Origin of the sequence: Sphingopyxis sp. J-6 (assembly GCF_046603995.1) — a bacterium.
GTDB lineage: Bacteria > Pseudomonadota > Alphaproteobacteria > Sphingomonadales > Sphingomonadaceae > Sphingopyxis.
Window position 1 is genome coordinate 390,126 of record NZ_CP145810.1, and the last position, 111,582, is coordinate 501,707.

107 protein-coding genes and 1 tRNA gene (2 of these 108 running past the window's edge) are annotated in these 111,582 nt (G+C 66.3%); 61 read left to right on the top strand and 47 right to left on the bottom strand.

Annotation, left to right across the window (positions count from 1 at the left end; all coding sequences use genetic code 11):
- The 3 genes in view from V6U71_RS02080 to fghA are tightly spaced (at most 12 nt apart) and all read left to right on the top strand, a layout consistent with a single transcriptional unit that may run on beyond the window.
- On the top strand, nt 1-321 hold the 3' portion of the coding sequence (locus V6U71_RS02080) for a VOC family protein (RefSeq protein ID WP_054588964.1). 60 nt of this gene lie to the left of the window's left edge; only the last 321 of its 381 coding nucleotides appear in the window; its start codon lies off the left edge, out of view; its stop codon occupies nt 319-321.
- A 12-nt stretch (nt 322-333) separates the two neighbouring features.
- The gene (locus V6U71_RS02085; protein ID WP_411340772.1) at nt 334-837 is read left to right on the top strand and encodes a prolyl-tRNA synthetase associated domain-containing protein; all 504 of its coding nucleotides are present in this window, start codon (nt 334-336) and stop codon (nt 835-837) included.
- Nucleotides 834-1,682, top strand: coding sequence for an S-formylglutathione hydrolase (fghA, locus tag V6U71_RS02090; RefSeq protein ID WP_411340773.1), 849 nt, complete (start codon nt 834-836; stop codon nt 1,680-1,682). The genes V6U71_RS02085 and fghA overlap by 4 nt, the downstream gene beginning before the upstream one ends.
- A gap of 28 nt (nt 1,683-1,710) precedes the next feature.
- Here the strand turns inward: fghA and V6U71_RS02095 are convergent, their stop codons facing one another.
- The 5 genes from V6U71_RS02095 to V6U71_RS02115 form a co-directional block, all read right to left on the bottom strand.
- The gene (locus V6U71_RS02095) at nt 1,711-2,697 is read right to left on the bottom strand and encodes a quinone oxidoreductase family protein (protein ID WP_411340774.1); all 987 of its coding nucleotides are present in this window, start codon (nt 2,695-2,697) and stop codon (nt 1,711-1,713) included.
- A 101-nt stretch (nt 2,698-2,798) separates the two neighbouring features.
- Complete coding sequence (locus tag V6U71_RS02100; protein ID WP_411340775.1) at nt 2,799-4,631, bottom strand: DEAD/DEAH box helicase; 1,833 nt, start codon at nt 4,629-4,631, stop codon at nt 2,799-2,801.
- Between the two features lie 148 nt (nt 4,632-4,779).
- Nucleotides 4,780-5,952, bottom strand: a complete 1,173-nt coding sequence (locus V6U71_RS02105) for an NAD(P)/FAD-dependent oxidoreductase (protein ID WP_411340776.1) — start codon at nt 5,950-5,952, stop codon at nt 4,780-4,782.
- Between the two features lie 6 nt (nt 5,953-5,958).
- Entirely contained in the window at nt 5,959-6,138 is a 180-nt protein-coding gene (locus tag V6U71_RS02110) for a hypothetical protein (RefSeq protein WP_054724496.1), read from the bottom strand.
- Nucleotides 6,135-6,611, bottom strand: a complete 477-nt coding sequence (locus V6U71_RS02115) for a GreA/GreB family elongation factor (RefSeq protein ID WP_411340777.1) — start codon at nt 6,609-6,611, stop codon at nt 6,135-6,137. Before V6U71_RS02115 ends, V6U71_RS02110 begins: the two co-directional genes overlap by 4 nt.
- 163 nt (nt 6,612-6,774) lie before the next feature.
- Between V6U71_RS02115 and V6U71_RS02120 the strand changes: the two genes are divergently transcribed.
- The 3 genes from V6U71_RS02120 to V6U71_RS02130 all read left to right on the top strand — a co-directional run bounded on the left by V6U71_RS02120 (nt 6,775) and on the right by V6U71_RS02130 (nt 8,575).
- The gene (locus V6U71_RS02120; RefSeq protein WP_411340778.1) at nt 6,775-7,539 is read left to right on the top strand and encodes a head GIN domain-containing protein; all 765 of its coding nucleotides are present in this window, start codon (nt 6,775-6,777) and stop codon (nt 7,537-7,539) included.
- Nucleotides 7,540-7,582: 43 nt separating this feature from the next.
- Nucleotides 7,583-8,290 (top strand): head GIN domain-containing protein, encoded by a 708-nt coding sequence (locus V6U71_RS02125; RefSeq protein WP_411340779.1) that lies wholly within the window; start codon nt 7,583-7,585, stop codon nt 8,288-8,290.
- Nucleotides 8,291-8,353: 63 nt separating this feature from the next.
- Nucleotides 8,354-8,575 carry a hypothetical protein gene (locus tag V6U71_RS02130; RefSeq protein ID WP_411340780.1) on the top strand — a complete coding sequence of 74 codons (222 nt, stop codon included), beginning with the start codon at nt 8,354-8,356 and terminating at the stop codon, nt 8,573-8,575.
- Between the two features lie 179 nt (nt 8,576-8,754).
- Here the strand turns inward: V6U71_RS02130 and V6U71_RS02135 are convergent, their stop codons facing one another.
- The gene (locus tag V6U71_RS02135; protein ID WP_411340781.1) at nt 8,755-9,558 is read right to left on the bottom strand and encodes an SDR family oxidoreductase; all 804 of its coding nucleotides are present in this window, start codon (nt 9,556-9,558) and stop codon (nt 8,755-8,757) included.
- Between the two features lie 164 nt (nt 9,559-9,722).
- Between V6U71_RS02135 and V6U71_RS02140 the strand changes: the two genes are divergently transcribed.
- The 7 genes from V6U71_RS02140 to V6U71_RS02170 all read left to right on the top strand — a co-directional run bounded on the left by V6U71_RS02140 (nt 9,723) and on the right by V6U71_RS02170 (nt 17,776).
- Nucleotides 9,723-10,379, top strand: a complete 657-nt coding sequence (locus V6U71_RS02140; protein WP_411340782.1) for an energy transducer TonB — start codon at nt 9,723-9,725, stop codon at nt 10,377-10,379.
- Nucleotides 10,380-10,483: 104 nt separating this feature from the next.
- Entirely contained in the window at nt 10,484-10,744 is a 261-nt protein-coding gene (locus V6U71_RS02145; protein ID WP_234716060.1) for a hypothetical protein, read from the top strand.
- A 115-nt stretch (nt 10,745-10,859) separates the two neighbouring features.
- On the top strand, nt 10,860-13,595 hold the full coding sequence (gene secA / locus V6U71_RS02150; protein WP_411340783.1) for a preprotein translocase subunit SecA: 2,736 nt from the start codon (nt 10,860-10,862) through the stop codon (nt 13,593-13,595).
- A 205-nt stretch (nt 13,596-13,800) separates the two neighbouring features.
- Entirely contained in the window at nt 13,801-15,240 is a 1,440-nt protein-coding gene (locus tag V6U71_RS02155; RefSeq protein ID WP_411340784.1) for a circularly permuted type 2 ATP-grasp protein, read from the top strand.
- Entirely contained in the window at nt 15,240-16,181 is a 942-nt protein-coding gene (locus V6U71_RS02160) for an alpha-E domain-containing protein (RefSeq protein WP_411340785.1), read from the top strand. Before V6U71_RS02155 ends, V6U71_RS02160 begins: the two co-directional genes overlap by 1 nt.
- A gap of 14 nt (nt 16,182-16,195) precedes the next feature.
- Nucleotides 16,196-16,999 carry a transglutaminase family protein gene (locus V6U71_RS02165; RefSeq protein ID WP_411340786.1) on the top strand — a complete coding sequence of 268 codons (804 nt, stop codon included), beginning with the start codon at nt 16,196-16,198 and terminating at the stop codon, nt 16,997-16,999.
- Between the two features lie 45 nt (nt 17,000-17,044).
- Complete coding sequence (locus tag V6U71_RS02170) at nt 17,045-17,776, top strand: peptidase (protein WP_411340787.1); 732 nt, start codon at nt 17,045-17,047, stop codon at nt 17,774-17,776.
- Nucleotides 17,777-17,854: 78 nt separating this feature from the next.
- Here the strand turns inward: V6U71_RS02170 and acs are convergent, their stop codons facing one another.
- The 4 genes from acs to fsa form a co-directional block, all read right to left on the bottom strand.
- The gene (gene acs / locus V6U71_RS02175; protein ID WP_411340788.1) at nt 17,855-19,819 is read right to left on the bottom strand and encodes an acetate--CoA ligase; all 1,965 of its coding nucleotides are present in this window, start codon (nt 19,817-19,819) and stop codon (nt 17,855-17,857) included.
- A 155-nt stretch (nt 19,820-19,974) separates the two neighbouring features.
- On the bottom strand, nt 19,975-21,468 hold the full coding sequence (locus V6U71_RS02180) for an acetyl-CoA acetyltransferase (protein WP_411340789.1): 1,494 nt from the start codon (nt 21,466-21,468) through the stop codon (nt 19,975-19,977).
- Between the two features lie 120 nt (nt 21,469-21,588).
- Nucleotides 21,589-22,383 (bottom strand): enoyl-CoA hydratase-related protein, encoded by a 795-nt coding sequence (locus V6U71_RS02185; protein ID WP_411340790.1) that lies wholly within the window; start codon nt 22,381-22,383, stop codon nt 21,589-21,591.
- 175 nt (nt 22,384-22,558) lie between these two features.
- Nucleotides 22,559-23,209, bottom strand: a complete 651-nt coding sequence (gene fsa / locus V6U71_RS02190; protein ID WP_411340791.1) for a fructose-6-phosphate aldolase — start codon at nt 23,207-23,209, stop codon at nt 22,559-22,561.
- 209 nt (nt 23,210-23,418) lie between these two features.
- Here fsa and radA point away from each other — a divergent pair, with 209 nt between their 5' ends.
- Genes radA through V6U71_RS02210 form a run of 4 tightly spaced genes read left to right on the top strand, consistent with a single transcriptional unit; the run spans nt 23,419 to nt 27,650 of the window.
- On the top strand, nt 23,419-24,780 hold the full coding sequence (radA, locus tag V6U71_RS02195) for a DNA repair protein RadA (protein WP_411340792.1): 1,362 nt from the start codon (nt 23,419-23,421) through the stop codon (nt 24,778-24,780).
- 10 nt (nt 24,781-24,790) lie between these two features.
- Nucleotides 24,791-25,351 carry a CvpA family protein gene (locus tag V6U71_RS02200; RefSeq protein WP_411340793.1) on the top strand — a complete coding sequence of 187 codons (561 nt, stop codon included), beginning with the start codon at nt 24,791-24,793 and terminating at the stop codon, nt 25,349-25,351.
- Nucleotides 25,348-25,776 carry an iron-sulfur cluster assembly scaffold protein gene (locus V6U71_RS02205; protein ID WP_411340794.1) on the top strand — a complete coding sequence of 143 codons (429 nt, stop codon included), beginning with the start codon at nt 25,348-25,350 and terminating at the stop codon, nt 25,774-25,776. The genes V6U71_RS02200 and V6U71_RS02205 overlap by 4 nt, the downstream gene beginning before the upstream one ends.
- Before the next feature lie 2 nt (nt 25,777-25,778).
- On the top strand, nt 25,779-27,650 hold the full coding sequence (locus tag V6U71_RS02210) for a cation:proton antiporter (RefSeq protein ID WP_411342296.1): 1,872 nt from the start codon (nt 25,779-25,781) through the stop codon (nt 27,648-27,650).
- A gap of 189 nt (nt 27,651-27,839) precedes the next feature.
- Here the strand turns inward: V6U71_RS02210 and aroB are convergent, their stop codons facing one another.
- Both aroB and V6U71_RS02220 read right to left on the bottom strand, forming a co-directional pair.
- Nucleotides 27,840-28,943, bottom strand: coding sequence for a 3-dehydroquinate synthase (gene aroB, locus V6U71_RS02215; RefSeq protein ID WP_411340795.1), 1,104 nt, complete (start codon nt 28,941-28,943; stop codon nt 27,840-27,842).
- Entirely contained in the window at nt 28,931-29,506 is a 576-nt protein-coding gene (locus tag V6U71_RS02220) for a shikimate kinase (RefSeq protein ID WP_411340796.1), read from the bottom strand. Before V6U71_RS02220 ends, aroB begins: the two co-directional genes overlap by 13 nt.
- Between V6U71_RS02220 and V6U71_RS02225 the strand changes: the two genes are divergently transcribed.
- The 5 genes from V6U71_RS02225 (at nt 29,505) to V6U71_RS02245 (ending at nt 35,242) form a co-directional block, all read left to right on the top strand.
- Nucleotides 29,505-29,753, top strand: coding sequence for a hypothetical protein (locus V6U71_RS02225; protein ID WP_149037687.1), 249 nt, complete (start codon nt 29,505-29,507; stop codon nt 29,751-29,753). The genes V6U71_RS02220 and V6U71_RS02225 overlap by 2 nt on opposite strands.
- Nucleotides 29,750-31,567, top strand: coding sequence for a hypothetical protein (locus V6U71_RS02230; RefSeq protein ID WP_411340797.1), 1,818 nt, complete (start codon nt 29,750-29,752; stop codon nt 31,565-31,567). Before V6U71_RS02225 ends, V6U71_RS02230 begins: the two co-directional genes overlap by 4 nt.
- Nucleotides 31,568-31,698: 131 nt before the next feature.
- Entirely contained in the window at nt 31,699-32,622 is a 924-nt protein-coding gene (locus V6U71_RS02235) for a tyrosine recombinase (RefSeq protein WP_411340798.1), read from the top strand.
- Nucleotides 32,623-32,631: 9 nt separating this feature from the next.
- Nucleotides 32,632-33,579 carry an acetyl-CoA carboxylase carboxyltransferase subunit alpha gene (locus tag V6U71_RS02240; RefSeq protein WP_054724572.1) on the top strand — a complete coding sequence of 316 codons (948 nt, stop codon included), beginning with the start codon at nt 32,632-32,634 and terminating at the stop codon, nt 33,577-33,579.
- Between the two features lie 154 nt (nt 33,580-33,733).
- A complete protein-coding gene (locus tag V6U71_RS02245) occupies nt 33,734-35,242 on the top strand; it encodes a M48 family metalloprotease (RefSeq protein ID WP_411340799.1) in 1,509 nt (502 codons plus the stop codon).
- Between the two features lie 69 nt (nt 35,243-35,311).
- Here the strand turns inward: V6U71_RS02245 and V6U71_RS02250 are convergent, their stop codons facing one another.
- Together V6U71_RS02250 and V6U71_RS02255 are read right to left on the bottom strand one after the other, a co-directional pair.
- Nucleotides 35,312-35,503: a Flp family type IVb pilin gene (locus V6U71_RS02250; protein ID WP_054588934.1), complete on the bottom strand. Its 192-nt coding sequence runs from the start codon at nt 35,501-35,503 to the stop codon at nt 35,312-35,314.
- 137 nt (nt 35,504-35,640) lie between these two features.
- Nucleotides 35,641-35,820 carry a Flp family type IVb pilin gene (locus tag V6U71_RS02255; RefSeq protein ID WP_411340800.1) on the bottom strand — a complete coding sequence of 60 codons (180 nt, stop codon included), beginning with the start codon at nt 35,818-35,820 and terminating at the stop codon, nt 35,641-35,643.
- Nucleotides 35,821-35,886: 66 nt separating this feature from the next.
- On the opposite strand from V6U71_RS02255, the gene V6U71_RS02260 reads away from it, so the two are divergent.
- Nucleotides 35,887-36,315, top strand: coding sequence for a (deoxy)nucleoside triphosphate pyrophosphohydrolase (locus V6U71_RS02260; RefSeq protein ID WP_411340801.1), 429 nt, complete (start codon nt 35,887-35,889; stop codon nt 36,313-36,315).
- Here the strand turns inward: V6U71_RS02260 and V6U71_RS02265 are convergent.
- Nucleotides 36,312-37,157 carry a methyltransferase domain-containing protein gene (locus tag V6U71_RS02265; RefSeq protein WP_411340802.1) on the bottom strand — a complete coding sequence of 282 codons (846 nt, stop codon included), beginning with the start codon at nt 37,155-37,157 and terminating at the stop codon, nt 36,312-36,314. The genes V6U71_RS02260 and V6U71_RS02265 overlap by 4 nt on opposite strands.
- A gap of 42 nt (nt 37,158-37,199) precedes the next feature.
- Here V6U71_RS02265 and V6U71_RS02270 point away from each other — a divergent pair, with 42 nt between their 5' ends.
- The 6 genes from V6U71_RS02270 to V6U71_RS02295 all read left to right on the top strand — a co-directional run bounded on the left by V6U71_RS02270 (nt 37,200) and on the right by V6U71_RS02295 (nt 39,809).
- Nucleotides 37,200-38,048 (top strand): ComF family protein, encoded by an 849-nt coding sequence (locus V6U71_RS02270; RefSeq protein WP_411340803.1) that lies wholly within the window; start codon nt 37,200-37,202, stop codon nt 38,046-38,048.
- Nucleotides 38,049-38,052: 4 nt separating this feature from the next.
- Nucleotides 38,053-38,313, top strand: a complete 261-nt coding sequence (grxC, locus tag V6U71_RS02275) for a glutaredoxin 3 (protein WP_054724586.1) — start codon at nt 38,053-38,055, stop codon at nt 38,311-38,313.
- A gap of 4 nt (nt 38,314-38,317) precedes the next feature.
- Complete coding sequence (locus V6U71_RS02280; RefSeq protein ID WP_411340804.1) at nt 38,318-38,788, top strand: DUF1178 family protein; 471 nt, start codon at nt 38,318-38,320, stop codon at nt 38,786-38,788.
- Nucleotides 38,789-38,839: 51 nt separating this feature from the next.
- Nucleotides 38,840-38,916, top strand: a tRNA-Arg gene (locus V6U71_RS02285).
- Between the two features lie 52 nt (nt 38,917-38,968).
- Complete coding sequence (locus tag V6U71_RS02290) at nt 38,969-39,328, top strand: hypothetical protein (protein ID WP_411340805.1); 360 nt, start codon at nt 38,969-38,971, stop codon at nt 39,326-39,328.
- Between the two features lie 100 nt (nt 39,329-39,428).
- Nucleotides 39,429-39,809 carry a winged helix-turn-helix domain-containing protein gene (locus V6U71_RS02295; RefSeq protein ID WP_411342297.1) on the top strand — a complete coding sequence of 127 codons (381 nt, stop codon included), beginning with the start codon at nt 39,429-39,431 and terminating at the stop codon, nt 39,807-39,809.
- 10 nt (nt 39,810-39,819) lie between these two features.
- Here V6U71_RS02295 and V6U71_RS02300 read toward each other — a convergent pair whose 3' ends face one another.
- Nucleotides 39,820-40,338 carry a homogentisate 1,2-dioxygenase gene (locus tag V6U71_RS02300; protein WP_411340806.1) on the bottom strand — a complete coding sequence of 173 codons (519 nt, stop codon included), beginning with the start codon at nt 40,336-40,338 and terminating at the stop codon, nt 39,820-39,822.
- A gap of 88 nt (nt 40,339-40,426) precedes the next feature.
- Between V6U71_RS02300 and V6U71_RS02305 the strand changes: the two genes are divergently transcribed.
- Both V6U71_RS02305 and V6U71_RS02310 read left to right on the top strand, forming a co-directional pair.
- On the top strand, nt 40,427-42,559 hold the full coding sequence (locus V6U71_RS02305; RefSeq protein WP_411340807.1) for a TonB-dependent receptor plug domain-containing protein: 2,133 nt from the start codon (nt 40,427-40,429) through the stop codon (nt 42,557-42,559).
- 41 nt (nt 42,560-42,600) lie between these two features.
- The gene (locus V6U71_RS02310) at nt 42,601-43,086 is read left to right on the top strand and encodes an MgtC/SapB family protein (RefSeq protein ID WP_411340808.1); all 486 of its coding nucleotides are present in this window, start codon (nt 42,601-42,603) and stop codon (nt 43,084-43,086) included.
- On the opposite strand, the gene V6U71_RS02315 is transcribed toward V6U71_RS02310, so the two are convergent.
- Genes V6U71_RS02315 through V6U71_RS02335 form a run of 5 tightly spaced genes read right to left on the bottom strand, consistent with a single transcriptional unit; the run spans nt 43,083 to nt 49,123 of the window.
- Nucleotides 43,083-43,934 carry an FAS1-like dehydratase domain-containing protein gene (locus tag V6U71_RS02315; protein ID WP_411340809.1) on the bottom strand — a complete coding sequence of 284 codons (852 nt, stop codon included), beginning with the start codon at nt 43,932-43,934 and terminating at the stop codon, nt 43,083-43,085. The genes V6U71_RS02310 and V6U71_RS02315 overlap by 4 nt on opposite strands.
- Nucleotides 43,934-45,523: an acyl-CoA dehydrogenase family protein gene (locus V6U71_RS02320; protein WP_411340810.1), complete on the bottom strand. Its 1,590-nt coding sequence runs from the start codon at nt 45,521-45,523 to the stop codon at nt 43,934-43,936. The genes V6U71_RS02315 and V6U71_RS02320 overlap by 1 nt, the downstream gene beginning before the upstream one ends.
- Nucleotides 45,523-46,737, bottom strand: a complete 1,215-nt coding sequence (locus tag V6U71_RS02325) for an acetyl-CoA C-acetyltransferase (RefSeq protein WP_411340811.1) — start codon at nt 46,735-46,737, stop codon at nt 45,523-45,525. The genes V6U71_RS02320 and V6U71_RS02325 overlap by 1 nt, the downstream gene beginning before the upstream one ends.
- Nucleotides 46,734-47,948 carry a CoA transferase gene (locus tag V6U71_RS02330; RefSeq protein ID WP_411340812.1) on the bottom strand — a complete coding sequence of 405 codons (1,215 nt, stop codon included), beginning with the start codon at nt 47,946-47,948 and terminating at the stop codon, nt 46,734-46,736. The genes V6U71_RS02325 and V6U71_RS02330 overlap by 4 nt, the downstream gene beginning before the upstream one ends.
- Nucleotides 47,948-49,123, bottom strand: coding sequence for an acyl-CoA dehydrogenase family protein (locus V6U71_RS02335; protein WP_411340813.1), 1,176 nt, complete (start codon nt 49,121-49,123; stop codon nt 47,948-47,950). The genes V6U71_RS02330 and V6U71_RS02335 overlap by 1 nt, the downstream gene beginning before the upstream one ends.
- A 98-nt stretch (nt 49,124-49,221) precedes the next feature.
- Here V6U71_RS02335 and V6U71_RS02340 point away from each other — a divergent pair, with 98 nt between their 5' ends.
- Nucleotides 49,222-49,947: an IclR family transcriptional regulator gene (locus tag V6U71_RS02340; protein WP_411340814.1), complete on the top strand. Its 726-nt coding sequence runs from the start codon at nt 49,222-49,224 to the stop codon at nt 49,945-49,947.
- Here the strand turns inward: V6U71_RS02340 and V6U71_RS02345 are convergent.
- From V6U71_RS02345 to V6U71_RS02365, 5 genes are read right to left on the bottom strand one after another with little or no spacing between them, the layout of a single operon-like run.
- On the bottom strand, nt 49,944-50,804 hold the full coding sequence (locus V6U71_RS02345; RefSeq protein ID WP_411340815.1) for an ATP-grasp fold amidoligase family protein: 861 nt from the start codon (nt 50,802-50,804) through the stop codon (nt 49,944-49,946). The genes V6U71_RS02340 and V6U71_RS02345 overlap by 4 nt on opposite strands.
- A complete protein-coding gene (locus V6U71_RS02350) occupies nt 50,804-52,186 on the bottom strand; it encodes an efflux transporter outer membrane subunit (RefSeq protein ID WP_411340816.1) in 1,383 nt (460 codons plus the stop codon). The genes V6U71_RS02345 and V6U71_RS02350 overlap by 1 nt, the downstream gene beginning before the upstream one ends.
- Nucleotides 52,186-53,352, bottom strand: coding sequence for an HlyD family secretion protein (locus V6U71_RS02355; protein ID WP_411340817.1), 1,167 nt, complete (start codon nt 53,350-53,352; stop codon nt 52,186-52,188). The genes V6U71_RS02350 and V6U71_RS02355 overlap by 1 nt, the downstream gene beginning before the upstream one ends.
- Nucleotides 53,349-55,034 (bottom strand): MFS transporter, encoded by a 1,686-nt coding sequence (locus V6U71_RS02360; protein ID WP_411340818.1) that lies wholly within the window; start codon nt 55,032-55,034, stop codon nt 53,349-53,351. Before V6U71_RS02360 ends, V6U71_RS02355 begins: the two co-directional genes overlap by 4 nt.
- A 43-nt stretch (nt 55,035-55,077) precedes the next feature.
- A complete protein-coding gene (locus V6U71_RS02365; RefSeq protein ID WP_411342298.1) occupies nt 55,078-55,980 on the bottom strand; it encodes a LysR family transcriptional regulator in 903 nt (300 codons plus the stop codon).
- Between the two features lie 101 nt (nt 55,981-56,081).
- Between V6U71_RS02365 and V6U71_RS02370 the strand changes: the two genes are divergently transcribed.
- The 3 genes from V6U71_RS02370 to ahpF all read left to right on the top strand — a co-directional run bounded on the left by V6U71_RS02370 (nt 56,082) and on the right by ahpF (nt 59,593).
- Entirely contained in the window at nt 56,082-57,248 is a 1,167-nt protein-coding gene (locus V6U71_RS02370) for an MFS transporter (protein ID WP_411340819.1), read from the top strand.
- A gap of 113 nt (nt 57,249-57,361) precedes the next feature.
- Entirely contained in the window at nt 57,362-57,925 is a 564-nt protein-coding gene (gene ahpC / locus V6U71_RS02375; RefSeq protein ID WP_411340820.1) for an alkyl hydroperoxide reductase subunit C, read from the top strand.
- An 84-nt stretch (nt 57,926-58,009) separates the two neighbouring features.
- Nucleotides 58,010-59,593: an alkyl hydroperoxide reductase subunit F gene (gene ahpF / locus V6U71_RS02380; protein WP_411340821.1), complete on the top strand. Its 1,584-nt coding sequence runs from the start codon at nt 58,010-58,012 to the stop codon at nt 59,591-59,593.
- Between the two features lie 37 nt (nt 59,594-59,630).
- On the opposite strand, the gene V6U71_RS02385 is transcribed toward ahpF, so the two are convergent.
- Complete coding sequence (locus tag V6U71_RS02385; protein WP_411340822.1) at nt 59,631-60,527, bottom strand: AraC family transcriptional regulator; 897 nt, start codon at nt 60,525-60,527, stop codon at nt 59,631-59,633.
- Between the two features lie 99 nt (nt 60,528-60,626).
- Between V6U71_RS02385 and V6U71_RS02390 the strand changes: the two genes are divergently transcribed.
- The gene (locus tag V6U71_RS02390; protein WP_411340823.1) at nt 60,627-61,367 is read left to right on the top strand and encodes an SDR family oxidoreductase; all 741 of its coding nucleotides are present in this window, start codon (nt 60,627-60,629) and stop codon (nt 61,365-61,367) included.
- Here V6U71_RS02390 and glpD read toward each other — a convergent pair whose 3' ends face one another.
- Nucleotides 61,368-62,885 carry a glycerol-3-phosphate dehydrogenase gene (gene glpD / locus V6U71_RS02395; protein ID WP_411340824.1) on the bottom strand — a complete coding sequence of 506 codons (1,518 nt, stop codon included), beginning with the start codon at nt 62,883-62,885 and terminating at the stop codon, nt 61,368-61,370.
- Between the two features lie 118 nt (nt 62,886-63,003).
- On the opposite strand from glpD, the gene zwf reads away from it, so the two are divergent.
- The 11 genes from zwf to V6U71_RS02450 all read left to right on the top strand — a co-directional run bounded on the left by zwf (nt 63,004) and on the right by V6U71_RS02450 (nt 77,374).
- The gene (gene zwf, locus V6U71_RS02400) at nt 63,004-64,473 is read left to right on the top strand and encodes a glucose-6-phosphate dehydrogenase (RefSeq protein WP_411340825.1); all 1,470 of its coding nucleotides are present in this window, start codon (nt 63,004-63,006) and stop codon (nt 64,471-64,473) included.
- 99 nt (nt 64,474-64,572) lie between these two features.
- Complete coding sequence (gene edd / locus V6U71_RS02405) at nt 64,573-66,414, top strand: phosphogluconate dehydratase (RefSeq protein ID WP_411340826.1); 1,842 nt, start codon at nt 64,573-64,575, stop codon at nt 66,412-66,414.
- A 20-nt stretch (nt 66,415-66,434) separates the two neighbouring features.
- Nucleotides 66,435-67,031 carry a bifunctional 4-hydroxy-2-oxoglutarate aldolase/2-dehydro-3-deoxy-phosphogluconate aldolase gene (eda, locus tag V6U71_RS02410; RefSeq protein ID WP_411342299.1) on the top strand — a complete coding sequence of 199 codons (597 nt, stop codon included), beginning with the start codon at nt 66,435-66,437 and terminating at the stop codon, nt 67,029-67,031.
- Nucleotides 67,032-67,097: 66 nt separating this feature from the next.
- Nucleotides 67,098-68,678 carry an HAD-IB family hydrolase gene (locus tag V6U71_RS02415; protein WP_411340827.1) on the top strand — a complete coding sequence of 527 codons (1,581 nt, stop codon included), beginning with the start codon at nt 67,098-67,100 and terminating at the stop codon, nt 68,676-68,678.
- 3 nt (nt 68,679-68,681) lie between these two features.
- Entirely contained in the window at nt 68,682-71,033 is a 2,352-nt protein-coding gene (locus V6U71_RS02420; RefSeq protein WP_411340828.1) for a glycerol-3-phosphate 1-O-acyltransferase, read from the top strand.
- A gap of 1 nt (nt 71,034) precedes the next feature.
- The gene (locus V6U71_RS02425) at nt 71,035-72,606 is read left to right on the top strand and encodes a wax ester/triacylglycerol synthase family O-acyltransferase (protein ID WP_411340829.1); all 1,572 of its coding nucleotides are present in this window, start codon (nt 71,035-71,037) and stop codon (nt 72,604-72,606) included.
- Between the two features lie 23 nt (nt 72,607-72,629).
- On the top strand, nt 72,630-74,078 hold the full coding sequence (locus V6U71_RS02430; RefSeq protein WP_411340830.1) for a DUF3336 domain-containing protein: 1,449 nt from the start codon (nt 72,630-72,632) through the stop codon (nt 74,076-74,078).
- A gap of 2 nt (nt 74,079-74,080) precedes the next feature.
- Nucleotides 74,081-74,938 carry an alpha/beta hydrolase gene (locus V6U71_RS02435; RefSeq protein WP_411340831.1) on the top strand — a complete coding sequence of 286 codons (858 nt, stop codon included), beginning with the start codon at nt 74,081-74,083 and terminating at the stop codon, nt 74,936-74,938.
- Nucleotides 74,935-75,867, top strand: a complete 933-nt coding sequence (locus V6U71_RS02440) for an alpha/beta fold hydrolase (RefSeq protein ID WP_411340832.1) — start codon at nt 74,935-74,937, stop codon at nt 75,865-75,867. The genes V6U71_RS02435 and V6U71_RS02440 overlap by 4 nt, the downstream gene beginning before the upstream one ends.
- A gap of 40 nt (nt 75,868-75,907) precedes the next feature.
- Nucleotides 75,908-76,909 (top strand): NAD(P)H-dependent glycerol-3-phosphate dehydrogenase, encoded by a 1,002-nt coding sequence (locus tag V6U71_RS02445; protein ID WP_411340833.1) that lies wholly within the window; start codon nt 75,908-75,910, stop codon nt 76,907-76,909.
- Between the two features lie 126 nt (nt 76,910-77,035).
- On the top strand, nt 77,036-77,374 hold the full coding sequence (locus V6U71_RS02450; protein WP_054588899.1) for a hypothetical protein: 339 nt from the start codon (nt 77,036-77,038) through the stop codon (nt 77,372-77,374).
- Between the two features lie 77 nt (nt 77,375-77,451).
- Here V6U71_RS02450 and V6U71_RS02455 read toward each other — a convergent pair whose 3' ends face one another.
- From V6U71_RS02455 to V6U71_RS02475, 5 genes are all read right to left on the bottom strand, one after another.
- Nucleotides 77,452-78,606 carry an acyl-CoA dehydrogenase family protein gene (locus V6U71_RS02455; RefSeq protein WP_411340834.1) on the bottom strand — a complete coding sequence of 385 codons (1,155 nt, stop codon included), beginning with the start codon at nt 78,604-78,606 and terminating at the stop codon, nt 77,452-77,454.
- Nucleotides 78,603-79,808: an acetyl-CoA acetyltransferase gene (locus tag V6U71_RS02460; protein WP_411340835.1), complete on the bottom strand. Its 1,206-nt coding sequence runs from the start codon at nt 79,806-79,808 to the stop codon at nt 78,603-78,605. The genes V6U71_RS02455 and V6U71_RS02460 overlap by 4 nt, the downstream gene beginning before the upstream one ends.
- Before the next feature lie 122 nt (nt 79,809-79,930).
- Entirely contained in the window at nt 79,931-81,370 is a 1,440-nt protein-coding gene (locus tag V6U71_RS02465) for a 3-oxoacyl-[acyl-carrier-protein] synthase III C-terminal domain-containing protein (RefSeq protein WP_411340836.1), read from the bottom strand.
- Nucleotides 81,367-82,203, bottom strand: coding sequence for a MaoC family dehydratase (locus V6U71_RS02470; protein ID WP_411340837.1), 837 nt, complete (start codon nt 82,201-82,203; stop codon nt 81,367-81,369). Before V6U71_RS02470 ends, V6U71_RS02465 begins: the two co-directional genes overlap by 4 nt.
- Complete coding sequence (locus tag V6U71_RS02475; RefSeq protein WP_411340838.1) at nt 82,203-83,132, bottom strand: SDR family NAD(P)-dependent oxidoreductase; 930 nt, start codon at nt 83,130-83,132, stop codon at nt 82,203-82,205. Before V6U71_RS02475 ends, V6U71_RS02470 begins: the two co-directional genes overlap by 1 nt.
- A 101-nt stretch (nt 83,133-83,233) precedes the next feature.
- Here V6U71_RS02475 and V6U71_RS02480 point away from each other — a divergent pair, with 101 nt between their 5' ends.
- Nucleotides 83,234-83,953, top strand: coding sequence for an IclR family transcriptional regulator (locus V6U71_RS02480; RefSeq protein WP_411340839.1), 720 nt, complete (start codon nt 83,234-83,236; stop codon nt 83,951-83,953).
- A 5-nt stretch (nt 83,954-83,958) separates the two neighbouring features.
- Here V6U71_RS02480 and V6U71_RS02485 read toward each other — a convergent pair whose 3' ends face one another.
- Nucleotides 83,959-84,465, bottom strand: a complete 507-nt coding sequence (locus V6U71_RS02485) for a TlpA family protein disulfide reductase (protein ID WP_411340840.1) — start codon at nt 84,463-84,465, stop codon at nt 83,959-83,961.
- A gap of 124 nt (nt 84,466-84,589) precedes the next feature.
- On the opposite strand from V6U71_RS02485, the gene argH reads away from it, so the two are divergent.
- Genes argH through V6U71_RS02510 form a run of 5 tightly spaced genes read left to right on the top strand, consistent with a single transcriptional unit; the run spans nt 84,590 to nt 89,438 of the window.
- Nucleotides 84,590-85,960, top strand: a complete 1,371-nt coding sequence (argH, locus tag V6U71_RS02490; RefSeq protein WP_411342300.1) for an argininosuccinate lyase — start codon at nt 84,590-84,592, stop codon at nt 85,958-85,960.
- Between the two features lie 4 nt (nt 85,961-85,964).
- A complete protein-coding gene (locus tag V6U71_RS02495; protein ID WP_173585665.1) occupies nt 85,965-86,222 on the top strand; it encodes a hypothetical protein in 258 nt (85 codons plus the stop codon).
- A gap of 11 nt (nt 86,223-86,233) precedes the next feature.
- A complete protein-coding gene (gene lysA, locus V6U71_RS02500) occupies nt 86,234-87,493 on the top strand; it encodes a diaminopimelate decarboxylase (RefSeq protein WP_411340841.1) in 1,260 nt (419 codons plus the stop codon).
- A 2-nt stretch (nt 87,494-87,495) separates the two neighbouring features.
- A complete protein-coding gene (locus V6U71_RS02505) occupies nt 87,496-88,266 on the top strand; it encodes a precorrin-2 dehydrogenase/sirohydrochlorin ferrochelatase family protein (protein WP_411340842.1) in 771 nt (256 codons plus the stop codon).
- Nucleotides 88,263-89,438, top strand: a complete 1,176-nt coding sequence (locus V6U71_RS02510; protein ID WP_411340843.1) for an aminotransferase — start codon at nt 88,263-88,265, stop codon at nt 89,436-89,438. The genes V6U71_RS02505 and V6U71_RS02510 overlap by 4 nt, the downstream gene beginning before the upstream one ends.
- Here V6U71_RS02510 and V6U71_RS02515 read toward each other — a convergent pair.
- Entirely contained in the window at nt 89,435-90,079 is a 645-nt protein-coding gene (locus tag V6U71_RS02515) for a DUF4198 domain-containing protein (RefSeq protein WP_411340844.1), read from the bottom strand. The genes V6U71_RS02510 and V6U71_RS02515 overlap by 4 nt on opposite strands.
- Before the next feature lie 177 nt (nt 90,080-90,256).
- On the opposite strand from V6U71_RS02515, the gene V6U71_RS02520 reads away from it, so the two are divergent.
- The 3 genes from V6U71_RS02520 (at nt 90,257) to V6U71_RS02530 (ending at nt 94,808) form a co-directional block, all read left to right on the top strand.
- Nucleotides 90,257-92,359 (top strand): TonB-dependent siderophore receptor, encoded by a 2,103-nt coding sequence (locus V6U71_RS02520; protein ID WP_411340845.1) that lies wholly within the window; start codon nt 90,257-90,259, stop codon nt 92,357-92,359.
- A gap of 399 nt (nt 92,360-92,758) precedes the next feature.
- Nucleotides 92,759-93,766, top strand: a complete 1,008-nt coding sequence (locus V6U71_RS02525; protein WP_411340846.1) for a DUF3011 domain-containing protein — start codon at nt 92,759-92,761, stop codon at nt 93,764-93,766.
- Between the two features lie 118 nt (nt 93,767-93,884).
- A complete protein-coding gene (locus tag V6U71_RS02530; protein ID WP_411340847.1) occupies nt 93,885-94,808 on the top strand; it encodes a DMT family transporter in 924 nt (307 codons plus the stop codon).
- Here V6U71_RS02530 and V6U71_RS02535 read toward each other — a convergent pair.
- Together V6U71_RS02535 and V6U71_RS02540 are read right to left on the bottom strand one after the other, a co-directional pair.
- Entirely contained in the window at nt 94,805-95,416 is a 612-nt protein-coding gene (locus V6U71_RS02535; protein ID WP_411340848.1) for a 2-hydroxychromene-2-carboxylate isomerase, read from the bottom strand. The genes V6U71_RS02530 and V6U71_RS02535 overlap by 4 nt on opposite strands.
- Nucleotides 95,413-96,144, bottom strand: coding sequence for an SDR family oxidoreductase (locus V6U71_RS02540; protein WP_411340849.1), 732 nt, complete (start codon nt 96,142-96,144; stop codon nt 95,413-95,415). Before V6U71_RS02540 ends, V6U71_RS02535 begins: the two co-directional genes overlap by 4 nt.
- 79 nt (nt 96,145-96,223) lie before the next feature.
- Here V6U71_RS02540 and V6U71_RS02545 point away from each other — a divergent pair, with 79 nt between their 5' ends.
- Nucleotides 96,224-96,715: a winged helix-turn-helix transcriptional regulator gene (locus tag V6U71_RS02545; protein ID WP_411340850.1), complete on the top strand. Its 492-nt coding sequence runs from the start codon at nt 96,224-96,226 to the stop codon at nt 96,713-96,715.
- A 108-nt stretch (nt 96,716-96,823) separates the two neighbouring features.
- On the opposite strand, the gene clpS is transcribed toward V6U71_RS02545, so the two are convergent.
- The 3 genes from clpS to V6U71_RS02560 form a co-directional block, all read right to left on the bottom strand.
- A complete protein-coding gene (clpS, locus tag V6U71_RS02550; protein WP_411340851.1) occupies nt 96,824-97,189 on the bottom strand; it encodes an ATP-dependent Clp protease adapter ClpS in 366 nt (121 codons plus the stop codon).
- A gap of 270 nt (nt 97,190-97,459) precedes the next feature.
- On the bottom strand, nt 97,460-98,200 hold the full coding sequence (locus V6U71_RS02555) for a phasin family protein (protein WP_411340852.1): 741 nt from the start codon (nt 98,198-98,200) through the stop codon (nt 97,460-97,462).
- Nucleotides 98,201-98,322: 122 nt separating this feature from the next.
- A complete protein-coding gene (locus tag V6U71_RS02560; protein WP_411340853.1) occupies nt 98,323-100,092 on the bottom strand; it encodes a PHA/PHB synthase family protein in 1,770 nt (589 codons plus the stop codon).
- A 113-nt stretch (nt 100,093-100,205) separates the two neighbouring features.
- Here V6U71_RS02560 and V6U71_RS02565 point away from each other — a divergent pair, with 113 nt between their 5' ends.
- Nucleotides 100,206-101,426: an LL-diaminopimelate aminotransferase gene (locus tag V6U71_RS02565; RefSeq protein ID WP_411340854.1), complete on the top strand. Its 1,221-nt coding sequence runs from the start codon at nt 100,206-100,208 to the stop codon at nt 101,424-101,426.
- A complete protein-coding gene (locus V6U71_RS02570) occupies nt 101,426-101,905 on the top strand; it encodes a DUF2721 domain-containing protein (RefSeq protein WP_411340855.1) in 480 nt (159 codons plus the stop codon). Before V6U71_RS02565 ends, V6U71_RS02570 begins: the two co-directional genes overlap by 1 nt.
- Nucleotide 101,906: 1 nt before the next feature.
- Here V6U71_RS02570 and V6U71_RS02575 read toward each other — a convergent pair whose 3' ends face one another.
- On the bottom strand, nt 101,907-103,493 hold the full coding sequence (locus tag V6U71_RS02575; RefSeq protein WP_411340856.1) for an amidase: 1,587 nt from the start codon (nt 103,491-103,493) through the stop codon (nt 101,907-101,909).
- A gap of 111 nt (nt 103,494-103,604) precedes the next feature.
- Between V6U71_RS02575 and V6U71_RS02580 the strand changes: the two genes are divergently transcribed.
- Complete coding sequence (locus V6U71_RS02580; protein ID WP_411340857.1) at nt 103,605-104,921, top strand: spinster family MFS transporter; 1,317 nt, start codon at nt 103,605-103,607, stop codon at nt 104,919-104,921.
- 262 nt (nt 104,922-105,183) lie between these two features.
- On the opposite strand, the gene V6U71_RS02585 is transcribed toward V6U71_RS02580, so the two are convergent.
- The 4 genes from V6U71_RS02585 to V6U71_RS02600 are packed head-to-tail and all read right to left on the bottom strand — an operon-like array spanning nt 105,184 to nt 108,270.
- Nucleotides 105,184-105,774: an NADPH-dependent FMN reductase gene (locus V6U71_RS02585; protein WP_411340858.1), complete on the bottom strand. Its 591-nt coding sequence runs from the start codon at nt 105,772-105,774 to the stop codon at nt 105,184-105,186.
- Nucleotides 105,775-105,824: 50 nt separating this feature from the next.
- Entirely contained in the window at nt 105,825-106,337 is a 513-nt protein-coding gene (locus V6U71_RS02590; protein WP_411340859.1) for a L,D-transpeptidase family protein, read from the bottom strand.
- Nucleotides 106,334-106,933, bottom strand: coding sequence for a hypothetical protein (locus V6U71_RS02595; RefSeq protein ID WP_411340860.1), 600 nt, complete (start codon nt 106,931-106,933; stop codon nt 106,334-106,336). The genes V6U71_RS02590 and V6U71_RS02595 overlap by 4 nt, the downstream gene beginning before the upstream one ends.
- Before the next feature lie 47 nt (nt 106,934-106,980).
- Complete coding sequence (locus V6U71_RS02600) at nt 106,981-108,270, bottom strand: adenylosuccinate synthase (protein ID WP_411340861.1); 1,290 nt, start codon at nt 108,268-108,270, stop codon at nt 106,981-106,983.
- A 173-nt stretch (nt 108,271-108,443) separates the two neighbouring features.
- Here V6U71_RS02600 and V6U71_RS02605 point away from each other — a divergent pair, with 173 nt between their 5' ends.
- Complete coding sequence (locus V6U71_RS02605) at nt 108,444-108,821, top strand: DOPA 4,5-dioxygenase family protein (RefSeq protein WP_411340862.1); 378 nt, start codon at nt 108,444-108,446, stop codon at nt 108,819-108,821.
- Between the two features lie 34 nt (nt 108,822-108,855).
- Here V6U71_RS02605 and V6U71_RS02610 read toward each other — a convergent pair whose 3' ends face one another.
- Both V6U71_RS02610 and serA read right to left on the bottom strand, forming a co-directional pair.
- Nucleotides 108,856-109,971 (bottom strand): ATP phosphoribosyltransferase regulatory subunit, encoded by a 1,116-nt coding sequence (locus V6U71_RS02610; RefSeq protein ID WP_411340863.1) that lies wholly within the window; start codon nt 109,969-109,971, stop codon nt 108,856-108,858.
- A gap of 56 nt (nt 109,972-110,027) precedes the next feature.
- Nucleotides 110,028-111,582, bottom strand: partial view of a phosphoglycerate dehydrogenase gene (gene serA / locus V6U71_RS02615; protein WP_411340864.1) — the 3' portion only. 32 nt of this gene lie beyond the right edge of the window; 1,555 of the gene's 1,587 nt are visible here — the last part of the coding sequence; its start codon lies off the right edge, out of view; its stop codon occupies nt 110,028-110,030.

Consider the following 111,582-nt stretch of genomic DNA (forward strand, 5'->3'; position numbering starts at 1 on the left):
GCGACCTTCCAGGCGATCGGCGGCAAGCCGGCGATCCAGGACGACAAGGGGCGCCTGATCTATATGCACAATGGCGGGCTGTTCCTCGTCGGCACGCCGATCGACGGCGAACCGGCAACGGTCGGCAATGGCTGCACGATCGGCTTTGCGATGGAAGGGCCCGAGCAGGCGAAGGCCTGGCACGATGCGGGCGTCGCCAACGGCGGCACCTCGATCGAAGATCCGCCGGGCATCCGCGAAGGCGGGTTCGGCCAGCTCTATCTCGCCTATCTGCGCGATCCGTCGGGCAACAAGCTGTGCGCGCTGCACCGCGTCGTTTGAGGAAATGAATTAATGCGTGGCGAAGCGGGATTGCGATCCGACCTTCAATCGCTTGCGATCCCCTTCGTCGAGCATGAGCACAAGCCGCTGTTCACCGTGGCCGACAGCGAAGAACTTTATGGCGTCATGGCGGGCGCGCACACCAAGAACCTGTTCCTGAAGGATAATGGCGGGGCCTATTGGCTGGTCACCGTCGCGTCCGACGCGCGCGTCGATCTGAAGGCGCTGCCCGCGGCGATCGGCAGCAAGCGCGTCAGCTTCGGCAAGGCCGAGGATATGGAACGGCTGCTCGGCATCGCGCCCGGATCGGTGACCCCGATGGCCGCGATCAACGCGCCGCCGGGCAGCATCACCGTCGTGCTCGATGCGACGCTGGCGCCGGCCGGACAGGTCAACGTCCACCCGCTCCGCAACACCGCGACGCTCGGCCTTTCGGGCGCGGCGATCCTCGATCTGCTGCGTCACTGGGGCCATGACCCGCTCGTCGCATCCATCCCCATGCAGGAAGTCCCATGACCATCGAAACTCTCTCGACCAACCGCAGCCACGGCGGCACGCAGGGCGTCTATAAGCACAAGAGCACGACGACCGGCACCGACATGACCTTTGCGGTCTTTGTCCCCGACCACGAAGAGGGCGCGAAGCTGCCGGTGCTCTGGTATCTGTCGGGGCTGACCTGCACCCACGCCAATGTGATGGAAAAGGGCGAGTATCGCGCCGCCTGCGCCGAGCATGGCATCATCTTCGTCGCGCCCGATACCAGCCCGCGCGGCGAGGGGGTTCCCGACGATCCCGAAGCGGCGTGGGATTTCGGGCTGGGCGCCGGTTTCTACGTCGATGCGACCGAGGAACCCTGGGCCGCCAATTATCGCATGCGCTCTTACGTTGAGGACGAGCTGCCGTCGCTGGTGCTGCGCGAATTCGCCGCGGCCGACATGACGCGGCAGGGGATCACCGGACACTCGATGGGCGGGCATGGCGCGTTGACCGTCGCATTGCGCACTCCTGATCGTTTCAGGTCGGTGTCGGCCTTCTCGCCGATCGTCGCGCCGCTGCAATGCCCGTGGGGCGAAAAGGCGCTGGGCAACTATCTTGGCGATGACCGCGAAGCATGGCGCGTTTACGATGCCTGCGCGCTGATCGAGGGCGGGGCGCGGGTGCCCGACCTGCTCGTTGATCAGGGCGACGCCGACAATTTCCTCGCCGAGCAACTGAAGACCGAATTGCTGGTCGAAACATGCGAGCGCGCGGGGCAAAAGGCCGAAATCCGGATGCAGCCGGGGTACGACCACAGCTATTATTTCATCTCGACCTTCCTCGGCGAGCATGTCGCCTGGCATGCGGCGCGGTTGAAGGCGTGATTGCTCCCCTCCCGCAGGCGGGAGGGGCTTAATTGTGCTCGGGAATGAGCAGGCTGGACCCCGTCGTGCGTCCGGCCTGCAGATCGGCGTGCGCGCGCGCCGCATCTTCGAGCGAATAACGCTGGCCGACGGTGACCTTCACCGCGCCCGATGCGATCATTTCGAATACCCGGTCGGCGCCCGCGGCGCGTTCGCCGGGCAGGTGGTAATAGTCGAACAGCGTCGGACGGGTGACGAACTGCGAGCCATGCTGGGCGAGGATGCCGAGGTTGACGCCGGTCACCGGGCCGCCGGCATTGCCATAGCTGACGATCAGCCCGCGCCGCGCGGTGGCTTTCAGCGACACATCCCACGTCGCCATGCCGATGCCGTCGAAGGTCACGGGAACGCCCTGCCCATCGGTGATCTCGCGAACATGCGCCGCGACATCGTCGCTCTTGTACATCAGCACATGATCGGCGCCGGCTTCGCGCGCGGCGTGCGCCTTCGCTTCGGTGCTGACGGTGCCGATCACCGTGGCGCCGACCGCCTTCAACCATTGGACGAGGATCAGCCCGACGCCGCCGGCGGCGGCGTGGACGAGCACCGGCCAGCCGGCCTCGACCCTGGCGCAGCGTTCGACGAGCATCTCGACCGTGCACGCCTTGAGCAACGCTGCGGCCGCGGTTTCGTCATCGATGCCCGCGGGCAGTTTGAACAGCGAGGCCGCGCCGACGAGCCGCGCGCTGGCATAGGCGGAGCGTTCGGGACCGAAGGTCGCGGCGCGGTCGCCGGGCCGGAGGCCATGGACGCCTTCGCCGACCGCAACGATCTCGCCCGCCGATTCGACCCCGAGGCCGCTCGGCAGCGGCACCGGGTAAGTGCCGTCGCGGTGATAGGTATCGAGATAGTTGAGGCCGACGGCGGTCTGGCGGAGCAGCACCTGCCCGGGACCGGGTTCGCCGAGCGTCACCTCGCGCCAGTCAATGACCTCGGGTCCGCCCTGGCTTTCGATAAAGGCTTCGATCGCTTTCATGCGCGCGCTCCTGCTGTCCGATCCATCTGGTGGGCCGGGCAGGGGAGTGCAAGGGTTACGCGATGAAAGCCCCTCCCCGAAGGGAGGAGGCGATATCAGCCTTATTTCGGGCGGCGCGGGCTGCGCTGGCCGTAGGGCTTGGGCTTGTAGCGTTCGTTGCCGCCCGGGCCGCCGGGGCCACGCGGTCCGCGCGGGCCGGCACGGTCACCGCCCGGCGCCCGGCCCAGCGTGTTGCGCGGGGCGCCATCGCGTCCGCCCTTGTCGCGGCGCGGCGGATAGGTGGGGCCGTCGGGTGCGGGGGTGATCGCGACGCCGCTGTCGTCCTCGCCATCGGCATTGGCGCTGCGCTGCACGGCTTCGATGAACCGGTCGGCGATGCCGCGCGGGATGTTGAACATCGTTTCCTTGGGACCGATGCGGATCGCGCCGATCTCGTTCTTGCTCACATGGCCGCGGCGACACAGCAGCGGCAGGATCCAGCGCGGATCGGCATTCTGGTGGCGGCCGATATTGAGCCGGAACCAGACGCTGTCCTCGAAACCATCGCGGCGGTCGGCGCTGCCGCGTTCAGGGCGCTCGAACCGCTCACCGCGCTCGCCGCGTTCGGGCCGCTCGCGGCCGCGTGGGCTGTTGTCGAGCAGATCCTCGGGCGGCGGCATCAGTGCACGGTGCGCGCGGACGAGCGAGGCGGCGATATCTTCGGGGGTGCGCTCGGCCATCAGGCGCTCGGCGAGTTCAAGATCTTCGGGCTCATGCTCGACGGGCGCGAGCAGTTTCTCGATCAGCCGTTCCTGATCCTTCTGCCGGACGTCGGCGGCCGTCGGAGCCTCCATCCATTCGGCGTTGATGCGCGCGCCGCGCAGCATGCCGTCGACGCGGCGGCGGCGCGGATAGGGAACGATGAGTACCGCAGTGCCCTTTTTGCCGGCGCGGCCGGTGCGGCCCGACCGGTGCTGGAGCGCTTCGGCATCGCGCGGGATTTCGACATGAATGACGAGGCTGAGCGTCGGCAGGTCGATACCGCGCGCCGCGACGTCGGTCGCGACGCAGACGCGCGCACGGCGATCGCGCAGCGCCTGCAGCGCATGGTTGCGCTCGTTCTGGCTGTGCTCGCCCGACAGCGCGACGGCGGCGAAACCGCGCTCGACGAGGCTGGCGTGGAGGCGGCGGACATTGTCGCGCGTCGCGCAGAACAGCATCGCGGTTTCGGCTTCGTGGAGGCGGAGCAGATTGATGACGGCGCCTTCGATATCGGCGGGGGCGACGGTTACGACCTGATAGGTGATGTCGCCATGGCCGCGATCTTCGCCGACGGTGGAAATGCGCAGCGCATCGCGCTGGTAGCGTTTGGCGAGCTGGACAATCGGTTTCGGAAGCGTCGCCGAGAACAGGAGCGTGCGGCGCGTTTCCGGGGTGCCGTCGAGGATTTCCTCAAGGTCGTCGCGAAAGCCCATGTCGAGCATCTCGTCGGCCTCGTCGAGCACCGCGACGCGTAGCGCCGAGAGGTCGAGCGCGCCGCGTTCGAGATGGTCGCGCAGGCGTCCCGGCGTGCCGACGACGATCTGCACGCCCTGATTCAGCGCGCGGCGTTCCTTGCTGGCGTCCATGCCGCCGACGCAGGTCGCGATGCGCGCGCCGGCCTTGCCATAGAGCCAGCCGAGTTCGCGGCTGACCTGCAAGGCCAGCTCGCGCGTCGGTGCGACGATCAGCGCGAGCGGCGAGGTGGCGAAGGGCAGGCGGCCATCCTCGATGAGCTGATCGGCCATCGCGAGGCCGAAGGCGACGGTCTTGCCCGAGCCGGTCTGCGCGGAGACGAGCAGGTCGCGGTCCTTGGCCTCGGCTTCGGTGACATGCGTCTGGACGGGGGTGAGCGCTTCATAGCCGCGCGCGGTGAGGGCGTCCGCAAGGACGGGCGAGAGGTGTTCGAAAGGCATTTTGTTCTTCTTATCCTGTGCGGCAAAGTCGCCGTCGTCTGGTTCTTCGCCGCCCGGGATTCGATTCAGGTCTGATGCCCGAGTCCGAACAATTGGGTCGTGGATGCTGAAACCTGTCCAGCATGACGAGGAAATATGTGGGTTTTTCCTAAAGGGCCTGGCCCGCCGCGTGTCCGCTGGCCCAAGCCCATTGAAAATTATAGCCGCCCAGCCACCCGGTGACATCCACGGCTTCGCCGACCGCATAGAGCCCCGGAACGCTTTTGGCCATCATTGTTTGCGATGACAGGTTTGCGGTCGAAATTCCGCCGACGGTGACCTCGGCCTTGGCGAAGCCCTCGGTGCCGTTGGGGCGGAAGGGCCAGCGCGCCAGACGGGCCTCGGCCTCGGCGAGCTTGCGGTCGGTCAACGCGCCGAGTTCGCCGGGCAGCGCGAGGCGGTCGGCAAGGGTTTGCGCGAGGCGGTCGGGGAGAGCGAGCACCGAGGCGAGCGTCGCGCGCGGCCGTGCGCGTTTCGCTTCGGTCAGCCAGCCTTGCGGTGCGTCGGGCAGGAAGTCGATCGTCACGGGCTCGCCGTGGCGCCAATAGCTGCTGATCTGGAGAATGGCCGGGCCGGAGAGACCCTTGTGGGTGAAGAGCGCGGCTTCGCGAAAGGCCGCCTTGCCCGCGCGCGCCTCGACCGGCGTCGCGACGCCCGAGAGGTCGCGGAACAGCACATCGTCGCCGCCGAGCGTCAGCGGGACGAGGGCAGGGCGCGGTTCGACGACCTTGAGCCCGAACTGGCGGGCGAGATCATAGGCGAAGCCGGTCGCGCCCATCTTCGGGATCGACGGGCCGCCGGTCGCGATGACCAGCGCCGGAGCGGCGAAGCTCTGGTCGCCGAAGCGGACCGTGAACTTGCCGTCGGCATGCGTCACGTCGTTTACCGGCTGGCCGGTGCGGACATCGACCCCGGCTTTGTCGGCTTCGTCGAGCAGCATCGCGACAATCGCTTTTGCCGAGCCATCGCAGAAGAGCTGGCCGAGCGTCTTTTCGTGATAAGCGATGCCGTGGCGCTCGACGAGCGCAAGGAAATCGGCGGGCGTGTAGCGCGCGAGCGCCGATTTGGCGAAATGCGGGTTGGCCGAGAGGAAGCGGTCGGGGGCGGTGTGAATGTTGGTGAAGTTGCAGCGCCCGCCGCCCGAGATCAGGATCTTCTTGCCGACCTGTTCGGCATGGTCGAGCAGCAGGACACGCTTCCTCCTTTGCCCCGCGACCGCGGCGCACATCAGCCCCGCCGCGCCGGCGCCCAGCACGATGGCATCATAATCGGGGGCGGTCATGCGAGCCTAGTGCAGCTTCGCGATCGACAGGCCATCGGCCTTGGCGCGAACCTTCACCGATTCCTCGCTGCGCGTCAGCGCCTTGGCGATGGCTTTCAGCGCCATGCCCTTTTTGGCGAGCGTGTGCAGCTTGTCGATTTCGGCGGCGGTCCACGGCTGTTTGTGGCGTTCGAACTTGTCCTTCATGCCTGTACCTCCGGGTCGGCCCGCGTCGCGACGATCTCGATCGCATCCTCGCGGTCCTGATATTCGAGTGTCTCGCCGACTTCGGCGCCCATCAGCGCGCGGGCGAGCGGGGCGGAAAAGGCGATGTGGCTGCGCGCCGGATCGGCTTCGTCATGGCCGACGACGGTCAGGCTGCGTTCGCCGCCGTTCAGCGTAAAGGTCACGCGGCTGCCGATCGCCACCACCGCGTCGCCGGGCGCGGGCTGCACCTCCGCGGTCGCGTGGCGGGTGTGGAAATAGCGCAGGCGGCGCTGGAGCTTCTTGCGCTCCTCCTCGGCTTCGGTGGCGGCAATGGCGGCCTCGATGCGCGCGACTTCTTCGCCGAGCAGGCGCAGCCCGCGCGGGGTCACCAGATTGGGGCCGACCGGGATCGGCAGCTCATATTCGGGTTCCTTGTGCTCGTCGTCGCTCTCGCGGCGAAAGGCTACGCTCATGACCGGGCTTTCAGGCTGGAAAAGGGGAAAGATGCGCGCGACGGGCGGCGCTGTCCACCCCTCTGGCCCGCGAAGGTGGCGACAAGAAGGCAGCGCGGCTGGACAGCATTTCCCATGTGTGTTACATAGGCAATACACAAAGGAAATTTTGCGGAGATTTGCGATGCGTAACCGGACGATGGCGATTTTGCCGCTGGCCCTGACCTTAATCGTCACGGGCTGCAGCGGCGCCGGCAAGGAAGGCAAGCGGCAGGACGGTAGCCCGACGGCCGGGACAGCCGACGCCGGGCCGGTCACGACGCAAAACTATTCGCTGACCGGCTTTACCGGGGTCGAAGTCGCGGGCCCCGACGACGTCACCATTCGCCAGGGGGACGCCTTCTCGATCAGCGCGAAGGGGCCGAAGGCGATCCTCGACCGGCTCGAGATCAAGCTCGACGGCACGACGCTGGTGATCGGGCGCAAGCGCGAGGGCTTCAGCTTTTCGAGCCGCGACGACGACGATGTCGACATTACGATCACGATGCCGAAGCTGGACGGCGTCCGGCTGACCGGATCGGGATCGATCGACGCCGACACGATCGACGGCGATGCGGTGAAGGCGGTGCTTACCGGATCGGGCGATCTCAAGGTTGGGAAACTCACCGGCAAAAGCGCCAAGCTGACCCTGTCGGGTTCGGGCGATATCGAGGTCGGCGGCGGGACGATCGGGTCGGGTGACGTGAGCATTACCGGATCGGGCGATATCGATGCGGAGGGACTTGTCGCGGATACGCTCGATATCTCGATCGCGGGATCGGGCAGTGTCGACGCGCAGGCGACCGGCAGCGCCGATATCAGCATCCTCGGGTCGGGCGACGTCAAGCTGCGGGGCGGTGCGACCTGCAAGACAAGCCAGATCGGATCGGGCACCGCGACCTGCACCTGACGGAGCGCTGGTGCGGCCCGCGCGAACGGGCTAGGACGGCAGCATGACCCTGACGATGCGATGGGCCGCGCTGACGGCCGCCGTCCTCCTTGCTGTCCCCGCTTCGGCGGCGGAAAAGCGCTATGGCCTCACCAGCTTCGAGGCGATCGAGGTCAATGCCGACGTTGCGGTCGAGGTGACGACGCGCGCGCCGGTCAGCGCGGTGGCGAGCGGATCGCAGCAGGCGCTCGACCGCCTGACGCTCGAGACGCGCGACGGCAAGCTGGTCATCGGTCAAAAGCAGTTCGCCGGCGATGATAAGCGCCGCTCGCCCGAGGGCGCGGTGACGGTTCGCGTCAACGCAGCCAACCTGCGCACCGCGATGCTCGGCGGCGCGGGGTCGCTGCGGATCGACAAGCTGAAGGGGGCGCGCGTGATGATCGGGCTGCGCGGGCCGGGACAGGTCATGGTGGGCGAGGTCGACGCCGACCGGCTGTCGGTCGCGATGGTCGGCAACGGATCGATGACGCTCGGCGGCCGCGCCAAGCAGGCGCAGATGACGCTGTCGGGCGCCGGGGCGGTCGATGCCGGCAAGCTCGCGGTCGACGAACTGATCAGCGACAGCGAAGGCGCCGGCGATCACGTGCTGAACGCGGTCAAGACCGCGGCGGTCACGACGCGCGGCATCGGCAAGACAGTGGTGCTCGGCCGGCCCGCTTGTACGGTGCGCAACGTCGGCAGCGGGTCGGTGACCTGCGGACCGGGGAAATAGGTTCGGTCGAGGGGCCGGTGGCGACCGGTTGCGGACATCCTATTCAAATGCGAATAGGGTCATATGAACCTCGTTCGCCGAATAATCAGTCCAGACGGCAAGAGGGAAGTCTGCGTTTATAAACGCATCGACGGCTTCTTCGCGTATGAAGAGATTTTTGAAACGTTCGACGAGATCGCTGGGTCCTATTGGTCGAGTGGGTATCAATCTGGGGTGTTCGAAACGGAAGGCGCTGCGATGGCTGAGATCGCTGCCACGACGCCTTGGCTTCGAACTGGCAGCTAACGGTCGGAAGGCGACGCCGGCGTAAATTATATCCGTCACCCCGGGCTTGACCCGGGGCCTGCCTTTTTTTGATCCGGCGTTGGAAGAAGGAAGGCGGGTCCCGGGTCAAGCCCGGGATGACGACTTAACAAGCGACGGCTCTCCACCCCAAAGCCGACGTTTCGGCCCGGTTGGAACGCTCAATGCGCCGCTGTGCCCAGTCCGTCGATCTTCTTCGATTGCCGCACGATCAGGCCGGGGAACCAGCGTGCGATGCGCGCCAGCCGCTTTGCCATCTTGCCGACGGTGACGTGCACCCGGTCGCCATGCACCGCCGCCCACGCCGCCTCGGCGACGCGTTCGACCGGCACGATCTCGAAGCCGCTCGCCGACAGGCGGTTGCGGGCCGGTTCGTTGCTGTCGGCGCTGACCTGGTCGAGCAAGGGCGTGTCGATAAAGCCCGGCATCAGCGAGCGCACCTTGATGTCGTGCTTGGCGAATTCGATCTCGAGCGCTTCGGTGAGGCCGCGCACCGCGAACTTGGTTGCCGAATAGATCGCGAGTCCGGCGACGCCATAGAAACCCGACGCCGAGCCGGTGTTGAGGATCGTTGAGCCCGGCGTCGCGCGGAGCAGCGGCAGCGCCATGTAAATGCCGTTAACGACGCCGCCGAAGTTGATCGCGATCAGCCGGTCGGCTTCTTCCGGCGCCATGTCGATATACTGGCCGCCCGATCCGATGCCGGCGTTGTTGAACAGGACGTCGAGGCGGCCGCCGCTGGCGCCGGCAAAGGCATCGAGCGCCGCCCGCCACTGGTCGCGGTCGCGCACGTCCATGACGTGGCGCGACGATGCGCCTTCGGGCAGCAGCGCCGCGGTTTCGTCGATCCCTTGCGCATTGACATCGGCGATGCCGACGAACCAGCCTTTGGCAGCGAAGTGGCGCGCGGTCGCGCGGCCGATCCCCGACCCGCCGCCGGTGATGAAAATCGCCTTTCGTGCCATCCGCCCTCTCCTTACACCGTTGTCAGTTGCAAGAAGATGTGAAGGCCGCGCAAAGGTCAAGCGGCAATTCGCAAGTTGCGGCTTTGCAAGGTGAAATCGGGATGGCTAAGACGCCGGGATAGCGGACGAAACTTGCCGCTTGGGGGCGAAAAAGGGAGGCGGCAATGCTGCTCATGACGATGATGCTTGCGTTTGGTGCGCCCCAGGGCGGGGCAGCATCGCCACCGTCTGCCGATCTTTCCGAGCCGGGCGCGCCGGCCACCAACCCGGGGGGCTGGGTAACGAATGACGATTATCCGCCGCAAGCGATGCGCGAGGAACGCGAGGGTGTGACGGGCTTTCGCCTGACGTACGACAACAGCGGCCTGCCACGAAAATGCGAGATTGTTTCGAGCAGCGGGCACGCCGATCTTGACGCCGCGACATGCGATCTGGTGATGGAGCGCGCGCTCTTCGAACCGGGCAAGGACCGGACCGGCATGGCGGTCGGGGGTACATATACGAACCGCATACGCTGGAGCATTCCCGAGGGCGCGCCGGCGATGCCCGGCCCGCTGCCGTTTTCCGACCCGGGCCGTATGACGCTCCAATATGTCCTGGACGCTGAGGGAGGCGTTGCGAGCTGTGAGGGCCACGTCGAAGGCCTCGTCGCGCCCGCGGGCGATCAGAGCGCAGCCGTCGATCTGTGCCAGGGAGTCGAAGCTTCCGCTCCTTACCCGCCGCCGCTCGACAGCGAAGGCAAGCCGGTGTCGCGACGCTATCGCATGACGATCGAGGTCGTCACCGAGGACATCGGGCGGCGCGGAGACGTCCCGAAATAATATCCTGACCCTAGACGTCTCCCGGCTTTCACCCTATGTTCAGGGTCCTGTGCGCACTATGCGGCGCTTACGGAAACGAACTGGGGCGATTCTTGCGGTTATTGTTGACCCTATTGGCATTGCTGACCGGCCTGGCGACCGCCGACCGGGCCGCAGCCGCGCCTGCCGTTCCGGCGGCGATGGGGTCGCTCATCATGTTCGCCGAGACGGCCGGACAGGCCGAGACCAGCGACAATGAACGCCGCCCTGCGACAACCACCCCGACCCGCCGCACCAGCGGCGGTGGCGGCGGCCGCAAGGTTCGCAAGGCGGCGCCGCCGCACTTGCCGGGCCTGCTCACCGGTAGCGACCGCGCGCTCGAATAGCTGCGGATCATAGCGTTCGCGCGCGAACGCAGCGCCCCTTGGCGGCGCCATTTTGCCATAGCTCCAGCGGCCCCGAAGCTGCCCTCCATCTATCGATATTCCAAGGAAATCCGCCATGTTTGCTGGCCTCGCCAAAAGCCTGTTCGGCTCGTCGAACGACCGTTACGTCACTTCGATGCGCAAGATCGTCGACAAGATCAACGCGTTCGAACCCGAACTCGAAGCCCTCGACGATGCGGCCCTGCAGGCGCAGACGCAGAAATTTCGCGACCGGCTGGCGGCGGGCGAGACGCTCGACCAGATCCTTCCCGAAGCCTTTGCGACGGTGCGCGAGGCGTCGAAGCGCACGCTCGGCATGCGCCATTTCGACGTCCAGATGATCGGCGGCATCGTCCTTCATCGCGGCGAGATCGCCGAAATGGCGACGGGTGAGGGCAAGACGCTGATGGCGACGCTGCCCTGCTATCTCAATGCGCTCGAAGGCAAGGGCGTCCATGTCGTGACGGTCAACGACTATCTGGCCCGCCGCGACGCCGAGTGGATGAGTGCGGTTTACGGCTTCCTTGGCCTGACCACCGGGGTCATCGTCCCCAACCTCAACGAGATCCAGCGGCGCGAGGCGTATAACAGCGATATCACCTATGCGACGAACAACGAACTCGGCTTCGACTATCTTCGCGACAATATGAAGTTCGACCGGGTGCAGATGGTGCACCGCGAGTTCAATTTCGGCATCGTCGACGAGGTCGATTCGATCCTGATCGACGAGGCGCGCACGCCGCTGATCATCTCGGGTCCCACCGACGACAAGTCCGAACTCTATATCCGCGTCAACGAGGTGGTGCACCAGCTCGGCGAGGATGATTATGAGAAGGACGAGAAGACCAAGTCGATCAACCTGACCGAAGACGGCACCGAACATGTCGAACGGCTGCTCGAGACGGCGGGGCTGTTGCAGGGCAGCAACCTCTACGACATCGAGAACACCCAGATCGTCCATCACGTCAATCAGGCGCTGAAGGCGATCGTCATGTTCAAGCTCGACACCGACTATATCGTCAAGGACGACAAGGTCGTGATCATCGACGAATTCACCGGCCGCATGATGGACGGCCGCCGCTGGTCCGACGGCCTGCACCAGGCGGTCGAGGCGAAGGAAGGGGTGAAGATCGAGCCCGAGAACCAGACGCTCGCGTCGATCACCTTCCAGAATTATTTCCGCATGTACCCGAAGCTTTCCGGCATGACCGGCACCGCGGCGACCGAGGCGGCCGAATTCTTCGACATCTACAAGATGAACGTCGTCACCATCCCGACCAACCGCCCGATCGCGCGGCAGGACGAGGAGGACGAGTTCTACAAGAATATCACCGACAAGTTCGGGGCGATCGCCAAGACGATCCGCGAAGCGAACGAGCGCGGCCAGCCGGTGCTTGTCGGTACCGTGTCGATCGAAAAGTCCGAACTGCTGTCGTCCTATCTGGAAAAGGAAGGCGTCCCGCACAGCGTCCTCAACGCCCGCTTCCACGAAAGCGAAGCGCATATCGTCGCGCAGGCGGGCCGCACCGGCGCCGTCACCATCGCGACGAACATGGCGGGCCGCGGCACCGACATCAAACTGGGCGGTAACGAAGAGTTCCGCATCGACGACGAGCTCAAGGAGCTTGCCGAAGGTCCGGAACGCGATGCCGCAATCGCCCGTATCCAGGCCGAAGTCGCCGCCGAGCGCGAGGCGGTGAAGGCCGCCGGCGGGCTGTTCGTGCTGGCGACCGAACGCCACGAAAGCCGGCGTATCGACAACCAGCTCCGCGGCCGTTCGGGGCGTCAGGGTGACCCCGGCCTCAGCAAATTCTACCTCTGCCTCGACGACGATTTGCTGCGTATCTTCGGCCCCGACACGCTGTTTTCCAAGATGATGAACAAGAATCTGGAGGATGGCGAAGCGATCGGATCGAAGTGGCTGTCGAAGGCGATCGAGACCGCGCAGAAGAAGGTCGAAGCACGCAACTACGACATCCGCAAGCAGGTCGTCGAATATGATGACGTGATGAACGACCAGCGCAAGGTCATCTATGAACAGCGCGGCGATATCATCGACAGCGAGACCGTCGACGAGGTGATGGCCGCGATGCGCGCCGAGACGGTCAACGCGATCGTCGCCGACGCGTGTCCCCCGGGCAGCTATCCCGAGCAATGGGACGTCGAGGCGATGAAGGAGCGGACGCTCAACATCCTCGATCTCGCGCCGCCGATCGACGACTGGATGCAGGAAGACGCGGTCGACCCCGAAATGTTCGAGGAGCGTATCCAGGCGCAGGCCGACGCGGTGGCTGCGGAGAAAGCGGCGCAGGTCGACGTCGATACATGGAAGGGGATCGAGAAATCGGTGCTGCTCCAGACGCTCGACCATCACTGGAAAGAGCACCTCTCGACGCTCGACGCGCTGCGTCAGGTCGTGTTCCTCCGCGCCTATGCGCAGAAGCAGCCGATCAACGAATATAAGCAGGAGGCGTTCGCGCTGTTCGAGCGCATGCTGTCGAACATCCGCGAGGATGTGACGCGGACGATCGCGCGGCTGGACCTGCGTTACGAAGAGCCTGAGCCGATGGCGCTGCCCGAGCTTCCCGACTTCCTGACCACGCACATCGACCCGTTCACCGGCGAGGACAACAGCGCCGATATCGACGGCGGCGACCTGGGCGTCATTGCCAACACGCTGCCGCCGATGCAGATTCCGCGCCCCGACCTGCCCGAGGGGGAAAACCCCTATGCCGAGATGGAGATCAGCCGCAATGCGCCGTGTCCCTGCGGTTCGGGCCGCAAGTACAAGCATTGCCACGGGGTGATTTGAGGCAGTCTGCCGCGCGCCCCGGGGTGCGCGGCAACCCCTTGAAGTTACGGTAACACACCCTTGCACGAGCCCGCTTGCCAAGGCGCGCGGGCGCGATTAGCATCGCCTTCATAAGCTTGACGGCCGCGTAGCCAGACAAGCGACGCAGCAGGCAGGAACTATGGGCCGCGCCCGGCGGAAACGTCGCGCGCATCCGGTGGGTGGCATGTTGCGTGGAAAGGGCTGGCGCATTTCCTTTTTCGACGAGATGACGGGCCAGGAGGGCGGAACGCGGTCGCCCTATCGCGAATATTGCGAGTGGTTCGACGCCGAAGACAGCCAGCGCATCCAGCACAAGACGCAGCAGGCCGAGGCGCTGTTCCGCACCACCGGCATCACCTTCAACGTCTATGGCGACGCCGATGCCGACGAGCGGCTGATCCCCTTCGACGTCGTGCCGCGGATCATTTCGGCCAGCGAATGGCGGCGGCTGTCGCGCGGCATCGAGCAGCGGGTGCGGGCGCTCAACGCCTTTCTTCACGATATCTACCACCGGCAGGAAATATTGCGCGCCGGGCGGGTGCCGACCCAGCTTATCGCGCGCAACGACGCCTTTCTGCCGATGATGATGGGTATGGATCCGCCGGGCGGCATCTATACGCACATCAGCGGTACCGACATCGTGCGCACCGGCGCCAATGAATTTTACGTGCTGGAGGACAATGCCCGCACGCCGTCGGGCGTTTCCTACATGCTCGAAAATCGCGAGACGATGCTGCAGATGTTTCCCGAGCTGTTCGCGAAGGTCGCGGTGCGTGAGGTCGGCGACTATCCGATCAACCTGCTGAAATCGCTTTCCGCCTGCGCGCCGCCCAAATGCGGGGGCACCCCGACGGTCGCGGTGCTGACGCCGGGCATCCACAACAGCGCCTATTACGAGCATAGCTTCCTCGCCGACCATATGGGCGCCGAACTGGTCGAGGGGCACGACCTGCGCGTCATCGACGGGCGCGTCGCGATGCGTACGACGCAGGGCTATCGGGCGATCGACGTCGTCTATCGCCGGGTTGACGACGATTTCCTCGATCCGCTGAACTTCCGTCCCGACTCGATGCTCGGCGTGCCCGGCATCTGGGACGTCTATCGCGACGGCGGCATCACGATCGCCAATGCGCCGGGCACGGGGATCGCCGACGACAAGGCGCTCTACAGCTATATGCCCGACATCATCGAATTCTATACGGGCGAGAAGGCGCTGCTCCCCAATGTACCGACGTGGCGCTGCAGCGAGCCCGAGCATCTGCGCGAGGTGCTCGACCGGCTTCCCGAATTGGTGGTCAAGGAAGTCCATGGATCGGGCGGCTACGGGATGCTCGTCGGCCCGGCGGCGAGCAAGAAGGAACTCGCCGCCTTTCGCGCCAAGCTGGAAGCCAATCCGGGCAATTATATCGCGCAGCCGACCCTGTCGCTGTCGACGGTGCCGATTTTCACCAAAAAGGGCCTCGCGCCGCGGCACGTCGACCTGCGCCCCTTCGTGCTGATGTCGCCGCAGGGGATCACGATCACCCCCGGCGGGTTGACGCGCGTCGCGATGACGCGGGGATCGCTGGTGGTCAATTCGAGCCAGGGCGGCGGGACCAAGGATACGTGGGTGCTGGAAGACTGATGTTAGGCAAGACCGCAGCCTCGCTCTTCTGGATGGCGCGCTATCTCGAGCGGAGCGAGAATAATGCCCGGCTGATCGACGCGGGCTTCCGCATCGCGCTCACCCGGTCGCAGACCGCCGCCGCCGAGTGGAAGTCGGTGCTGGTCACCGCCGGGGTCGACCGCGCCTTTGTCGCGACGCACGGCGATTACAGTTCGGCGCGGGTCGTCGATTTCCTGCTCCGCGATCCCGCCAACCCGTCGAGCATCGCGTCGGTCATCAAGCAGGCACGCGACAATGCGCGCACCGCGCGCACCGCGCTGACGCGCGAGGTGTGGGAAGCGGTCAACACCAACTGGATGACGCTGACCGCGCTTTTGAAGCGCCCGGTGCGCGACGACGACCTGCCCGACGTGCTCACGGCGATCCGCCAGCAGAGCGCACAGGTGCGCGGGGCAATGAACGGCACGATGCTGCGCAACGACGGCTTCAATTTCTCGCTGCTCGGCACCTTCCTAGAACGCGCCGACAACACGGCGCGCATCCTCGACGTCAAATATTATCTCCTGCTGCCCTCGGTCGCGCATATCGGCAGTTCCATCGACAATGTGCAGTGGGAAACGATCCTGCGTTCGGTGTCGGCGCACCGCGCCTATCGCTGGCTGTACGGGGCCGAGATCAGCGCGCTGAAGATCGCCGAATTCCTCATCCTGTATCGGCAGTTGCCGCGCAGCCTCGCCTTCTGCTGCGAGCGGATGGAGGATAACCTCGCGCAGCTCGAACGCGGCTATGGCGCTGAGACCGAGGCCGGGCGCATGGCGCGCGCGCTGTGCAACGAGCGGCTGTCGAGCCCGATCCAGGCGATCTTCGACGGCGGGCTGCACGAATATGTCACGGCCTTCCTGCGCGCCAATGCCGCGCTCGCGCGGCAGATCGAACATGATTACCGGTTCGTGGAATAGGACGGAGACCGACCATGCGCCTCGCCGTCGAACATACCACCCATTATCAATATGACGCTCCGGTCCATTATGCGCTGCAGCAGGTCCGGCTGACGCCGAAGGAGCGGCCCGGCCAGCAACTGGTCGGGGACTGGACGGTCGAGATCGAGGGCGGCGAGCGCCAGCTTCATTACACCGACCATCATGGCAACGGCGTGGACCTGATCGCGGTCAATGGCGGTGCGCGCGAGCTGGTGATTCGGTGTCGCGGCGAGGTCGAACTGGTGACCTTCGACGGGGTGATCGGCGCGCATCGCGGCGCGATGCCGCTCTGGACCTTCCTGCGCCCGACGCCGCTGACCCGCGCGGGGCGCGGGGTGCGCGCGCTGACCGCGGCGATCGGGCGCGACTTTGCTTCGGACATCGAACGCGCGCACGCGCTGTCGGCGCTGATCCTCGGCCGGCTCGCCTATCGCACCGGGCTGACCGATGCCGATACGACGGCCGAGCAGGCGCTCGGCGGCGAGGGCGGCGTCTGCCAGGACCATACGCATATCTTCATCGCGGCGATGCGGCACCTCGGGCATCCGGCGCGTTACGTCTCGGGCTATCTGATGATGAACGACCGGACGCAGCAGGATGCGACGCATGCCTGGGCGGAGGCGCATTTCGACCATATCGGCTGGATCGGCTTCGACGTCAGCAACGGCCATTCGCCCGACCAGCGCTATATCCGCGTCGCGACCGGGCTCGATTATCGCGATGCCGCCCCGGTTCGCGGCATGCGCTATGGCGCCGCGCAGGAAAATCTGGTTGTCCAATTGCAGGTCCAGCAATAAGCGGGCCGGACGATACGGCTTTCCGGGCGGGGAAAACGGGACAAGATGACCTATTGCGTTGGCATGCGTTTGAACAAGGGACTGGTGTTCATGTCGGACACCCGCACCAACGCGGGCGTCGACGACATCTCGCAGGTTCGCAAGATGCGCAGCTGGCACGTCCCCGGCGAGCGCGTGATCACGTTGATGTCGGCGGGCAATCTCGCGACGACACAGGCGGTCGTCAGCCTGCTCGACGAGCGCACCAAGGCGCCGGCGGATCGGCATCCCTCGATCCTCGAAGCACCGTCGATGTTCCAGATTGCGACGATCATCGGCGAAACGCTGCGCGGCGTCGTCATGCGCCACAATGACGAGGGACCCGCCGCCGAATCGCTGTTCCGCGCCTCGCTGATTGTCGGCGGCCAGATCAAGGGCTCCGACCCGCGCCTGTTCCTGATCTATCCCGAGGGCAATTTCATCGAGGCGGGCGAGGATAATCCCTTCTTCCAGATCGGCGAGACGAAATATGGGCGGCCGATCATCGTGCGCTCCTACGATCCCGCCATGTCGTTCGAGGATGCGGTGAAGCTGCTCTGCGTCTCGTTCGATTCGACGATCCGGGCGAATGCCGGCGTCGACCTGCCGATCGACCTCAAGGTCCACGAACGCGACGATTTCACCACCGTGCGCGAGCGGCGGTTCGAGCGCAACGACCCCTATTTCGAAAGCGTCGCCGACGGCTGGGCCGAAGCGCTGGGGATCGCGCTGGCCGAACTACCGGACTTTCATTTTTAACGTCATCCCAGCGAAAGCTGGGATCGCTGGCGATCTGTCGCGACGATAGCGGCCCCAGCTTTCGCTGGGGCGACGGTCCTATCTGTTCTTCCGCCCTTCGATCAGCCCATCCACCAAACTCGGGTCGGCGAGGGTCGAGGTATCGCCGAGCGATCCGAAGTCATTCTCGGCGATCTTGCGCAGGATGCGGCGCATGATCTTGCCCGAGCGGGTCTTGGGCAGGCCGGGCGTCAGGTGGATATGGTCGGGCGTCGCGATCGGGCCGATTTCGGTGCGCACCTGCTGCTTCAGCGCCGCGGCGACCGCGTCTGTCGGCTCGACCCCGGCGTTGAGCGTCACATAGGCGTAAATGCCCTGGCCCTTGATGTCGTGCGGGAAGCCGACGACCGCCGCCTCGGCGACGAGGTCGTGAAGGACGAGCGCGCTTTCGACCTCGGCGGTGCCCATGCGGTGGCCCGACACGTTGATGACGTCATCGACGCGGCCGGTGATCCGCCAGTAACCGTCGGCATCGCGGCGGCAGCCGTCGCCGGTGAAATATTTGCCCTTGTAGGTCGAGAAATAGGTTTCGGCGAAGCGCTGATGGTCGCCGTAGATCGTCCGCGCCTGCCCCGGCCAGCTATGCGTGATGCAGAGATTGCCCTCGGCCGCGCCACCGGTTTGTTCGTCCACCAGCACGCCGCCCTCGGCGTCGACGAGCTGCGGACGGATGCCGAAGAACGGCTTGCCCGCGCTGCCCGGCTGCATCGGGTGCGCGCCGGGCAGGGTGGTGATCATGATGCCGCCGGTTTCGGTCTGCCACCAGGTGTCGATGACGGGGACGCGGTTCTTGCCGACCAGTTCGTGATACCAGCGCCATGCCTCGGGATTGATCGGCTCGCCGACGCTGCCGAGCAGGCGGATCGACGAGAGATCGTGGCGGGTGACATAATCGTCGCCCTCGCGCATCAGCGCGCGGATCGCGGTGGGCGCGGTATAGAGGATGTTCACCTTGTGCTTGTCGACGACGCGCCAGAAGCGGTCGTGGTCGGGATAGTTGGGAATCCCCTCGAACATCAGGGTCGTCGCGCCGTTCTGCAAGGGGCCGTAAACCACATAGCTGTGCCCGGTGACCCAGCCGATATCGGCGGTGCACCAGAAGATTTCGCCCGGGCGATAGTCGAAGCCGAAGAAAAAGGTCGACGCGGTCCACACCGAATAGCCGCCGACGGTGTGAAGCACGCCCTTCGGCTTGCCGGTCGAACCCGAGGTGTAGAGGATGAACAGCGGGTCCTCGGCGCCCATCGGCTCGCAGGGGCATTCGCTGCCGACATCGGCCGACAGCGCGTCGTACCAATGGTCGCGGCCTTCCTTCATCGCAACGTCGCCGCCGGTGTGGGCGATGACGAGCACCGCCTTCACGCCGACCTTGTCGAGCGCCTTGTCGACATTGGCTTTCAGCGGCACGATCTTGCCGCCGCGCAGCCCCTCGTCGGCGCAGATCACCCAGTCGCTGGCGCAATCCTCGATCCGTCCGGCGATCGCGTCGGGCGAGAAGCCGCCGAAGATCACGCTGTGCACCGCGCCGATGCGCGCGCAGGCGAGCATCGCGACCGCGCCCTCGGGGATCATCGGCATATAGATGGTGACGCGGTCGCCCTTTTGGACGCCCAGCTTCTTCAGCGTGTTCGCCATCCGGATGACGTCGGCGAGCAGCGCGGCATAGCTGATCGTCCGCGTCTCGCCGTCGGGGGCATCGGGTTCGAAGATGATCGCGGTGCGGTCACCATGACCCGCGGCGACATGACGGTCGAGCGCGTTGTGGCAGAGGTTGAGGACGCCATCCTCATACCATTTGATCGCGACCGGGTCGTACGACCAATTGGCGATTTTCGTCGGCGCGCGGGTCCAGTCGATCCGCTTCGCCTGTTCGGCCCAGAAGCTGTCGGGGTCTTCGATGCTCTGCGTATAGAGCCGCTCATAATCCGCTGCGCTGCAATGCGTATCGGCCGCGGCATCGGCCGGAACGGGAACAAAGGGTTCGGAAGGGGGCAATTCGGACACGGACGACTCTCCCAGTCGGTTCTCTGGTTCGCCCGCTGCGATAGCTCCGGCGCCGCAAACTGCAAGGCTACGCCAACGTCAACGCCGGCAGATCGAGCGAATGAACTGACCCAAAGATGAGACGCGGCGTGTTGGCGCCGTCCCGACCGGCGTCGTCAGGCCCGCCAGCCGAAGCCCTCGTCCAGCGCGACGATCCGCCCTTCGGTGCCGACCGGCTCGCTCTTGCCGTCGGTCAGGAAAGCGAGCATCGCGGCGTCGCTCACGTCGACATGCGCGAGGGTGCGTTTATCTTCGGGCGTGCGCGCGACGACGACGCCGGCTTTCGGATTGCCGTCGCGGCCGTAAAAGACGGTGTAGCTTTCGATCGTCGCGGCGCCGGCATAATCCTCGGTCAGTTCGGGCACCGGACCGCGCTTCGCTTCGGCTTCGTCCTGATAGTCGAAGTCCTGCGGAAAGCTTGCCTTCGCGATCGGCTGGTTCCCCAGCACGATGCAATGATTGTCGGTCGCGAAGCCGCCGTTGGCGAAGAGGAAGCCGTAGCGGCCTTCCTTCCGCAGCCTTTGGGTCATCGAGACGATCGCGTGGCTCATATAATTGGCGATCGGGCCGCCGCCGAAGGTCAGGCCGCCGAACACCGTCGCCGGGCGGTCCCACGGCCAGCCGAGGATGCGCCGCGCCATCTTCGGCACGCAGGGGAAGCAGCTATAGAGTTCGACGCAGTCGAAATCTTCGGCGGTCATGCCGTTGAGCGCGAGCGTCCGGCTGATCGAGGTTTCCATGCTGACGCTGCCGTCGTAGCGGTCGCGGCGAAGGATGCTGGCGGGCTCCTTCGCGGCGGCGCCCATGCCGACGTAGATCAGCCGCTCTTCGGCGATACCGCGGCGGCGTGCCTCGGCGAGGCTGGCGACGATGAAGCCCCCACCCTGATTGACCGACGAATTGGCGACCATCAGCTTCGAATAAGGGAAGGCGATCGGCCGGTTGCGTTCGTTTATGTCGAGGATATCGGCGGGGGTCGCGGGCTTGCGAATCCACGCGCCGTCGTTCGCGGCGGCGACTTCGGAGAAGCGCGACCAGATTTCGGCGCTTTCGAACTGCGCCTCCGCGAGACTTTCGCCCCATGCGGCGCGCGTTGCATTTTCGTAGAGCGGATAGACGTCGACCGGCGCCGACAGCCCGTGTTTCTGGGCATAATTGGGCTCGCGCCGCGTCGCGACCTGACGCACCGCATTATAGCTTTTGTCCTCGCCCTTTGCCGCTTTGGCGGCGCGGCCGGCGGCGGTGCGCAGCGCCTCGGCCCCGACGATCGCGGCGAGTTTCACTTCGCCGGCGCCGATCCGGTTCGCGGCCTCGTTGAGCAGCCGCACCGGCGTGTCGCCGTGCGGCGCGGCGGACTGGTAATTGATCGCGGGGTTGGAGCCGATCGCGGCGGCGAGCGGTTCGCAGAGCTTGCCGAGATGGTGGAAGCTGATCTGGTCGACGATCGCGAGGCTGTCGATTTCGGCAAGCGGCACGCCGGCATCGGCGGCGGCGACTTCGAGCGCCGCGACCATCAATCCGAGCGAATCGAGTCCCTGGTCGGGATCGTCGGGGCGGTCGTTGACCTGCCCGACGCCGATGATGACGGGAATGCGCTCGGGATCGGTCATTCAAAAATCTCCGTTCGTGTCGAGCGAAGTCGAGATACCCGGAAGGCAAGCGCCAAGCCGAGGGGCATCTCGACTTCGCTCGATGCGAACGGAAATTGGAGGGTGTCGGCGGTCATCATGTCAGCGCGCCTTCCACTCGGGCTTGCGCTTCTGGGCGAAGGCAAGCGGGCCTTCGCGGGCGTCCTCGCTGCGCATCAGGGCCGCGCGCTCGCGGGTGTTATGTTCCCAATAGGGTGCATCGGCAGCGATGCGGCCGTCCTGGATGCCGAGCGCGACGCGCTTCGATACCTGCACCGACAGCGGCGCATTGGCCGCAATCTTTTCCGCGAGCGCGATTGCGGTCGGCATGAGGTCGGCGAGCGGCACGACATGGTTGACCAGCCCGAACTCGGCGGCGCGCGCGGCAGGGATCGGGTCGCCGGTGAGCATATATTCCATCGCCAGCTTGCGCGGCAGTTGCTGCGCGAGGCGGAAGGCGCCGCCCGCGGCGGCGAACAGCCCGACCTTGACCTCGGGCAGGCCGAATTGCGCATGGTCGGCGGCGACGATGATGTCGCTCATCAGTGCGATCTCGCAGCCGCCGCCGAAGGCGAAGCCGTTGACCGCGGCGATGATCGGCTTCGAGATCGGGTGCGCGACCATGCCCGCGAACCCCCACTCCTGCTGCGCCTTGTCGGCGGGCTGGAGGCTCTCGCCGCGCGACAGCGCGACAAGGTCGGCACCCGCGCAGAAGCTTTTGTCGCCGGCGCCGGTGATCACGACGGCGCGAATTTCGGCGTCGTTTTCTGCCTCTTCGAGCGCGGTGCCGATGCCGACATGGACTGCGGCGTTGACCGCATTGCGCGCCTCGGGCCGGTTGATCGTCACGATCAGCACATGGCCGCGGCGTGTCGTGAGGATGGTGGTGTCGGTCATCGCGAATCTCTCCCATTCGGGCGAGTATCGCGGTTGGTTGACGTTTACGTCAACTGCTAACCACAGCTTTTCCAACCATCGTCATTCCGGCGAAGGCCGGAATCTCGCCGTCACAGTTTAACGCACCGGCGAGACCCCGGCCTTCGCCGGGGTGACGAAATGATGGTTGGGGCACTCAGATCGACTGGCCGGTCTTCGCCCAGTCGGCGAGGAAGCCCTCGATGCCCTTTTCGGTCAGGATATGCTTGAACAGCCCCTTGATCACCGACGGCGGCGCGGTCATCACGTCGGCGCCGATCTTGGCGGCTTCGAGCACATGGATGCCGTGGCGCACGCTCGCGACGAGGATTTCGGTGTCATAGGCATAATTGTCGTAGATCAGCCGGATATCGGCAATGAGCTGCATGCCGTCGAAGCCATTGTCGTCGTGGCGGCCCACAAAGGGCGAGACGAAGGTCGCGCCGGCCTTCGCCGCGAGAAGCGCCTGCGCCGCCGAGAAGCAGAGCGTCACATTGACCATCGTGCCGTCGCTGGTCAGCGCCTTGCAGGTCTTCAAACCGTCGATCGTCAGCGGCACCTTGATGCAGACATTTTCGGCGATCTTGCGGAGGATTTCGGCCTCCTTCATCATCGTTTCATGGTCGAGCGCGACGACTTCGGCCGACACCGGGCCAGTGGTCAGCGCGCAGATTTCCTTCGTCACTTCCTTGAAATCGCGGCCCGACTTGGCGATCAGCGACGGGTTGGTGGTCACCCCGTCGAGCAGGCCCGTCGCGGCGAGTTCCTTGATGTCGGCGATTTCGGCGGTGTCGGCGAAGAATTTCATGGCGCGGGCGATCCTTTTGGGAAGGTGATTCGGGTCTGGTGATCCCCTAAAGCCCTTTGTCCGTCATTGCGAGCGGAGCGAAGCAATCTCCAGCCATCGGTCTCGCATAAGGCCGATGGCTGGAGATTGCTTCGTCACCTGCGGCTCCTCGCAATGACGGGAACGGGAAATGGCTAGCGTTCCATTTTTGTTCCCGCTAAGCGATCGTCATGGCCAAAGCGAAGCGTCAATATGTCTGCCAGAATTGCGGATCGGTTTCCTACCGGTGGCAGGGGCAGTGCGCCGATTGCAACGAGTGGAACACGCTGGTCGAGGAGGCCGGCGAGACGGCCTTTTCGGCGAAGCATGACCTGAGCCGCGGCGGGCGGACGCTCGCGCTCGAAACGCTCGATGCCCAGAGTGTCATGCCCGAACGGATGCTGTGCGGGATCGCCGAGTTCGACCGGGCGCTGGGTGGCGGGTTCGTCGCGGGGTCGGCGACGCTGATCGGCGGCGACCCGGGTATCGGTAAGTCGACACTGCTCCTGCAGGCGGCGGGGCGGCTCGCGAAGGCGGGCAAGTCGGTGGTCTATATCAGCGGCGAGGAAGCGGCGGCACAGGTGCGGCTGCGCGCGCAGCGGCTGGGGCTCGGCGATGCGCCGGTCGCGCTGGCGAGCGCGACCTCGGTGCGCGACATCCTCGCGACGCTCGACAGCCGCACCGCCGATTTCGTCGTGATCGACTCGATCCAGACGATGCACAGCGACCTGATCGACAGCGCACCGGGGACGGTGAGTCAGGTCCGGGCGAGCGCGCAGGAACTGATCCGCTATGCCAAGGACGGCGGCGCGGCGATCGTGCTCGTCGGTCATGTTACCAAGGACGGGACGATTGCCGGCCCGCGCGTCCTCGAACATATGGTCGACACGGTGCTGGCGTTCGAGGGCGAGCGCAGCCACCAGTATCGCATTCTGCGCGCGATCAAGAACCGCTTCGGCGGTACCGACGAGATCGGGGTGTTCGCGATGGGCGAGGAGGGACTGGGCGAGGTCAGCAACCCGTCCAGCCTGTTCCTGACCGACCGCAGCCGCGACGTGCCGGGGTCGGTGGTCTTTCCGGCGCTCGAAGGGACGCGTCCGGTGCTCGTCGAGGTGCAGGCGCTGACGGTACGGCTGGCGAGCGGCGCGACGCCGCGGCGCGCCGTGGTGGGTTGGGACAGCGGGCGGCTGGCGATGGTGCTCGCGGTGCTGGAGGCGCGCTGCGGCCTGCAGATGGGCGCCGCCGAAGTCTATCTCAACATCGCGGGCGGTTACCGGTTGACCGATCCCGCTGCCGACCTTGCGGTTGCGGCCGCCCTCATTTCGGCGTTCAGCGAGCAGCCGGTGCCTGCCGATGCGATCGTGTTCGGCGAATTGTCGCTGTCGGGCGAGGTGCGGCAGGTCGCGCACGACGGGCTGCGGCTGCGCGAGGCCGCGAAGCTCGGCTTTTCGCGCGGCTGGGGGCCGAAAGGCATGAAAGGCGTGGGTGGAATCTCGGTCACCGGTTTCGGCCGCCTCGGCGAACTCGTTGACCTGATGCTCGGGCGCGACTAGCGACCGGCGCATGGGAAGTCTGACGGCTCTGGATATCCTCGTGCTGACGCTGGTCGGCGGCGGCGCGGTGCTCGGTTTCATGCGCGGGCTGGTACAGGAGGTGACGACGCTCCTGGCCTGGGTGCTGGCGATTCTGGCGGTGCGCTTCTTCCACCCGCTGGCCACCGATTTGCTGTCGGGCTGGATCGAGGCGCCCGGCGGCGCGGCGATGCTCGCTTTCGTGGTGCTGTTCGGCGGTGTCTTCGCACTCGCCAAATGGGGATCGCGCGCGATGGGGCAGCGCAGCCGCGCTTCGCTCGTCGGCGGCTTCGACCGCGGGCTTGGCGCGGGTTTCGGGGCGGTGAAGGGGCTGCTCGTTGCGACGCTGCTCTTCATGGTGGTGACCCTGCTTTACGACATCGGCTACGGCAATGCACAGCGGCCCGCGTGGATGGCCGAAAGCCGCACCTATCCGGCGCTCAACGCGACGAGCGCCGCGATGAGCAAGGTGATCGCCGAACGCCGCGCCGCGGCGCGCGAGGACAGCGCGGCGGCGGCAAAACAGGACGCGGCCGAAGCGGCAAAGCGATGAGCGCGCCGCTTTACAATCGCGACATATTGGCGCTGGCGGTCGCGACCGCCGAATATCTGCCCAATCCCGCGGCGCGCCACCATGCCAGCGCCCGCGCGCCGCTCTGCGGTAGCCGGATCCTCCTCGATCTCGACACCGGCGACGATGGACGCGTGACCGGGGTCGGCATGCATGTCGAGGCCTGCGCGCTGGGGCAGGCGTCGGCAACATTGCTCGCGCGGCATGCGCCGGGATGCGGCATCGCCGAGATTCGCGCCGCGCGCGACGCCATCGCGGGCTGGTTCGCCGGCACCGGCGCGTTGCCCGACTGGCCGGGCTTCGACCTGCTCGCCCCGGCGCGCGATTATCCGGCGCGCCACGGCGCGATCCTGTTGCCGTTCGACGCCGCGATTGCGGCGCTCGAGGAACAGGCGGCGCGGGCGTGACGATGCTGGCGCTCGCCGCGGCCGCGACCGAGGTTGCTGCGGAGAATGCAACCGACGCGGCGCTGGTCGAAGGCGCGATCCTGCTCGGCGTCGCGACGCTGTTCGTGCTGATCTTTCGCCGCCTCGGGCTCGGCGCGGTGCTCGGCTATCTGATCGCCGGCGCGCTTGTCGGGCCGCACGGGCTGGGCCTCGTCGGCGGGGGCGAATCGAAGCTCGCCTTCGCCGAACTCGGCATCGCCTTCCTGCTGTTCCTCGTCGGGCTGGAGCTGCATCCGCGGCGCCTGTGGGAGCTGCGGCGCGCGATTTTCGGGCTCGGGCTGGTGCAGGTCGTGGCGACCGGGCTGATTCTCACGGGGCTGATCTTCCTCACCCTCGGTTTCAGTTGGCAGGCGGCGCTGGCGCTCGGCCTGCCGCTGGCGCTGTCGTCGACCGCGCAGGTGCTCCCCAGCCTGAAAAGTTCGGGGCGGATCAATTCGCCCTTTGGCGAAAAGGCCTTCTCGATCCTGCTGTTCCAGGATCTGGCGATCGTGCCGATGATCACCATTGTCGCCGCGCTGTCGCGGGCGCCCGCCGATCCCTCGGCGCCGCCGGGCGGGATGATGGCGCTCTATACGGTGCTGGCGATTGCCGGGCTGGTGCTTGCGGGACGTTTCGTCCTCAATCCGCTGCTCCGCGTCGTCGGAAGGTACGGCGAGCGCGAACTGTTCGTCGTCGTCGGGCTGCTCGCGATCCTCGCCAGCGCGGCGCTGATGCACAGCCTCCACCTGTCGACCGCGCTCGGGGCGTTCGTCGCCGGGGTGATGCTCGCCGATTCGCCGTACCGGCACGAAATCGAATCGGACGTCGAGCCGTTCCGCCTGATCCTGCTCGGCCTGTTTTTCCTCGCGGTCGGCATGGTGCTCGATATCGACGCGGTGATGGCGCGGCCGTTGCTCGTCGTCGGGCTCGCGCTGGGCCTCGTGGCGGTCAAGGTCAGCGTGCTCACCGTCATCGTGCGGCTGTTCGGCAAGAGCTGGAAGACCGCGCTCGGGCTTGGCCTGTTGCTGAGCCAGGGCGGTGAATTTGGTTTCCTGCTGTTTACCCAGGCGGCCGACGCGTTGCTGATCGAACCGGCGGCGGCGAGCCTGTTCAGCGCGGTGGTAACGCTGTCGATGGTCACGACGCCTTTCCTGATGCTGTTTGCGCGCAACCTCGAATTCTCGCCCGACCGCGATGGGGAGATGCCCGAGGGACCCGACGAGGCGCCGCGCGGGTCGGCGATCGTCATCGGTTACGGGCGGTTCGGGCAGATCGTCGCGCAGATGCTCAATGGCGTCGCCTGCTCGGTGACGCTGATCGACAAGAAGCCGAGCCAGATCGAACTGTCGAGCCGCTTCGACACCAAGGTCTATTTCGGCGACGGGCTGCGCGTCGACCTGCTCCGCCGCGCGGGGGCGGACGAAGCCCGGCTGATCATCTTCTGCATCGACGATGCGTCGGTCGACGCGGCGGCGCTGAAACCCGTGGTCGACGCCTTTCCGCAGGCGAGAGTGCTGACGCGGGTGTTCGACCGCCGCCAATTGATGGCGATCGACGGCGCGGGCACGGCGGGCGCCGTGCGCGAGGTGTTTGAAAGCTCGATTGCACTGGGACTCCTCGCGCTCCGCGAACTCGACGTCGATCCGCGCGAGATGGAGGATGTCGAAACCGCGCTCCGCCATCTCGACCAGACGCGGTTCGACGCGCAGATGGTCGACGGCGACCTGTCGGCGGGCATGGATCACCGGTTCAAGCCGGGAGGCGGCCGCGAGGCGACGAGCGTCCTCGAAGCGCTGCGCCAGCGGCGGCAGGCGGCGAAAAAGGTGCGCGATGAAGGAGCGGGCGAGGCCGCTTGATCGGAATGCCCGGACGCGACCGATAGTCGCCGTTCCCGTTCATCGTCACCCCGGACTTGATCCGGGGTCCATGACTTCAACGCTGCAGTGGATCCCGGATCAAGTCCGGGATGACGAGAATGGATGAAGCAGCGTCCGCTCCCCGTACCCCAAAGCAGACACCCGCGCCAACAACGCGGCTCAGGCGGCTCAGGCGGCCTCGCCGTCAAGGAACGCTGCCACCGCGTCGAGCCCGTAGTCTTCGGTGACGAAACTCTGTCCGGTGCCGCGGGTCAGGATCAGCGGCAGTTTGCCGCCGCGAACCTTTTTGTCATGCGCCATATGGTCGGCGAGCGCACGGCCGCCGGTGTTGATTCCGGCGCTGGCGAGGCTGTGCGGCAGGTCGACGCTGGCCAGATGGTCGCGCACGCGCTCCGCATCTTCGGGCGGGCAAAGGCCGTTCGCGGCGGAGAATTGATGCGCGAGCACCATGCCCGCGGCGACCGCTTCGCCGTGGAGCAGGCGGTCGGAATAGCCGGTCTCGGCCTCGAGCGCGTGGCCGAAGCTGTGGCCGAGGTTGAGCAGCGCACGGATATCCTGCGTTTCGCGCTCGTCGGCCGCAACGATACGCGCCTTGGCCGCGACGCTGTGCGCGATCGCATGCGCGCGCGCGGCGCTGTCGCCGGCGAGCAGGGCGGCGCCATGTTCCTCGCACCAGCCGAAGAAGGCCGCGTCGTCGATCAGTCCATATTTGACGACCTCGGCATAGCCGGCGCCGAGTTCGCGGCGCGGCAAGGTTGCAAGCGTCGTCGGATCGATCACGACGAGCGCCGGCTGATGGAAGGCGCCGATCAGATTCTTGCCGGCGGGAACGTTGATCGCGGTCTTGCCGCCGACGCTGCTGTCGACCTGCGCCAACAAAGTGGTCGGGACCTGGATGAAGTTGCAGCCGCGCTTGACGATGCTGCACGCGAAGCCGACGAGATCGCCGATCACGCCGCCGCCCAGCGCGATGACATGATCGCTGCGCTCGACGCCTTCGCCGATCAGCCATTCGGTGAGGCGCGCGAGCCCCGCCCAGCTCTTGGTCGCTTCGCCCGGATCGAGCACGAAAGAGGAGAAGGAGATATTCTCCATCGCCAGCGACGTGCCGACCCTGGTCAGATAATGCTCCGCGACATGGCGGTCGGTGACGATCATCGTCCGCGGACGCTTGAGGAGCGGGGCGACATGGCGGCCGATGTCGGCGAGCAGCCCGTCGCCGATCAGGATTGGATAGCTGCGCTTGCCAAGCTCGACGGTCAACTCTTGCATTGGGCGATGGCCTCCATGATCGCTCGCACCGTATGTTCGTGCGGCGTGCTCGCCGAACTGACGCGCACATGCGCCTCGGCGTAGATAGGATTGCGGACCGCGGCGAGTTCGCGGAGCACCTCGCCCGGATCACGGTCCTTGAGCAGCGGGCGGTGGCTGCGCCGCGCGACGCGGTCGACGAGCGTCGGGATATCGGCGTCGAGCCAGATGCACAGGCTGCTTTCGAGGATCAGAGCGCGCGTGTCGTCGTTGATGAAGGCACCGCCGCCGGTCGCCAGCACCAGCGGCTTGCCGGTCAGCAGCCGCTGGATCACCCGCCGTTCGCCATCGCGAAAATGCGCTTCGCCGAAGCGCGCGAAAATATCCGAAATCGTCATGCCCGCCGCAAGCTCAATCTCGTCGTCCGCGTCGGCAAAGCGCATGCCGAGCTTTTGTGCGAGGCGGCGGCCGATCGTCGATTTCCCGGACCCCATCAACCCGACGAGCACGATCGAGCGCTCGCGGATCGACGCAGGGATGGCCTGCGAACGAGTGGCGGCCGGGCTTTTCGGGTTTCGCGACATGGTGCGCGCGGCTATACCGCCGAAGCCGCGCGGAACAATGGTTTTCGCCGGTACGACGAATGGTGGGCATTGGATATTGCGCGCGAAGGGCAGATCGGGAAAAGGCCGCTGGATTGCACGATCGATCGTGCTGGCCCTGCTGCTCGTCGCCTTCTGGCTGTTCCTGCTGTTTCTGGGCCGGCCGATCGAGCCAAGGACGATTGAGGTGGACGTGACCGACAAGATTGCCGAAAGCGGGACGCGATGAAGAAGTCGATCCTATCGCTGACGCTGGGCCTGTCGGGTGCCGCCATCGCTGCCGTGCTGGTCTTGCCCGCGCTCGCACAGGAATCGCTGTTGCCCGAAGGCTTCGGCAATCCTGCCGAGACCCCGGCGCCGCGCCCGTCGCCGACGCCGTCGCCCACCGCGACGCCCGCACCGACCGCGACTCCGAAGGCCGGGTCGCCGCCCCCGCCGCCGGTCACCGCGACGCTCGGGAGCAGCGCTGCGAGCGACACCGGCGATGCGGAAGAAGGCGAGGAGGGCGAGGAGGTCGCGCCCGGGACGCTGAAATACGACTTGCCGCCGGGCGCGCGCCGCCTGCTGACCCGCATCGGGCCGCTGACCCCCGAAACCGGCGGGCTCGGGCCCGATGCCTTCGGCGTTCGCGGCCAATATGCCGCCGCGATCATGCGGGGCACCCGCGGCGAGCTTGCGTCGCGCTGGGGACAGATATTGCTGCGGCGGTCGCTCGTGTCGGCGATCGACACGCCCGACACGATCAACGGCGCCGACCTTGCCGCCGAACGCGCGGCGCTGCTCTTGCGCATGGGCGAATCGATCGCCGCGCGCTGGATCGTGCAGTCGGTCGATTACGACCGCGCCAGCCCGCGCCTCGTTTCGGTCGCGCAGCAGACCTTCCTCGCCAACGCCGATCCGGCGGGCATGTGCGCCTATGTCCCCGCGGGACTGGCGCATGGCGACGAACAGGCGTGGCGCCTCGCCGCCGCGATCTGCGCCGGCCTGTCGGGCGAAGCGGGACCTGCCGGATGGGCGATCGGGCGCGTGCGGTCGAGCGGCAAGATTTCCAATTTCGACATCCTGCTCGCCGAACGCGTGCTCGGCGCGACCGGCGCGGGACGTCGCTCGACGACGATCGAATGGGACAAGGTCGACCGCCTGACGAGCTGGCGTTTCGGCATGGCGACCGCGACTGCGGTTCCGATTCCCGAGCCGCTGCGCGCCTCGGAACCATATTATATGCGTGGCTGGACGGTGCTGGCCCCGATGACCGACATGACGCAGCGCATCGCGGCGGCGCCCGATGCTGCGGCGCGCGGGGTGCTGTCGAGCGAGGCCTATGTCTCGCTGCTCAGCGCCGCGGCGGGTCAGGAAGAGCCCGCCGAAGCGCTCACGGCGCAAACCGACGCGCTGCGTAACGCCTTCGGCGCGGCGAGCGGCGTCGAACGTTATACCGCGATGCAGGGATTGTGGGGCGCCGATGCGAACACGCCCGGCCGCTACGCCGCGATGATCGCGACGGCGCGCGCCGCCGCGGCGCTGCCGGTGAGCACCGAGGTCGGCGATGATCCGTGGCAGCTCGTGGGGTCGATGTTCGCCGGCGGATATGATCGCAATGCGATCGACTGGGTGCCCTCCATATCGGTCGGCAGCCGGACGTGGGGCTTGCTCGCGGTGGGTTCACCGCGGCCGCTGAACGGCACCAACGCGAGCGCGATCGGCAATTTCGCCGGCGACGACGACAGTGCCGGATCGCTGCGTTCGAAATTCCTGCTCGCCGGTCTCGCGGGGCTCGGCCGTATCGACGCCAGCGCCGCCGCCTCGGCGGCAAGCGATCTCGACGTCGATCTCGGCAAGCAGACGCGCTGGTCGCGCGCGATCATGGCGGCGGCCGAACGGCGCGAACCCGGCATGGTCGCGCTGCTCGCCGCGGCGGGGATGCAGGGCGACTGGTCGAAGGTGCCGCCCTATCACCTCTATTATATCGTCCGGTCCTTGCGCGAAGTCGGGCTCGGCTCCGAAGCGCGGATGATCGCCGCCGAAGCGCTGGTGCGTGTCTGAGTCTATCAAAGTGCGGCAACGGCCCGCGCCCCCACCCGGCCTCCCAAACAGCGTAACATGTCGTTGGGAGGCCCTCGGCGCCACGCGTCGCCTCGGGCGGTGGGGGCGCGGGCCGGTGCCGGGCCTTTGCAATGTCTGACGGGGCTCTTATCGAGCGCTTTCTCGAGATGATGGCGGCTGAGCGCGGGGCGTCGCGCAACACGCTGGCTGCCTATCGCCGCGATCTGGAACAGGCTGCCCAGCTTGCCAAGGGCAGTCTTGCGGACGCCGATACGGCGGCGCTCAGAAAATTGATGGCGGATTATCAGTCGCTTGCCGCAAGCAGCGCGGCGCGCAAGCTGTCGGCGCTACGCCAGTTCTTCGCCTTTTTGCTCGACGAAGGCGAACGCGCCGACAATCCGGCGCTCGACATCGCGCGCCCGGCGACGCGGCGGCCGCTGCCGCGCATCGTGACGCACGACGACGTCGAACGGCTGTTCGCGCAGGCGGGCGAGGAGGCGGCGGGCGAAACGCCGCCTGCGGCCGCAGTACGCATGCTGCTGCTGATCGAGCTTCTTTATGGCTCGGGCCTGCGCGCGAGCGAACTCGTCACCCTGCCGCGCCGCGCGGTTGCGGGGACGCGCGAATATCTGATCGTCCGCGGCAAGGGCGACAAGGAGCGGTTGGTACCGCTGTCCGAACGCGCCCGCGACGCGCTGGGCCGCTGGCTGCCGCTGCTCGCCGACGGGTCGCCGTGGCTCTTCCCGTCGGGCAAGGCGCATCTGTCGCGCGTGCGGTTGTTCCAGATGCTGCGCGAACTCGCGGGCCGCGCCGGGATCGATCCGGCGGCGATCAGTCCGCATGTGCTGCGCCATGCCTTTGCCACCCACCTGCTGGAAGGCGGCGCCGATTTGCGCGCACTGCAATTGATGCTCGGCCACGCCGATATCGCGACGACCGAGATTTACACCCATGTCGACAGCCGCCGTCTCGTCGAACTGGTCAACCGGCGGCATCCCCTGGCGCGGATGGATGTCGCGGCGGCGGGCGTTGACGTTGCGGCGCCTTCGTCCTAGCGACGGCGCATGACAGCCTTTCTGGACTTCGAAAAACAGGTCGCGGCGCTCGATCGCCAGATTGCCGAACTGCGCGAGATGGGCGACGACCCGACGCTCGACATCGATGGTGACGTCGCGCGGCTGGAGGCCAAGTCCTCGAAATTGCTGCGCGAAATCTATGCGAAGCTGACCCCCTGGCAAAAGACGCAGGTGGCGCGTCATCCCGACCGGCCGCATTTCAAACATTATGTCGCGGGGCTGTTCGACGATTGGATGCCGCTCGCCGGCGACCGCAATTTCGGCGACGATCAGGCGATCCTCGGCGGGCTCGCGCGCTTTCGCGGCCGCCGCGTGATGGTGATCGGGCACGAAAAGGGCGACGATATCCCCTCGCGCATGAAGCATAATTTCGGGATGGCGAAGCCCGAAGGCTATCGCAAGGCGATCCGCCTGATGCAGCTCGCCGACCGCTTCGGGCTGCCGGTGGTGACGCTGGTCGATACGTCGGGTGCCTTTCCGGGCATCCAGGCCGAGGAGCGCGGTCAGGCCGAAGCGATCGCCCGTTCGACCGAACAATGCCTCGCGCTCGGCGTTCCGATGATCGCCGCAGTGGTCGGCGAGGGTGGCTCGGGCGGCGCGATTGCGCTTGCGGCGGCCAATCGCGTGCTGATGTTCGAACATGCTGTCTATTCGGTGATTTCGCCCGAAGGCTGCGCATCGATCCTGTGGCGGACGTCGGACAAGGCGGCCGATGCTGCGGCGGCGATGAAGATGTCGGCCGAGGATCTGCTGGCGCTCAGGGTCATCGACCGCATCGTTCCCGAACCGGTGGGCGGCGCACACCGCGCCCCCGAGGTCGCGATCGCGTCGCTGGGTGATGCCATCGCGCAGGAACTCGATGCGCTCGCCGGCCTGCCGCGCGACACATTGCTGGCCGCACGCGAGGAAAAATTCCTCGCGATGGGCCGCGCCTGACCGTTCCGGACCCGGAACCCGATCCGCGCCTCTCGCGTTATTTCCGCAACATAGGGGCAAGCTCCGGTTCCGCCGCGGCTTGCCTTGTCGCAATCAGCGGATATTCCTGCGCAAGGGATAGGCCCGGCAATAAGACCATAAGGGAGGCGCACCGATGACCCGGAAGACAATGACCGCTTTGGCAATCACGCTGGCCGCCGGCATGATAGCCGGCACCGGCGGAATCGGCGCGCCCGCCGACGCCAAGACCAAGACGATCAAGACTGCGACGAGCATTTCGGCCAGCGACCGCAAGCAGGGGCAGGACGCCCATCCGCAGTTGATGGAGGAATTCGGCGGCGCCTATGCCGGGCCGCAGGCGAGCTATGTCAATCGCATCGGGCAGAATATCGCGGTGCAGTCGGGCTTGTCGCGGAACCCCGGCGACTTCACCGTGACCCTGCTCAATTCGCCGGTGAACAACGCTTTTGCGATCCCCGGCGGCTATGTCTATGTCACCCGCCAGTTGATGGCGTTGATGAACGACGAGGCCGAACTGGCGGGCGTGCTGGGCCATGAGGTCGGGCATGTCGCGGCGCAGCACAGCAAGAAGCGCCAGTCGGCGGCGACGCGCAACGCGATCCTCGGCGTGCTGGCGCAGGTCGTGGGCGGCGCGATCGGCGACAATGGCGGGCTGCTCGGCGGCCTTGGCGGCCTGATCCAGAACAATGCGATGCAGGTCGCGCAATATGCGACCCTCGGCTTCTCGCGCAGCCAGGAATTGCAGGCCGACCAGCTCGGCGTCCAGTATCTGCGCAGCGCCGGCTATGACCCGCTGGCGCTGTCGACGATGCTGGCGAGCCTTGCCGCCCAAACCAATCTCGAAGCGCGCCTCGCGGGCGGCGATGCACGCGCTATTCCCGAATGGGCGAGCACGCACCCCGATCCGGCGTCGCGCGTGCGTAATGCCCAGACGCTGGCGAGCCGCGCGGGAACGGGCGGCGTCCGCAATGCCGACGCCTTCCTCGCCTCAGTCGACGGCGTCCTCTATGGCGACGATCCCAAGCAGGGCGTGGTCGAGGGCAATGAATTCCTTCACCCCGATCTCAAGCTGAAATTTGCGGTTCCGAACGGCTATGGCATGCAGAACGGCAACAGCGCCGTCACCGTCAGCGGCAATGGCGGGCAGGCGCAATTTTCGACCGGTGCCTATAACGGCGACATGAATGCCTATGTTTCGGCGGTGTTCAAATCGATCGCCGGCAATAGCTCGGTCAGCCCGAGCAGCCTCCAGCGGACGACGGTGAACGGGATTCCGGCTTATTATTCGGTCGCGCGCGCGAACACCCAGTCGGGACAGGTCGATGTGACCGTCTTCGCTTATGAGTTTTCGAAAAATCAGGCCTTTCACTTCGTCGCGCTGACCAAGGCGGGCGGGGCCGGGGTGTTCAACCCGATGTTCAACAGCGTGCGGCGGCTGAGCACCGCCGAGGCCGCGGCGATCCGGCCGCGCCGTGTCGATGTCGTGACGGTCGGGCGCGCCGACACGGTGGCCAGCCTCTCGAAACGCATGGCGTACAGCAATTACCAGTCGGAACGCTTCCAAGTGCTCAATCGCTTGACCGCGTCGAGCCGTTTGACGCCGGGGCAGAAGGTGAAGCTGGTCGTCTACGCGAGCCGGTAAGCAAAACACGAAAAAGGGCGGTGGATCGCTCCACCGCCCCTTCCTTGACCCGATGGGTCGTTTTTGGCCTTACGGAGTGGCCGGCGCGCCAGCCGAACGGGTCTTCAGCGCGGTGTCGACGTCCGTGAACGTGCCGCTGACGCTGGTGCCGACCGAACGGAAAGCAGCGATGCCGGCGACGGCGATGAGAGCTGCGATCAGGCCATATTCAATGGCGGTGGCAGCTTTTTCGTTGCGAATGAACTTCTTGAAAAACTTCATGTCTGGTCTCCTGACAATTCACTTACCCTGTTGACGGTCTGGTCGTGGTCAACATCAGCCGATTTACGGCGAATTGGTTTTGAAAAGCTTAATGTCGAAAATCCCTTTGTGCGGGCGCAAGTCCCGAAATCGGACAGTTACGGTTGATTCATTGCCTGTCCGGAGTTCGAGGAGATGTCGGTCCACATGTCGCCAGCCTGGGTTGCGACATTACCGACGGCGGCAATGAGGCCGATGAAGATCAGCGCGAGTATCAACCCGTACTCGACGGCTGTCGCGGCCCTGGTCGACCGCATCAGCCCGGAAATTTTGTTCATTGTCCCGCCCCTAACTGCAGTTATAGTTCCCGAGGCTGCCGAAGATCGCACAGGAGGGTTAATAATTTGGCTGTGGCGACACCCGGGAAATCCCCGGAAAACTGTCTCATTGTCGTCGCTGCTGCGCTCGTCGACCGCGACGGCCGCCTGCTTGTCCAGCAGCGGCCCGAAGGTTTGTCGATGGCGGGCCTGTGGGAGTTTCCGGGCGGCAAGATCGAGCCCGGCGAAACCCCCGAACAGGCGCTGATCCGCGAACTCGGCGAAGAATTGGCGATCGATGTCGATCACGCCTGTCTGGCGCCCGCCTGCTTCGCAAGCGACACGCTCGGCGACCGGCACTTGCTGTTGCTTCTTTATGTTTGCCGCAAGTGGCGGGGTACGCCGGTGGCGCAACACGCCAGCGCGCTGCGCTGGGTGCGGCCGGTCGAGTTGCACAGCCTCGCCATGCCGCCCGCCGACAAGCCGCTGATCGGACTGCTGGAAGCGCTCGTCTAGCTTTTCGGTTTCAGCGCATCAGCGAGCGATGCCGTGCCGCTGCCGCGCCGCGCCGGTTGCGGCTGGTCGGGGTGCGGCGCCCAGCCGCTGAAATGGATCACGCGGAAGGTTTCGGCAATGCGGCCATCGGGATCGGCTTCGGCGGCGAATGCTGCAGCGATGCGCGCCGCCTCGTCGCGGGTCAGCGGCGGCGGCGCGGGGGAAAGCCGGCTAGACAGGCCTGCGGCACGCAGATCGCGGACCAGCCCGAACCAGTCGCCATAGCGTACCGTCAGCGTATCGACGTCGACGACGGGGAGCGTGAAGCCGGTGCGCTGCAGCAAATTGCCCATCGCCGCTAGGTCGATCTGCGGGTGGAGGCGGCCGACCGGGCGCACGTCTTCGGTCATCGTCGCACGGCGCAGGCGCGGCAGGCTGCCGTCGCCGACAAAGGCGCCGAGGAGCAGGCCGTCGGGGGCGAGCAGCGCCCGCAGGCGGACGAGCGCGCCTGGAACATCGTTGATCGCATCGAGTCCGCCGGGCCAGACGATGAGGTCGAAACTGCCGAAGGGCAGGTCGATGCTATCGGCCTCGCCGACGATCGCGCCAGTGTTGGCGGCGAGGGCCGGCCCGGCCTCGAGGAGCGTCAGACTGGTGCCAAGGCCGCGCAGATGGGCGATCAGGGCCGCGTCATGGGCGCCGATCAGCAAGGTCCGGGAAAAATCGCGGGTGACCATGGCGAGGCGGTCGAGCAGGGTCTCGGCGATGATCGGCGCGAGGAAATCGGCGCCGGCGGGCTGGCGGGCGATGCGGTCGCGCTGGGCGCGCTGGCGGGCCGGGGAGAAGAGCGGGGGCTGCGACATGCGGCGCTTGTGCCGCCCCCGGCGATGCTTCACAAGTCCGCTATGGGGGAAGGCGGCGCGGATGATGCATCGGGGTGGCAAGCGGATCGCGCCTTGCGCCATATTGTCCGGACGATCGTCGACTATGCCCTGCCGCCGCGCTGCCCCGGATGCGGCCTCGTCGTCGATGACGACCGGCAGTTCTGCCTCTCCTGCTGGTCGTCGCTGACCTTTCTCGACGGACCGGCCTGTTCGCTCTGTTCGATCCCGCTGCCCGCCGCCTTGCCCGGCCCGGTGACTTGCGGCGCCTGCCTTGCCGCGCCGCCGCCGTTCGACGGCGCTCCGTCCGCGGTTGCTTACGGACCCGTGGCGCGCACCGTCGCGCTGCGGCTCAAATATGGGCGGCGCGTCGGGCATGCGCGGCTGATGGCACAGCTGATGGCACGCCCGCTCGGCAAGCTCGCGGATGCGGAGCCGGTGTTGCTTGTCCCGGTCCCGCTCCATCGCTGGCGCCTCTGGTCGCGCGGCTTCAATCAGGCGGCGCTTGTTGCCGACGAACTGACGCGGCTCACCGGTGTCCCGCACGACCATGATCTCCTGCTGCGGACCAAGGCAACGAAAGCGCTTCGCGGCCAGGGGCGGCGCGAACGCGAGCGGATCGTCGCAGGTGCCTTCGCGCTGGGGAATGACGCGAAAGAGAGGGCGGCGGGCCGGCATCTGGTGCTGATCGACGATGTCCATGCGAGCGGCGCGACGCTGCGCGCGGCGGCGCGGGCACTTCGTCGCAGCGGAGCGGTGCGCGTTTCGGCGCTTAGCTGGGCCCGGGTCGTTCCCGACGCGCTGATGACCAGCAACATATTTGACTTTGCGCGCGTTGATTCCGATATGATGGACGAAAGGATGACAGGATAGCCGCATGGCGAAGATCGAAATCTTTACCAAATTCTTCTGCCCCTATTGCTCGCGCGCGAAAGCGCTGTTCGACAAGAAGGGCGCCGCCTATCAGGAAATCGACGTGACGATGGATCGCGCCGGGTTCGACGCGATGGTCGATCGCGCCGGCGGCGCGCGCACCGTGCCGCAGATATTCATCGACGGAAAGCATGTCGGCGGCAGCGACGACCTTGCCGCGCTCGACGCGCGCGGCGGGCTCGATCCCCTGCTCGGCGCGGGATAATCCCGTGATCGTCTTCGACCTTTGCTGCGCGGCCGGCGATCACCGGTTCGAGGCATGGTTCGCGAGCAGCGACAGCTTCGCCGACCAGCAGGCGCGCGGACTGATCGCCTGCCCGGTCTGCGGCGACAGCGCGGTTGCGAAGGCGGTCATGGCGCCGCGGGTCGGGGCGAAATCGAACCAGCAATCGGGTGCAATTGCCAAACCTGCCGAGGTTTCGGCGACCGGTGAGCCTTCGCCCGAACTGGTGCGCAAGGTGATCGCGGAGATTGCGGCGAAGCAGGCCGAAATGCTGCCGCAGTCGCGCTGGGTCGGGCGCGATTTCGCCGACGCCGCCCGCGCGATGCACGAAGGACGGGCGAAGGAAGACCTGATCCACGGTCAGGCCTCGCCCGAACAGGCGGCGGAGCTCCGCGAGGATGGCATCGCCGCGATGCCGCTCCTCGTCCCTATCGCCCCGCCCGACGCGGTGAATTGATCGCCCGCCGATTGACGCTGGACGCCTCGCGCCGCTAAACGGACGCCGCGTGCACCCGTAGCTCAGCAGGATAGAGCATCAGATTCCTAATCTGGGGGCCACAGGTTCGAATCCTGTCGGGTGCACCACTTCCCGGTTGGGTGGCACAATAGATTTTGTCATCGAGGGCAGGGGGTGAATATGCTGAAACAACGTCTCGAGGCCGCCAACGATGTTGCGCGCAAGCTGGTCGAAGCGGAGCGTGCGATCGAAAACGCGATTGCCGCGACTGGCGTACTTGCCGGTGCGCTTGCGCAGGGGCAGGCGAGGGTGGGGTTATCCGCGGTTGCGGCCGATCCGGCTTATTCGCATTTGGCGGTCAGTTTCGCCGGGCTCTTCCAAGCGCATGCTAATATGGTGGCTCTCCATAAGGAACTCGAAATGATCAAGGACGCCATCGGACTTCGCAATTTCCGTATCGAAGGCACCGGCGATGCGACCAAGATCCTGCGACCGACGGGCGGAAATGATCGGGTAGCCCCTAAAGCACAGGTAGCGTGAAATCGATGCTCGTCACCTTCACTTGGCTCTGAGAGAGCGCCGCTTTGAATCGGCCGGGGGGTAGGATATCAGGGGCATTCACAGGCGAGGCGGGACGATGGTGAGAGAGGGCGCGCTCAAGCTGAAAGCGCAGCTATTCTGCGGCGACGAGCCCGCGATCGGCCCCGGCAAGGCGGACTTGCTCGAGGCGATCGATCGCGAAGGGTCGATCTCGGCGGCGGGGCGGTCGCTGGGGATGAGCTATCGCCGGTCGTGGTTGCTCGTCGACAGCATGAACCGCTGTTGGATCGAAAGACTCGTCGAAACGACGGCGGGCGGCGGAGCAGCGAAAGGCGCCCGGCTGACCGATTGCGGCCGGACGGTGCTGGCAAGCTATCGTGCGCTCGAACGCCGGCTGGCCGATGCCGCGCGGCGCGGGGGATTGGACGAGCTGACCGCGCTGATGCGCGCTGCGCCGCTGCCGCCGAGCGCGAAGCCCTGACGCGCCGGCGTCAGGGCAGCTTTGCGACCAGCGCTGCGATCGACGGCGTGGAGCTTGCGGCGATCTGCAGCAGATAATCCCCCGGGGTCAGCGAAAAATCGACCATCTTGCGGATGCCCGAGCATTGCGGACCATGGCCGTGCGCGGTCGACGCGAGTGCGCTGCCACCCTGAATCACGTCGACCCACGCGCCCGCGCCCAGCGCGACGCGGTAGCTGCCCGCCGTCTCGACGTGAAAAGCGAGGAGACCGGCGTGCGTTTCGCCTTCGCCGGGCTTGCCCGGCGGCGCAGCGAACCGGACCTTGCCGGCGGGTTGGAGCGCGACATCGGCGGCGCGGCCGATCGCGATGGGTGACGTTTCGGCCGCGGCGGCATCGGTCGCTGCCGTGAGCGTGCTGCGCGACGTCCACCCCGCCAGTTCGGCGGGGAGCGCCGTGCTGCCGGTCGTGCAGTCGGGCTCTTCCGCATAAGCGGCGCCGGGCGCGGCCAGCGCAAACGCCGTCATTGCGGCAAAAAAAGAGCGGCGCATGCTTTCCCTCCGAGGCAACCAATGTATATGGCCGTATATAGAGATTCGCCCAAAAGCAATGGCGATCTGCGACATAAGGGGAATTTCCATGCGACTGCTTCTTTTCGTAACGACGGCGCTCGCCGCCGCCGTCCCGGCCCATGCCCAAGCGTCCGACGAAGCAATTGCCGCGAAAGACAGCGCCTTCACGCTCGGCCAGATCGTCGTCACCGCGCCGCGTTCCGAGGATATCACGATCGGGACCGAAACGCTGTCGTCCGAAGCGATCTACACCTTCAACCGCAACACGCTCGACGAGGCGGTCAACCTGATGCCCGGCGTATCGTCGGCGAACAGCGGCGGCTCGCGCAACGAGCGGCTGATCTTCGTCCGCGGGTTCGACCGCTTTCAGGTGCCCGTGTCGCTCGACGGGATCCGCGTCTATCTGCCCGCCGACAACCGGCTCGACTATGGCCGCTTCCTGACCCCCGACATTGCCGAAATCCAGGTCGCCAAGGGCTATGCCTCGGTGCTCGACGGCCCCGGCGCGATGGGCGGGGCGATCAACCTCGTGACGCGCAAGCCGACCAAGGCGCTCGAAGCCGAGGCACGCGCGACGATCGATCTCGACCGCGACGTCGATTATGCCGGTTACAACGTCTTCGCGCTGCTCGGGACGCGGCAGGAAAAATTCTACGCGCAGGCGTCGTACACGCGCAACTTCCGGGACCATTGGGACCTTGCCGGCGGTTATGTCCCCGCGCCGGGTTCGGCCGAAGACGGCGGCGAGCGCGATTTCTCGCGGACGCGGGACTGGCGCGTGAACGCGAAATTCGGCTTCACGCCCAACGATACCGACGAATATTCGATCAGCTATACGCGGCAGGAAGGCGCCAAGAACGCGCCGCTGCACGTTACCGATCCCACTACCATGCCGTTGCCAGAGGGCGCGCCCAACCCGCGTTTCTGGACTTGGCCCTATTGGAATATCGAGAGCATATATTTCCTGTCAACGACCGCGCTCGGCGACCAGGCTACACTCAAGACCCGCGTCTATCGTAACACGTTCGACAATCTGCTGCGTTCGTTCAACGACGGAACCCAGACGACGCAATCGCTCGCGCGCGCGTTCGACAGCTACTACGCCGACGAGGCGTGGGGCGGATCGGCCGAACTGGCGGTTCAATTGACCGAAGCCAATCGCTTGACGCTGGCCGCGCATTACCGGCGCGACGAGCATCGCGAGCGGCAGGATGGCTTCTATAACAGGGTGCCGAGCAGCAGCGGTCCGCCGATCGCCTATAGCGAGCCCTGGCAGTCGACGGTCGAGGACACCTACAGCATTGCCGGCGAGAATGTGCTGGCGCTCAGCCCGACGCTGACCCTGACGCTGGGGGCGAGCTTCGACTGGCGCGACCTCAAGAAGGCCGAGGAATATACCATCTCCTTCACCTCGCCGGGGCGCCTGTTCGAATATCCGCTGGCCAACGCTTCGGCGTTCAACTGGCAGGGCCGGATCGAATATCGCCCCGACGATGCGACACGCCTGCATGCGAGCGTCTCGCGCCGTTCGCGTTTCCCGACGATCTTTGAACGATTCAGCACCCAGTTCGGCAATGCGGCGTCGAATCCGGGGCTCGAACCCGAACGGGCGACGAATTTCGAGATTGGCGGATCGCGCGATTTCGGCGGCGTCCATGTCGAGGGTACGGCCTTCTACAGCAACATCGACGACGCCATCGTGTCGGTGCGGCCGCTCGGATTCCCGGCCAATACCAGCCAGCGTCAGAATCTGGGCAGCGCCGAATATTATGGCGCCGAACTGGCGCTGACCGCGCACGTCGGACCCTCGCTCGAACTCGGCGCGAACTACACTTGGACGCATCGCTCGTTTGACATCGCAGCGGGGGCGGCGGGAACCGTAATCCCGGTATTCCGTCTGACCGACGTGCCGGCGCATAAGGGATTCGCCTATGTTGACTGGTCGCCGCTGGCCGGGCTGAGCATTGTGCCGAGCGTCGATATTGCCTCCAACCGGACGACGTTGGATACGTTTTCTCCGGTCTTCTATTACCGCACCGGCAGCTATATTCAGGCGAATCTGCGCATCGACTATGCGCTGCGCGACGGCATCGAGATCGGCGTCGGCGCGCGCAATCTGTTCGACGACAATTATGTCCTGACCGACGGCTTCCCCGAACCGGGACGCAGTTTCTTCGCGAGCATCCGGGCGCGTTACTGAGCGCCCGGAACCCTTTCGGCGCTGCCGCGCTATGAAGGGCGATGGAGCTCAACGCGCCGATACTCGTCCACTGGATCGACTTCGACCTGCTGTCGCGGCTGGGCGTTGCGGCGGTACTCGGATTGCTGCTCGGCCTCGACCGCGAGATTCGCGGGCATGAGGCGGGGTTCCGCACGCACGGGCTGATCTGCTTTTCGGCGGCGATGATGACGGTGTCGATCATCGCGCTTTACACCCAGATCGGCGGCGAACGCTCCGATCCGTTGCGCATCTATGAGGCGACGGGCGCTTTCATCGGTATCATCGGTGCCGGGCTCATCGTGTTCAGCAAGGGCGAGGTCAAGAATCTCACCACCGCAGCGCATCTGTGGCTGGCGGCGGTGATCGGCATCGCGTGCGGCGCAGCGCAATGGCCGCTGGTGCTGATCGGATCGGCGATCAGCGTGATCATGTTGACGCTGCTCGGCTTCGTCGAGGCACGATGGGAGCGCAAGCGTGCCGGCGAAGGGCAGGCCGGCGAGCGTTAGAGCGTCGCCGAAGCCTGCATGACCTGCCGCCCGTCTGCGGCGAATGCGCCTAGTTCGAGTTCGGCGTCTTGGCCGCGCAATGACAGATGAAGGGGCTCGCCGCAGATCGCCGGGGACACGCCGCGGAAAGCGAAGCTCTTCAGGCGATTGTCACCATACTCGCGCTGCGCGAGATCGAGCAGCAGCGTCGCGGTGAGCGGACCATGGACGACGAGGCCGCGATAGCCCTCTTCCTCGGTCGCATAGGGCAGGTCATAGTGGATGCGGTGGCTGTTGAAGGTCAGCGCCGAATAGCGGAACAGCAATGCTTCCGACGGGACGAGCATGCGGTGCGCGTCCCAGCCCGACGGGTCGAAACCATCATCGCCCGGCGGTGGCGGAGCAGGCGGGGCTCCGGCGGGGGCGGGTTCGCGGAAGACGATCGATTGGGTTTCGCGCACCGCGAGGGTGCCGTCGCCACGGGTTTCGTGTGCGACCTCGGCGAAGACGAGCTTGCCGGTGCCGCCCTGCTTTTCGGTGATCGCGGCGACGCGCGAGGTCCGGATCACCGACTGGCCGGGACGCAGCGGGGCGAGGAACTCGACCTTGCTCGCGGCCCACATGCGGCGGGGTAGGGGGATGGGTGGCAGGAAGCTGTCGTCGCTGTCCGCGCGCACCGGATGGCCGTCGGCGCCGAGGATCGCGCTCGGCGCGTCGGGCAGGCAGAGGCACCAGTGATAGGCCTGCGGGACGCTGTCGTCGGCAGGCGCGTTGCGGTCGAGCGTCGCCAGCCAGCGCGCGGCCGCGGCATCGTCGATGCGGTCGCTACGCGTTTCGATCCGGCCGATCCATGCGTCCCACTCGCTCATCAATTGCGTCCTCCGGTCAGCCCGCGCGCGATCACCTGTGCCTGAATTTCCGCCGCGCCCTCGAAGATGTTGAGGATGCGCGCGTCGCAGAGGATGCGGCTAATCTCATATTCTAGCGCATAGCCGTTGCCGCCGTGGATCTGCAGCGCGGCGTCGGCGTTCGACCATGCCGCGCGGGCGCCGAGCAGCTTTGCCATGCCCGCCTCGATATCGCAGCGCTTGCCCGAATCCTTGGCGCGCGCGGCGGCGTAGCTCAGTTCGCGTGCCATCACGAAATCGACGAGGCTCATCGCGAGCTTGTCCGACACGCGCGGGAAATGGACGATCGCCTTGCCGAACTGCTTGCGATTGATCGCATAATCGAGCCCGAGTTCGAGCGCGCGGCGCGCGACGCCGACCGCGCGCGCGGCGGTCTGGATGCGGGCGCCCTCGAAGGTGCGCATGAGCTGTTTGAAGCCCTGGCCTTCCTCGCCGCCAAGTAGGGCGTCGGCGGGTGCGGTCATGCCGTCGAACTGCAGCGCATATTCGCGCATGCCGCGATAGCCCAAGACCTCGATCTCGCTGCCGGTCATGCCGGCGGCGGGGAAGGGATCGGCCTCGGTGCCGCGCGGCTTGGGGACGAGCAGCATCGAGAGGCCGGCATAGCCTTTGGCATCGGGCACGGTGCGTGCGAGCAACGTCATCAGGTCCGAGCGCGCGGCGTGGGTGATCCAGTTCTTGGCGCCGTCGATGATCCAGCAGTCGCCGTCGCACCGCGCCTTGGTCTGGAGCGCGCCGAGGTCCGAGCCGACATCGGGTTCGGTGAACACCGCGGTGGGCAGGATTTCGCCGCTGGCGATCCGCGGCAGCCATGCGGCCTTTTGCGCGTCGGTGCCGCCGAGGACGATCAGCTCGCCCGCGATTTCCGAGCGCGTGCCGAGCGAGCCGGTGCCGATCCAGCCGCGTGACAATTCTTCGGTGACGATGCACATGACGAGCTTGCCGAGGCCGAGGCCGCCGAACTCTTCGGGAATGCAGACGCCGAAGGTGCCGAGATCGGCCATCGCCTGCACCGTCGTATCGGGGATCAGCGCGTTGGCGAGGTGCCAGCCGTGCGCGTGCGGGATGATCGCCGCGTCGGTGAAGCGGCGGTATTGCTCTCGGATCGCGTCGAGGTCGGCGTCGTGGAGCGTCTCGCTGGGCCAATCGCCCCCGGCCAGCGCGGCCGCGAGTTCGGCGCGGGTCGCGGCATGGTCGGCGTCGAGCAGGCCGGCGCAGGCTTCGGCGAGCGTGCGCGCGGCGCCGCCGAGGCCGAGGTCGGCGGGGCGGAAGATTTCGTTCTGGCCCATCGGCAGGCCGCCGGTAAGCTGGCCGATGCTTTCGGCGAAGGCGAGGGTGGCGATCTGGGCGTCCAGCGGGTTGAGGTCCGAGCCGGAATCGCACCAGTCGAGTGTTGCTTCCAGCGCCGCAGCCGTTGTCGCGACCCACGCAAAGCCGTGCGCCGCGCGCTGCTCGCTGTCGATCGGGTTGGCCGCCAGCCGGTCGGTGAGCGCGGCTTGCGCTGCACCGCGGTAGGCCTGTGCGGCTTGCAGGGCGAGCCGCAAATCCATCAGGCGGCGCGCTCGAAGATCGCGGCGATGCCTTGGCCGCCGCCGATGCACATCGTCTCGAGCCCGTAACGGCCGTCGCGGCGCACCAGTTCGCGGGTCAGATTGGCGAGGATGCGTCCGCCGGTCGCGCCGATCGGATGGCCGAGCGAAATGCCCGAGCCGTTGACGTTCAAAATCTCGTTGCGGCCGTCGTCGTCCGACCAGCCCCAACCCTTGAGCACCGCGAGCACCTGCGGCGCGAAGGCTTCGTTGAGTTCGACGAGGTCGATGTCGTCCCAGCCGAGGCCGCTCCGCGCAAAGAGCCGTTCGACCGCAGGGACGGGGCCGATGCCCATCCGGCTGGGGTCGCAGCCCGCAGCCGCCGAGCTGTGGTACCAGGCGATGGGCGTCAGCCCGAGTTCGTCGAGCTTGTCCTCGGCGACGACAAGACATGCGGCGGCAGCATCATTCTGCTGGCTGGCGTTGCCCGCGGTGACGACGCCGCCTTCGAGCGGGCGCAGCTTGCCGAGCGATTCCAACGTCGCGTCGGCGCGATAGCCCTCGTCGTGCGCGAAGACGACCGGATCGCCCTTTTTCTGCGGCACCGGCACGGGGACCAGTTCGTCGTCGAACAGCCCGTTTGCCCAGGCGGCGGCGGCGCGCTGGTGGCTGCGGACGGCATAGGCGTCGCACGCCTCGCGGCTGATATCATAGTCCCTGGCGAGATTTTCGGCGGTTTCGATCATCCCGCTGATCACCCCGAAACGCTCGACCGGCTGCGACATCACACGGCCGCGGGTCAGCCGGTCGTGGAGCGTCAAATTGCCCGCGCGCACGCCCTTCCTGATGTCGATGCTGTAATGTTCGACGTTCGACATCGATTCGACGCCGCCCGCGACGACGACGTCGGACATGCCGGTCTGGACCATCATCGCGGCGTTGACGATCGCCTGCAATCCCGAGCCGCAGCGCCGGTCGAGCTGGTAGCCGGGAACCTCGAGCGGCAGCCCCGCCGCGAGCCACGACCAGTGGCCGATGCACGGCGCTTCGCCATTGCCATAGCCCTGCGAAAAGACGACGTCGTCGACGCGCGCGGGATCAATCTTCGTGCGTTCGATCAGCGCCTTCAGGATGACGGCGCCGAGATCGCCGGCAGTCATTGACGACAGCGCGCCGCCGAACTTGCCGACGGGGGTGCGGATCGGGGCGACGATGGCGGCGCGGCGCAGGGTCATTTCGGGTCTCCGGTGTTGGCGGTACCGACGATGCCGGCGTCGATCAGGCGGGCAATCTCGCCCGAGGATAGCGAGAGGCAGGCGGCGAGTATTTCTTCGCTGTGCTGGCCGTTCAGCGGGGCGGGACGCGGTGGTTCGCGCTCCGCCTGCGGGATCGTCGAGAAGGCACCTGCGGCGGGGTAGGCGAAACCGCTGGGGTTGGCGGCGCTGCCGAAGATCGGGTTGTTCGCGACGAGCGCCGGGTCCTGCACGGCGTCGGCCATCGTGCGGTATGCCGAGTGGACGATTCCGCCGGCGTCGAAGGCGGCGGCGAGGTCGGCGTGGTTGCGCGCGGCGATGGCCTGCTCGAACAGCGGATAGAGCGCGTCGCGGTGGGCGAAGCGGAGGCCGTCGTCCTTGGCGAAGGATACGCTGCGTTCGCTCTCGATCGCGGCGATCGCATCGCCAAGATTCAGCGCGGCGATCAGGTTCGCCCATTGGCGCGGGGTGACGACGACGATCATCGTTCGCTCGCCATCGCGCGTCACGAAATCGCGGCCGAACAGGCCATAGACGGCGTTGCCGAGCCGCGGCCGGTTCTCGCCCGAATAGAGCACTTCGGCGATGCCGCCGAGGTTGGCGACGGTGCCGATCGCGACGTCGGAGAGCGGGATGCGAACCTCGCCGCCTTCGCCGCTGACGCCCCGCCGCTGGATTGCCGCGAGCAGCGCGAAGGCGGCGTAGGCGCCGGTGAGCAGGTCCCACGCGGGCAACACATGATTGACCGGCTCAGGTCCGGCGCCGGTGAGCATCGGATAGCCGACGCTGTTGTTCACGGTGTAGTCGAGCGCGGGCGAGCCGTCGGCCCAGCCCATCACGCGGACGGTGATGAGGTCGGGCCGGCCTTCCGCCAGCTTTTCGTGCGACAGGAATCCGTCGACCGGAAAGTTGGTAATGAACTGGCCCGTTGCGCGCACCAGCTCCTTGAGCAGCTCGCGCCCCTCGGGCCGGGAAAGATCCAGAGCGACCGACTTTTTCGCGCGGTTGAGATTTTCCCAATAGAGCGAGTTGTTTTCGGCCGTCACCGGCCAGCGGCGGAAATCGGGGCCGCCACCGATCTGGTCGACGCGGATCACTTCGGCGCCGAATTGCGCGCAATAAAGCCCGGCCGTGGGCGAGGCGACGAAGGACGACGCCTCGATCACCGACAGGCCGGACAGCAAGGAATACATCAGTTCGCCGCCGCAAATTCGCGCAACATATGCTTGGCGATCTGGAGCTGCAGGATCTGCGTCGTGCCTTCATAGATGCGATAGATGCGGGCATCGCGGAAGAAACGCTCGGCGTCATATTCGGCGAGATAGCCGGCGCCGCCATAGACCTGCACGCACGCATCGACGACGCGGCCGCACATTTCGGACGCGAAGACCTTGAACGCCGCGGCCTTGCGCAGGACATTCTCGCCCGCGTCGGCGCGGCGCGTAACGTCCTCCATCATGCATTCGGCGGCATAGATGTCGATCTCGCTCTGCGCGAGCATCTGCTGGATGAGCTGGAAATTGGCGATCGGTTCGCCGAACGCCTTGCGCTCGGTCGCGTAGCGCACCGCGCTGTCAAGCGCGCGGCGGGCATAGGCGGTCGCGGCGGCGCCGACCGACATGCGGCCGTTGTCGAGGCTCATCATCGCATAGGCAAAGCCCTTGCCCAGCTCGCCGCCGAGCAGCGCCTCGCCGCCGACGCGGACATCCTCCATGATGATGTCGGCGATATGGCTGCCCGACTGGCCCATCTTCTTGTCCGACTTGCCGACCGTCACCCCCGGCGTGTCCATCGGCACGATGAAGGCCGAGACATGGGCGTTCTTGGAAAGGTTCTCCTTGCTTGTGCGCGCCATGATCAGGGCGACCTTCGCAAAGGGCGAATTGGTGATGTAGCGCTTGGTGCCGTTGAGGACCCAGCCGTTGTCGGTCTGCACCGCGGTCGTCTGGAGCCCTGCCGAGTCCGATCCCGAGCCGGGCTCGGTCAGGCCGAAGGCGGCGATCTCGCCCGCCGCGACGCGCGGCAGCCATTCGGCTTTCTGCGCCTCGGTCCCGCCATTCTTCAGCGCCGAGGCGAACATGCCGAGGTTGATCGAGATGATCGAACGGAACGCCGGCATCGCATAGGAGAGCGTATGGATGGTGCGGACATATTGGCTGACGTTCATCCCCGAACCGCCATATTCCTCGGCCATCGTCAGCCCGAACAGGCCCATCTCGCGCATCTCGGACAGGATGTCGGCCGGGATCGCGTCGGTCTCGATGATCGTCTGTTCGGCGGGGAGCAGCCGCTCGCGGACATAACGCTGCAACTGTTCGATGAACTGCTCGAAGACATCGGCATCCATGCCGGGGTTGGGATTGCTCATATCGGCCTCCTGTTCAGCGTCATAGGCCGATAGGCGCATCGCCGCCAATATTCAATATTCAGAATTGCTTTTTATATGTATGAAAACTATCAGGCCGCATGACCGGTCCCGTCCGTTCCGTATCGCAGGCCATGGCGATCCTGCGCCTGCTCGCCGAAACGAGCCCGCTATCGCTGTCCGACATCGGCCGGATGGTGGGCGTCAGCCCGTCGAGCTGCCTCAACCTGCTCAAGACGCTGGCGGGCGAGGGCGCGGTGGAACGCGATGCGCGGACGAAAACCTATCGGCTCGCCCCGGCGTGGGCGATGCTCGGCGTGCTGCGCGATGGCGACGCGCAAAGGCTCGTCGAACGCGCCCGGCCGCTGATGGCGGAGCTCGCGCAATCCTTCGATGCCGCGGTCGGGCTGTGGAAAATGGTGTCGCGCGAGCGGACGCGGTTGATCGCGCGGGCGGAAAGCGATGCTGGGATGCGCCTCCACCTCGCCGACGATCAGCGCCAGCCGCTCGGCGGCGGTGCGGTGGGGAGGGCGCTCGCCGCGATGCAGGGCGTCGACGATATCGAACTCGCCCGCCGCTTTGCGCCGGTCCGCTGGCAGGCCGATCTGCCGCTCGAAACCTATATCGCACAGGTTCGCGAGGCGGCGCGCCGGGGCTTCGCGCTCGACGAGGGCTTTGCCCATCGCGGCGTGTGCACCGTCGCGGTCGGAATCACCGGTGCCGCGCCGGGCTTTTGCATTTCGGCCTCGATCTTGGTGGGGTCGCGAAGCGGCGAAGATATTGCGGCGCTGGGCGCCGGGCTCGGGGCGCTGGCCGCGGCGCTCTAGGTCGGCGGAGTCCTCGCGAGCGCGGACAGCCACAGAGAGCCCAGCTCGACATCGATCCAGTCGGCGGCAAAGGGGTCGAGCCCCGAACCGGGATAGAGGCAGAATTCGCCGAAATAGGGCCGCCCGCCGATGTCGTAGAAATCGACGCGCAGGAAGCTGGTGCCGCGCGCGAGCGTTTCGGCGGCAGCGAGCATGGCGGCGAGCGAAGGCGGCGGGGCAGGGCAGTCGCGCGCCGGGACGAGCTGGCGCCAGTCGCGGTCGTGCAAAATCCAGCGATGCTGCTCGCCGCGGCCGAGATGGACCTGGATATGTGTCGCGGTGCCGCCGAAGACGTAGATCTTGTAATCGATGGGCAAGGGCAGGCGGCCGCCGAGCAGCGGCTCGGCAAACAAGCCGCGGAGGACGTCGCGATAGGCCCATTCGTCGAGCCAGCCACCATAGGCCACGCGTTGCCAGCGGTCGGCGGTGCGCTGGATGCGGCGCCATTGGTGCGCGCCGGGGGCGCTGCACAGCACGGCATATTGATTGCAGCCGTGCCGCGCCTTGAGGATTGCGGGGAGCGCGAACGGTATGGTGGGCGGCAATTCGGTGCCGGTCCAGAGCGTCGGGACGATCCAGTCCTCGCCGAGCTGCGCGGTGGCGATCCGCTTGGCCGCGAGCTTATCCATCAACTCGGTCTGGGCCGGCGAACGGTCGTGGAGCTTGCGCCATTGGACCAGCTCGGTGAAGCGGCGCGGCGCCGCGAGGCGGAGGCGCCGGTGGTGGCGCACGGCGTAGAGCAATTCGACGCGCAGGCGTGCGAGCAGGGGGACGCTGCGGTTCGGCGCGACGGACGGGTCGAGCGCCAGGGCCGGCATCAGCGTGGCGGCGCGTTCGCGTCGGTGCCGCTGCCGCCGAGCGCCTGATAGAGCGCGACATAGGCGGTGAGGCGGTCGGTGCGGAGCTGGATCAGCGCGAGGTCGACCGCGAGCAGCGCGCGCTGCGCGTCGATCTGTTCGAGATAGGGCGAATAGCCGGCGCGGTAGCGGTTGGTCGCATGGCGCAGCGCGTCGGCGACCGCGGCGCGCTGGGCGAGAAGCGCCTGTTCTTGAATGCCCAAGCGGTCGATCACCGCGAGCTGGTCCTCGACCTCGCGAAACGCGGTGAGCACGGCGCGGCGATAGGCGAAGGCGGCCTGATCGCGCTGCGCGGTTGCGGCGTCATACTGGCCCTGCAGCCGCCCGCCCTGGAACAATGGCGCCAATATGCTGCCGCCGATCGACCAGATGCTCACCGGATCGGGCAGCGCCGACGAGATGACGGCGCCCGCCGACGCCGACAGACGGACTTGCGGCAGGAATTGCGCGCGGGCGACGCGGAGATTGGCGTCGGTCGCGGCGAGCGCATATTCGGCCTGCGCGATGTCGGGGCGGCGGCGGACGAGGTCGGACGGCAGTACCGCAGGCACCGCAGGCCGCGCCAGCGCGGCGAAATCCTGCCCGCGCCCGATGGCGTGCGGCGTATCGCCGACGAGCTGCGACAGGGCATTTTCCTGCCGTGCGATCGCAGCCTCGATTGCCGGAATCTGTTGCTCGGCGGCGCGATATTCGGCCTCGGCCTGCCGCAGTTCGAGCTGCGAGGTGTAACCCGCCTCGGCGCGGTCGCGCGCGATGCGCAGCGCTTCGCCGCGCGAGGCGAGCGTCTGTCGCAGGAGTTCGCGCCGCGCGTCGAGCGCGAGCAGGGTGATATAGCCGCTGGCGGTCGCAGCGCTCACCGACAGCGTCGCCGCCTCGCGCGCCGCCGCGACCGCCGCCGCATTGGCGCGCGCGGCCTCGACCTGCGCCGCATTGCGCCCGAACAGGTCGATTTCATAGGCTGCCTGAAAGGCGGGCTGCGCGGCGAAGCTTTCGGTGGCGACGCCGAAGGGATTGAGCGCGCGCTGCTCGGCGCCCGGCGCGTTCGCGCTCAACGTCGGCATCAACAGCGACCGCGCGACGCGTTCCTGCGCCCGCGCTTCGGCGACGCGCGCCGCGGCGATGGCAAGGTCGGCGTTGTTCGCGCGCGCCTGTTCGACCAGCGCCGTCAGTTGCGGGTCGCCGAAGCCGGCCCACCAGTCGCGCTCGCTTGCCGCCGTCGCCGGCATCGCGGTGCGCCAGTCGGCAGGCGGCGCGATATGGCTCGCCTCGGGGCGCGGGGTCAGCGCGGGCATGCAGCCCGCGAGTAGCAGCGGCAGAAGCAGGACCGGACGCGCGAAGCCCATCACTCGGCCCCGGTGTGCACGGTCGCGATCACCGACATGCCGGGGCCCAATCGCGCGGCGAGTTGCTGGTCCTTGTCGATGCGGATGCGGACCGCGATGCGTTGCGGCACCTTGACGAAATTGCCCGATCCGGTGTCGGGTTTGATCACGCTGAATTCGCTGCCGGCTGCCGGTGCGACGCTTTCGACATGGCCCGAAAGCTTGGCGCCGCCAAGCGCGTCGACGCGTAATGTTGCGCGCTGGCCGACGCGGATATTCGCGGTCTGCGCTTCCTTGAAATTGGCGACGACCCAGTGGCGTTCGGGGACGAGGTACATCATCTGCGTGCCCGGATTGACGAGCTGGCCGACGCGCACCGTCACTTCGCTGAGCTTGCCGTCGCGCGGCGCGCGAATGACGGTGTTTTCGAGGTCGATGTCGGCGAGGCCGCGCGCCGCCTTCGCATTTTCGACCCCTGCCTGCAGCCCGCCGCGCCCGACCCCGACCGAGCGCAATTGCTCGACCGCGATCTGGCGCTGCGCCTCGGCCTGACGCACCGCAGCTTCGGCCTGACGGAGCGCGGCGAGCGTCTGGTCGCGTTCGCGCAGCGACACCGACCCCGCATCGACCAGTTCGCCGACGCGGCGCATGTCGGCCTGCGCGCGGGCAAGCTGCGCGCGTGCGTTGGCGACCGACGCGTCCTGAAGCTGGATCTGCGCCTCGGCCGAGCGGCGGCTCTGCTCGCTGTTGTCGAGCGAGGCCGATTGCGCGGCGATGTTGGCGGTCCCCTGCGCGACGCGCTGGCGGTAGATGCGGTCGTCGATCCGCGCCAGCACCTCGCCCGCCTTGACGCGCTGGAAATCCTGCACCAGCACCGCGGTGACATAGCCGCCGACCTGCGGCGCGATGATCGTCGTCTGGCCGCGGACATAGGCGTTGTCGGTCGTCTGGCTCGACGGCTTGAACGGCGGCAACGCCCACGCATAGAGGATGGCGAGCGCGCCGATCAGGATCAGCGAACCGAACAGGACGATCCGCCCGCGCGAGCGCGGCGGTTGCCAGCCTTCGTCGCCTCCCTCGGCGGGCGCGGCGGCGGGTTCGGGCGGCGGCGCCGGTTTCGTTGGCGCCGGCGCAGGCTTCGCGGGCTTCGCCGCCGCTGCGTCGCTTTTGTCAGGCACGTCGTTCATTGATTTCCCGCCCTCATTTTCTGAAGCGCCTCGAGTTCGGCAGCGAGTGGATTGAAGCCGCGCCGGCGATCGTAGAGCCAGCGCACGAACATGACGACAAAGGCAAGCGCCGAAAGCGCGCCGATGACGAAGAAGGTGTCGTTGAAGGCGAGGATCGCCGCCTCGCGCGCGGCTTCGCGCACAACCTGCGCCCCCGCGCTCGCGCTGCGCAGTGCCGGATCGGTCATCGTCCCCGTCAGGCCGTTCGCAAGGGTCGCGATGCCCTGCGCGACGTCGGGGTTGCCCGGCGACAGGCTCTGGCCGAGCGTCATCAGGTGCGACTTGGTGCGCAGCGTGTGAAATGCCGACAGCGCGGCGACCCCGGCGAGGCCACCGAGCGTCTGCGACAGCCCGAACACCGCGACGAAGCTGACCAGATAGGACGGCCCCTTGGTCAGTGCGCGGAGCAGTCCTTCCATCAGCATCGGCCCCATGAAATAGACCGCGGCAAAGGCGATTGCGGCCTGCGAGAAATAGAGGTTCATCGGGCCCGTGCGCAGCCCCGAATGGGTATCGAGGAAGGCCCCGATCGCGATCACCGCGAGCGATATCAGTGTCTGGCGGCGGAGGTCCATCGGGTTGAGCGTGACGATCGACAGCAGCGCCCCGGCGAGCGTCGCGACCGCCAGCACGCTGTAATAGGAGACGAGCTGGTCGTTGACGAGGCCGATCGACGACAGGAGCCCCGTCGCGCCGAAATTCTGCTCCGACGTCAGCACGCGCACCAGCGCCCCGGTCAGGGCGAATTTGACGAGGTCGCGGCTGCCCATCCAGCGCGTCTGGAGCATCGGGTTCTTGCGGTTATGCTCGATCAGGAAAGCGGTGCCGATCAGCACCACCGACGCGGCGAGCGCGCCGCCGAGCCAGGGCGTCGACCACCACTGGATGCGCCCCTGCACCAGAAAGGCGCAGAACAGCCCGACCCCGGTGGCGAGCATCGGGAAGGTGAGGAGGTCGAGCTTTTCGAACGAGCGGATCGTCTCGCCCGGCGGCAGGTGGAGGATGTTGACGAGCCCGAAGGCGACGAGCGACATTGCGAATTGCAGCACGAACAGATTGGCGATGTCGCCGTCGGCGAGCAGCAGCGGCGAGATCGCGCGCGCCAGCGGCACCGCCACCTGCGTCAGTCCGATCGCGAGCAGAAAGCCCGCGATGCGCTTTTCCTGCGGCAGCCCCTGCATCAGGTAGAAGGCGGCAAGCGTGGTGAGGCCGCTCGCCGCGATCCCCGAAACGCCGCGCGCGATCAACTCCATCCGGTAGCCCGCGTCGAAAAGCTGCAGGAAATTGGCGAGCAACAGCGCGAGCATCATCGCGCGGACGAAGCGCTGGATGCCGAATTGCTGGCGCGACTTGTAGAGCAGGATGCTCATGCACGCGTTGGTCATATTATAGGCGACGGTGACCCAGCCGGCATCGACCGGGGTCAGGTCGAGATGCCCCTGCAACGCAGTGAGGTTGGCGATCAGCATCCCGTTCTGGAAACCGCCGACGATGGCGAGGAAGACGCCGATCAGGAAATAGGCGACCTTGCGGCGCACCGGATGGTCAGGCGACGCGGGCGAGCCCGGCATGAACGGGCGCTCGTGGGGTTTGAAGACATAATCGCTGCCGCCGGGGGCAGGGGACGAACGCGACTCAGCCATCGCGTATAGCGATAGACCTTCGCGGCGCCGGTTTCGACCTGTTTCAGTCGCGCCCGCCAAGCCGTTCGGCGAGGAAGTCGATGAAGACGCGAACGCGCGCGGGCAAGGTCGAGCCGCCGAGGAACAGGGCGTGAAAGGGCTCGATATCCCCGGGGTTATGATCGGCGAGCAGTTCGACGAGCCGCCCGTCGGCGAGCGCGTCGGCGACGTTGAAGCGACCGACGCGGGCGATGCCGACCCCGTCGATGGCGAGCTGGACGACGGTATCGCCGTTATTCGCTTCGACCGCGGGCGTGATCGGGAGCTCGAAGACTTGGCCCGCACGCGCGAACGGCCACCACGGCTGGCGGCGGCGGAAATTGAAGCCGAGGCAGCGGTGGGCGAGCAGTTCCTCGGGCTCGGCGGGGATGCCGTGGCGCGCCAGATAGGCGGGCGATGCGATCACGACGCGGTCGCTTTCGCCCAGCCGCCGCGCGATCAGCGGGCTGTCGGGGAGCGGTCCGATGCGGATCGCGACGTCGGCGCGTTCTTCGACGAGGTCGATCACCGTATCGGTCAGGCTGATATCGACGAGAATGCCCGGATAAAGATCGAGGAATTCGCCGAGCAGCGGCACGATCCGGGTGCGGCCATAGGACAGCGTGGTGCTGACGCGCAGCCGCCCGCGCGGTGCCGCTTGCTCGCCGATCGCCTGTTCGACCTCGGCAAGGTCGGCGAGGATGCGGCGCGCGGCGTGATAATAGGCCTCGCCGTCGGCGGTCATCGCCAGCGCGCGGGTCGAGCGAAGCAGCAGCCGGGCGCCGAGCCGCGCCTCGATCCGGTCGATCGTCCGGCTGACCGCCGACGGCGTCAGGCCGAGGAGGCGGCCGGCGGCCGAAAAGCTGCCCTTGTCGATCACCGCGACAAAGATTTCCATCGCCCGGGCGCGGTCGCCGCCTTCGTCCATCTTTGCGTTCAATTCAAAAATCCTTCGCGCAACATCCCTCTAATTCCGGCGATGGGTCCAATCCATTTATGCCTCCAATTCGTAACCGAAAGGGTGGACGCATGAAACTCAATTTCCCGCTGCTGGCGCTGGCGACCGGTGCCTTCGGCATCGGCATCACCGAATTCGCCCCGATGGGGCTGCTTCCCGACATGGCCGAGGGGCTGGGGGTTTCGATCCCCGCCGCGGGGCTGCTGGTATCGGCTTATGCGCTCGGCGTCATGCTCGGCGCGCCGCTGATGACGCTCACCACCGCGCGGATGAAGCGGCGTACCTTGCTCATCGCGCTGATGGGCATCTTCACCCTCGGCAACTTCCTGTCGGCGATCGCGAGCGACTATGCGATGCTGATGGTCGCGCGCGTCATCACCTCGCTCAACCATGGCGCTTTCTTCGGGGTCGGATCGGTCGTCGCGGCGAGCATCGTGGCGCCCGAAAAGCGCGCGAGTGCGGTCGCGGCGATGTTCATGGGGCTGACGCTCGCCAACGTCATCGGCGTCCCGCTCGCGCCATGGATCGGCGAAAGCTTCGGCTGGCGCACCGCATTCGGCGGCATCGCCGTCTGGGGGCTGGTCACCATGGCCGCGCTGTGGTTCGCGCTGCCCGATACGCCGCAACCGGCGGGCAGCGACATGCGCGCCGAACTCGGCGTATTCCGGCGCCGCGAGGTGCTCGTCGCGCTGGCGCTGACCGCCATCGGATCGGCGGCGATGTTCACCGTCTTCACCTATATCGCGCCGATCCTGAAGGAGGCGACCGGCATCGGCACGCTGCATGTCACCGCGATGCTGGTCATCTATGGCCTTGGCCTGACGTTCGGCAACTGGCTGGGCGGCGTGTTCGCCGACCGGTCGATCGACCGGACGCTGATCGTCTCGCTTGCCGGGCTTGCCGCGACGCTGCTGATCTTCGCCGCCGCGATGTTCCAGCCGCTTGCCGCCGCAGTCACCATCTTCGTCTGGGGCGTTGCGACCTTTGCCATCGTCCCGCCGCTCCAGATGCGCGTGATGGAGGCGGCGTCGGACGCGCCGAATCTGGCCTCGGCGGTCAATATCGGCGCCTTCAACCTCGGCAATGCCGTCGGCGCGGCGGTCGGCGGCGGTGTAATCGGCCTCGGCCTCGGTTTCCCGGTGGTGTCGATCGCGGGGGCGGCGATGGCGGTCGCGGGCCTCGTCATCGTGCTGGTCTCGCGAAAGAAAGTGGCGGGCGGCACGGCAATCGCGATCTGAGGAGCGAATTTCGCCATCAATCGAAAAATTCGATCACAGGCGTAGATATTTTCGCTTTTCGCGATGCAACATAAATGGCTAGGGGGAGCCTCCAACCACAAAGGAGGCTCTCCATGTCCGTTCTCAACACCACCCTCAAACCCTTCAAGGCGACCGCGTTCAAGGACGGCAAGTTCGTCGACATCACCGACGCCGACGTGAAGGGCAAGTGGGCGGTCTTCTTCTTCTACCCGGCCGACTTCACCTTCGTCTGCCCGACCGAGCTCGAAGATCTCGCCGACATCTATCCGACGCTGCAGAAGATGGGCGTCGAGGTCTATTCGGTGTCGACCGACACGCATTTCTGCCACAAGGCCTGGCACGACACGTCGCCGGCGATCGGCAAGATCAACTATTATATGGTCGGCGACCAGAACCACGTGCTGTCGAACAATTTCGAAGTGCTGCGTGAAGGCGTCGGCCTGGCCGACCGCGGCACCTTCGTGCTCGACCCGCAGGGTGAAATCCAGCTCCTCGAAATCACCCCCGAGGGTGTGGGCCGCAACGCCGCCGAACTGCTCCGCAAGATCAAGGCGCTGCAGTACTGGGTCAGCCACCCGGGCGAAGTCTGCCCCGCGAAGTGGGAAGAGGGCGCCGAAACGCTCGCTCCCTCGCTCGACCTCGTCGGCAAGATCTAAGCCTGTCTGACACTATGCCGGGAGGGGCGGCGGCTGGACTGCCGCCCCACGGTTTCTCTTCCCCTTCCCGCAGGAGCTCTCCCCATGCTCGACGCCAATCTGAAGCAGCAGCTTCAAGGCCTCCTCACGAACCTTCGTGAACCGATCGAACTGATTTCGTCGCTCGGCGACGATGCCAAGTCGGCCGAGCTGGCGGATCTTCTGGACGAAATCGCCGCACTATCGGACATGGTCAGCGTGACCCGCGCCGACGACGACGCGCGCCGCCCGAGCTTCCTGATCCGCCGTGCCAGCGACGGGCAGGTCGCCGTGCGCTTCGCGGGCATTCCGCTCGGCCATGAATTCACTTCGCTCGTCCTCGCGCTGCTGCAGGTCGGCGGCCATCCGCCGAAGGTCGCGCCCGAGGTGCTGGAGCAGGTCGCGGCACTCGACGGCGACTATCATTTCGAAACCTATTTCTCACTGTCGTGCCAGAACTGCCCCGACATCGTGCAGGCGCTCAACTTGATGAGCGTCGTCAACCCGCGCATCACCCATACCGCGATCGACGGCGGGCTGTTCCAGACCGAGGTCGAGGATCGCAAGATCATGGCGGTGCCGACGATCTTCCTCAACGGCGAGACTTTCGGTCAGGGCCGGATGGAGCTCGAACAGATCCTCGCGAAGCTCGACAGCGGCGCCGAGGCCAAGGCCGCAGAGAAGATCGCCGCCAAGGAGGCGTTCGACGTGCTCGTCGTCGGTGGCGGCCCCGCGGGTGCCGCGGCGGCGATCTATGCGGCGCGCAAGGGCATCCGCACCGGCATCGCCGCCGAGCGCTTCGGCGGGCAGGTGCTCGACACGATGGCGATCGAGAATTTCATCTCGGTCCAGCACACCGAAGGGCCGAAGCTGGTCGCGCAGCTAGAACAGCACGTCAAAGACTATGACGTCGACATCATGAACCTGCAACGCGCCGAGAAACTGATCCCCGCGAAGACCGAAGGCGGCCTGCACGAAGTGAAGCTCGCCAGCGGCGCATCGCTGAAGGCGCGCACCGTGATCCTCTCGACCGGCGCGCGCTGGCGCCAGCTCGGCGTGCCGGGCGAGGATGCCTATCGCAACAAGGGCGTCGCCTATTGCCCGCATTGCGACGGCCCGCTTTACAAGGGCAAGCGCGTCGCGGTGATCGGCGGCGGCAACAGCGGCGTCGAGGCGGCGATCGACCTTGCGGGGCTCGTCGCGCATGTCACGCTGATCGAGTATGACAGCGAACTGCGCGCCGACGCGGTGCTCCAGCGCAAACTCGCCAGCCTGCCCAACATCAAGATTATCACCTCGGCGCTGACCACCGAAGTGCTCGGCGACGGCGAGAAGGTGACGGGACTTTCGTATAAGGACAGAAACAAGGACGAGCTGCACCAGATCGAACTCGAAGGCATTTTCGTCCAGATCGGCCTCGTCCCGAACACCGAATGGCTGAAGGAAGCCATCGCCCTGTCGCGACACGGCGAGATTGAGGTCGATTATCGCGGCGAGACGAGCCAGAAGGGTATCTTCGCGGCGGGCGACTGCACGACGGTGCCGTACAAGCAGATCGTCATCGCGATGGGCGAAGGCTCGAAGGCGGCGCTGTCGGCGTTCGACTATATGATCCGCCTGCCGGCCGAGGTGGAGGCCGCGGCGGCGTAAGATCATCCTCCCTGTCGCAAGTCGATCGGGAGGACCGTCATGCCATCGCGGCAAATCGCTTGGGCGGCATCCCGACCTGCCGCGCGAACGCCGTGCTGAACGCGCTCGCCGACCCGTAACCGACGGTGAGCGCGATCTCTTCGATCCGCCCAGCGCCGCGGCGCAGCAGATCCTTCGCGAGGTTCATCCGCCAGCCCAGCAGATATTCCATCGGCGGCACGCCGACGGTGCGCGCGAAGCGCTCGAAAAAGGCCGAGCGCGACAGCGCCGCCGCCTTCGCGAGTTCCGCAGTGGTCCACGCCCGCGCGGGCTCGGCGTGCATCCGTCGGATCGCCGCCGCGAGCCGCGGGTCGGCAAGGCCGCGCAGCAACCCCGGCGGCGTCGCCTCGCCGCCGACCGCGCGCAATGCCTCGACCAGCAAGATCTCGACCAGCCGCGTGAGCAGCAGGTCGCGCCCGGGCCGCTCGGCGCCCGTTTCCTCGCGCAGCATCGCGACCAACGCCGTCAGCCGCTCGGCCCCGCGCAGGTGGATCATCGCGGGCAATTGCGACACGAGCAGCCCCGCCTCGGGCGAGGCGAAGGCGAAATAGCCGCCGATCATCCGCACCTCGGGCGGGCCTTCGGCGCGGCCGTGCCGCACCTCGCCGGCCATCCCGGCGGTCGCATGCGGGTCGAGCAGGGCCGGTTCGGCGGGGACAAAGCCCGACATGGTAAAGCCGGGCGTTGCGGGCAGCAGAATGAAATCGCCTGCCTCCAAGGTCACCGCCTCCTGCCCGTCGACCGCGAGCCGGCACGACCCTTCGAGCACCGTACAGAAGCTCGGGTGCCCGAAATCCGAATAGCGGACCGCCCATGCCCCCGCGCCGCTGATCCCCTTCGAGAAAATGGTGCTGGGGCGAAGCAGCGCGATGACGTCGGAGAGGGGGTCGAGCATATTGGGACGATCAATAAAGAAATATGGATTATAAATTATAGATCGTCCGAAACGGCCGGTCTAGAGGCTTTTCGTCCCCTTATGAAAGGAACCACGACGATGAAGACCATCCTGATCACCGGCTGTTCGTCGGGCTACGGCCTCGAGACGGCCCGCCATTTCCACGCCAACGGCTGGAACGTGGCCGCGACGATGCGCACGCCGCGTCCCGATCTCTTCGAAACCTCCGACCGGCTGCGCATCCTCGCGCTCGACGTCACCGACCCCGACAGCATCGCGCTGGCGCTCGAACGCGCGGGCCCGATTGACGTGCTCGTCAACAATGCCGGCATCGGCCTGTTCGGCGCGCTCGAACATTCGCCGATGCAAAAGATCCGCGACGTCTATGCGACCAACACGCTGGGCACGATCGCGATGACGCAGGCGGCGATTCCGCAGATGCGGACGCGCGGTTCGGGGACGATCGTCAACGTCACATCGTCGGCGACGCTGGCGCCGTTCCCGCTCGCTGCCGCCTATACGGGCAGCAAGAGCGCGATTCAGGGCTTCACCGGCAGCCTCGCGCACGAGCTGGCGCCGCTTGGCATATCGGTGAAGCTGGTCGAACCGGGCTACGGCCCGACGACCGCCTTTGCGCAGAACACCGACATCCGGCTCGAAGATGTGTTGCCCGAACCCTATGGCAACTATGCCGCGCCGATCCTCGCCGCGATGGCGGCGCCTGCGCCGTTCACGACCGAGGCCGACGTCGCCGAGGCGGTATGGGCGGCCGTGCACGACACGAGCGGCCGGTCGCATTTTCCGGCCGGCGCCGACGCGCTGGCACTGGCCGGCGGATGATCAGGCCGGCTGGCCGGCCGGCCGCCGCGTTTGCAGCCAGGCCGCCAGCTTCGCGACGTCATCCGCACCGAACAGCAGCCCCAGCTTGCTGCGGCGCCAAAGGATATCGTCGACGTCGCGCGCCCATTCGCGCTCGATCATCCACTGGGCTTCGGCCGCGCTGAGGCCGTGGGCAATCTCGCCGCCCAGTGCGTCCCAGTCTTCGGCCTTGCCGAGCCAGGCGCGGGCGTCGGTGCCATAGGCCTTGACCACCCGGTCGACCGTCGCGGCGGGCAGGAAGGGATGGGCGAGCTTGTATTCGGCCTTGAGCGCGGCGGCGCCGTCGATCCCGAAATCGCCGCCGGGCAGCGGCGTTTTCGCGGTCCAGTGTCTGGTCGACACCGCATCGAGATAGCCTGCCAGTTCGTCGACCGCATGTTCGGCAACATGGCGATAGCTGGTGATCTTGCCGCCATAGATGGTGAGCAGCGGCGCGCCTTCGTCGACGTCGATATCGATCCGGTAGCCGCGCGTTGCGGCTTCGGGGCGGCCCGATCCGTCCTCGATCAGCGGCCGCACCCCCGAATAGGTCCAGACGACATCGGCGGGGGTAACCGGTTCGCGGAAATATTCGCTGGCGCCTTCGCAAAGATAGGCGATTTCGTCGGCGCTCGCATGCACCTCGGCGAGCGGTCCGTCATGATCCTGATCGGTCGTCCCGATCAGCGTGAAGTCGCGTTCGTACGGAATGGCGAAGAAGATGCGCCCGTCGGGAAGCTGGAAGAAATAGGCATAGTCGTGCGCGAACTTCCGGCGCACGACGATGTGCGAGCCGCGCACCAGCCGCATCCGGTAATCGGGCGGCGCCGAGGCGCGCGCAAGCAGGTCGAGCACCGCCGGGCCCGCCGCGTTGACGAGGCTCCGCCCAGTGAAGCGATAGCGATGCCCGCGATCGTCGCTGCCCTCGACCACCCATAGCCCGTCCTCGACGCGCATGGTTTCGGCGCGGGTGCGCGTCCGGATTCGCGCACCGCGCTCGGCGGCATCGCGCGCGTTGAGCAGCACGAGCCGGGCGTCGTCGACCCAGCCGTCCGAATATTCGAACGCGTGGACATATTGCGATTGGAGCGGCGCGCCCGCTTCGTGCTGCGCCAGATCGATCGAGCGCGTCGCGGGCAGCTTTTTCCGCCCGCCGATATGGTCGTAGAGAAACAGACCGAGCCTGAGCAGCCAGCGCGGGCGAAGGCCGGTGCGATAGGGCAGGACGAAGCGCAGCGGCCAGATGATGTGCGGCGCGATGCTCCACAGGATTTCGCGCTCTTTCAGCGCCTCCCGGACGAGGCCAAATTCATAATGTTCGAGATAGCGCAGCCCGCCGTGGATCAGCTTGGTCGATTTCGACGAGGTGCCCTGCGCAAGGTCGCCGGCTTCGAGCAGCAGCACGCGCGCGCCGCGTCCGGCGGCATCGCGCGCGACGCCGGCGCCGTTGACACCGCCGCCGACGACGATGACATCATAAGGCTGCGCGCTGTCGGGCATGGCTTTCCCTATGGCAGCGTGATGTGATTTGCCAAGGGGCGAAGATCGTTCGTGGTTTACGTATGCTCGTTGCATTCGGGCCACGCATTCGCCACGTCTGAAACATCGATCCAAGGGGATGAGCGTGAGCGTGAAAGTCGAGACATTGCTGCTGTTCGGCGCGACGGGCGACCTTGCGCAGCGCATGCTGTTCCCCTCGCTCTATAATCTCCACGTCGACGGGCTGCTCGCCGACACGCTGACGATCATCGCATCGGGCCGGTCGAAGATGGATCGCGCCGGTTGCCACGCGCTCGTCCGCGAAGCGCTGACCGAGCATCTTGCCGCCGATCGGCTCGACGAGACGCAGATCGAGGGCTTCCTCGACCGCATTGACTATTGCCCGGTCGATGCCGGCGCGGGCACCGGCTATGACGATCTCGCAGCGCTGCTCGGCGACCGGCTCGGCCGCCCGATCGGCGCTTATCTCTCGACCCCGCCGTCGATGTTCGGTCCAATTGCGCAAGGGCTCGCCGCCGCAGGGATCGCCTGCGCCGAATGCCGCATCGCGATGGAAAAGCCGATCGGCCACGACCTCGCCTCGTCGCGCGAGGTCAACGAGCAGGTCGGCAGCGCCTTTGCCGAAGACCATATCTTCCGCATCGACCATTATCTCGGCAAGGAAACGGTCCAGAACCTCCTCGCGCTGCGCTTTGCGAACATGCTGTTCGAACCGCTGTGGAACGCGCAGGCGATCGACCATGTCCAGATCACCGTTGCCGAGACCGTGGGGCTCGAAGGCCGTGTCTCCTATTATGACGGGGTCGGGGCGCTGAAGGATATGGTCCAGAACCATATGCTGCAATTGCTCGCGATCATCGCGATGGAGCCGCCCGCCAGCGTCTCGGCAACCGCGGTGCGCGACGAAAAGGTCAAGCTTCTGCGGTCCTTGCGCAAGCTGAGCGCCGCGGACGTCAAGGCGCACAGCGTCAAGGGCCAGTATACGAGCGGTGCGGTGGGCGGCGTCGCGGTTGCGGGTTATGCCGACGAACTCGGCCGGCCGTCGAACACCGAAACCTTCGTGGCGATCAAGGCCTATATCGACAATTGGCGCTGGAAGGGCGTGCCCTTCTACCTGCGCACCGGCAAGCGGATGCCGCAGCGCAAGTCGGAAGTGCTGATCCAGTTCAAGCCGGTGCCGCACAATATCTTCGCGCGTGTCGGCGCGGGCAAGCTCGACGCGAACAGCATGATCATCAACCTGCAGCCCGAGGAGAATATCCGGGTCAAGGTGATGGCGAAGCAGCCGGGGCTCGACCGCGACGGTGTGAAGCTGAAGGAAGTGACGATGGACGTGTCGCTCTCGCACAGCTTCGAGGGCGAACGGCGCCGCATTGCCTATGAGCGACTGCTGCTCGACTTCATCGAGGGCGAGCAGACCTTGTTTGTGCGCCGCGACGAGGTCGAGGCGCAGTGGCAGTGGATCGATTCGATCCTCGGCGCCTGGGCCGAGGTCGACATGGCGCCGCAAAATTACACGGCCGGAAGCTGGGGGCCGTCGAGCGCCATCGCACTGATCGAGCGCGACGGAGCGAGCTGGCATGATTGAGGAAATTGCATGTCGCCCCCGCGCAGGCGGGGGCCGCTGGCAGTGTGGCGCGAAGGCGATAGCGGCCCTCGCCTTCGCGGGGGCGACGAGGAAATTTTCATGACCACGCTCCACCCCGCCATCGCCGCCGTCACCGACCGCATCATCGCCCGCAGCGCCGCGCGCCGCGCTGCCTATCTCGACCTGATGGAACGCCAGCGCGAGGCGGGGACCAACCGCGGCAATCTGTCGTGCGGCAACCTTGCGCACGGCTTTGCGGCGGCGGGCGACGACAAGGTAGCGATCCGGACCGGCGCGGCGATGAACATCGGCATCGTCACCGCGTATAACGACATGCTGTCGGCGCATCAGCCCTACGGCCGCTATCCCGAGCAGATCAAATTGTTCGCGCGCGAGGCCGGCGTCACCGCGCAGGTCGCGGGCGGGGTGCCGGCAATGTGCGACGGGGTGACGCAAGGGCAGGCGGGGATGGACCTGTCGCTGTTCAGTCGCGACAATATCGCGCAGGGCACCGCGATCGCGCTGAGCCATGCGATGTTCGAGGGCGCGCTGCTGCTCGGCATCTGCGACAAGATCGTTCCCGGGCTGCTGATCGGCGCGCTGCGCTTCGGTCACCTGCCGCAGATATTGATCCCGGCCGGGCCGATGCCGTCCGGGCTTGCGAACAAGGAAAAGCAGCGCGTCCGCCAGCTCTATGCCGAGGGCAAGGCGAGCCGCGACGAACTGCTCGAGGCCGAGGCGGCGTCTTATCACGGCGCGGGCACCTGCACCTTTTACGGCACCGCGAACTCGAACCAGATGATGATGGAGCTGATGGGGCTGCATATCCCCGGCAGCGCCTTCACCAACCCCGGCACCAAATTGCGGCAGGAACTGACGCGTGCCGCGACGCACCGCATCGCCGCGATCGGCTGGGACGGCGACGACTATCGTCCGCTGGCGCGCTGCATCGACGAAAAGGCGATCGTCAACGCCGCGATCGGCCTGCTCGCAACAGGTGGTTCGACAAATCATGCGATCCATCTGCCGGCCATCGCGCGCGCGGCGGGGATCGTCATCGACTGGCAGGATTTCGACGAGCTGAGCCATGCGGTGCCCCTGCTGGCGCGAGTCTATCCGAACGGTGCGGGCGATGTGAACCATTTCCATGCGGCCGGCGGTATCGGTTTCGTCGTGCGCGAACTGCTCGGGGCGGGGCTGCTCCACGGCGACGTGCTGACCGTCGGCGGGAGAATGGCCGACTATGCCGCCGAACCCGTGCTCGTGAACGACGCACTCCACTGGCAACCCGCACCCGCCGAGAGCCGCGACTATACGATGCTGCGCCCCGTCGCCGAACCCTTCTCGCCCGACGGCGGCATGCGGCTACTTGCGGGCAATCTCGGCCGCGCGATCATCAAGACGAGCGCGGTGGCCGAGGATCGCTGGACGATCGAGGCGCCGTGCCGGATCTTCGACGACCAGAATCAGGTGCTGACCGCGTTCAAGGCGGGCGAGCTCGACCGCGACATCGTCGTCGTCGTCCGCTTTCAGGGGCCGCGCGCCAACGGCATGCCCGAACTGCACAAGCTGACCCCGGCGCTCGGGGTGCTGCAGGACAAGGGCTATCGCGTCGCCTTGCTGACCGACGGCCGTATGTCGGGGGCGAGCGGCAAGGTGCCCGCGGTGATCCATCTGTCGCCCGAGGCGCTGCCCGGCCCCGACGGCGTGAGCGGCCCGCTCGCTTACCTCAAGGACGGCGATATCGTCCGCGTCTGCGCGGTGAAGGGCGAAGCGATCGCGCTGGTCGACGAAGCCGAGTGGGCGGCGCGCACCCCCGCCATTGCCCCGCCGCCTGCGCTCGGCGTCGGCCGCGAGCTTTTCGCGCTGTTCCGCCATCACGCCGACGCCGCCGAAAAGGGCGGCTCGGCGATGCTCGCCGCCATGGAGACCATAGTTTGACCCAATCCATCGACCAGATCATGCGCCTTGCGCCGGTGATCCCGGTGATCGTCATCGACCGCGTCGAGGATGCGGTGCCGATGGCCGAGGCGCTCGTCGCGGGCGGGCTCAGCGTGCTCGAGGTGACGCTGCGCACCCCCGCCGCGCTCGACGCGATCGCCGCGATGAAGACGGTGCGCGGTGCGGTCGTTGGCGCGGGGACGGTGCTCAACGCGCAGATGCTGAAGGCGGCGATCGATGCGGGATCCGAATTCATCGTCTCGCCCGGCCTCACCGCCAGCCTTGGCGAAGCAGCGGTTGCGAGCGGCATCCCTTTCCTGCCCGGCGTCGCCAATGCATCGGACATCATGGCGGGGCTCGACCTCGGCCTCTCGCGTTTCAAATTCTTTCCCGCGGCGACGAGCGGCGGGATTCCGGCGCTGAAGGCGCTCGCGGGTCCGTTCGGCGGTATCCGTTTCTGCCCCACCGGCGGCATCACCCCCGCGACCGCACCCGAATGGCTCGCGCTCGATCCGGTGCTGTGCGTCGGTGGCAGCTGGGTCGTTCCGCCGGGTCCGCTGGACCCGGTGCGGATCGAAGCGCTGGCCCGCGAGGCATCGGCGCTTTCGGGCCATTGATTAACCCCATTTTACCTGTCATCGTGCAGGGATAGACGGGATTTAGCCGTTGGTGGGGAGGGGCGCGTGCCGAGGCCGCAACCGCATTTGGACGAAGTGCTGGCGTCGGAGCCGGGATCGCATATCGCCGCGCTGTTCGATTTCGACGGCACGATCATCTCGGGCTATTCGGCGACTGCGATGCTGCGCGAGAAATTCCAGCGCCGCGAAATGTCGGTCGAGGAAATCGCCGAGACCGCACAGGTCGTTGCGCAGCACAGCCTTGGCCAGCTTGGCTTCTCGGGTCTCATGTCGGCCGCCGCGAAATTCATGAAGGGCGTCGAGGAAGAGAGCTTCGTCGAGTTCGGCGAGGAACTCTACAAGAAGCATATCGCCAGGAAAATCTATCCCGAAACGCGCGCGATCATCGAGGCGCATCAGGCAAAGGGGCACCGTGTCGCGATCATCTCGTCGGCGACGATCTACCAGATCGAACCGACCGCGCGCGACCTTGGCATCACCGACATCAAATGCTCGGCCTATGAAATCGAGGATGGTGTCTTCACCGGCGACATCATCCGCCCGCTGTGCTTCGGCGACGGCAAGGTGCTCGCGGCCGAGGAGCTCGCGGCCGAATATGGCCTCGATCTCGATCAGAGTTTTTTCTATTCGGACAGCGACGACGATATCGAGCTGCTCGAACGCGTCGGCAAGCCGCGCCCGCTCAACCCGAACATGAAATTGAAGGGCATCGCCGACGAACGCAACTGGCCGGTGCAGCGCTTTGCGAGCCGCGGGACGCCGTCGTGGATCGACTATACGCGCACCATCTATGCGACTGGCTCGCTCGTCGGCGCCTTTGCCGCGGGACTGCCGATCTGGGCGCTCACCCGCTCGCAGCGTGAGGCGGCGAATTTCTCGATCGGGCTGTTCGGCGATTTCGCGACCGCGATCACCGGCGTCGAGCTGGAGGTCGAGGACGAGCGCCATCTCTGGTCGTCGCGCCCGTGCGTCTTCATCTTCAATCACCAGAGCAAGGCGGATGTGATGATCCTCGCCAAGCTCATCCGCCGCGACATGGGCGGGGTGGGGAAGAAGGAGATCAAGGACATCCCCATCCTCGGCAAGCTGATGGAATGGGGTGGCACCGTCTTCGTCGACCGCGCCGACGGCAAGAGCGCGATCAAGGCGATGGAGCCGCTGGTCGATGCGATCCGCGAGGAAGGCAAGTCGATCTGCATCTCGCCCGAAGGGACGCGGACGCTGACCCCCAAGCTGGCGCCGTTCAAGAAGGGCGCCTTCCATCTGGCGATGCAGGCCGGGGTGCCGATCGTCCCGATCGTGATCCACAACGCGACCGACGTCGCGCCGAAGAACGAATTCGTGATGCGCCCGGCGACGGTGCGCGTCACCGTTTTGCCGCCGGTCGACACGTCGAAGTGGAGCGCGCGGACGATGAATGCGCATGTCCGCGACGTCCGCAACATGTTCCTGCGCACGCTGGGGCAGGCGGAGGAAAGCGCCGAGGAAGCGGTGGCCGCCGAAGCGCCGCCGCCCGCAGCCAAGGCTGCGAAGCCGGCGCCGAAGAAAGCGGCGACGAAAAAGCCACCGGCCAGGAAAAAGCCGCCCGCCAAAAAACCTGCGGCCGGCAAGGGACGGGCTGGCTAAGGCGTGGCGGACGGAACGCCCCGCACCGAAATCGTGGCGGAGGAGGCGGCCGACCGGCTCTATATCATCGACGCGCGCAACCGGGTCGAGCGACGCATATTGCTCGACTGGATCCACGCGACGGCGGGCGATCTGGGCGGCGACCGCGCCCCGCAATGGGCCAGCCTGTCGATAGCCGACGGCGACCATGCGCTCGACCTCGATCAATTGAAGGCGCGGCTCGCCGGGGCGCCCGGGCGGCAGGTCGTGCCGCTGCGCGTCGCCTGGCGCATTCCGGGGTTCGAGCGCGACCGGGCGCTGAAATTTCGCCACCTGATCTTCGGCGACCCGCGCCAGCCGGGACCGCTGCGCTCGCAGTTCATCCTGTGGCGCGACCGCCGCCGCGCGCAGATCCTTGTCGGCGAGGCGGCGACGCAGGCGGCGCTAAAGGACCGCTTTCTCGCGCAGACGGGCGGCGGCGACGGCGGCGAGGAAGGCGGCGCCGAATATGCGGGTTTCGTCGCGCGGCAGGCGGGGCTCGCGCTCGACGTCGCCGAACGCGGGATCCGCGGCAGCCGCTACAAGGTGCCGCGCTTCGTCGCCGACGGTCTGCGCACCAGCCCGAAATTCCGCGCCGCGCTCGCCGAATTGTCCGAAACGCTCGGCCGCCCGGTCGGCGACCTCTATCGCGAGGCGCGGCCGCTGATGAAGGAGGTCATCGCCCGGCCGAGCGCGCTGTTCCTCGACCTGCGCGCCAAGCTCGACCGCATGATGTTCGGCGGCTATGCGCCCGAGATGGAGGCCGACGCGGTCGAGCTCGCCCGGTTGCGGTCGATCCTGCGCGAGCATCCGACCTGCATCCTGTTCACGCACAAGACCTATATCGACGGCGCAACGCCCAGCCGGCTGCTGTACGAGAACGACATGCCGATGCTGCATAGTTTCGGCGGCGCCAATCTCGACATCGCGGTGATGGGCGAATTTTTCCGCCGCTCGGGAATGATCTTCATCCGCCGCAGCTTTCAGGGGCAGCCTGTCTACAAGGTCGTGCTGCGTCACTATATCGCCTGGCTGCTCGCCAAGCGCTTCCCGCTGTCCTGGGCGTTCGAGGGGACGCGCTCGCGGCTCGGCAAGCTGATGCCGCCCAAATATGGCCTGATGAAATATGTCCTTGACGCGGCGCATGCGACCGGCACGCGCGACGTCCATTTCGTGCCTTTCGTCACCAGCTTCGACCTGATCCGCGATGTCGAGGAATATGCCGCCGAACAGACGGGGCGGAACAAGAAGCCGGAGAGCCTGAGCTGGTTTCTCGGTTATATGCGCAGCCTGCGCGCGCCGTCGGGGCGCATCCGGCTCGACATCGGCAATCCGGTGGTGATCGATACGGCGCCGGGCCCCGACGACAAGCGCGCGCTCGAAAAAATCGCCTTCGCGGTCGCGGTCGAGGCGAACCGGGTGACGCCGCTGACGGTGACCTCGGTGATGTGCCTGATCCTCCTCGGCACCGCGCCGCGCGGGGTCACCGCGACCGAATTGCTCGCGACCATCGCGGCGGTCGCCGACTGGGCGCGCGCCCGCGGCATCCGGCTCAGCAAGGAACTCGAAAGCGGCGACGATGCCGCGCTGTCGGCGACGGTCGATACGCTCGTCGCGAGCGGGCTGCTGACGCGGTACGAAGCGGGCAGCGAAAATGTCTATTCGATCGACCCCGCCAAGCATCCGATGGCGAGTTATTACCGCAACATCATCGTCCATCATTTCCTCGATCGCGCGATGATCGAGATCGCGCTGTTCGAACTCCGCGATGGCGACAGCAAGGATGCCACCGCGGCCTTCTGGGCCAAGATCGACCGGCTGCGCGACCTGTTCAAATTCGAATTCTTCTATCCCCCGCGCGACGAGCATCGCGCTGCGCTGCAGGCCGAACTCGAACGCATCGACCCCGTCTGGGACCGCCGCCTTGCCAGCGGCGACCGCGGCGTCGCGCAGCTTATCCGCCGCTGCCAGCCGCTTGTCGGCCACGCGATATTGCTGCCGTTCGCCGAGGCCTATTCGGTCGTCGCCGACCTTGCGGCGCGCGCGCGGCCGGGCGACGAGATCGACGAAAAGACGCTGCTCGACGCGGCGCTCGTCGAAGGCAAGCAGGCGTATCTGCTGCGCCGGATCAGCAGCGAGGCGGCGATCGGCAAATTGCTGTTCGCCAACGGGCTGTCGCTGATGCGCCATATCGGGATGGCGGGGACGGCGACCCCCGACAGCCTGAACGCCCGCCGTGCGTTGCTGATGGAACTGCGCGGGCTTGCCAACGTCATGGAATCGATGCGCCTCGCGACGCTCGCGCTCGCGGACCGCTTGCCACCATCGGGAGGATAGGATGCTCAAACAGCTCAGCGCGCAGGACGCCCAGTTCCTCTACACCCAGACCGCGAACAATCTGACGCATATCATGGGGGTCTATATCTACGACCCGTCGACCGCGCCCGGCGGCTTCGTGCGCTTCAAGGACATCATCCGCCACGTCGAGAGCCGGGTCGATACCTCGCCTTTGTTCAAGCGCCGCCTGCATCGCCTGCCGTTCGACGTCGACCATCCCTATTGGGTCGAGGACGAGCATTTCGATATCGAGGCGCATATGAGCCACGCGCGACTGCCCGAGCCCGGTGACTGGCGGCAATTCACAATCGCGGTCGCGCGCTATTTCTCGAAGCCGATGGATATGAACCGGCCGCTCTGGGACATCTATATCATCGAAGGTCTCGACCGGATCGAGGGCATCCCGAAGGGCAGCTTCGCGATGCTCCACCGCGTCCATCATGCGGCGGTCGATGGCGCGTCGGGCGCGCACGCCTTCATCGCGATGAGCGATATCGACGCGAAGGGCACGCCCGCGATTCCCGAACCACCGCCGGCCGAAAATCTCGGCAAGACGCCGTCGAGCGCCGAGGTCGTCACCCGCGCCTGGTCGGCATCGATGCAGTCGCCGGTCAAGTTCATGAATGCGCTGCTCAAAATGTCGCCCGCGCTGGTGTCGGCGGCGCGCAAGACGATGATGACCGAAGGCGGAATGACCGCGGGTGTCCCTGAAACGCGCTTCAATGTGCCGGTGGGGCCGCACAAGATGTTCGACGCGACGACGGTTGCGCTCGCCGACGTCGCGGCAATCCGGGCGAAGGTGCCCGGCGCGACGGTCAACGATGTGGTGCTGACCACGGTCGGCGGGGCGCTGCGCAAATATCTCGCGAAGCACAAGGAACTGCCGAAGGAGAGTCTCGTCGCAGTCGCGCCGATCAACCTGCGCGGGAAGGGTGGCAAGGCGGCGACCCCCGGCAATCAGGTGTCGGCGATGAGCGTGCCGGTGCGCAGCGACATCGCCGATCCGCTCGTGCGGCTGGCGGCGATCCGCGATTACACGGTCGAGGCGAAGGAGGCGAAGGCGGGGGTCAGCGCGCGGATCATGACCGACCTGTCGCAGCATATCCCGGGCGCGACGATGGCGGCGGTGGCGCGGATCGTCACCAGCGAGCGCTTCGCGGTGCGCGGCACCAACCTGTTCATTTCGAACGTACCCGGGGCGCAGGTGCCGCTTTACCTGGCGGGCGCGCAGCTTGTGCAGCAGCACGGGATGGCGCCGCTCGCGAACAATATGGGGCTGTTCGTCGCGACGCCGAGCTATAATGGTCGCATCGCCTTTTCGATCATCTCCGAGCGGTCGGTGATGCCCGACATCGCCTTTTTCCGCGAATGCATCGACGAAAGTTTCGCCGACCTGATGGCCGCGGAGCCGAAACCCGAAAAAGCGAAAGCCGTTACGGAAAAGCCGAAGGTGGCGGCAAAGGTCGCGCCAAAACCGGCGGCGAAAGCGAAAACTGCGCCAAAACCGGCCAGCAAGCCGAAGGCGAAACCGGTTGCCAAAGGCAACGCAACCGGCAAGACTCGCAAAAAATAAACCATGTCTTGCAGGAAGACCGAATGCTTTTCACCCCGACGCTCAGCGCCGATCGCGATCTTGTGACCGCGCCCGATTATATCGCCTGGGCCAAGGCGGCGCGCGAGCATGACCGGAAATCGGGGGCGCAGGCGTGGCGCGACGCCGACGAAAGCAAGCATTTCGATTACAGGGCGATCCGCGGCCGCCTCGAAAAACTGCGCAAGCTGTCGGCGGCGGGTGACGTCAAGGGGCTGCTCTTCGTGCTCAACGAGGGCATCCACGGCAATATCGACGGCATGGGGCACGAGCGGCTGTACCAGAAGGCGCGCTTCGGCACGAAAAAGCTGATCGAGGATTATGTCGCCGAGGTGGTTTCGGCGCTCGACAAGATCGCCGCGTCGCGTGGCATCCCGCGCGAGGAAAAGCGCGATTTCTTCCGCCGCGCCCAGCATTGCTACGGCCGCTCGGCGCTGCTGCTGTCGGGCTCGGGCAGCTTCCTCTTCTTCCATATCGGCGTCGTCAAGGCGCTCTGGAGCGAAGGCGTGCTGCCGAACATCCTTGCCGGATCGAGCGGCGGGTCGATCGTCGCTGCCGTCGTCTGCACCCGAAAGGACAGCGACGTCGGCCCCTTCCTCGAAAGCGAGCGCCTCGCCAACCCGGCGCGCGATCCCGAGATGCGGCGGCTCGCGCCCGACGAGGTTGCGGCGCGGCTTGCCGAACTGATCCCCGACCTGACCTTTCAGGAGGCCTATGAGGTCAGCGGCCGCCACCTCAACGTGTCGGTCGCGCCCGCCGAAAAGCACCAGAACGGCCGCCTGCTCAACGCGATCACCGCGCCCAACGTGCTGATCCGCGAGGCGGTGCTCGCCTCGTGCGCGGTGCCCGGCGTCTTTCCGCCGGTGATGCTGATGGCGCGCGACGAAAGCGGCAAGCGCGTGCCGTACCAGCCCGACCGGCGCTGGGTCGACGGGTCGGTCACGCACGACATCCCGACCAAGCGGCTCGAGCGGCTCTATGGCGTCAACCACCATATCGTCAGCCAGGCGAACCCGCTCGCGCTGCCCTTCGCGACCGACACGCGCAAGCAGATGGCGCCGATCGAAGCGATCCAGCATGCGTCGATGGCGACCTTCAAGGCGTGGCTCAATGCCAATATGGTGATCTTCCAGAAGCCGCTCGAAATGGTGCCGCCGCTCAACAGCCTCGCCAATCTCGCGCGCTCGGTGATCAATCAGGAATATACCGGCGACATCAACATCATCCGTCCGCCCAAATTCTGGTCGCCGACGAAGATCCTCTCCGACCTGTCGCGCGAGGATATCGACGAGCTGATCGACAGCGGGATGCGCACGGCGTGGCCGAAGATCGAGATGGTGCGGACGCAGACCGCGATCAGCCGCGCGCTCGACGTCATTCTCGCCAGGATCGACAAGGCGGGCGATGACGGCCCCGGCCACCGCAGCGCGGCGCTGAAGAAGGCGGTGCGCTGACCGTGGCGACGGGCGCGATCGTCCTGTCCGCCGGATCGGCCGGTGCCGGTGCGGCGCTCCACGTCACCCACTGGCTGCCCGCAACCGCGCCGAAAGCAGTGGTGCTGCTCGCACATGGTTATGCCGAGCATGCAGGGCGCTACGCACATGTCGCAAAGCGGCTGACCGATGCGGGCTACGCCGTCTATGCGATCGACCATTGGGGGCACGGCCGGTCGGACGGGACGCCGGGTTTCGTGCCGCGCTTTTCGGCCTTCACCGACGGCATGGCCGAACTGCTGACATTGGTCGAGATCAATCACGGCGATACGCCGCGCCTGCTGCTCGGCCACAGCATGGGCGGGCTCATCGCAACCCTGTTCCTGATCGGGCATCAGCAGGCGTTCGTCGCGGCGGCGCTGTCGGGCCCGGCGATCGTTCCTGCCGCGCCGCCGTCGCGTTTCACTGTCTGGATCAGCCGTTTCCTGTCGCGCTTCTTTCCGCGCCTTGGCGTGCTGTCGCTCGATGCGAACGGCGTCAGCCGCGATCCCGCGGTGGTCGCCGCCTATCTGGCCGACCCGCTCGTCTACACCGGCAAGATAGGCGCGCGGCTCGGCAAGGAGTTCATGGACGCGATGGCAGCGGCGCAGGCCGGGGCGCCGAAGATCAGGCTGCCGATCCTGCTCCAGCACGGCGAAGCCGACAGCCTCGCCTCGGCCGAGGGGTCGCAATATCTGTTCGACCATGTGTCGTCGGCCGACAAGACACTCAAAATCTATCCCGGCCTGTTTCACGAAATCTATAATGAACCCGAACACGGCGCGGTCCTGGGCGATCTGGTCGGCTGGTTCGACGCGCATATAAACGCGGTGGCGGCATGAGAATTCTGCTCGTCCTCCTCTTTGCGCCGCTGATCGCGATCGCGCTGCTCTATTTCATCTTCCCCGGCCGCCTGCTCGCGCTCGGCCGCTGGTTGCTGCGCAAGCGCGGCGGCACGGTGCAGAAAAGTGTGGCCGTAAATGGCCGCGCCTGGCCCTATCTTGAGGGCGGCGATCCGGCGAAGCCGTTGCTCCTGCTTGTCCATGGTTTTTCGGGCGACAAGGATAATTGGTCGATGATCGCGCCGTACCTGACGCGCGATTATCATGTCATCGCTCCCGACCTTCCCGGTTTCGGCGAGAATGAACGCAATCCGGAACTCGCCTATGACATCGAAGCGCAGACGCGGCGGCTCAAGGAGTTTTCCGACGCGCTCGGTCTCGTGCGGCCGCATATTGCGGGCAACAGCATGGGCGGGTGGATCGCACTACGCTATGCGCTCGATTATCCGGATGCGCTGGCCAGCCTGATCCTGATCGACAATGCCGGGGTGCTCGGCACGGATGAGAGCGACCTCCAGAAACAGGCGGTCGAAGGGGAGGGTAGCCCGCTCGTCCTTGCCAGCCTTGAGGACGCCGATCGGCTGGTGGCGATGGTCGTCCACAAACCGCCGTTTATCCCGCAGCGGCTCAAACCCGCGCTCTACGCCGACGGGCTGCGCTATCGCGACCAGCTCGACACGATCTTCTGGATCATCGCCAACGAAGCGCGCGACCATCCGCTCAACGACCGGCTCGGCGAGGTCAAGGTGCCGACATTGATCCTGTGGGGCCGCCATGACCGTGTGATCGATGTGAGCTGCGTCCCGGTGCTCGAAGCCGGAATCGCGGGCAGCACGTCGCACATCATGGAGCATGTCGGCCATGTCCCGATGGTCGAAGACCCGAAGGGGACGGCCGAGGTGATGAAGGGCTTCCTTGCCAAGCTGTGAGAAGCGCGCCACTCTCCCCCGAAAATAGCGGGAGAGGTTCATGCGGTTGAAGGTCGGGCTGCTCGGTGGGGGCAGTTGGGGAACGACGGTCGCGTCGGTCGTATCGCGCAACGCGCCGATCACGCTGTGGGCGCGCGATGCGGAAACCGTCGACGGCATCAACCGCGATAACGAGAACCGCAAATATCTGCCCGGCATCAAGCTGCCGCTGGCGCTGCGCGCGACAGCCGACATGGGCGAGGTGGTCGCGGGCGCCGACGTGCTCGTCATGGGCGTGCCCTCGCACAGCTTTCGCAGCGTATTGGAGGAGGCGAAGCTGCACCTCCGCCCATGGGTGCCGGTGATCAGCCTGACCAAGGGGCTGGAACTGGCATCGGGCAAGCGGATGACCGAGTTGATCGAGGAAGTACTCCCCGGCCATCCCGTCGGCGTCCTCACCGGGCCCAATCTGGCGCGCGAGATCATGGCCGGGCAGGCGGCGGCGAGCGTGTTGTCGATGGAGGACGAGATCGTCGTCCGCGCGCTGCAGCCGGTGTTCCATTCGGGGCTGTTCCGCGTTTACACCAACACCGACCTGCTCGGCTGCGAGCTGGGCGGGGTACTCAAGAATATCATCGCGATCGCGGTCGGCATGGGCGACGGGCTGGGTGCGGGCGACAATACGCGCTCGGCGCTGATGACGCGCGGGCTGGCCGAGATCACCCGGCTCGGCGTCGCGATGGGTGGGCGGCCCGAGACTTTTGCCGGGCTCACCGGCATGGGCGACCTTATCGCCACCTGCACCAGCACGCTGTCGCGCAACCGCCATGTCGGGGTCGAACTCGGCAAGGGGCGGCATATCGACGAGATCATCGCGGGCATGAACATGGTTGCCGAGGGGGTGAAAAGCGCCCCGACGGTGATCGCGCTCGCCGAAAAGCACGCTATTGCGATGCCGATCGCGCAGGATGTGTTCGATGTGACGCAGGGAAAACGGAGCGCGCAGGACGTGTTTCGCGGCCTGCTCCGCTCGGCGGTCGGGGACGAAGCGCACCCCGGTTGAGGCTATTTCGGACGATTCCGCCACCAGCCGTGCCGATTCATCGGCCAGCCGGGAAGAAAATCGCCCGCTGCTTCGTTTCCTCCTGTGACGCTCCGCTGCGGTGGAGCGCAAATCAGGAGTTGGACAATGAAAAAGTGGACCACCCTCGCCGTTCTGATGGCTCTCCCCGCCAGCGTCGCCGTTGCTGCCGTGCCCTATGGCTCGATGCCGCCGGGATTCGAGGCGCCGCATATCCGCACCGCGCCGATTGCGGGCGTCGTCAACCAGTATTGGTATAATTACAAGGCCGACATTCTGGAGGCAGAGAAGGAGCTGACCAGCGACCTTCGCCACGCCACCGACCGCGAGGACCGCTGGGACGCGTGGGACGAATGGGAGACCGAGGTGGTCGACGCCGACAAGGATTATGTGAAGGAAATGCGCAAGAAGGGCTATCGCAGCGGCCGCGTGACGGTCGGCGGCTAAGCCTTCGACGCTTACCCGGACCTTGCTCCGGGTCGCAGGGAAGGGCGGGCGTGATCGGGCGTCCGCCCTTCTTTGCTTCAATAGCTCCGCGGCATCCCCAGCACATGCTCGGCGACATAGGACAGGATCATGTTCGTGCTGATCGGCGCGACCTGATAGAGGCGCGTTTCGCGGAATTTTCTCTCGATGTCATATTCGGCGGCGAAGCCGAAGCCGCCATGAGTCTGGATGCACGCCTCGCCGGCCGCCCAGCTTGCTTCCGCCGCCAGCATCTTTGCCATATTCGCCTCGGCCCCCGCATTTTCGCCCGCTTCATATTTGGCGATGCCGTCGTGGACGAGCATCTCCGCGGCGCGCATCTGGGCATAGGCGCGGGCGATCGGGAATTGCACGCCCTGGTTCTGGCCGATCGGGCGGCCGAACAGCACGCGTTCCTTGGCGTAGCTGGAGGCCTTCTCGATGAACCACTTCGCATCGCCGATGCATTCGGCGGCGATCAGCAGCCGTTCGGCGTTCATGCCCGAGAGGATGTAGCGGAAACCCTTGCCCTCTTCGCCGATCAGGTTGGCGGCGGGGATGCGCATATTGTCGAAGAAGATTTCGGTCGTCGCATGGTTCATCATCGTGTCGATCGGGCGGATCGACAATGTGCCCGCGGCAAGCGCTTCCTTCATGTCGACAAGGAAGACCGAGAGACCTTCGGTGCGGCTCGCCGCCTGATCGCGCGGCGTCGTGCGCGCGAGCAGGATCATCAGGTCGCTATGCTCGGCGCGGCTGGTCCACAGTTTCTGGCCGTTGACGACATATTCGTCGCCATCCTTCTTCGCGACGGTCTTCAGGCTGAGCGTGTCGGTGCCGCTCGTCGGTTCGGTGACGCCGAACGCCTGCAGGCGGAGTTCGCCGGTCGCGACCTTGGGCAGATAGCGCGCCTTCTGCTCCTCCGACCCGTGGCGCAGCACCGTGCCCATCACATACATTTGCGCGTGCACCGCGCCGCCATTGCAGCCCTGCCGCTGGATTTCCTCGAGGATCGCCGCGGCCGCCGACAAGGGCAGGCCGGCGCCGCCATATTCCTCGGGGATCAGCGCGGCGAGATAGCCCGCCTCGCCTAGTGCGGCGACGAACTCGCTCGGATATTCGCGGACCTTGTCCTTCGCCTGCCAATAGGGGCCGGGGAAGGCGGCGCAGAGCTTCGCGACCTCTTCGCGGATAGCGGTGTAATCGTGGGTCATGCGTCGGCGCGCCCGATGATCGCGATCGACGAGACATTCTGGTTCGGCATGCCGCCGAGGTTATGGCTGAGCGCAAACACCGGATTGTCCTGCCGCTGCCGTTCGCCGGCACGGCCGAGAAGCTGGAGGTAATTTTCGTAGATCATCCTGAGGCCCGATGCGCCGATCGGGTGGCCGAAGCATTTGAGCCCGCCGTCGATCTGGCACGGCACCTGCCCGTCGGCGTCGAAGAAGCCGTCGAGCACGTCGCGCCAGCCCTGACCTTCCTTCGAGATATGAAGATCCTCCATGGTCACCAGTTCGGTGACCGAGAAACAGTCGTGAACCTCGATCAGGCTCAGTTGCGATCGCGGATCGGTGATCCCCGCCTCGTCATAGGCCTTGGTCGCGGCGACGCGCGTGGTGTGGAAATAGCTGCCGTTCCAGCCCGATGCCTGCATCTCCCAGCCGTTCGAGGTCGCGAGCTGGAGCGCTTTCACCGTTACGATATCGGTCTTGCCGAGCGCGCGGGCGATCTCCGGCGTCGTCACGATCGCGCAGGCGGCGCCGTCGCTGACCCCGCAGCAGTCGAACAGGCCGAGCGGCTCGGCGATCATCGGCGCGTTCAGCACCTGATCCATCGTCACCGCCTTTTGCAGATGCGCTTTCGGATTCTTCGCACCGTTCGCGTGGCTTTTGACCGAGACATGCGCCATCGCGCGTTTGAGGTCGTCGGCGCCGACGCCGTGGACGCCGCGATACGCGCTTGCAAGCTGGGCGAAATTGCCCGGCGCCGATCCGGTGATGCCGATCATGTCGTGCGTCGTGCCGCGGGTGCGGACGGGCAGGCCGCCATAGCCGGTATCCTTGAGCTTCTCAGCGCCCATCGCCAGCGCGATGTCGGCGGCGCCCGAGGCAACCGCATAGACCGCGCCGCGAAAGCTTTCGGTGCCGCTGGCGCAGTAATTTTCGACCTTGGTGACGCCGATGTCGGGCAGTCGCAGCGCGACCGCGAGCGGGATGCCGCTCGGCCCGATATTCTGCGCGTCGAAGGCGGCGCCGAGCCACGCGGCGTCGATCTGGCTCGCCTCGATCCCGGCGTCGGCCATTGCCTCCTCATAGGCTTCGAGCATGAGCTGGTCTTCGTCCTTGTCCCAGCGTTCGCCGAACTTCGCGCAGCCCATGCCCAATATGGCGACCTTGTCGCGGATACCCTTGGCCATCATTGTCTCCCGTCAGAGTCTCTATCTGTGGCCCGGCACCGGCCCGCTCCCCCACCCGGCCTCCCCGACGATAGTAGCCTATGGGAGGCCGGGTGGGGGAGCGGGCCGGTGCCGGATCAATCTCAGAACGCCGGCGCGGCTTTCCAGAAATAGCGGCGGAAACCGCGGTTCTCGTCATACGCCTTGATGCGGAACATCATGCGTAGATCGGCGCCGACGTCCAGCGACCCTTGCGGAAAATCGGTGAATTCGGTCATCATCCGCCCGCCGCCGACGAAATCGATATTGCCGTAATAGCTTGGCGGATCGGGCGAGTAAGTGAGCGCGTCGGCGGTCCAGGTCATCACCTTGGCGGGGACTTCGGCGAGCGGATAATCCTCCTGCGTCCCGACCGCATGGTCGTTGGCATTGACGCTGACCTCGCTCTTCGGGAACTGCACCGTCCCCGTCTTGGTGCAGCGACCGCCGACGAGGCCGAGCACTGCCTTGCGGTTGCGCCACAGCGCGGTGAGCGCGGTCTTGCTGTCGTGCTCGGCGCGCGCGCCGCGATCGAGCTGGAGCAGGCCGCGATGGAAGAGATATTTGGCGTAATTGCTCGATTCGATCCGCCGCGCGAGCCAGCCCGAGACGCCGAGGCGCGGTTTGACCGAACCGATGGCATCACTGACTTCGAGCAATAGCAGGTCGCAGCCCTGCCCGAAGCTGGCGAGCAGGATGCGTTCGCCTGCTTTCGCGGTTTCCAGTACGGCGCTCAGCATCACCAGCGCATGGGCTGCCCCGGCGTGGCCGAGCGTCGCGCCGAGCGTGTCGGCGACCGCGCCTTCGCCGATGCCCGCCTTCTTCGCGAGCATTTCGGGCACGCCCTTGATCGCGACGGGGACGAGGAAATGATCGATCGCCGCGCCCTCGACACCGGCCTTTTTCAGCAGCGCCGCGATGGCGGGATTCATGATCCGGGCAAAGCCCTCGTCGCGGACCCAGCGCGCTTCCCAGTCATAGTCGTGCGCTTCGCCCGCCTCGCGAAAATGGTCGACGAAATCCATCGTGACGCCGTGGCTCGCGACGAGCGTCGCGACCGGCGTGCCGGTGCCGACCAGCACCGCTGCCGCCGCGTCGCCGCTGGTCATCTCGCGTTCGGATGCGGGCTTGGGCGTCGTGAGTTCGGCCGCCGTGACCAGCGTCGTTTCATGTCCGCCGAGCGCGGCGAGCAGCGCCGAGGTCGCGGCGCGCTGCGATCCCGCGACGTCGAGCGCGCCGACCGCGTCGGGCAGGTTGAGCGCTTCCTTGACGATGCCGGCATTCTGGCGGTCGGCGAACGGGAGCGTGGTCGAGGCGATGCTGACGCGGTGCACGCTCGCACGGTCCAAGCCTTCGAGCGCATCGCGCGCGGCTTCGAGCGCCATGGTGACGCTGTCCTCGTCCCAGTTGGCGACTGCCTTCTCGCCCTTGGCGAGGCTGCGCAAACCGCTTGCGAACCAGCCGTTGGTCGCATGGATCGCGCTGCGCTGCAGCCGCGTGACCGGCACATAGGCGCCGAAGGCCAATATTCCGAAATCGCTCATGCCGTCTCCGCATAGCCGTTGGTGAAGACAATCCGGTCGCGCTCGACGACGCGGGCGCGGAAGGCAAGTTTACCGTCCGCTTGGTCCCAGATCGAGGTCTCGATCGTCTCGCCGGGATAGACCGGCGCCGAAAAGCGCCCGTCGATGCGTTTGAGGCGCGCGGGGGCATTGTCGCAGCGCGCCGCGAGCAGGGCGCGGCCGATGAGACCATAGGTCGCCAGCCCGTGCAGGATCGGCGCTTCGAACCCGCCCGCTTTCGCGACGTCGGGATCGATGTGCAGCGGATTGAGGTCGCCCGACAGGCGATAGATTTGCGCCTGGTTCGCGGCGCTCGGCAAGGTGACGATGTCGTCGGGCGCGCGGTCGGGGACCGGGTGCGGCACCGGGGCACCCTCGCTCGATCCGCCGAAGCCGCCGTCGCCGCGCAGGAAGGTCATCGAGCGCGAGGTGGCGAGATGCGTGCCGACGCCATCGTGGATCTCGCGCGTCACCATCGCGAGCGCGCCCTTGTCGGGCCCCTTGTCATAGAGCGCCTCGATCCGGGTCGATCCGACAATCTCGCCCTCGACCGGCAGCGGCGCGTGAAGGACCGTCGATTGTTCGCCGTGCAGGATTTTCTGCCAGTTCGCGCCATAGGCGGAGTCGCGCCAGAAGAAGCCGGGATAGCCGAGCGTGACGGCCATCGTCGGCAGCGCTTGCAGCCGTTCCTCGAACAGAAAGCCGAGTTCGGTCGCGCCGATGCCGAGCGCGTAGAGGATCGTGTCGCGCCGCTCCAGCGTCTGCCGCGTGACGATCGGCGGCATCGACAGCAGCGTGTCGGGATCGATCGCCATCAGATCGGATCGTAGCCGAACACGTCGCCCGAGCGCTCGGCCGGATCGGCGAAGCTGCCGCGGAAGGCCGGGAGCATCTCGTCGGCGATCGCCTGCGGGGTCCAGCCCTCGTTCTTCTGCATCGAACGGATCGGGCGCGGTTTCGAGAAGAGGAAAATCTCGTTCTTGCGGACGCCGAAGATCTGGTTCGACACCTCCTGCGACGCGTCGCTGGCGAGGAAGGCGACGAGCGGGGCGATCTTGTCGGCGGTCATCGTCTTCATCCGTTCGATGCGTAGCGCCTCGGCCTCGTTGGTCGCGGGGATCGTCGCGATCAGCCGGCTCCATGCGAAGGGCGCGATGCAGTTCGAACGGACCCCGGCGCGCGCCATGTCGAGCGCGATCGACTGCGACAGGCCGACGATGCCGAGCTTCGCCGCCGAATAATTGGCCTGACCGAAATTGCCGATGAGGCCGCTGGTCGAGGTAAAGTGAATGAAGCTGCCCGATTGCTGGTCACGAAAATAGGGCGTCGCCGCCTTCGAGACGTTGAAGCAGCCGTTGAGGTGGACGTCGATCACGGCGTTCCAGTCCTCATGGCTCATCTTGTGCCAGATGCGGTCGCGCAGGATGCCGGCGTTGTTCACCACCGCGTCGATGCGCCCGAACGCCTGCACCGCATCCTCGACGATGCTCGCTGCGCCCTTGGGATCGGCGACGCTGGCACCATTGGCGAGCGCCTTACCGCCCGCGGCCTTGATGTCGTTCACCGTTTCCTGTGCCGGGCTGAGGTCGGCGCCTTCGCCTTCGGCACTGCCGCCGAGGTCGTTGACGACGACCGCCGCGCCTTCCTTTGCGCAGAGCAGGGCGATCTCGCGTCCGACCCCGCGCCCCGCGCCGGTCACCGCCACCACCTTGCCGTCCAGCATCCCGCCCATCGCATCCTCCATTTCATCGGTTCGAAATCGGCTAGTTGAGTCGGTCGATATATTCAATATAAAGAATTATGTTTTCACAATGAAGAAAAATGGCGGTGCACGTGGCGGATGGGGTGAGATCGGTTTCGCAGGCCTTTGCGATCATGCGGCTGTTCGCCGATTCGGAGACACTGACTTTGTCCGACGTCAGCCGCGCGCTCGGCCTCAGTCCCTCGAGCGTTTTCAACCTGCTCGGTACCTTGCTGGGTGAAGGGGTGATCGTCCGCGAACAGCCGGGGAAACGCTATCGGCTTGCCGACGCGTGGCGGCGGTCGGGGCTGCTGCGCGACGGCGATGCGCGGCGGCTGATCGATCGCATGGTACCGCTGCTGGTGGAATTCGCGCAGGCGTACGAAGTCACCGTCGGACTGTGGCAGACCGCGTCGCGCGATCGTATGCAACTTGTCGCGCACGCCGAAAGCAACGCGGTGCTCCGCATCCACCTCGCGCGCGGGCAGCGCCAGCCGCTCGGCGGCGGTGCGGTCGGGCGCGCGATCGCCGCGGCGCAGGCCCCCGGACCGGACGAAATCGCGCGCCGTTTCGCTGCGGTGCGCTGGCAAAAGCCCGTGTCGGTTAGCGCTTATGCCGAACAGATCGAGACGGCGGCGCAGGCGGGCTATGCGCTCGACGACGGCTATACCCACATCGGCATCTGCACTCTTGCGGCGGTGATTCCGCAGGCGAAGCCCGAGTTTTGCGTTTCGGCCAGCTTTTTCGCAGGGGCGCGGACGGCGTCCGAGGTGGAGAAGCTGGGCAGGGCGCTGATCGCGCTTGCGCAGGCCGGGCTCGACTGATCCGATCAGGCGTCCGCTTCGGCGAGCAAGGTCTTCGCTTCCTCGCCCTGCCAGTCGATCGCGCCAACGACCCGCCAGACCTCGCGGCCCTCGGCATCATAGAGGATGCTCGTCGGCAGCGCGCTGTTCGCGGCGTCGAGCAGGCCGTTCTGCGGATCGATATAGGGCTGCAGCGTCGTCAGCTTCGCCTGCTGGAACCACGGGTCGACCACCTCGGCGCCCTGCAGGTCCTGCGCCACCGCGATCACCGTCATCGTGTCGTGGCGCGCGGCGGCAAGTTTGTCGAGGGTCGGCATTTCGGCGACGCACGGCGCGCACCATGTCGCCCACAGATTGACGAGCAGCGGCTTGCCCTTGAACGCGGCAAGCGTCACCGGCGCATCGTCGGGGCCGCGGAACGCTGCCGCCGGCACCGGTTTTCCGGCGTTACTGCGTTCGACGACATGTTCGAATTGCCCTACGGCAGGGGCACCTTTCGCTTCACCGCGCGAAATATTTCCTTCGCCCGGCACCGCTTGCTCCGCCGTCTGCTTTTCCCTATCGCAGCCCGCGATCGATCCGGCGAGGCAGAGCGCGAGGATCAGGGCGATTTTTCTCGGGACGCGTTGAATGGCGGAATCTCCGGACAGCAACAGCATGTGGGGCGGCCGCTTCGGTGGCGGACCCGCGGCGATCATGCAAGAGATAAACGCGTCGATCCCCGTCGATAAGCGCTTGTGGGAAGAGGATATAGCCGCCAGTCGCGCGCACGCCGCGATGCTGGGCGCGACGGGCATCATCGCGGCCGAGGATGCCGTGGTCATCGACCGCGGCCTCGCCGAGATCGCCGAAGAATTCGCGCGCGACGGCGTGCCGGTCGACCTCGCGCTCGAAGACATCCACATGACCGTCGAATCGCGGCTCAAGGAACTGGTCGGCGAGGCCGCCGGGCGGCTGCATACCGCGCGGTCGCGCAACGATCAGGTCGCGACCGACTTCCGTCTGTGGACGCGCACCGCCTGCGAGCGGATCGACGCCGGGCTGGCGGCGCTGCAGATGGCGCTGCTGACGCGGGCCGAGGAGCATGCCGACAGCATCATGCCCGGCTTCACGCATCTGCAGGTCGCGCAGCCGGTGACGCTCGGCCACCATCTGCTCGCCTATGTCGAGATGTTCGGCCGCGACCGCGGTCGTTTCGCCGACGGGCGGGCGCGGCTCAACGAGTCGCCGCTCGGCGCCGCGGCGCTCGCAGGCACCGGATTTCCGGTCGACCGCCACGCGACCGCGACGGCGCTCGGCTTTGCCCGGCCGATGGCGAACAGCATCGATGCCGTTTCGGACCGCGACTTCGCGCTCGAATTCTGCGCCTCGGCGTCGATCGCCGCGCTACACCTCTCGCGCCTCGCCGAGGAAGTGGTGATCTGGGCGAGCCAGCCCTTTGGTTTCGTCAGCCTGCCCGATGCCTGGTCGACGGGCAGCTCGATCATGCCGCAAAAGCGCAACCCCGACGCCGCCGAGCTGGTGCGCGGGCGCGCGGGGCTGCTGCTCGGCGCGTTCCAGAGGCTCAGCGTCATCGTCAAGGGTCTGCCGCTGACCTATTCGAAGGATCTGCAGGACGACAAGGAAACGCTGTTCGGCGCCTTCGACGCGCTGGCGCTGTCGCTCGCCGCGATGACCGGGATGGTCGAGACGCTGACCTTCCGCACCGACCGCATGCGTGCGCTCGCCGCGTCGGGCTATTCGACCGCGACCGACCTTGCCGACTGGCTGGTGCGCGAGGCGGGCCTGCCGTTCCGCGAGGCGCATCATGTCGTCGGCGCCTGCGTCAAGCGCGCCGAGGGACTTGGCGTCGAACTGTCGGCGCTGCCTGCTGCCGACGCGGCCGCGATCCACGCCGCGGTCACGCCCGAGGTGCTCGCGGCGCTGACCGTCGAAGCGTCGGTCGCCAGCCGCACCAGCTATGGCGGTACCGCGCCCGAACGGGTAAGGCAGGCCATTGCCGCGGCGCGTGCCGCCACGAAGGAATAGGATGATGGCCCAGCGTTCCCTTGCCGCCGCCCTGACCGGCGCCGCCCTTTTGGCCACGCTTGCCGCGTGCGGCAGCAAGGAAGACCTGAAGCCCGTCGCCGGCCAGCCGGCACCGGAGATCCCGCTCGGCGCGACGCGCGCCCCGACCACAGAGGAGCTCACGACGCCTGACGCGCAGGCCCGGCCAGCGCGCAGCGACGAACTTCTCAAACGCTCGGAACGCCGCGAACCCGACGATTTCGATTTACCGCCTCCGGGCTGAGGACTTTTCCAATGGATCATTTTGACTATCGTGACGGCGTCCTCCACGCCGAAAACATTCCCTTGCCGCGCATCGCCGAGGAAATCGGCACCCCCGTTTACGTCTATTCGCGCGCGACGCTCGAACGTCACGCGCAGGTGTTTCGCGATGCGCTGAGCGATATTCCCAGGAAACACATCGCCTTCGCGATCAAGTGCAACCCCAACCTCGGCGTGCTGCGCGTCCTCGCGCGGCAGGGCTATGGCGCCGACGTCGTATCGGGCGGCGAGCTCGAACGCGCGCTCGCGGCGGGCATGGCGCCCGAGGACATCGTCTTTTCGGGCGTCGGCAAGACGCGCGCCGAACTGGCGCTCGGGCTCGATCGCGGTATCGGCCAGTTCAACATCGAACATGAACCCGAAGGCGTTGCACTCGCCGAGATTGCGCTCGGCAAGGAAATGACTGCGCGCGCCGTGCTGCGCGTCAATCCCGACGTCGATGCGGGCACGCATGCGAAGATTTCGACCGGCAAGGCCGAGAACAAGTTCGGCGTCGGGATCGACGTCGCGCCCGAAATATTCGGGCGGCTTGCGGGACTGCCGGGGCTGCAAATGCGCGGTATCGCACTGCATATCGGGAGCCAGCTTACCAGCCTCGCCCCGCTCGAGGCGGCGTTCGAGCGCGTCGGCCGCCTTGTCGCCGACCTCCGCGCCGCGGGGCACAGCATCACCCATGTCGATCTTGGCGGCGGGCTCGGCGTGCCGTACCGGCCCGAGGACAATCCGCCATCGCCCGCCGAATATGGCGCGATGGTCGCGCGGGTGACGAAGGACTGGGACGTCACGCTGATGTTCGAGCCCGGCCGGGTGATCGCGGGCAACACCGGCGTGCTGCTCACCGAAGTGCTGTGGGTCAAGCCGGGCGCGACCAACCCTTTCGTGATCGTCGACGCGGCGATGAACGACCTTGCGCGTCCGGCGCTTTACGACGCCTACCATGATTTCGTCGCGGTGCAGCCGGACGGCGAGAAGATGACCGCGTCGATCGTCGGCCCGGTGTGCGAGACGGGCGACACCTTCGCGCGCGACCGGGTGACCGACAAGGTCGAGGCGGGCGACCTTGCCGTCTTCCGCACCGCAGGCGCCTATGGCGCGACGATGGCGTCGACCTATAACAGCCGCAGCCTCGTTCCCGAGGTGCTCGTCGATGGCGACCGTTATGTTGTCGTCGCCGATCGCATCGCCGCGGGCACGATCATGGCGGCCGAGCGCGTGCCCGACTGGATCGACTGACGATGGAGCAATTCCCCCTCTTCCTCAATCTGCGCGGCCGTCCGGTCGTGCTGGTCGGGGAAGGGGAGGCGGCCGACGCCAAGGCACGGCTGATCGTCCGCGCTGGCGGGCGGATCGTCTCCGATTGGGAGGAGGGCGCAGCCGTTGCGTTCGTCGCCCTTGCCGACGAGGGCGAGGCGCGCGCGGCCGCGCAGGCGCTGCGCGCGCGCGGGTTGCTCGTCAACGTCGTCGACCGGCCCGACCTTTGCGATTTCACCACGCCGGCGATCGTCGACCGCGCGCCGGTCACCGTCGCGATCGGCACCGGCGGGGCGTCGGCGGGGCTGGCCAAGGCGGTGCGGCAACGGATCGAGGCGCTGCTTCCCGCGCGGCTCGGGGCGCTCGCCCCTGCGCTGCATTTGGCGCGGGATGCGATGAAAAGCCGCTGGCCCGCCGCCGCCGACCGGCGCCGCGCCATCGATGCGGCGCTGGCGAGCGGCGGCGCGCTCGATCCGCTCGACGGCGATGCGGCGGACAAGGTCGATGCCTGGCTGGCGGGTGCGGTAGCAGCGCAGCCGTCGCGGCTCGAAACCATCGCACTCGCCAGCGCCGACCCCGACGATCTGACGCTCCGCGCCGCACGGCTGCTCGGCGAGGCCGATCATATCTTCCACGGCGCGGATGTTCCCGCGGCAATCCTCGACCGCGCCCGCGCCGATGCCGTGCGCCATATCGCCGATGCGCCGCCCGCCGATCCGCCGCCCGGCCTGTCGCTCTGGATTGCGCAGCCATGACCGCCGTCCATCCGCTCTACGCCGCGATGGCGCCGACGATCTTCGAGCATATGTCGGCGCTCGCCCGCGAACATGGCGCGATCAATCTGGGGCAGGGTTTTCCCGACGAACCGCCGCATCCCGATATGGTCGCCGCCGCGGCGCGCGCACTCACCGAAAAATCGAACCAGTATCCGCCGGCCTTCGGCCTGCCCGAGCTACGTAACGCAATCTGCGGTTTCTATGCGCGGCGGCAGGGTCTCGCGCTCGCGCCCGAACAGGTGATCGTCACGTCGGGCGCGACCGAGGCGCTGGCCGCCGCGTTGCTCGCGCTGGTCGCGCCGGGCGACGAGGTGATTCTGTTCCAGCCGGCCTATGACAGCTATGCGCCGGTGATCCGCCGCGTCGGCGGTGTTCCGGTTTCGGTGGCGCTTCGCCCGCCCCATTGGCGCTACGATGCCGCCGACCTTGCCGCCGCGATCACGCCGCGTACGCGCGTGCTGATGCTCAACGATCCGCACAACCCCGCGGGTACGGTGGCGAGCGAGGCCGAGCTCGCGATGATCGCCGATATCTGCGTGCGCCACGATCTCACCGCGATCTGCGACGAGGTGTGGGAGGATGTGCGTTTCGAGGGCATCCCGCATCGCTCATTGCTGTCCTTTCCGGGCATGGCGGAGCGCGCGGTGAAGGTCGGGTCGGCGGGCAAGATCTTCGGCCTCACCGGCTGGAAAACCGGCTGGATGTGCGCCGCACCGGCGCTGGCGACCGCGCTCGGGCGCGCGCACCAGTTCCTGACCTTCACCACGCCGCCCGCGCTGCAATGGGCGGTCGCCGAGGGGCTGGAGCGGCCCGACGACTGGTTTGCGGCGCAGCGCGATGGCTGGGCGGCATCGCGCCGGCGGCTGGGCGACGCGCTGGACCGTGCGGGTTTTGCGGTGCTGCCGAACGCCGCGACCTGGTTCCTGTGTATCGACCTCGCTGCGTCGGGCGTTGCGCTTTCCGACCGCGAATTCAGCGAACGCGCGGTGCGCGAGGCGGGGGTTGCGTCGATCCCGGTGTCGGCGCTGTTCGAAGGCGATGGCCCGCGCCACATCGTCCGCCTCTGCTTCGCCAAGGACGGCGCGGTCCTCGACGAAGCGGTGGCGCGGCTCGCGCGGTTTCGCGACGGGCTGGCGGGCGAACGACCTTAGGGCTGGACGAAGGTCAGCGTCGAAACGTGGATCGTCTTGGCGAGCGTCTTGCCGCCGAGCGTGCGTTCGCCCTCGACCTCGTGTGAAACCGCGAGCAAATAGCGGCCGGCGCCGGACACGGGCACATCGACGCGGCCCGCGCCGTCCGCGGTGAAGCTTTTCTGCCAGCGATCGGCGTTGATCACATTGACCTTCGCGGCGGGCAGAGGTTTGCCCTGCCAGTGGACGATAAAGCTGTCCGATCCGGCCGCGACGGGCACGATCTCGAGGTCGAGCGCATGGCTCGGATCGCTGCGGCCGGCGCGCGCATAATAGATGACGCCTTCCCATTTGCCGTCATTTTCCCAAGGCGCGAAGACATTGTCGTCGGTCAGGCGGACGTCACCTTCGCCGGCGATCGCGGCTTCGATATGGTTGGCGCGGCGCACGAGTGCGGCCGGCGTCTTGCTGCCGGCGAGGAAGACGCCCGGCGTCTTGAGGTTCGAAAATTCGGGGTCGCCGGCCTCGGGAACCGGATCGGCGGGCTCGCCGAGATAGACGCGCGCGGGGCCGGTGCTGTCGCGTTCGATCCACACTTCATGCGCGGCGGCGGGCGACGCGAGCAGGCTTAAGGCGATCAGCGCGGCGAAGTTTTTTTTCATCGGGAGTTCCTCTTTTTGAATGGCCTGAACGGCGTTCTGGGTGCGGGGAGCGCCCGCCGGTCCACATCTGTGAGGCGATGAAGCGCTTATTGCAAATGCTAATTACTAGCTTGCTATTGCGAATGAGTCGCTATAGGCGCCAAGCCAAATCAAGATCGGGTCTCAAAAAGGGTGAATATGATGACTGTCCGAATGATCATGCTTTGCGGGGCGTCCATGCTTGCTTGTTCGGTCAATCCGGCATGGGCAGGCGAGGGCGCGGACAATGCCGCGTCGGCGGCTGCCGACACCGCCGCTGAAGCCGATGCTTATGCCGGCGGCGAGGAGACGATCGTCGTCACGGGCTATACCGGCACCAAGACCGAAACCGCGCTGACCGAATTGCCGCAGCCGATCAAGATCGTCACCGCCGAGCAATATCAGGCGCAGGGCGCGATCAGCATCAGCGATACGGTGAAATATGCCGCCGGCGTTCTTGCCAATCCCTATGGCCGCGATACCCGCGTCGACGGCTTCAACGTCCGCGGCCTCGATGCGCTGCAGTTCCGCGACGGCATGCGCGACATCTTCTCCTATTATGCCTCGATCACCTCGGACCCCTATAATTTCTCGCGCGTCGAAATCGTGCGCGGCCCGGCCTCGGTGCTGTTCGGGCAGGGGTCGATCGGCGGGCTCGTCAATCTCGTCAGCAAGACGCCGGATTTCACCACGCGCGGCGAAATCAGCCTCGTCTATGGCAGCGATGATCGCAAGGAAGTGCTCGCCGACGTCAATCTCGCCGCGTCCGACACGCTCGCCGTCCGCCTCGTCGGCCGTGTGCGCGACGCCGACACCTATGTCGATCATGTCCCCGACGACCGGGTGATGTTCGCGCCCTCGATCCGCTGGCAGCCGACGCCCGACACCGACGTCGTGCTGACCGGTCTCTATCAGGAGGACGATACCGGTTCGACATCGCAGTTCCTGCCGATCGTCGGGACCTTCCGCCCGAACACCGCCTATCCCGAAGGCAGGCTCGGCATGTATACCTTCGTCGGCAAGCCGGGCTGGGACCGCTATAACGGCCGCTCGATCCAGGGCGGCGGGTCGATCACCCACAGCTTCTCGGACTCGATCAAGCTCAGCCTCAAGGCGCGCTATATCGACAGCGACCTCGAATATTTCACCCACTATACCGACAGCTACAGCAACCCCGAAAACCCCTTCGCCGCGGACGGCCGCACGATCGGTCTCTATGCCGACGCCAGCGACGCGCGGATGAACGTCTTCTCGACCGACAACAACTTCCAGTTCAACTTCAATACCGGCGCAAACATCGAACATAAGCTGCTCGTCGGCCTCGACTATAGCTGGAACAAAGTGCGCAAACGCTATGCCGGCGGTTACGAGATCACCGACCTCTACGACATCGATACCGACGCGCTGCTGACATACGATCCCAGCGGCCCCTTCTCCAACGAATCGCAGAAGCAACTCGGAATCTACGTCCAGGATCAGATCCGATTCTACGACCGCGTCTCGGTCGTCCTGGGCGCCCGCCGCGACCGCGTCACCGGCTCCTCGGGCCAGACCGACAATGCGACGACCTTCCGCGCCGGCATTATCGGCGAGATCGGGGCGGGCTTCTCGCCCTTCTTCAGCTATACCGAAAGCTTCCTGCCGGTCGCCGGCCGCATCGAGAATGTCGACGGCACCTTCGGCGACCCCTACCGCCCGCAGACCGGCACCCAATATGAAGCCGGCGTGAAGTGGCAGCCGACGCCGAACACGCTCGTCACCGCGACCGCCTTCAAGATCAAGGAACGCAACCGCGTCCTCTATCTCGCCGCCGGCGGCACCACCCAGTCGGGCGTGCTCGATACCAAGGGCTTCGAGATCGAGGCCAGCCACACGCTGCCCGGCAATTTCGAACTGCTGGCGAATTACGGCTATGCGAAGCTCAAGTCCGAAACGAATACCAGCCTGGACTATATGCCGCGGCACACGGCGTCGCTCTGGTCGACCAAGACCTTCGGGCTCGTTGACGAAGCGCAGCTACGGCTGGGCGCCGGTGTCGTCTATAGCGGCAAGAGCGTCTCGACGAGCCCCGTCTGGTCGATCGTCACGCCGTCGCGCACGACGGTCGACGTGCTGGCCGAGATCAATTGGAACAACTGGCGCTTTGCGGTCAACGCCACGAACCTGCTCAACAACAAATATTTCGCGTCCTGCCTTGCGCGCGGCGATTGTTTCATGGGCGCGCCGCGCAACGTGATGGGCACTGTCGGCTATCGTTTCTGATGGTGGCCGGCGGCGGGACCTGTCTGGCGCCGGCGTTCGCCGCGTCGGGCTCGGCCCCGGCTATGGCGCTGTTCGACGCCGGCCTTTCCTAAGGCTATCGCGACTGGACGATCCGCCTCAACGTCAACAACCTGTTCGACAAGCGCTACTTCCCCGACAGTTGCTGCGTCGACCGCGTCACCCCCGGCGAACCGCGGAGTTGGCGCCTCAGCCTGTCGAGGCGCTTCTAAGGTGCCGCGCACCCTCTGATCTTGGCGATCTCACGCTATCCGGCGGCATTTTTGCGATGGCTTTGCCCCGCGAAACGTGGAAACATCGGTGTCAATATTCGGGAGCAAGACGACAGTACGGAAAAGACAGGGCAAAACGGATCGATCTTTCAACAGCAGGGGCAAAGACATGCGGAATCCGGTTCTCACGGTCGTCACGACCGCTTCGCTGATTGCTACACAGCTCGCTACGCCGGCGTTGGCCCAAGTCACTACCCTTCCTTATCCGCCCCCGGGCGGCCCGCAGATCCAGCCGCCGCGGCCCGGCGACAATTATGCCGGGACGCTCCGCTGCGAATCGCGGAACAACAAGATCCAGCGCTGCAACGTGCGCACCGGCAACCGCGTCGACCTGATCCGTGTGATCGGGGGCCGTTGCTCGAAGGGGCGCGACTGGGGTTTCACTGCGTCGCAAATTTGGGTGTCGGGCGGCTGCCGCGCCGAATTCGGCTATGGCTATAATTATGGCGGCGGTGGCGGCTATCCGGTGCCGTTGCCGCAACCGGTCGGCGACTATGCCGGCACGATCCGCTGCGAATCGCGCAGCAACCGCTACGAGCAATGCAATGTCGCGACGAACGACCGCGTCGAATTGACGCGGCGGCTTGGCGGGCGTTGCAATGCGGGCCGGCAATGGGGCTATACCGCCTCCTACGTCTGGGTGAACAACGGCTGCCGCGCTGAATTCGGCTATGGCTATCGCAATGTGCGGCCGCCCGAGAAGGACAAGGACAAGGGGCCGAGCACCGGGCTGATCATCGGTGGCGCCGTGGTCGCGGGCGGCTTGCTTGCGCTGTTGCTCAGCAAGAAAAAGAAGACGCCGACGGGCGAGGAGACCACGGCAACCGAGCCCGTGACCTATCCTGCGGGTCCGCCGGCGACGTTGAGCGCCAACCTCGATAGCCTGCCGAGCGCGGCGCGCCCGTCGGTTCGAAATTGCATGAACGACGCGGCGCGGCAGATCGGGGCGACGGGCGGGTCGCGGCTGACGTACGACCGGCTCGTCAACCTCGAGCAAGGCAATGGCGGCTGGCGCATTCGTGCGGCGATGACCGCCACCTATCCCGACGGCGCGCGCTCGATCGAAATGTATTGCCGCGCGACGCCGAGCCAGATCATCCAGCTCGATTTCAGCTAGGCGACGTGGCGGAAGGGGCCGGCGTCTGTGCCGGTCCCTTCCCACGCCGGTTGCATATTTCCGCCGGGCCGTGAAAGAGCGGGCTGACGCCCTGCGGCGCGAACGGGAAACGATGCGAATGACGAACGATGGCGGGCCGCTGACGGCGCTCTGGTCGCGGGCCTATGCGCTGCTGACCTTCACCGCGCTGTTCTGGGCAGGCAATTCGATCGTCGGGCGCGCGGCGCGCGAACTCGTCCCGCCTGCGGCGCTGTCCTTCTGGCGCTGGACCTTCGCGCTGTTGCTGTTGCTGCCGCTGGCGTGGCCGCATCTGAAGCGCGACTGGCCGGTGCTGCGGGCAAACTGGCCGATCGTCGCGATCCTCGGGGCGCTGGCGATCGGGTCGTTCAATATCCTGCTCTACACCGGTTTGCAGAGCACGACCGCGCTCAATTCGATGCTGATCCAGTCGGCGCAGCCGGCGCTGATCCTGATCGTCGGAGCGCTGGTGATGCGTGACCGGACGAGTCCGCGTCAGGTCGCCGGCGTGCTGGTGTCGCTGGCCGGGGTGCTGGCGATCGTCGGGCGCGGCGACCCGGCGTTGCTGATCGCGCTGCAACTCAATATCGGCGATGCGATCATCGGCGGCGCGGTGCTGCTCTGGGCGCTCTATTCGGTGCTGCTCCGGCGGCGCCCGGCCGTGCATCCGCTGAGCTTTCTCGCCGCCTCGATCATCGTCGGGATCGTCGTGATCGCGCCCGTTTATGCGATCGAGCTGTGGTCGGGGAAGCGGATCGTCGCGGTACCCGAGAGCACGCTTGCGATCGCCTATGTTTCTGTTTTTCCGTCGTTCCTCGCCTATCTCTTCTTCAACCGCGGGATCGAGTTGATCGGGTCGGCGGCGACCGGCCAGTATATGAACGTCATGCCGCTGATGGGCGCGGGGCTGGCGATGCTTTTCCTCGGCGAGACGCTGCACCTGTTCCATGTCGCCGGGCTGGCGCTGATCGTCGCGGGCATCTGGGTCGCGGGTCGGGCGACGCAGCCAGCCGAGCAGGGCTAGCCGAGCGCCGCTTCGACCTGTGCCAGCCGGTCTTTGCCGAAGAACATCTCGTCGCCGACGAAGAAAGTCGGGATGCCGAACACGCCGCGTGCGACCGCAGCTTCGGTGTTGGCGACGAGCTTCGCCTTGATCTCCGGTTCCTGCGTCCGCGTCAGCAGCGCCGGGCTGTCGAAGCCGTTTTCCGAGAGGAAGGTTGCGACGACTTGCGGGTCGTCCATCTTGAGCCCCTCTTCCCACATCGCGCGGTTCACCGCGTCGACATAATCGTCGAGCACGCCTTCGTCCGCCGCGACGATCGCGCCGCGCATGATCAGCAGCGTATTCACCGGAAAATGCGGGTTGAGGCGGAATTTCGTCAGGCCGTGTTTTTCGATGAAGCGCCGCATTTCGAGATGCTCATAGGCGAGCTTCGCCGGCGCTTCGGCATATTGGATCATCGGCGCCTTGTTGCCCGTCGCCTTGAAGATCCCGCCGAGCAGGCACGGGGTTATCATGAGGTCAGCGCCGGTGCGGTCGAGCAGTTCGGGCAGTACCCGCAGCGTCAGATAGGCGTTCGGGCTGCCGAAATCGAAGATGAGTTCGAGTGTCTTTTTCGGGCTTTCGGTCACCATTTTTCTCCCCAGGGGCGGAGGTCGAGTTCGTGCGTCCAAGCGCTTTTCGGCTGCTTGTGGAGCATCACATAATTGGCGGCGATGGCGTCGGGATTGAGGATCAGGTCCTGCGCCTTGGCCTTGTCGAAGTCGGGATGGCGGCCCTTGATGAATTCGGTGTCGATCGCGCCGTCGATGATCGTGTGCGCCACATGGATGCCCTGCGGGCCCAATTCGCGCGCCATCGACTGGGCGAGCATGCGCAAGGCGCCCTTGGCGCCCGAGAAGGCGGAAAAGCCGGCGCCGCCGCGCAAGGACGCTGTCGCGCCGGTGAAAAGGATCGTGCCGCGGCCGCGCGGCGCCATGCGCTTCGCGGCTTCGCGGCCCATCAGGAAACCGCCGAGGCACGCCATTTCCCAGACCTTGGTGTAGACGCGGACGGTGGTATCGCCGATCGGGAAGTTCACATTGGCGCCGATGTTGAACACCGCGACCTCGACCGGGCCGACCTCGGCCTCGACCCGATCGAACAGCGCGATCATCGCCTCTTCGTCGCGGGCATCGGCGGGGAAGGCGCGTGCCTTGTGCCCCTCGTCGCGGATCGACTGCGCCAGCGTTTCGAGCGCGTCGGCGTTCCGTTCGCGCCGGTTGACGCACGCGGTGAGGCCTTCGGCGGCGAAGGCGCGCGCGATGGCGCCGCCGGTTGCGTCGCCGGCTCCGATGATCACGGCTGCGGGGGTGGGCATAAGCGACTCTCCTCTTGCCGCCGATAGTAACTATGATAAACATAGTGACAAGAGTAAATTTGCATCGTTGAGTGAACCCATGCCCAAACGCGCCGATCTGTCGGATACATTCTGCCCTGTCGGGCGGTCTGCCGAACTGCTCGGCGACCGCGCGGTGTTGCTGATCCTGCGCGATCTGTTTTTCGGCAAGCGGCGGTTCGAGGCGATCGCGGCGAACACCGGTCTCGGCCCGCAACTCGTCTCGGCGCGGCTCAAGCTGTTGGTGGCGGAAGGGGTGGCCGAACGCCATGCCTATCAGGATCGCCCGCCGCGTTACGAATATCGGCTGACCGCCAAGGGCAAGGACCTGTTCGATGTCCTCTATGCGATGCGCAATTGGGCCGAACGCTGGGCCTATGAGGAGGGAGAGACCGGATCGGGGCCGGCCGTGCGCTATTTTCATCGCGCCTGCGGCGCCGATGTCGGCACGTCGACCGTCTGCCCCGGCTGCGGCGAACCTCTGCGTTACGGCGATCTGAAAGGCGAGCCGTCGGCGGCGCTCAGGGCCGAACAGGCGGCGCGGGGAGGGTGACGATCTATGATATCGGTCGTCATCCCGGCGAAGGCCGGGATCTCGCGCCCACATCAACACGCAGCGGCGTGATCCCGGCCTTCGCCGGGATGACGGAATGAGATTGGATTACGCCTTTTCGAGCGTGCACTGGAGCGGGTGCTGGTTCTGCCGTGCGGCGTCCATCACCTGATTGACCTTGGTCTCCGCAACTTCATAGCTGAACACGCCGCACACGCCGACGCCCTGCTGGTGGACGTGGAGCATCACCTGCGTTGCCTGTTCGATGTCCATGTTGAAAAAGCGCTGCAGCACCATCACGACGAATTCCATCGGCGTATAGTCGTCGTTGAGCAGCAGCACCTTGTACATCGAAGGCTTTTTCGCCTTTGCGCGGGTACGCGTCGCGATGCCGACACCCGGGGTGCCGGGCGAGCCATCGTCCTTGTCGGCCATGGCACGGGCCGGATGGGAGATCGAAGCGGGAAACATCATGAACCAGAATATCGCACGCCGAAGCGGATTCGCAAGAGGGCGGGGCATCATTAACCCCCTTTTCGTCGCCCCCGCGAAGGCGGGGGCCGCTGGCAGCCTTAAACTGCAAGGCCGTGACAGGCCGACAACGGCCCCCGCCTTCGCGGGGGCGACGATACTCCAAAAAACAGGAACCGCCCGCATCCGTAAAGGCTGCGAGCGGTCCTGGTTTGCCTGCGCGGGCGGGGAGGAGGGGAGAGTGCCCGCGCCGGCGGTGGAAAATGAAGGCCCTTAGGCTGCCTTCATCTTCGAGCTGATGACCGAAACGCGGTTCGAGATCGGCGCGAAGCTGTCGTTCGTCAGCTTGACGACGAGTTCGCTGGTCTTCGAGGTCTGCGCAACGGCGGCGTCGAACGCCTTCTTGCTGTTTTCGGCATAGAGCTTGAAGAATTCGGCCGGCGACTTGACGGCGGTGTAGCCCTTCAGCGCGGCGGTCGTGTCTTCGAAGCTCTTGCGGGCGAAGGTCACGCCTTCCTGGCCGAGCGTTTCGATGCCCTTGGCAGCGATCTTGCCCGATTCAACCAGCGCTTCGATGTTCGCCTTGTTGAATTCGACGGCTTCTTCGGCGAGCTTGCTCGACTTGGCGAAAGCTTCCTTCGCCTTTTCGTTGAAGTCGGCGGTTAGCGCTTCGGCGCGGGTCTTCGCATCTTCGGCGAACTTCTTGACGGTGTCGTTCATGGTCTTCAGTCCTTTGGTGGCGGCGGCGACCGGCTTCGGCGCGGCCTTTGTCTTGGGGGCGATGGTCTTTGCGGCCGCCTTCTTGGGAGCGGCCTTCTTTGCTGCCGGCTTTGCGGCTTTCTTTTGGACCGGCTTGGCCTTCGCCACGACGGTCTTGGTCTTTGCGGGCGCTTCGATCTTTTCGGCTGCCGGGGCAGCAACGACCGGAGCGGCAGGAGCAGCCACGGGAGCGGCAGCGGTATCCAGCGTCGCGGCTTCGAAAGCCTTTTCGGCACTATCCAACTTGGTAGCCATCGGGACAACTCCTTTATGTTGCAGTGCACAATATAGGAGTGGATCGGGAATTTCAAGAGTTTTTGTGCAGTGCACAAAAATGGCTGTGGCCCCGATCGCCCGAACCTTATATTTCGCCGATATTACCGCTGTTTGACATAGCGGCCGGGGGCATCCTCGATCGCCTTTTTGGTGCCCTTTCCGGGAATGCGGGCACCCTTTGCGGCGATTTTTTTGCCGTCTTGCCCGGCGATCCAGCCGATCCAGTGCGGCCACCAACTGCCTTTGGTCTCGACCGCGCCGGCCTCGAACGCTTCGAGCGACGATGCAGCATTGTCGCCGGTCCAATATTGATATTTGCCGGCAGCGGGCGGGTTGACGACACCTGCGATGTGCCCCGATCCGGCGAGCAGGAAGGTTTTCGGACCCGACAGATTGTCCATCAGCCGCCACACGCTCGCCAGCGGTGCGATATGATCGTCGCGTCCGGCCTGGATATAGGCGGGAACCTCGATCTTGCGGAGGTCGATCGGCGTGCCGCACACCGACAGGCTGTTCGGGACGACCAGCCGGTTGTCGCGGTACAGATCTACCAGATACTGGCGGTGCCAAGTCGCGGGCAGGTTGGTCGTGTCGCCGTTCCAATAGAGCAGGTCGAAGGGCGGATAGTCGTTGCCGAGCAGATAATTGCTGACGACATAATTCCAGATGAGGTCGCGGCCGCGTAAGGAGTTGAAGGTCGCGGCCATGTAACGCCCGTCGAGATAGCCCGGCGCCGAGAGCTGTTGCAGCAACGATAGATAGCTGTCGTCGACGAACATCTTGAGCTCGCCGGCGCGCTCGAAATCGACCTGTGCGGTAAAGAAGGTCACCGACTTGACCTTGTCCGCCTCGCCCTTCGCGGAGAGCATCGCGAGCGTCGCGGCGAGCGTCGTGCCGGCGACGCAATAGCCGATCGTGTGGACCGCGGGGACGTCGAGCAGCGCGCGGACGGTGTCGATCGCATCGACCTGCGCCGCGACATAATCGTCCCAGGTGACGTCCTTCATCGACGCGTCGGCCGATTTCCACGACACCATGAACACCGAAAGCCCCTGTTCGACCGCCCACGCGACGAAGCTTTTCGCGGGGTTGAGGTCGAGGATATAGAAGCGGTTGATCCACGGCGGGAAGATGACGAGCGGGACGTCGAAGACCTCCTTTGTCGTCGGGGCGTAGTGGATGAGCTGGTAGAGCGGGGTTTCGTGGATCACCTTGCCCGGGGTCGTCGCGATATTGACCCCGACCTCGAACGCATCGGGGTCGACATGGCTGAGCTGCCCGCGCGACAGGTCGCTCAGCATATGTTTGAGCCCCTTGAGCAGGCTCTCGCCGCGCGTTTCGACCGCGCGCCGGATCACTTCGGGATTGGTGAGAGCAAGGTTGGTCGGCGACAGCGCCTCGGCCATATTCTTCGCCGCGAACTCCAGCTTCGCGCGGGCCGCCTCGTCGAGGCCCTGCATCTGGCGCGTCGTCGTGAGCAATTGCTCGGACAGCATGCCATAGGTCTGGCGGATCATCGCGAAGACCGGATTGCCGGTCCAGTCGGGGTCGGCGAACCTTTTGTCCTTCGACGCTTCGGCGGCGGGGGTGAAGGGCTGCAAGGTGGCGAGCGAGGTCCAGAAGCGTGCGCCCTGTTCCCACATCTGCGCCGATTGTTCGGCCCACGCCTGCGTCGTCGGGTTCTGCAGCCAGCTCGCCGGGTCGAACAGGCTGGCGGCGGCGCTGTTGCCCTGGTTCGCCTGACCCAGCGCATATTCGAGCATCATCTGCTGCGCGCGGCCCATCACGCTGGCCCAATGCTGTATGTCTTCGGGCGAGGGCAGGAAGGGATTGGAAGCTTCGGTCGTATCACCCTTGTCTGCTTCGTTCATGCTCGTTCCCGCTGGCCAGTACCGATAGAATCTCTATAACAAGGCTTGGCGCGACTGGCGAGAAGCCGTTCGCGCTTCTGTTCATAAACGCAAAGGAGTTGTTCTAGTTTCCCATGTCCGAAGATGAATTCTATCGCATCAAGCGCCTGCCGCCCTATGTCATCGCCGAAGTCAATGCGATGCGTGCGGCCGCCCGCGCCGCGGGAGAGGACATCATCGACCTGGGGATGGGCAACCCCGACCTGCCGCCGCCCGCGCATGTGATCGAGAAGCTCTGCGAAGTCGCGATGAAGCCCGACGCGCACGGCTATTCGCAGTCGAAGGGCATTCCGGGCCTTCGCAAGGCGCAGGCGAACTATTATGCGCGCCGCTTCAACGTCGAGCTCGATCCCGAGAGCGAGGTCGTGGTGACGATGGGGTCGAAGGAAGGGCTCGCCAGCCTCGCGACCGCGATTACCGGTCCCGGCGACGTCGTGCTCGCGCCGAACCCCAGCTATCCCATTCACACCTTCGGCTTCATCATCGCCGGGGCGACGATCCGCAGCGTTCCGACGACGCCCGACGAAAATTACTGGCGCGCGCTCGACCGCGCGATGGCGTTCACCGTGCCGCGGCCGTCGATCCTCGTCGTCAACTATCCGTCGAACCCAACGGCGGAATCGGTCGATCTCGCCTTTTACGAACGGCTTGTCGCCTGGGCGAAAGAGAACAAGGTCTGGGTGCTGTCGGACCTGGCTTATTCGGAGCTTTATTACGACGGCAACCCGACCCCTTCGATCCTGCAGGTGCCGGGCGCGAAGGATGTCGCGGTCGAGTTCACCTCGATGTCGAAAACCTATTCGATGGCGGGCTGGCGCATGGGCTTTGCGGTCGGCAACAAGCGGCTGATCGCGGCGATGACGCGCGTCAAATCCTACCTCGATTATGGCGCCTTCACCCCGATTCAGGCGGCGGCGTGCGCGGCGCTCAACGGGCCGCAGGACATTGTCGCGAAGAACCGCGAGCTTTACCAGAAGCGCCGCGACGTGATGGTCGAAAGCTTCGGTCGCGCCGGCTGGGACATCCCGAGCCCCAAGGCGTCGATGTTCGCCTGGGCCCCGCTGCCCCCCGCGCTCAAGGAAATGGGCAGCCTCGAATTCTCGAAGCAGCTCCTGACCCATGCCAAGGTCGCGGTCGCCCCTGGCGTCGGTTATGGCGAGGACGGCGAAGGCTATGTCCGCATCGCGATGGTCGAGAACGAGCAGCGCATTCGTCAGGCGGCGCGCAACGTGCGCAAGTTCCTCGCGATGCACGGCGTCAACACGCCATCGGTCGCGGCCGGCGGCGGGGGGTAATGTCCTCGGCAAGCGCGATCGCGCAGACGATCCAGTTGTCGGTCACGCCAGTGTTCCTGCTGGTGGCGACCGGCAGCCTGCTCAACGTCATCGCCGGACGGCTGGCGCGCGTCGTCGACCGTTCGCGGACGTTGATCGAGCGCTGGTCCGAGACCGAAGGCGCCGAGCATGAGCGCATCGTGGCGGAACTACGCACCGCCGACCGGCGCATGGCGATCATCAACAATTCGATCCTCGCGGCGGTCGCGTGCGGGATCGTCGTCTGCCTGCTCGTCGCGCTGCTTTTCGCGCAGGAGGTCGCCGGCTTCAATCTCGGCCGTGCCTCCGCCTGGGCGTTTACCGTGGCGATGCTGCTTCTGCTGACTTCGCTGATCCTGTTCCTTGTCGAGGTACGGCTCGCGATCCGCACCATCCATGTGCCGATGGAACTGCTCGAGCTCGAGGAACTGGGCTGGCAGCGGCGGCGGGGCGGAAAATAGCCTAGGGCGTCGTGACGGCGCGATAGGTCGGCGCGACCCGTTTCCGGCTCGCCTGTTCATAGGCATAGCCCGCCGCCAATATGTCGGCATCGCTCCATTTGGCGCCGATGAAGGACAGCCCGATCGGGAGCCCATCGACCAGTCCCATCGGCACCGTCAGGTGGGGGTAGCCGGCGACGGCGGGCATCTGGCTGACGCTCGGGCCGTCATAGGCGTCGCCCTTTTCGAGATCGCTCACCCACGCAGGACCGTTGGTGACGCCTAGCAGCAGATCGACATTGTGGGTCTTCAGCAACCGGTCGATGCCCTCGGCGCCCGCCAGTCGCAGCGCGGTTGCCTTCGCCTCAAGATAAGCGGGATCGTCGAGGCCGGCTTTGGTTTCGGCGAGCTCGAACAAGGCCTGATCGAACCATTGCAATTCTTCGGGATGCGCCTTGTTGAACGCGATGACGTCGGCGAGGCTCTTGGGGCCATTCGCGTGCGGCAGCGCCGCAAGATAGGCGTTCAGATCCGCCTTGAGTTCGGTCATCAGGACGTCGAGTTCGGCCTTGCCCAGCTCCTCCTGCCCGCTGCGGCTGTCGCGGATCTCGACGACCGTTGCGCCGAGCGCACTCATCTGCGCCAGCGCCGCGTCGAACAGCGCGGCGATATCGGCCCGGTCGCCGACGCGGTCGCGCAGCACGCCGATGCGCTTGCCCTTCAACGCGCCGGGCGACAGCGCCGCGACATAATCGGCCTTGCGCGCGTCGGCTTCGGCCGTCGCCGGGTCGGCGGGATCGCTGCCGGCGATCGCATTCATCACCGCCGCGGCATCGCCTACGGTCAGCGTGATCGGCCCGGCGGTATCCTGACTGTGACTGATCGGCACGATGAAGCCGCGGCTGACCAGTCCGACGCTTGGTTTGAAGCCGACGACGCCGTTGACCGCGGCGGGGCAGGTGATCGAGCCGTCGGTTTCGGTACCGATCGCGAGCGGGGCGAGGCTGGCGGCAACAGCCGCGGCGCTGCCCGATGACGAGCCGCACGCGTTGCGATCGAGCGCGTGGGGATTTTTGGTGAGCCCGCCGACCGCGCTCCAGCCGCTGGTCGATTTGTCCGAACGGATGTTCGCCCATTCGCTGAGGTTCGTCTTGCCGAGGATGACCGCGCCCGCATCGCGCAGCCGGGTGACGATGAACGCATCGCGGCCTGTCATATTGTCCTTGAGCGCGAGCGAACCGGCGGTGGTCGGAAGACCCGCGACCTCGATATTGTCCTTGATCAGGACCGGGATGCCGTGGAGCGGACCGCGCAGCTTGCCCGCCTTGCGTTCCTCGTACAGCCGCTTTGTTTCGACCCCGACGTCGGCGAAGGAAAAGGTCGCGATGACGGCGTCCAGCTTCGGTCCATAATCGTCGAGCCGCCCGAGCCGGTCGAGATAAACGTCGCCGACCAGCCCCTCGTACAGCCAGCCGGTCTCCATTTCCGACTGCAGCATCGCGGCATCCTTGCCCTCGACGTCGGGAAGCGGCGGTGGCATCGCGGCGGTCGGGGCTGCGGGAGCGATCGCGAGCAGGGCGGCAGCGGCGAGCAGCGAAATTTTTTGCATGGCGGCGAGGCTGGCAGCCGTAGCGGCAATTGCAAGCGGTGATTTTCCGGGCGCCGGCGCGACGTTGACACCGGGTGTCATCGCCTGCACCCATGGCCCCGGGAGAGACGGATGAACGAAAAGCCTGCCTTGGCTCAGGGTATCGGCGCGCCGCCGACCGATGGCGTCGCCGCGCACACGCGGACGATGCTGTGGCTCCTGCTCGTCGTCTATATCTTCAATTTCCTCGACCGGCAGATCGTCAATATCCTTGCCGAGCCGATCAAGCGCGACCTCGGGCTGTCGGATACCGAACTGGGCCTGCTCGCGGGCCCGGCCTTCGCGGTCTTCTATGCGCTGCTCGGTATTCCGATCGCGCGTTATGCCGACAAGGACGGGACCAACCGCGTGCGGCTGATCGCGCTGTCGCTGGCGATCTGGTCGGCGATGACCGCGGTGTGCGGGCTGGCGCAGAATTTCGTCCAGCTCCTGCTCGCCCGCATCGGCGTCGGCATTGGCGAGGCGGGCTGCACGCCCGCCGCCCATTCGCTGATCGCCGACAGCGTCGCCCCCGAAAAGCGGTCGTCGGCGATCGCTTTCTACGGGCTGGGCGTGCCGGTCGGATCTCTGCTCGGGCTGATCATCGGCGGCGTCGTCAACGACCTTTATGGCTGGCGCGCGGCGCTGATGCTCGTCGGAGCGCCGGGGCTGTTGCTGGCGCTCGTCGTGCTGTTCGTGATGCGCGAGCCGCGGCACCTCCGCGCGGCGGAAACCGCTGCGACGGCCAATACAGCGGCGCCGCTGTCGACGCGCGAGGCGCTGCGCGAAATCTTCGCGTCGCGTGCCTTCGTCTATATCCTGATCGCCGCCTCGGTCACTGCCTTTCTCGGTTATGGCAAGGGGCTGTGGACGATCAGCTTTTTCATCCGCAGCCACGGGCTGTCGACGACCGAGGCCGGGCTGTCGATGGCGGTCGTGTTGGGGCTGGCGGCGGCGCTCGGCACCTGGCTCGGCGGCAAGCTCGCCGACAAATATGGCGCGCGCGACAAGCGGCATATCCTGACTTTCCCCGCCGTCGGCATGGCGATCGTCGCGCCGATTCTGTTCCTCGGCTATTATATGGAGCATTGGCTGGTCGCGATGGCGCTGCTCGTCGTGCCGAGCATCGTCAACAATGCCTATTACGGCCCGGCCTATGGCTGTGTGCAGGGGCTGGTGCAGCCGCGTGCCCGCGCGGTCGCGGCGTCGATCATGCTGTTCGGGCAGAATCTGATCGGGCTCGGGCTCGGACCTTTCCTGTTCGGGGTGATGTCCGACGCCTTGCAGCCGGTGGCCGGGCAGGAAAGCGTGCGCTGGGTGCTCTATGGCGCCGCGTGGCTCGGGCTGATCCCCGCCTTCTTCTTCTGGCGCGCGAGCCTGCGCCTCAATGCCGAGCTGAAATCGGGCTAGGGTCCGTACTCAATTACAGCGCCGTCGAGGTTTGAAGCAAAATGGCTCAGTGCGAGGAGAGAAGGCGAAGACATATGTCGATATTTCGAGACTTCTCGACGAAGCAATGGGCCATTTTGATCAAATCCCTTCGGGACGTCCAAATGGCTTCCATCTCGGGCCGAAAATCGCTTGGAAAGGCAACCAGCCTTCCCGGCGCGTCTTTCGGCCCGATATGTTTGCCATTTGGACGCCTCGACGGCGCTGTAATTGAGTACGGACCCTAAAAGGGCGGCGCGACCTTTTCGCGCTGCGCCTTTGCGGCGTCGATCCACCAGCCGAGATCGTCGGCAAAGCGCGGAAAGGCCTTGGCCAGCCGGCCGCCGTCTTCGCCCGCCGGCTGGCCTTCGGTATCGAAGGCGCCGCCGATGCGGGCCAGCGACAGCCCGGTCGCGGTGACGACCATGCCCATCACCGCGAGGGTGCCGCGCCAGGCGGTCGCCGCCTTGATCCCCGCAAAGGGGCCCGCCGAATAGGAAGCGATCGCCGCTGGGCGCCAGCCATATTCGGGGAGGAAATGGTCGGCGAGATTCTTGAGTCCCGGTTGCAGCCCGCCATTATATTCGCCTGCGACGAAGACGAAGCCGTCGGCGGCGGCGATGTGTGCGGCAAGCTCCGCCATCGCCGGCGGCGCTTCGCCCTCGGCATAATCGCTGAAGCGGCGGTCGAGCATCGGCAGGTCGACGGCTTTCGCATCGATCAGTTCGGCGCTGTCGCCGCGCGCGCTTAAGGATTTTACGATCCAGCGGGCGAGCTTGATGCCCTGCCGGTCGCGGCGATAGCTTCCGTAGAAGACGAGGATGTTGCGGCTCATGCCTGCTTGCTGCCACGGCGGGCGCGAAAACGGAAGCCTGGGGTCCTGACCTAGGGACGGATGGTGATCGGCGTCCCATCGGGGACGATATCCCAAAGCTGTCTGATCTCGGCATTCGACAGCGCGATGCAGCCGTCGGTCCAATCGCGCGCGATCGGCGGGCCGGGCCATCTGTTGGGCTGGCCGTGGATGAAGATGTCGCCACCCGGCGAGCGCCCGCGCGCCTTGGCATAGGCGCGGTCGGTGGCATCGGGATAGGAGATGCGGAGCGAGAGATGGTAGCGGCTGGCACCGTTGCGGCCGTCGATCGTGTATCGGCCTTCGGGCGTGCGTTCGTCGCCCTCGAACCGCTTGTGGCCGGTGGGTGCGTCGCCGAAGCGGATGCTCGTATAACGTAAGATTTCGCGGTCGCCGCGATAGGCGATCAGGATGCGGTCGCTTTTGTCGACGAGCAGGCGGTCGGCCTTGGTGCCGGCGGCAAGCGGCGGCGGTTGCGAACTCGCCGATCCACAGGCGGCAAGCGTCAGCAGCGAGAGGCCGGCCCATATGCTGCGCCGGATCATGTCGCCGCCTTCCTGCGCTTTGCGGCGATACGCAGGCCTGCCGCCGCGATCAGCAACAGCGCCGGCGGCCAATAGAAGGGATCGACCGCGGCGCGGCCGCCGTAGCTGACCATGAAGATCAGCCAGATATACCAGACGCCCGCGGTATGCAGACGCTTCCAGTTCCGCGCGCCGAGCTTCCGGACCGCGCCATCGAACGAGGTCGCGGCGAGCAGCGCGATGAAGACATAGGCGATGCCGCCGCCGACGAGCGTCGTGACCGGCGGTGGCGGCTGGCCGTCATGCGTGCCGAAGAGCCACAGGATCGCGATCAGGTGGACAAGGTGCGAAAAGGCGAAGCCGAGCCCGATCCAGCGCCGGTTGCGGATCGTCCAGCGCGTCATGGGCGCGGGCCACAGCCGGACCGATGCGCTGGCGGTGAAGGCGGCGATGAACAGCAGCAGCGAGCTGCGCGCGGTTGCGCGGATCAGCATCCGGATGCCGTCGACGCCGGTGCCGGCGAGGCTGAGGACGAGGGCGCTCATGACGACCAGCGCCGCCATCAGCACGATCAGCAGCGTCGCGCCTTCGTTCCAGCCGGTCTTGCGTGTCGCCATTGCACCCTCCCGCGGGAGGGCGAGTATAGCGCGCCCGCGCGCGTCGCCTAGTCGCTGAACGGGTCGCGGATCAGGATCGTGTCCTCGCGCTCGGGGCTGGTCGACACGAGGGCGATCGGGGTTTCGATCAGTTCCTGCACGCGCTGGATATATTTGACCGCCTGCGCGGGCAGGTCGGCATAGCTGCGCGCGCCCGCGGTCGTTTCCTGCCAGCCGTCCATTTCCTCGTAGATCGGCTCGACCTCGGCCTGATCGGCGGCGTGCGCGGGGAAATAGTCGAGAATCTTGCCGCGCAGCCGATAGCCGGTGCAGATGCGGATCGTGTCGAAGCCGTCGAGCACGTCGAGCTTGGTCAGCGCGATGCCGGTGACGCCCGATACCGCACAGCTCTGCCGCACGAGCACCGCATCGAACCAGCCGCAACGGCGCTTGCGCCCGGTGACGGTGCCGAATTCATGTCCGCGCTCGCCGAGCTTCTGACCGATCTCGTCCTCGAGTTCGGTCGGGAAGGGGCCGCTGCCGACGCGGGTCGTATAGGCCTTGGCGATCCCGAGCACGAAGCCGACCGCCGACGGACCGAGTCCCGAACCCGACGCGGCGGTGCCGCTGACGGTGTTCGAGCTGGTGACGAAGGGATAGGTGCCGTGATCGACGTCGAGCAGCACGCCCTGCGCGCCCTCGAACAATATGCGCGCGCCCGCCTTGCGCACCTTTTTCAGGCGCTTCCACACCGGCTGCGCATATTCGAGCACATAGTCGGCGATCTCGGCGAGATCGGCCTTCAGCCGTTCGCGGTCGATCGGCGGTTCGCCGAAACCGGCGCGCAGCGCGTCGTGGTGCGCGGTCAGGCGGTCGATCTGCGGATCGAGCTTGTCGAGATGGGCAAGGTCGCAAACGCGGATCGCGCGGCGGCCGACCTTGTCCTCATAAGCGGGGCCGATGCCGCGGCCGGTGGTGCCGATCTTGCCCGCACCCGCGGCGGTTTCGCGCAGCGCGTCGAGGTCGCGATGGAAGGGCAGGATCAGCGGGCAATTGTCAGCAATCGCGAAATTTTCGGGGTTGATGGCAACGCCCTGCCCGCGCAGCTTGGTGATCTCGTCGCGCAGCGCCCACGGGTCGAGCACGACGCCGTTGCCGATGATCGACAGCGTGCCGGTGACGATGCCCGACGGGAGCAGCGACAGCTTGTAGGTCTGGTTGCCGACGACAAGCGTATGACCGGCGTTGTGACCGCCCTGGAACCGGACCACGGCGTCGGCACGGCTGGCGAGCCAGTCGACGATCTTGCCCTTGCCCTCGTCGCCCCATTGCGACCCGATGACGGTAACATTTGCCATGATGCTGTCCTGCTGAACCGGGCCTTGAATCACGCGGTGCTGGCCCGGCGCGGCCTTAGCGGATTTCGCCGCAGAGGCAAGCGTGACGGTACGGTTTTGTCATATTCCGGCGATATTGTACCGGCGCATGCGGGGTCTGGCGGTGGCGCCAAAAATGCGCGAAAGCATAAGCCATGACCGATGCCGCTGCCCCCTATCACGCCCATATCTATTATGATGCGGACGAACGCCGCGCTGCCGAGGATTTGCGCGAGCGTTTCGGGCGCGACCCCGCGATATTGTTCGTCGGGCAGATGACCGACGCCGGCGTCGGACCGCATCCGATCGCGCAATATGAGGTGCATTTTCTGGCCGAATCGATTTCCGCGGTAACGGCGGCGATCGAGGCGACGGCGCTTCGGGCGCTGGTCCATCCGCTGACCGACGACGACCTCGCCGATCATACGACGCTGGCGCACTGGATCGGCGAGCCGGTCGAACTCGATGTGACGGTGCTCGATCCGCCGGGCGTCAATCAGGGGATCCCGCGTTTCGGCGTTTCGGATTTCTGAGCGAGCAGGCCCGGCTCGCGCCGGGGAAGGCTGTTTACGCTTCGACCGGCCCGTCGGGGCCAAGCGTGAAGCCGCAGCTGAGCATGCGTGCGTCGTCGGCGTCGGACAGCGCCGCCACCGTCTGCCACCCGTCGGCGCGTAGCCCCGCCGCAATCGCCGCGTCATGGCCCAGCGGCAGGAAGATGCGGCGTTCGGCATCGTCCTCGCCGCCCAGTCCTTCGTCGATCAGCGGGTCGGGGTAGAGCGAGAAACCGACTGCAGCCTGTTCGCGGTCTTCGCCGACCGGGATGGCATAGCTGCCGCCGCGGCCAATGATGTCGCCCTGTCCGGGAACGAAGATCGAGAAGCCGAACCAGCTTTGATAGGCGAAGCCATGACGCTCGGTCGGGTCGAGCGTCAGCGTGGCGCGGCCGCGGATCGGCGCCGCAATCGCTTCAAGCGCGTCGATGCGCGCGTCGAGCACGCCGGTGGTATCGAAGGCGCGCAGCTCGGCAATCGCCTGATCGAACGGCCCTGTGGCACGCAGCAGCGGCAGATAGGCTTCGGCACCGAGCCGGGAGAGCGCGCCGGCGTCCTTGGCATCGAGCTCGCCCTGCAACTCCTCGACGGGAACGGCGACGGGAAGGGGGCCGTTCGCCAGCAGTTCGACGACGTCGGGCAGGGTGAAATCGATCGTCACCGGGCCGATCCCGGCGGCATCGAGCGCGTCGATCGCGACGGTCACGATCTCGCGCGCCGCAGCGACGCTGTCGCTGCCGATCAGTTCGGCGCCGACTTGCAGCATCTCGCGCGCCGGGCGGAGCTGGCTGGCGCGCAGCTTGACGACCTGCCCGGCATAGCAGAGCCGCAGCGGGCGCGGCGCGCCGGCGAGCAGCGAGGTCGCGATGCGGCCGACCTGCCGCGTGATGTCGGGACGCAGCGCGAGAGTGCGCTGCGATACAGGATCGGTGAAGCGGAGGAGATCGCGCGTCAGCCGGTCGTCGTCGCCGCCGAGCGTCTCGCGAAACTCGGCGAGCGGCGGCGAGACACGGCCATAGCCGTGCGCGCGCATCGCATCGACGAGCGCGCGGGTGACGCGCGAGGTGGCCTCGGCCTGCGCGGGCAGGCGGTCGCGGAGGCCTTCGGGCAGCAGGGCAGGGGCCTTGGTCATCGCATGCGGCCTTAGGCGGGTGGCGGGAGCGTTTCAACCGCTCCCGCCGCAACGGGTCAGAACTTGAGGCCCTTCACCGTTTTTACGCCGGGAAGCTGGCAAAGCTGCCAGAGCAGCGGCTCGGGCATCGGCGAATCGAGGCTGAGCAGCAGCACCGCTTCGCCGCCCGCGGCGCGGCGGCCGAGGTGGAAGGTGCCGATGTTGAGCCCGGCTTCGCCGAGTGCGGTGCCGATGCGGCCGATGAAGCCCGGCGCGTCCTCGTTGACGATATAGAGCATATGGCCGTCGAGATCGGCCTCGACCTTGATCCCGAACATCTCGACGAGGCGTGGCTCGTTATTGCCGAACAGCGTGCCGGCGACCGAGCGGTCGCCCGCTTCGGTGGCGACGGTGACGCGGACGAGCGTGTGGTAATCGCCCTCGCGGTCGTGGCGCACTTCGCGGACGTCGAGGCCGCGTTCACGCGCGAGATGCGGCGCGTTGACCATGTTCACGCTGTCCGAGTAGCGGCGCATGAGACCCGTGAGCACCGCGGCGGTGATCGGCTTCAGGTTGAGTTCGGCGGCGGCACCCTCGGCTTCGATCGAGATCGTCGTCAGATTGTCGTGCGCAAGCTGGCCGATCAGGCTGCCGAGTTTTTCGGCGAGCTCCATGTAGGGGCGGAGCTTCGGCGCCTCTTCGGCCGACAGGCTGGGGACGTTGAGCGCGTTGGTGATCCCGCCGGTCAGCAGATAATCCGAAATCTGTTCGGCCACCTGGATGGCGACATTGACCTGCGCCTCGTCGGTCGACGCGCCGAGATGCGGCGTGCAGATGAAGTTCGGCGTGCCGAACAACGGATGATCGGCAGCCGGCGGTTCGGATGCGAAGACGTCGAGCGCGGCGCCCGCGACATGGCCCGAATCGAGCGCCTCCTTGAGTGCCGCCTCGTCGACCAGTCCGCCGCGCGCGCAGTTGATGATCCGCACGCCCGGCTTGGTCTTCGCGAGATTTTCCTTCGACAGGATGTTGCGCGTCTGGTCGGTCAGCGGCGTGTGCAGCGTGATGAAATCGGCGCGCGTCAGGAGGCCATCGAGCTCGACCTTCTCGACGCCCAGTTCGATCGCACGCTCGGGGGTCAGGAAGGGGTCGAAGGCGATGACCTTCATGCGCAGCCCGATGGCGCGTTCGGCGACGATGCTGCCGATGTTGCCGCAGCCGATCAGGCCAAGCGTCTTCGACGTCAGTTCGACCCCCATGAAGTCGTTCTTCGGCCATTTGCCCGCCTGCGTCAGCGTATTGGCTTCGGGAACCTGGCGCGCGAGCGCGAACATCATCGCGATCGCGTGTTCGGCGGTCGTGATGCTGTTGCCGAAAGGGGTGTTCATCACGATGACGCCCTGCTTCGACGCCGAGGGAATGTCGACATTGTCGACGCCGATCCCGGCGCGGCCGACAACTTTCAGGTTCGTTGCGGCGGCGAGGACGTCGGCGGTGACTTTCGTGGCGGAGCGGATGGCGAGGCCGTCATAGTCGCCGATCATCGCGATCAGCTCGTCCTTGGTCTTGCCGGTGATGACGTCGACGTCGATGCCGCGTTCCTTGAAAATCGCGGCGGCTTTGGGGTCCATC

Excerpts from the sequence above, each read along its gene's own strand:
- V6U71_RS02085 (WP_411340772.1), top strand. The coding sequence starts at position 334 with ATGCGTGGCGAAGCGGGATTGCGATCCGACCTTCAATCGCTTGCGATC.
- fghA (WP_411340773.1), top strand. The coding sequence starts at position 834 with ATGACCATCGAAACTCTCTCGACCAACCGCAGCCACGGCGGCACGCAG.
- V6U71_RS02095 (WP_411340774.1), bottom strand. The coding sequence starts at position 2,697 with ATGAAAGCGATCGAAGCCTTTATCGAAAGCCAGGGCGGACCCGAGGTC.
- V6U71_RS02100 (WP_411340775.1), bottom strand. The coding sequence starts at position 4,631 with ATGCCTTTCGAACACCTCTCGCCCGTCCTTGCGGACGCCCTCACCGCG.
- V6U71_RS02105 (WP_411340776.1), bottom strand. The coding sequence starts at position 5,952 with ATGACCGCCCCCGATTATGATGCCATCGTGCTGGGCGCCGGCGCGGCG.
- V6U71_RS02110 (WP_054724496.1), bottom strand. The coding sequence starts at position 6,138 with ATGAAGGACAAGTTCGAACGCCACAAACAGCCGTGGACCGCCGCCGAA.
- V6U71_RS02115 (WP_411340777.1), bottom strand. The coding sequence starts at position 6,611 with ATGAGCGTAGCCTTTCGCCGCGAGAGCGACGACGAGCACAAGGAACCC.
- V6U71_RS02120 (WP_411340778.1), top strand. The coding sequence starts at position 6,775 with ATGCGTAACCGGACGATGGCGATTTTGCCGCTGGCCCTGACCTTAATC.
- V6U71_RS02125 (WP_411340779.1), top strand. The coding sequence starts at position 7,583 with ATGACCCTGACGATGCGATGGGCCGCGCTGACGGCCGCCGTCCTCCTT.
- V6U71_RS02130 (WP_411340780.1), top strand. The coding sequence starts at position 8,354 with ATGAACCTCGTTCGCCGAATAATCAGTCCAGACGGCAAGAGGGAAGTC.
- V6U71_RS02135 (WP_411340781.1), bottom strand. The coding sequence starts at position 9,558 with ATGGCACGAAAGGCGATTTTCATCACCGGCGGCGGGTCGGGGATCGGC.
- V6U71_RS02140 (WP_411340782.1), top strand. The coding sequence starts at position 9,723 with ATGCTGCTCATGACGATGATGCTTGCGTTTGGTGCGCCCCAGGGCGGG.
- secA (WP_411340783.1), top strand. The coding sequence starts at position 10,860 with ATGTTTGCTGGCCTCGCCAAAAGCCTGTTCGGCTCGTCGAACGACCGT.
- V6U71_RS02155 (WP_411340784.1), top strand. The coding sequence starts at position 13,801 with ATGTTGCGTGGAAAGGGCTGGCGCATTTCCTTTTTCGACGAGATGACG.
- V6U71_RS02160 (WP_411340785.1), top strand. The coding sequence starts at position 15,240 with ATGTTAGGCAAGACCGCAGCCTCGCTCTTCTGGATGGCGCGCTATCTC.
- V6U71_RS02165 (WP_411340786.1), top strand. The coding sequence starts at position 16,196 with ATGCGCCTCGCCGTCGAACATACCACCCATTATCAATATGACGCTCCG.
- V6U71_RS02170 (WP_411340787.1), top strand. The coding sequence starts at position 17,045 with ATGACCTATTGCGTTGGCATGCGTTTGAACAAGGGACTGGTGTTCATG.
- V6U71_RS02180 (WP_411340789.1), bottom strand. The coding sequence starts at position 21,468 with ATGACCGATCCCGAGCGCATTCCCGTCATCATCGGCGTCGGGCAGGTC.
- V6U71_RS02185 (WP_411340790.1), bottom strand. The coding sequence starts at position 22,383 with ATGACCGACACCACCATCCTCACGACACGCCGCGGCCATGTGCTGATC.
- fsa (WP_411340791.1), bottom strand. The coding sequence starts at position 23,209 with ATGAAATTCTTCGCCGACACCGCCGAAATCGCCGACATCAAGGAACTC.
- radA (WP_411340792.1), top strand. The coding sequence starts at position 23,419 with ATGGCCAAAGCGAAGCGTCAATATGTCTGCCAGAATTGCGGATCGGTT.
- V6U71_RS02200 (WP_411340793.1), top strand. The coding sequence starts at position 24,791 with ATGGGAAGTCTGACGGCTCTGGATATCCTCGTGCTGACGCTGGTCGGC.
- V6U71_RS02205 (WP_411340794.1), top strand. The coding sequence starts at position 25,348 with ATGAGCGCGCCGCTTTACAATCGCGACATATTGGCGCTGGCGGTCGCG.
- V6U71_RS02210 (WP_411342296.1), top strand. The coding sequence starts at position 25,779 with ATGCTGGCGCTCGCCGCGGCCGCGACCGAGGTTGCTGCGGAGAATGCA.
- aroB (WP_411340795.1), bottom strand. The coding sequence starts at position 28,943 with ATGCAAGAGTTGACCGTCGAGCTTGGCAAGCGCAGCTATCCAATCCTG.
- V6U71_RS02225 (WP_149037687.1), top strand. The coding sequence starts at position 29,505 with ATGGTGCGCGCGGCTATACCGCCGAAGCCGCGCGGAACAATGGTTTTC.
- V6U71_RS02220 (WP_411340796.1), bottom strand. The coding sequence starts at position 29,506 with ATGTCGCGAAACCCGAAAAGCCCGGCCGCCACTCGTTCGCAGGCCATC.
- V6U71_RS02230 (WP_411340797.1), top strand. The coding sequence starts at position 29,750 with ATGAAGAAGTCGATCCTATCGCTGACGCTGGGCCTGTCGGGTGCCGCC.
- V6U71_RS02235 (WP_411340798.1), top strand. The coding sequence starts at position 31,699 with ATGTCTGACGGGGCTCTTATCGAGCGCTTTCTCGAGATGATGGCGGCT.
- V6U71_RS02240 (WP_054724572.1), top strand. The coding sequence starts at position 32,632 with ATGACAGCCTTTCTGGACTTCGAAAAACAGGTCGCGGCGCTCGATCGC.
- V6U71_RS02245 (WP_411340799.1), top strand. The coding sequence starts at position 33,734 with ATGACCCGGAAGACAATGACCGCTTTGGCAATCACGCTGGCCGCCGGC.
- V6U71_RS02250 (WP_054588934.1), bottom strand. The coding sequence starts at position 35,503 with ATGAAGTTTTTCAAGAAGTTCATTCGCAACGAAAAAGCTGCCACCGCC.
- V6U71_RS02255 (WP_411340800.1), bottom strand. The coding sequence starts at position 35,820 with ATGAACAAAATTTCCGGGCTGATGCGGTCGACCAGGGCCGCGACAGCC.
- V6U71_RS02265 (WP_411340802.1), bottom strand. The coding sequence starts at position 37,157 with ATGTCGCAGCCCCCGCTCTTCTCCCCGGCCCGCCAGCGCGCCCAGCGC.
- V6U71_RS02270 (WP_411340803.1), top strand. The coding sequence starts at position 37,200 with ATGGGGGAAGGCGGCGCGGATGATGCATCGGGGTGGCAAGCGGATCGC.
- grxC (WP_054724586.1), top strand. The coding sequence starts at position 38,053 with ATGGCGAAGATCGAAATCTTTACCAAATTCTTCTGCCCCTATTGCTCG.
- V6U71_RS02290 (WP_411340805.1), top strand. The coding sequence starts at position 38,969 with ATGCTGAAACAACGTCTCGAGGCCGCCAACGATGTTGCGCGCAAGCTG.
- V6U71_RS02300 (WP_411340806.1), bottom strand. The coding sequence starts at position 40,338 with ATGCGCCGCTCTTTTTTTGCCGCAATGACGGCGTTTGCGCTGGCCGCG.
- V6U71_RS02305 (WP_411340807.1), top strand. The coding sequence starts at position 40,427 with ATGCGACTGCTTCTTTTCGTAACGACGGCGCTCGCCGCCGCCGTCCCG.
- V6U71_RS02310 (WP_411340808.1), top strand. The coding sequence starts at position 42,601 with ATGGAGCTCAACGCGCCGATACTCGTCCACTGGATCGACTTCGACCTG.
- V6U71_RS02315 (WP_411340809.1), bottom strand. The coding sequence starts at position 43,934 with ATGAGCGAGTGGGACGCATGGATCGGCCGGATCGAAACGCGTAGCGAC.
- V6U71_RS02320 (WP_411340810.1), bottom strand. The coding sequence starts at position 45,523 with ATGGATTTGCGGCTCGCCCTGCAAGCCGCACAGGCCTACCGCGGTGCA.
- V6U71_RS02325 (WP_411340811.1), bottom strand. The coding sequence starts at position 46,737 with ATGACCCTGCGCCGCGCCGCCATCGTCGCCCCGATCCGCACCCCCGTC.
- V6U71_RS02330 (WP_411340812.1), bottom strand. The coding sequence starts at position 47,948 with ATGTATTCCTTGCTGTCCGGCCTGTCGGTGATCGAGGCGTCGTCCTTC.
- V6U71_RS02335 (WP_411340813.1), bottom strand. The coding sequence starts at position 49,123 with ATGAGCAATCCCAACCCCGGCATGGATGCCGATGTCTTCGAGCAGTTC.
- V6U71_RS02340 (WP_411340814.1), top strand. The coding sequence starts at position 49,222 with ATGACCGGTCCCGTCCGTTCCGTATCGCAGGCCATGGCGATCCTGCGC.
- V6U71_RS02345 (WP_411340815.1), bottom strand. The coding sequence starts at position 50,804 with ATGCCGGCCCTGGCGCTCGACCCGTCCGTCGCGCCGAACCGCAGCGTC.
- V6U71_RS02350 (WP_411340816.1), bottom strand. The coding sequence starts at position 52,186 with ATGGGCTTCGCGCGTCCGGTCCTGCTTCTGCCGCTGCTACTCGCGGGC.
- V6U71_RS02355 (WP_411340817.1), bottom strand. The coding sequence starts at position 53,352 with ATGAACGACGTGCCTGACAAAAGCGACGCAGCGGCGGCGAAGCCCGCG.
- V6U71_RS02360 (WP_411340818.1), bottom strand. The coding sequence starts at position 55,034 with ATGGCTGAGTCGCGTTCGTCCCCTGCCCCCGGCGGCAGCGATTATGTC.
- V6U71_RS02365 (WP_411342298.1), bottom strand. The coding sequence starts at position 55,980 with ATGGACGAAGGCGGCGACCGCGCCCGGGCGATGGAAATCTTTGTCGCG.
- V6U71_RS02370 (WP_411340819.1), top strand. The coding sequence starts at position 56,082 with ATGAAACTCAATTTCCCGCTGCTGGCGCTGGCGACCGGTGCCTTCGGC.
- ahpC (WP_411340820.1), top strand. The coding sequence starts at position 57,362 with ATGTCCGTTCTCAACACCACCCTCAAACCCTTCAAGGCGACCGCGTTC.
- ahpF (WP_411340821.1), top strand. The coding sequence starts at position 58,010 with ATGCTCGACGCCAATCTGAAGCAGCAGCTTCAAGGCCTCCTCACGAAC.
- V6U71_RS02385 (WP_411340822.1), bottom strand. The coding sequence starts at position 60,527 with ATGCTCGACCCCCTCTCCGACGTCATCGCGCTGCTTCGCCCCAGCACC.
- V6U71_RS02390 (WP_411340823.1), top strand. The coding sequence starts at position 60,627 with ATGAAGACCATCCTGATCACCGGCTGTTCGTCGGGCTACGGCCTCGAG.
- glpD (WP_411340824.1), bottom strand. The coding sequence starts at position 62,885 with ATGCCCGACAGCGCGCAGCCTTATGATGTCATCGTCGTCGGCGGCGGT.
- zwf (WP_411340825.1), top strand. The coding sequence starts at position 63,004 with ATGAGCGTGAGCGTGAAAGTCGAGACATTGCTGCTGTTCGGCGCGACG.
- edd (WP_411340826.1), top strand. The coding sequence starts at position 64,573 with ATGACCACGCTCCACCCCGCCATCGCCGCCGTCACCGACCGCATCATC.
- eda (WP_411342299.1), top strand. The coding sequence starts at position 66,435 with ATGCGCCTTGCGCCGGTGATCCCGGTGATCGTCATCGACCGCGTCGAG.
- V6U71_RS02425 (WP_411340829.1), top strand. The coding sequence starts at position 71,035 with ATGCTCAAACAGCTCAGCGCGCAGGACGCCCAGTTCCTCTACACCCAG.
- V6U71_RS02430 (WP_411340830.1), top strand. The coding sequence starts at position 72,630 with ATGCTTTTCACCCCGACGCTCAGCGCCGATCGCGATCTTGTGACCGCG.
- V6U71_RS02440 (WP_411340832.1), top strand. The coding sequence starts at position 74,935 with ATGAGAATTCTGCTCGTCCTCCTCTTTGCGCCGCTGATCGCGATCGCG.
- V6U71_RS02445 (WP_411340833.1), top strand. The coding sequence starts at position 75,908 with ATGCGGTTGAAGGTCGGGCTGCTCGGTGGGGGCAGTTGGGGAACGACG.
- V6U71_RS02450 (WP_054588899.1), top strand. The coding sequence starts at position 77,036 with ATGAAAAAGTGGACCACCCTCGCCGTTCTGATGGCTCTCCCCGCCAGC.
- V6U71_RS02455 (WP_411340834.1), bottom strand. The coding sequence starts at position 78,606 with ATGACCCACGATTACACCGCTATCCGCGAAGAGGTCGCGAAGCTCTGC.
- V6U71_RS02460 (WP_411340835.1), bottom strand. The coding sequence starts at position 79,808 with ATGGCCAAGGGTATCCGCGACAAGGTCGCCATATTGGGCATGGGCTGC.
- V6U71_RS02465 (WP_411340836.1), bottom strand. The coding sequence starts at position 81,370 with ATGAGCGATTTCGGAATATTGGCCTTCGGCGCCTATGTGCCGGTCACG.
- V6U71_RS02470 (WP_411340837.1), bottom strand. The coding sequence starts at position 82,203 with ATGGCGATCGATCCCGACACGCTGCTGTCGATGCCGCCGATCGTCACG.
- V6U71_RS02475 (WP_411340838.1), bottom strand. The coding sequence starts at position 83,132 with ATGGAGGATGCGATGGGCGGGATGCTGGACGGCAAGGTGGTGGCGGTG.
- argH (WP_411342300.1), top strand. The coding sequence starts at position 84,590 with ATGTGGGGCGGCCGCTTCGGTGGCGGACCCGCGGCGATCATGCAAGAG.
- V6U71_RS02495 (WP_173585665.1), top strand. The coding sequence starts at position 85,965 with ATGGCCCAGCGTTCCCTTGCCGCCGCCCTGACCGGCGCCGCCCTTTTG.
- lysA (WP_411340841.1), top strand. The coding sequence starts at position 86,234 with ATGGATCATTTTGACTATCGTGACGGCGTCCTCCACGCCGAAAACATT.
- V6U71_RS02505 (WP_411340842.1), top strand. The coding sequence starts at position 87,496 with ATGGAGCAATTCCCCCTCTTCCTCAATCTGCGCGGCCGTCCGGTCGTG.
- V6U71_RS02510 (WP_411340843.1), top strand. The coding sequence starts at position 88,263 with ATGACCGCCGTCCATCCGCTCTACGCCGCGATGGCGCCGACGATCTTC.
- V6U71_RS02515 (WP_411340844.1), bottom strand. The coding sequence starts at position 90,079 with ATGAAAAAAAACTTCGCCGCGCTGATCGCCTTAAGCCTGCTCGCGTCG.
- V6U71_RS02520 (WP_411340845.1), top strand. The coding sequence starts at position 90,257 with ATGATGACTGTCCGAATGATCATGCTTTGCGGGGCGTCCATGCTTGCT.
- V6U71_RS02525 (WP_411340846.1), top strand. The coding sequence starts at position 92,759 with ATGCGGAATCCGGTTCTCACGGTCGTCACGACCGCTTCGCTGATTGCT.
- V6U71_RS02530 (WP_411340847.1), top strand. The coding sequence starts at position 93,885 with ATGACGAACGATGGCGGGCCGCTGACGGCGCTCTGGTCGCGGGCCTAT.
- V6U71_RS02540 (WP_411340849.1), bottom strand. The coding sequence starts at position 96,144 with ATGCCCACCCCCGCAGCCGTGATCATCGGAGCCGGCGACGCAACCGGC.
- V6U71_RS02545 (WP_411340850.1), top strand. The coding sequence starts at position 96,224 with ATGCCCAAACGCGCCGATCTGTCGGATACATTCTGCCCTGTCGGGCGG.
- clpS (WP_411340851.1), bottom strand. The coding sequence starts at position 97,189 with ATGATGTTTCCCGCTTCGATCTCCCATCCGGCCCGTGCCATGGCCGAC.
- V6U71_RS02555 (WP_411340852.1), bottom strand. The coding sequence starts at position 98,200 with ATGGCTACCAAGTTGGATAGTGCCGAAAAGGCTTTCGAAGCCGCGACG.
- V6U71_RS02560 (WP_411340853.1), bottom strand. The coding sequence starts at position 100,092 with ATGAACGAAGCAGACAAGGGTGATACGACCGAAGCTTCCAATCCCTTC.
- V6U71_RS02565 (WP_411340854.1), top strand. The coding sequence starts at position 100,206 with ATGTCCGAAGATGAATTCTATCGCATCAAGCGCCTGCCGCCCTATGTC.
- V6U71_RS02570 (WP_411340855.1), top strand. The coding sequence starts at position 101,426 with ATGTCCTCGGCAAGCGCGATCGCGCAGACGATCCAGTTGTCGGTCACG.
- V6U71_RS02575 (WP_411340856.1), bottom strand. The coding sequence starts at position 103,493 with ATGCAAAAAATTTCGCTGCTCGCCGCTGCCGCCCTGCTCGCGATCGCT.
- V6U71_RS02580 (WP_411340857.1), top strand. The coding sequence starts at position 103,605 with ATGAACGAAAAGCCTGCCTTGGCTCAGGGTATCGGCGCGCCGCCGACC.
- V6U71_RS02585 (WP_411340858.1), bottom strand. The coding sequence starts at position 105,774 with ATGAGCCGCAACATCCTCGTCTTCTACGGAAGCTATCGCCGCGACCGG.
- V6U71_RS02590 (WP_411340859.1), bottom strand. The coding sequence starts at position 106,337 with ATGATCCGGCGCAGCATATGGGCCGGCCTCTCGCTGCTGACGCTTGCC.
- V6U71_RS02595 (WP_411340860.1), bottom strand. The coding sequence starts at position 106,933 with ATGGCGACACGCAAGACCGGCTGGAACGAAGGCGCGACGCTGCTGATC.
- V6U71_RS02600 (WP_411340861.1), bottom strand. The coding sequence starts at position 108,270 with ATGGCAAATGTTACCGTCATCGGGTCGCAATGGGGCGACGAGGGCAAG.
- V6U71_RS02605 (WP_411340862.1), top strand. The coding sequence starts at position 108,444 with ATGACCGATGCCGCTGCCCCCTATCACGCCCATATCTATTATGATGCG.
- V6U71_RS02610 (WP_411340863.1), bottom strand. The coding sequence starts at position 109,971 with ATGACCAAGGCCCCTGCCCTGCTGCCCGAAGGCCTCCGCGACCGCCTG.